Raw genomic sequence first — 111,055 nt, 5'->3', positions numbered from 1 at the left:
CCCGATACCATCACCACAGGACTCACCGCTTGAGTGGCTACAAAATCCGTACGCAGGTCAATGGGATCTGCAGCCACCGCCACGACCGCCACTGCCACCGCAACGGTCGCGGCGGGGACGACTGCTGCGGCGACAGCTGCGACGGCTGGAACCATGGCGGCCGGTGCAGCTGCGCTGGGAGGTGCTTATGGTATGACTGCTGCTGTCGTAGCGGGTGCGGTCGGCGGGTTTGCAGGTGCGGCTGTCAGTTCGGCCATCGGCAGCGCCATGGGCGTCGCGAGTTTCAGCTGGCGCGGCGCGCTTGCTTCGGGCATCACAGGTGGCATCACCGCAGGGATCGGCAACAGCAGCTGGCTGAAAGCGATCGCGGAAGGCACCAAGTACGGCCATGTGGCTCGTGCGGCAGTGAGCGCAGGCCTTGGTAGCGTGGCAGGCTACGGGGCCAACAAGGCCATGGGGGTCGAGAGCACCCACTTCAGTTGGAAGAATGTGCTGATAAGCGCTGCAACGGCGGCAGGCACGTCGTACGTATCGCCATACCTGAGCGACAAGTTGGGCTTCGATCTGTCGACCGGTGCCGGTCAAGCCAAGAGCAAAATGCTGTCCGGCGCAATCGCGGGCACTGCCGGTGTCTATCTGCGCCACAAGTTCGGACTGAGCAAACGGATCGACTATAGCAGTGTGGCTGCTGATGTGATCGGAAGCATGATCGGCGGCGCGATAACGGGTGAGCATGCGCTGGATGCCGCAGAATACGGGCGCGCAAACCTTCCTGCTGTTGAGGTGACTTCCCAAGCGGATGACTCTGCTCCGTTTAATTACGAAGCAGCAATTGAAGATCTTCGCCGCAGGTATGGCAGTGCTGATCAGCCCGCTATCGAGGACGGGGGGGCGCCCAAAGCTCCAGTTGCCGATACTGGTGAAGCATCAAAGTATACGAATGATCCTAACTATGTGTTCCTGCCGTTCACAGGAAAGTTTGTTCGCAGGTCGGACTTGGCCGGGTACGTAAAAGGCTCGCACCATTACTCGGATCAATTTGCGGCAATGTATGGATTGCCGACGGTCGATGACTATGTGCAGGCCTATGGTCCAATGTCGGACGGCAACGAGTTCATGGCGTACTATGCTTGGAACAACGATATTGCGTGGCCGCTACATCGATGGATGAAGGATATTAATGATAATCCGGAAAAATATGCGGCTATCATTGCGGAAAATAGACGGCTAGTTGCCGCTGACGAAGCGGCTAGAGCGGAGCGTAAGGCGGCAAGAATCCAGGCTGGTGAAGAGCGTGCCCGTAAAATCCTGAACCACGATTTGGCGTTCATGACGGAAAATCTATGGGGAGCGCCAGGGGCAATCATCACGCCTGTGGTACAGGGCGATTGGGATAGGGCGAGAGTGAACGCTCTGTGGGAACTCGTGCCTGATGGTGCTGAATACGCAATCAAATGGGGGCTGAAGGGAAGGAGGGCATTCAAAGCCGCGGAGGCTGGAAGCGCCCTTCGATACGTCGATGAAGCGGTGGATGTCGCGCAAGAGGGGGCGCAGCAGATTGCGGCCGCAAGAAGAGCGACTACAGTGATGCGATCGTTGGCCGAGCACATGGCTAAAGTGAGACGATACGTGCCGCCAATGTCGCTGGCCAGGCAGGCCGATGCTGTTGCCGCGCCGCTGACAACCTCGGTTGCGGCACGCTCAGCGGATACGGCGGCTGAAGTGCGTGTTGCGGCGACAGTGGTCGACGAAGCGGTGCCGGCCGCGAGAAGTGCGACAGCCGCCGCCGATGTGGCCCAGACCGTGGCGCCTGCCGCTCGGGTGTCTGCGGCGGCACGCCCGGCTATCGGCGCTCAGATCTTGCAATCACTGAATCGTACGGCAAGGCCTGTGGTCGCGAGCGTGCGCTATGTGAGGGAGGGGCTACCGCAAATTGTGCGCGTGGAAGGTTGGAATGGTTTCCGCTCGGTGTTGCCATTCGGGATGTGCTTCTTGGCGGGAACTCCCGTGCACGCCAAGGACGGAGTCAGGCCTATCGAAACGATTCGAGTCGGAGACTGGGTTGCGGCGAGAACGCCCTATGGTGAAAGAGTCCAGTGGCGTCCGGTGCTCCAGGTCTTCATCAGAGAAGACATGGAGGCTGTGCGAGTATTTGTCGAACACTCCGATGGAGCGCGAGAAGCCATTTCCTGCACGACAGAGCACCCGTTCCATGTGGTCGGAAAAGGCTGGTGCGGAGCGAATTCACTCGAAAGTGGTGACCAACTTGAGTTGCTGAATGGCGAGAAATCGACGGTAGTTGGTGTGGAATCAGTCGATGGCCAGCACGCGGTCTACAATTTCGAGGTGGCAGACGACCATACCTACTTCGTCGGTGAGCGTGGGATTTGGGTGCATAATGCTTCGCGGATTTCTGGTGTTCCTATGGCCGGTCAGGCGACTCGTGTGGCCAGTTCGGCTCCAGATGCGGCAAGCGTTGAGATGTTTAGGCAGCTAAACAGAGAGTTGGGGAAGACGGTACTCTTTGGGCAGAAGCTTATTGGGAAGACGTTTGCGTCAATCGGGTCTGATGCGCCAGATTACATCCGCCGTAGAACCATTTATGAGGTGGCAAGCGATTTGAGCGATGGATTATTGACATCGGATGACATTCTTATTCACGCATTTAGAAGTGGTGATGACTTAATTTCATTGAACAATCGCGGGCTGGCTGCGTTGAGTTTAGCGGGTTTGAAGCCGACTAAAATCATCGAGGTTATTCCTTCTAGGCAAGAGTTGAAGCGCTTGCTGGAAATGCCTATTCGTCCAGATCTATCTATACCAGGGCCGAGAATTGCGGTTACACGTGGAAAATATGATCTGAAAATTGACGACATCATTTCAATACCCAATTGGTAGGAGAGTTGTTTGTGAAAAAGATAATTCCGGTGAGTTTTCCGTGGATGGTTTCGCCGTCTACGCCAATGCTTCGATTGATAGTTGATGAGAACGGTGATTGCTTGGTGCGGTTTGTTGGTTTTTTTTTGAATGAAAGTAAGCAGAATGCTGATTCGATTAACGTGGTAGATGCGTATGATGGCCTTACAATAGATCCTGAGGACAAATGTGGAAGTTATCAATTGATAAGCCTCTCGTTTCTGGACGCCGGTTGGTCGCGTCGTAGTCCGCAGCACTCAGATCGGCAAGTGGTGGACGAATCACTCTTTGATTGGTCGCAAATTGAAGGGCAGATAAAGGCTGGTGAAGATGCCGTGAGTTGGCAGGCAAGATTTAGGAGTAAGTGGAATGAAACAGGGGTATGCCCAGATTCTTCTGTCTACATCGTCGAAGATTCTGAATGGGCCAAGGAAGTGGGATCTGGCAGGTATGAAATGAAGCATTACTTGATTCTTGGAGAATCCAGTTATGTCGAAGTGCTAGCTAAGGATTTTCGCTGGGTTTCTGAGGGATCTTTGGTGGGGTGGTAATTCCGGGTCTGCCAAACGAACTGTGTGGTCTCGGTTCTCACAGTAGTGGCGTCCGCCGTCCGCGAATCCTGGTGTGGCCGTCAGGGGTCTGTCAACCGAACTGTGTAACCTCGGTTTTCACAGCTGCGGTGTCCGCTGTCCGCGAAGCCTAATCCTGAGCTTCGCGGGACTGTAAAGACCGGGACACCCACTGTGTGAATTAAGCGTCGTCGCCCGCGATATCTTCCCCGGTCATTTGCCGTTTGAAGCAGCATTTATAAACAGTCGCCCGCGCGCCATTCTCCCGGGCGAGCCATTTTTTCCGTTGTGAGTGCTCACGCCAGCTGTAATGACCCAGTGAAAGCCTGCTCAGTGGAGACGCAGCACGGGATAGGGATTGATGGCGGTCCCCTTCCACCACTGGCGCTCGGGTCCTAGCGCGAAGATCGCGAAGTGCAGGTGCGGTGCTGCGGGGGAGGCATTGCCGGTAGAGCCGACGTAGCCGATCACATCGCCCTTGCGAAGCGCCTGTTTTTCGCGGAGCCCATCGGCATAGCGTTGCAGATGTGCGTAGTAATACGCATAACGACCAGAGGGTTCGAACTGGTAGATGGTCAGTCCGCCCTTGTCGCTGGTGAACAGCTTTTCGACGTGTCCGTCGGCCACCGCGAGCACCGGTGTTCCGGCCTCGGCCATGATGTCGATGGCTTCGTGAGGCCGGCCCTCCGATCGGCTGTCGGTGAACGTGTCGGAGAGATCCGATGGCAGCTTGCCCTGGACCGGAATCAGCAGGCTGCCGAGACCGTACGCTGCATCTGTGCGATTCGGTTGTGAAGCGCCGGCGAAGGGTGCCATCGGTTCGATGATCGAATCCGTCGACGCGGTGCCGTTGTTGCTGGATGCAGCTGCAGCCGGTGCGCCAATGGCGGGCATCCCTGATGAAGGCATGCCGGATGCCGGCGTATCGCACGCGGGTACGGCCTGTGCGGGCGGGGCGGGGCACGTCTGGATATCTTCGCCGTCGCCGTGTCGCCAGTGGATGTATTCGCGATGCAGCAGAACGCCCAGCACGATGCCCAGCAGGAAGAGGCCGACCGATTTCATTCCTACTCCTGCATCAGCACCGCGACCGATGTATCCACCGCGGACGCCAGCCGTTCCACGTCCCAGTTGGTCAGGCGCACGCAGCCATGCGACTGCGTCTTGCCGATGCTTGCGGGCGTCGGCGTCCCATGCAACCCGTAGTGCGGCTTGGACAGGTCGATCCAACGCGTGCCCACGGGATTGTTCGGGCCCGGCGCCAGCGTCGCCTTCGAGTGAGCCGGATCGGCATCCCAGAAGAGGTCGGGGTTGTAATGGAAGGTCGGATTCGTCGCGACGCCATTGATCGCCCACTGTCCGATCGGCAGGGGATCGTGTTCGCTGCCGGACGACACCGGGAATTGAGCCACCTGTTTTCCGGCGGCATCGAAGACCGCAAGCGTCGAGTCCGACTTGTCGATGACCAGTTTGGTTGCCTTGGGCATCGCGGGGGCGTTCGCGATGTTCGGCACGAAGATGCGCGTACCGGCTTTCGCGAAGTCGGCGCCGGGATTGAGCTTCTTCAGCAGACCCGGACTGGCGTGGAAGCGTTCGCCCAGCGCTTCGAGGATCGATTCGAATCCGAGCGACTTCAATTTCGATTTCGCCATCATGTCTTTCGGCAACGTCGTCATGGGCTGGCCGACATCTTCAGCGGTCAGCACGTAGGCGACGATCACGGCCGGCGCATCCGCATTGAGGCTGGCCCAGGTGCGCGCATCCAGCGTTGCCGTTTCGTCCAGACCGCGTGCGCGCTGATAGCCGAGAACGGCGCGACGATGGTTCGACCCCAGGAGGCCGTCGATCTCGCCCGGCGAAAAGTGCGCGCGATCCAGCAATACCTGGGCACGCAATACGCCGGCCATGCCGGTGGTCGATGTCGCCGCATTCGCGGCATCGGGGAGGGCTTGTGTCGCGGCGCCGGCAGTCGACATGCAGCAAGCGAGCATCAGTGCGGCGGCGAGCGATGAATGGATGTTCATGTTTGATCGGACCATAGGCAAGGGAGGGTCATGTCATCGCTGGTGGCGACGCGAAGCGCGAGCACCTGCGCGAACTCGTGCCGATGTCGCAGCAATTCCCGTGCCATCACGCGCGCACGTCAATCCGGACACACGCGTGTAGTGCGTCATCGGGCAAAAGATGCGGGAATACGACACGCATGCCTGCGGGCGAACGCCGGGTCGTATCGTAACTGCCGGGTCGTGGCGTGCCCGATGGCAGAAACCCGGGGTGCGAAACACCCGAGGTGGTTGCGGTTTGCAATTCGGTTCGGAGCGATGCGACCGGTGTCCGCGACGGGAGGGCACAGGATCGGAACAGGCTTTGACAACGTGCGTGCTTCGAACGGACGCAGGCGGGATGCCGGTTGCGAGGCTTGTGGCCTGTTGTCGTGCGCTGCGGCTGGACGGATGACCGTGATCGCTGGCAGCGCTGTGCGGTGCGGTCGTGATGAGGGTGCTGGTGACGCCAGCCTGTCGACGCGGGCCATGACCGCGGCACGGTGTGGTGTTGTCTCGCGGCGTGTTTCGTTGCCGCGCCGCATTCCGCAAATGCGGGATTGCCTGCGGCCACGCCGCACATCGAAATTGCAGGCAATAAAAAACCCCGCGTCAGCGGGGTTTCTTTCGATCTGGTGCCCAGGAGAGGACTCGAACCTCCACGGTTTTACCCGCTAGTACCTGAAACTAGTGCGTCTACCAATTCCGCCACCTGGGCTCAGGGCGCGTATGTTGCGATGCGGCGTCGGGGAAGTCAATGCCCGGATGCGAATCCGGTGGCGGGGTTGCGGGGCGCCGGCGATCGGCGGCCGAAGGGCTGGATTCCGGGGGCTTGACAAGGCGTATACTTGTCGCCGATGTCAAAACCCACCAAGAAGAGTTCCGGCCCTCGCGCCACGCGCGCCACTCATGGCGCATCCCCGAAATCCACCTCCCGCACCGACGCCCGCAAGTCCGCGTCGAGCAAGCCGGGCAAGGTCTCCAGCAAAGCCGCCGCGAAGCCTCCGGGCACTTCCGCGAAGCCGGCGAAGTCCCGCAAAGCCGCTCCCTGGCTGCCCGATGTCCAGGCCGCTCTCCCCGTTCCGAAATCACCCATTCCAAAATCACCGCGCCCCGCACCCACACGCGGCCCGGTGCAGGACCCGTTCGCCGCGCGCGAGGCCGCACGGTATGCCGATCCGATCCCAAGCCGTGAGGCGATCCTGCAGTTGCTGGGGCGCAGCGAGGGGCCGATGTCGGCCGAGACCCTCTGGCAACACCTCGACCTCGACACCGCCGAGCGTCGCGACGCGCTGGGCAAGCGCCTGGCGGCGATGCTCCGCGATGGCCAACTGCTGCAGAACCGTCGCGGTGGTTATCTCCCCGCGGCCCGGCTCGATCTGATCGCCGGCACCGTCATCGCCAATCCCGACGGTTTCGGTTTCCTGAGGCCCGACAGCGGGCCCGGCGACGACCTGTTCCTGCCGCCGCTGGAGATGCGCAAGGTCCTGCACGGCGACCGGGTGATGGCGAACGTCACCGGCGTGGACCGTCGCGGTCGTCGCGAGGGCAGCATCGTCGAAGTGCTGGAACGACGGCTCAACCGGCTCATCGGCCGCTTCACGCTCGAGGCTGGCATCAGTTACGTGCAGCCCGACGACGCCCGTATCCAGCGCAACGTGCAGATTCCCGCGGATGCGCGTCTGGACGCCCGCAACGGCCAGCTCGTGGTCTGCGAGATCGTACATGCGCCCGACGCCTACCGCCCGCCGATCGGCCGCGTGCTCGCGGTGCTCGGCGACAAGTTGACGCCATCGCTGGTGGTGGAGGCCGCGATCCACGGCCACGACGTGCCGCACGAATTCCCACCGGCCGTGATCGGCGAGGCCACCGCGGTGCCGCTGCAGGTGACGGAGGCCGACATCGCCGGTCGCGTCGACCTGCGCACGCTGCCGCTGGTCACCATCGATGGCGAGGATGCCAAGGACTTCGACGATGCGGTCTGGTGCGAGCCGAACCGCAACGGGTTCCGCCTGATCGTCGCCATCGCCGATGTCTCGCATTACGTGCGTCCCGGCGCGCCCTTGGACGACGAGGCGCAGAAGCGCGCGACGTCGGTATATTTCCCGGGCTTCGTCGTGCCGATGCTGCCGGAGACGTTGTCCAACGGCATCTGTTCGCTGAATCCGAAGGTCGATCGCCTGTGCTTCGTCTGCGACATGCAGGTCGACTTCGATGGCGAAGTGACGAAATCGAAGTTCTACGAAGCGGTCATGCACTCGCACGCGCGCCTGACCTACACCCAGGTCTGGCAGGCGGTGGGCGAGAACGATGCCGATGCGATCGCGAAGATCGGCGCGCTGCTGCCGCAGGTGCAGCGCCTGCACCAGCTGTACCAGGTGCTGGCGAAGGCGCGCAAGGCGCGCGGCGCGATCGAGTTCGAAAGCAGCGAAGTGCGCTTCGTGCTCGGCCCGCAGGGCGAGGTCGTGCAGGCCGGCATGCTCCAGCGCAACGACGCGCACAAGCTGATCGAGGAATGCATGATCGCGGCGAACGTCGAGGCCGCGCGCTATCTGCTGAAGAAGAAGGTGCCGGCGCCTTACCGCATCCACGACAAGCCGCCGGAGTCGAAGTACGCCGATCTGCTCGAATTCCTCAAGGAGTTCAAGCTGCGGATGCCGGCCTGGGCGAACGTCGAACCGCGCGACTTCACCGCGCTGCTGGTCAAGATCCGCGAGCGTGCGGATGCGGCGCTGCTGGAATCGGTGCTGCTGCGCACGCAGTCGCTGGCGGTCTACGCGCCGGACAACGTCGGTCACTTCGGTCTCGCGCTCGACGCCTACGCGCATTTCACCTCGCCGATCCGCCGCTATCCCGACCTGCTGGTGCATCGTGCGATCAAGCATGCGCTCAGCGGTGCGAAGGCCGATGCCTTCGCCTATTCGCCGAACGGCATGGCCGCGCTGGCGCTGCAGTGTTCCGAACGCGAGCGCCGCGCCGACGAAGCCGAACGCGAGGTCGACGAGCGCTACCGCGCGGCGTGGATGGAAAAGCATGTCGGCGGCCAGTTCGACGGCATCATCAGCGGCGTCACCAGCTTCGGCCTGTTCGTCGAACTGGACGAATCGAAGGTCAACGGCCTGGTCCACGTGACCCAGCTGCCGCACGATTACTATCACTTCGATCCGATCAGGAAAACGCTGAGCGGCGAGCGCGTCGGTCGCGTGTTCCGTCTCGGCGATCGCGTCACCGTGATCGTGCTCAAGGCCAGCCTGGAAGAGCGCAAGATCGATTTCCGTCTGGCCGAGGAACGCGGGGTCAAACCGCCGCCGCCGCGCGGGCAGCCGGCGAAACGGCCGAAGCAGAAGTATTGAATCTGGCGCGCTTCGGCGCGCCGTTTCGATTGCAACGATGCCGGAAAAGCAGGTGCGCTGGAGCGCACCCTATCGGGTTGCGAGCGATGCTGCCGCCCCGCGTCCCGCGATCAGGCCGCTGGCGAAACATGCGGTGAGCAGATAGCCACCAGTCGGGGCCTCCCAGTCGAGCATTTCGCCGCTGCAGAACACGCCGGGCATGGTCTTCAGCTGCAGCGCGTCGTCCAGCGCTTCCAGGCGCACGCCGCCGGCGGTGCTGATGGCTTCGGCGATGGGCCGTGCGCCGTGCAGGCGCAACGGCAGTCGTTTGATCGCGGCGGCCACCGCATCCGCCTCCTGCATCGCATCGCGCGGCAGGATTTCGAACAGCAGCGCGATCTTCGCGGCATCGAGGCCGGTCTGCCGGCGCAGATGTTCGCCGAGACTGCGCTTGCCGCGCGGTTTCTCGAGGTCGTTGCGCAGGCGTTCGTGGTCGCGTCCGGGCGCGAGGTCCAGCCACAGCATGGTGTCGCCGTCGCGCAGGATGCGTTCGCGCAGATCGGCCGAGATCGCGTAGATCGCGCTGCCTTCGACGCCGGTCGCGGTCAGCACGCATTCGCCCTGCAGCGCGTGCGCCTGGCCGTCGAGATCCAGCCACTGCAGGACGACGGGTTTCAGCGGCGCACCCGCGTGCTTTTCCGCGAGCACGGCGCTCCAGCCGATGTCGAAGCCGCAGTTCGACGGGCGCAGCGGGGCGATGTCGACACCGCGCGCCGCGAGCGTGGGCACCCAGCCGCCATCGGAGCCGAGCTCCGGCCAGCTTGCGCCGCCGAGCGCCAGCACCGTCGCTTCCGCACGGACATGCCGCTCGCCATCGGGCGTGGCGAAGCGCAGGGCGCCGTCGTCGTCCCAGCCCAGCCAGCGGTGCTGCACATGGAAACCCACGCCGCGTTCGCGCAGGCGTCGCACCCAGCCTCGCAGCAGCGGGGCGGCCTTGCGGTCCATCGGGAACACGCGGCCCGAGGTGCCGACGTAGGTCTCCACGCCCAGTTCGCGGGCCCAGGCGCGCAGGGCCTCGCCGTCGAACGCATCCAGCCAGTGCGCGATCTGCGGCGCGCGCTCGCGATAGCGCACATCGAAACCGGGCCGTGGCTCGCCGTGGGTGAGGTTGAGGCCGCCCTTGCCGGCGATCAGGAATTTGCGGCCCACAGAGCCCTTGGCTTCGAACAGATCGACCTGCAGCCCGGCCGCGTTGGCGACTTCCGCCGCCATCAGGCCGGCGGGGCCGCCGCCGACAATGGCGATCCGGGTCTGCGAAGGGGCGTGCGCGGTCATGGCGGCGAGGGTGCGGGCGGGGCCGAATCATAGCCCGCCGCGGGCAAAACCCCGGTCGGCCGGGCACAATAGCGCCCATGAGCAAAACATCCCAATGGATCGCCGGCATCAATGCCGTGGCCGCGGCGGTCGAGCACGATGCCGACCATGTCCGCGAAGTCCTGATCGAGGCCGGCGCCAAGAATCCGCGCCTGACCGAGATCGAAGAGAACGCCCGTCGCAAGGACATCGATGTGCGCCGGGTGGCCACCAACGCCATCGACGGCGTCACCGGCGGCCTGCGGCATCAGGGCGTGGTCGCGCGTTACGCCGCGGCCAAGACCTACAACGAAGACGATCTGCCCGAGCTGATCGAAGCCGCGGCCGGCAAGGCCCTGCTGCTGGTGCTGGACGGCGTGCAGGACCCGCACAACCTCGGCGCCTGCCTGCGCAGCGCGGCCGCGGCCGGCGTCACCGCGGTGGTCATCCCGAAGGACAAGGCGGTGCAGGTCAATGCGACCGTGCGCAAGACTTCGGCCGGTGCCGCCGACAGCGTGCCGGTGGTGCGGGTGACGAATCTCGCCCGTGCGATGCGCGACATCCAGCAGCTCGGCGTGTGGATCTACGGCCTCGCCGGCGAATCGACCGCGTCGCTGTATTCGGTCGATCTGCGCGGCAATGTCGCGCTGGTGCTGGGCGGCGAGGCCGATGGCCTGCGTCGTCTCACCCGCGAGCACTGCGATGGTCTGGTGACGATCCCGATGCCGGGTCTCGCCAACGCGCCGGGCGTGGAAAGCCTCAACGTCTCGGTCGCGACCGGCGTTGCGTTGTTCGAGGCGGTGCGGCAGCGCGGATGAGCCTCGCCTGGTACGACATCGTCGGTCTGCTCGGCAGCGTGCTGGTGGTCGCCAGCTATTTCCTGTTGCAGAGCGGGCGGCTGTCCGGCAATGCGCTCACCTATCAGTGCCTCAACATCGCCGGATCGGGCGGGATTCTCGTGTCGCTGTTCGGCGGCTTCAATCTCTCTGTCGCGCTGCTGCAGTGCACGTGGATCGCAATCAGTCTGTACGGGATCGTGCGTGGCGTCCGGTCGAAATTACCCAAAGCCACGTAAAGCGATACGCCCCCTGTAGGAGGGCCTTCAGGCCCGATATGCCCAGGATGCAGCCGCAGCCGATGGCGCGTTTCATCGTCATCAGCCGCGGGTGCGACCTCGAGGACTGCGTGCATCCAAGCCCGCTTGGGCGGCGCTTAGGCCACGGATGCGGGAACGATTCACCCCATCCGGGGCCAGCTGTTCGCGATCTTGCAGAACAGCTCGGCGGTGCGTTCGGTGTCGTAGACCGCGGAATGCGCTTCTTCGCCGTTCCACGACAGGCCGGCGGCCAGCACCGCGCGGGCCAGTACGGTCTGGCCGTAGGCGATCCCGGCGAGGGTCACGGTGTCGAACACGCTGAAGGGGTGGAACGGGTTGCGCTTGTGCTGGGTGCGCGCGACCGCGGCGTTGAGGAAGTTCAGGTCGAAATGCGCGTTGTGGCCGACCAGGATCGCGCGTTGGCAGTCGTGCTTGCGCACCGCGGCGCGGACGGCTGCGAAGACGTGGTCCAGGGCATCGCGTTCGGGTTTGGCGAGGCGGAACGGGTGATCGAGATCGATGCCGGTGACCTGCAGCGACTTCGGATCGATCTCGGTACCCGGCGCGGGCACGAGATGCGCGCTGGCCATCTCGCCCGGGACCAGCCGTCCGTTTTCGTCGAGATCGATCGGCTGCACCGCGATTTCCAGCAGCGCGTGGCGGTTCCAGTCGAAGCCGCCGGTTTCCACGTCCACCACCACCGGGAGGTAGCCCCGGAAGCGTTCGGACATTTTCCGGAAGGTCGGGGCTGCGGTCGCTTCGCTCATGCGACAAGCCTAACAGACGCGGCAAGCCCGGCCGGGGGCGGATCGGGGGAATTCAGTCCTGACGGGTGCCCAGCAGCGTGCCTTCCGAGCGCATGCGGGCGAGCATCGCCGCGCCTTCGGCCAGGAACGTCTCGCTGCCGGCGGCACCGGCTTCGGCCGCCAGCGCCTCCAGTTGCTGCCGGCCGCTGAGGTCGGTGGTCTCGTCCAGCCGCTGCAGCAGGCGGAACGCCAGCGGCGTCAGTGCGTGGAAACTGACCGTGCCGTCGGTTTCGCGCCGCAGCATCAGCAGGGTCGGGGTGTCCGGGGGCGTCGCCCGCCGGTGGTCCGGGCCGATCCGATGCACCGGCCAGGTGTAGGCCAGCGGCCACGCCAGGGGCGAAACCAGCGGTCGCCCGGCCAGCAGGTCGCCGTCGGCGTCGTGCGGAATGCCGTCGTTGCGGGCGTCGCTGAGCTGCAGCGCCATCTCCACCCATTCGTAATGCGCCAGTTCGCGCAGCCACGGCGGGTCGTCGCGTCCGCGGTCGTCTTCCGCGCGTGCGTCCAGATAGCGCAGGAATTCGCGCGCGAGCTCCGTGAACATCGGGGTCTGGCTCCCGTGGTCGCGGTAGAAGCCGCGGATCAGCGCGCGCCAGCCGTCGTCGCCGTAGATCCGTCGCAGCACCGGAAAATTGCCGGCGAGCATGCTCTCGACGTTGTTGAAGAACAGCTCGCGATAGATCCTGAGCCGGCGCTCCTCGATCCCGGGCGGCGGCGGTACGCGCTCCGGGTCGCGGATGTGGGCCGCCAGCGCGTCCTGCTGCGCGGCGAGCGTGCGCTCGGTCGGCATCTCGTCAGGCGGCGTGGCGACGGTCATGCGCGGGCGCTCCGGCGATGCGGCGGCGGACCTGGCCGAGTTCGTCCAGCAGGTCCTCGAACGGGGGCAGATTGAAATCGCGTTCCAGCAGGGTCGGTCGCGGGCCGAACAGGCGATAGGCCTCTTCCAGCAGCGCCCACACCTGGGCGTTGACCGCGCTGCCGTGGGTGTCGATCTTGAGGTCGTCGGCTTCGTCGTAATGGCCGGCGACGTGGATGTAGGCCACGCGCTCGCCGGGCAGGGCGGCGAGGAACGCCGACGGGTCGTAGCCGTGGTTGGTGGCGTTGACGATGATGTTGTTCACGTCGAGCAGCATCAGGCAATCGGCTTCGGCCAGCACCGCGTTGATGAAGTCGATTTCGCGCATCCGCTGGAACGGTGCGGCGTAATAGGAAATGTTTTCGATCGCGATGCGCTGCCCGAGGATGTCCTGCACGCGGCGGATGCGCGCGGCGACGTGCTTCACCGCGTCGTCGCTGAAGGGCAGGGGCAGCAGGTCGTAGAGTTGGCCGCGGCTGTCGCCGCAGGCGCTGAGGTGTTCGCTGTAGAGCGAGCAGCGATGCGTCTCCATGAAGCGTCGAACCTTCACGAGGAAGGTTTCGTCCAGCGGCGCGGGACCGCCGACCGAAAGCGACAGGCCATGGCAGACGATGGGATATCGCGCCGCGAGGTCGGCGAAGGCTTCGCCATACGCACCGCCGACGCCGATCCAGTTCTCCGGCGCCAGTTCGAGAAAATCGAAGCTGCCCGCAGGCGCGGCACGCATCGGGCCGAGCAGCGGTCGGCGCAGCCCGAGACCGGCGGCGTCGTTCGGAAGCGGAACGGGGGTGGTCATCGCGAAGGGATCGTCAGGCCGAAACGACGGGCGGCCGCAGTGCGGCCGCCCGGAGTGGCGTGCCGACGCCCCGGAGGACGTCGGCACCGGGCGGCATCACATCGCGCCGCCGCACTTGCCTTCGCCGCACTTGCCCTCGGCGGCCTTCTTTTCCGGCGTTGCGGCCGGCTTGTCGCCGCCGCACTTGCCCTCGCCGCACTTGCCTTCGGCACCCTTGTCGCCACCGCACTTGCCTTCATGGGTGGCCTTCATCTCGGCGGCGCTGATGAAGCCGTCCTTGTTGGTGTCGTGCTTGGCGAAATCGCCGCCGCCATTCTTGTGCGCTGCCGCGTATTCGGCCTTCGAGATCTTGCCGTCCTTGTTGGTGTCCATCTTGTCCATGCCGCAGGCGCCTTCGCCGCACTTGCCTTCGGCACCCTTGTCGCCGCCGCACTTGCCCTCGGCGCCCTTGTCGCCGCCGCAGCTGCCTTCGGCGCCCTTGGCGTCGATCACGGTGTCGGTGCCGAGCTGGTAGCCCTGCGAAAGATGGGTCGATGCGAACGCGGAGCCCGAGAGCAGCAGGGCGGTGGACACGGCGATCGCGATGGGTTTCTTGTTGCTGGACATCGGGTTCTCTCCTGAGTGGTGGAATCGAGACGTGGGGCTGCGGGGGGAAATCCTAACCGGCCGACGGCAGGGCCGGCATCCGGTCGGGTTCGGTGGGGGCAAGGTATTGTCGGGCCAGGCTTCTCGCACGATGGAGACGGGCTTTGGCGGCTTCGGGATGCAGCGACAGGGCTTCCGCGATCTCGGCGATGCTGTGTCCTTCCAGATCGCGCAGCAGGATGATCTCGCGGTAGTGAAGGGGCAGGGCGGCCAGGGCGTTGGCCACGTCGCGCACCAGACCGTTCGGCGCGGGGCAGTGCGGCCCTTCGATTTCCTCGAGGTCGGCGGGTTCCATCAGCAGCAGGCGCGTGGCGCGCTTCATGCGGTTGCACTCGCGCTTGACGATGCGGAACAGCCACGAGGCGTAGGCATCCAGTTCGCGCAGGGTCGGCAGCTTGCGCGATACGAGGATCAGGGTCTCCTGGACCGCATCCTCGACATCGTTCACGGCGCAGTGGTACTCGGCGTAGCGCCGCAGGTCCTGGCGCGAACGGACCAGCACGCGCTCCAGCGCGTCGCGGTCGCCCTGACGGGCGCGGTCCAGCGCCTGTTGGAAATTCGGATCCTGCACGGTCTTCTCCTGTGTGGCCCGCAATCTACGCGTCATCGCGTCAGCGGTTGTGCACAAAGAGTTACCGGCCGGGCGCGAAGGTGCGCCCGGAGGGCCGTGCGGCCGCCCGGGTTCAGGTCTTGTTTATGTCCGGAGCTGGGCGCGTAGGCCGGAAGTCATGGCCTTGTCAGACGGCGGTGTTCGACTCGTCGCGTTTCTCGCGCGGGGGCATCGGGCCTTCGCCATGTTCCTGGAACCAGATGTTCTCGGCGATGTTGGTGGCGTGATCGCCGACGCGCTCCAGATTCTTGGCCATGAACAGCAGATGGGTGCAGGGCGTGATCACCCGCGGGTCTTCCATCATGTAGGTCAGCAGTTCGCGAAACAGGCCGGTGTATTGGGTGTCGATCTCGGCGTCTTCGGCGCGCACCTGCTGCGCGGCTTCGACATCGCCGTCGCGATAGGCCGCCAGCACCTTGCGCACCTGGCGCACGACCAGCCGGCCCAGACTGCCGAGTCCCCGGGTATGCGGCAGCGGCGGCGACAGGTTCAGCGCCATCGAGCGCTTGGCCACGTTCGAGGCGTAGTCGCCGATGCGCTCGATGTCCGAAGCGATGCGCAGGGCGGAGAGGATTTCGCGCAGATCGCGCGCGAGCGGGCCGCGCAGGGCGAGCTTCATCGCATCGTGGCTGACCTGCAGTTCCAGCGCGTCGATCGCCTCGTCGTTGGCGATGATCCGTTCCGCGGCCTTGCCGTCGCGACGATCGACCACATCCAGCGCGGCTTCCAGCTGCGATGCCGCCATTTCGCCCATCCGCAGGATTTCCTCCAGCAGGACCCGGCGTTCTTCGTCGTGGCTCTTGACGATGTGGTGGTGCGGATTGGTGTTCATGGCGGAACTCGCAGTGTGGAATGGGAACGTCGTTGTAGAGAGAGCGATGCAAAACCGGTGCGGTGAAGCGAACGGTACAGCGGGCTTCAGCCCGCTGCGCCTGCTTTTCGGGCGGACGGCAGCGGGCTGAAGCCCGCACGGCAGTCCGGCGCGAAACGCCTTACCCGAACCTGCCCGTGATGTAGTCCTCGGTCTGCTGCCGGGACGGTTTGGAGAAGATCTTTTCGGTCGAATCGTGCTCGATCAGATCGCCCAGATACATGAACGCGGTGAAGTCGGAGACGCGCGCCGCCTGCTGCATGTTGTGGGTGACGATCGCGATGGTGTAGTTCTGCTTCAGCTCCTCGATGAGCTGCTCGATGCGGCTGGTCGAGATCGGGTCGAGTGCGGAGGTCGGTTCGTCCAGCAGCAGCACGTCCGGGCGCAGCGCGACCGCGCGCGCGATGCATAGCCGCTGCTGCTGACCGCCCGAGAGGCCCAGTGCGCTCTGACCCAGCTTGTCCTTTACTTCGTCCCACAGCGCGGCCTGGCGCAGCGCTTCTTCCACGCGCACGGCCATGTCCGCCTTCGACAGGCGTTCGTGATGGCGAATGCCGTAGGCCACGTTCTCGAAGATCGTCATCGGGAACGGCACCGGCTTCTGGAACACCATGCCGACCTTGCTGCGCAGCCGGTTCATCGGGTACTTCGGATCGAGGATGTTCTCGCCGTCCAGCAGCACTTCGCCGCGCGCTTCCATCTTGGGATAGAGCGCATAGATGCGATTGAAAATGCGCAGCAGCGTGGACTTGCCGCAGCCCGACGGCCCGATCAGCGCGGTGACGCGCTTTTCCGGGATGTCGAGGTCGATGCCTTTCAGCGCATGGAATTTGTCGTAATAGAAATCGAGACCGCGCGCGCGCAGTTTCACCGGTGCGGCGGGCGCGGCGTCGCGATGCGCGGCGACGATGCCGAGGTGCGGCTGGCTGTGGGACAGGGTCGCGGTATCGTTCATGGGCAGTGTCCGGGCCGGATCAGTCATGGGAGATCTTGTTGCGGAGCAGGATGAAGCGGGCGACGAGGCTGACCGCCAGCACGAAGAGAGTCAGCACCAGTGCGCCGGCCCAGGCGATTTCGACCCAGTTGTCGTACGGACTGGCGGCGTACTGGTTCATGACCAGCGGCACGCCGGCCATCGCCGAGGTGACGTCGGTATTGAAGAAGTTGTTGCCGAACGCGGTGAACAGCAGCGGCGCGGTTTCGCCGGAGATGCGGGCCAGCGCGAGCAGGATGCCGGTCACGATGCCGGGCAGGGCGGAGCGGTACAGCACCTGCACGATCACCTTCCACTGCGGCACGCCCAGCGAGAGCGCGGCCTCGCGCATCTGTGCCGGCACCAGCCGGAGCATCTCGTCGGTGGTGCGCACCACCACCGGCAGCACGATGAAGGCGAGCGCGATCGCGCCGGCCACGCCCGAGAACTGGCCACGGCTGATCTGCATCACGAAGATGGCATACACGAACAGGCCTAGCACGATCGACGGCGCGGACAGCAGGATGTCGTTGACGAATCGGACGGTGGTGCCGAGCTTGCGGCCGTGGCCGTATTCGGCCAGCCAGGTGCCGGCAGCGATGCCCAACGGCGTGCCGATGAGCAGACCCATGCCGCACATCAACAGGCTGCCGACGAAGGCGTTGCGCAGACCGCCCGCTTCCAGCGGCGGGGGCTGGTCCTGCGTGAACAGCGCGAGGTTCAGGCCGGCGAATCCCTTCGCGAGCAGGGTCCACAGGATCCATCCGAGGAAGGCGAGGCCGAACAGTGCGGCCGCGCAGGCGAGCGTGATCGCGATGGCGTTGAAGAATCGGCGGCGTTGATACAGGTGCTGCGAGGCGGTGGATGCCTTGGGAGCGGTCATTCCGGACGCGGCGTTCATCAGTTGCCCTCCCGGCGCGAGAGCTGCATCAACAACAGGCGCGCCAGCGCCAGCACGACGAAGGTGACGAGGAACAGCACGAAGCCGAGCAGCAGCAGCGCGGCGCGATAGTCGGCGGTGGCTTCGCCGAAATCGTTGGCGATCAGCGCGGCGATCGTGGTGCTGGGTTCGAGCAGCGACTTGGTGAAGGCGACGTTGTTGCCGATCACGAACGCGACCGCCATGGTTTCGCCCAGCGCGCGTCCCAGACCGAGGAAGATGCCGCCGATCACCGCGGAGCGGGTGTACGGCAGCACGATGTCCCAGGCCACTTCCCAGCGCGTGGAGCCGAGGGCATAGGCCGATTCCTTGAGTCGGCCGGGGACGGTCTGGAACACGTCGCGCATGACCGAGCTGATGAAGGGAATGACCATGATCGCGAGCACCAGCCCGGAGGTGAGCATGCCCGCGCCGATCGGCGGTCCCTGGAACAGCGCGCCGATCACCGGCAGCGGGCCGAGGTTGTCGTTCATCCACGGGATGATGCTGTCGCGCATCACCGGCATCAGCACGAAGAAGCCCCACATGCCGTAGATGATCGACGGAATGCCCGCCAGCAGCTCGATGGCGGTGCCGACCGGCGTGCGCAGCCAGCGCGGCGCGACTTCGGTCAGGAAAAAGGCGATGCCGAAACTCACCGGCACCGAAATCAGCATCGCGATGATCGCGGTGACGACGGTGCCGTAGATCGGTACCAGTGCGCCGTACTTGTTCTCGACCGGATTCCAGTCGGCGGAGAAGAAGAAGTCCATGCCCTGCGATGCGAGGACGCTGCGTCCGCCCCAGAGCATCGACAGCGCCGCACCGGCGAGGGTGAAGAGTACGAAGATCGCGACGATCGTGATGACCGATTTGAAGACGCGGTCGTTGCGCGCATCCTTGCGGTCGCGGGTGTCTGTAGCGGGCATTGTCAATTCGGCAGTGCTCATCGCGAGGCCGGGATCCGTAAGGCTTGAGGTGTGCGTGCGATCGCGGGTCGGGCCGCGGTCGATGCGCTATCAGATGATTTTTGTATGACCGGCGTATGACAGGAGTCGATGCGCTGAAAGATGGATTTCATGTGACATTTTCATGACGGTCGATCGGCGCCGTTCCCGCGCGGGCGAAGGCTGCGGCCAAACGAAAACGGGCCCGAAGGCCCGTTCCCGCGCGTCACGGAAGACGACTCAGTAAGGCATCGTCTTCGACCAGTAAGCCTCGATCTGCTTGACCAGCGGGTCCGGCAGCGGCACGTAGTCCAGGGCCTTGGCTTCGTCGTCGCCGTTGGCGTACACCCAGCGGAAGAATTCCTTGGCGGACTTCGCGCCAGCGGCGTTCTTCGGCTTCTTGTACATCAGGATGAAGTTGGTCGCGGCGATCGGCCATGCGTTCTGGCCCGGCGCGTTGGTCATGACCAGGTAGAAATCCTTGGCCTTGGCCCAGTCGGCGCTCGCGGCGGCGGCCTGGAAGGTTTCGTCGTTCGGCAGCACGAAGTTGCCGGCGGCGTTCTTCATGCGGACGTAGGTCAGCTTGTTCTGCAGCGCGTAGGAGAACTCGACGTAACCGATGCCGCCCTTCAGCTGCTTGACGTAGGCGGCGACGCCTTCGTTGCCCTTGCCGCCGACACCGGCCGGCCACTTCACCGAATTGCCTTCACCGACGCTGGTCTTCCATTCCGGGCTGACCTTGGAGAGGTAGTTGACGAAGTTGAAGGTGGTGCCCGAACCGTCCGAGCGACGCACGACGGTGATTTTCATCGCCGGCAGGTTCACGCCGCCGTTCAGGGCTTCGATGCGCGGATCGTTCCACATGGTGACCTTGCCGAGGAAGATGTCGGCCAGCAGCGCGCCGTCGAACTTCAGCGCACCGGACTGGACGCCCGGAATGTTCACCACCGGCACCACGCCGCCGATCACCGACGGAAACTGGGCGAGGCCGGCCTTGGCCAGCTCTTCGGGCTTCTGCGGCGCGTCGGACGAACCGAAGTCGACCGTGCCGGCCTTGATCTGGGCGATGCCGCCACCGGAACCGATGGACTGATAGTTCACTTTGACGCCCTTGGCCTTGGCGTATTCGGCGGACCACTTGGTCATCACCGGGAACACGAAGGTGGCGCCGGCGCCGGTGATGTCGTCGGCGTGGGCGTTGAACATGGCGCCGCTGGCGAGAACGAGCGCCACGGCCTGCAGTTTGAACGACTTGAACACGGAGGTGCTCCTGATGGGGATGCGAACGGGGCGGTGCCCCGATTGCGGCTCATTCCAGCGGACGCGGGTGACAGCCCCGTGTTCATCCGATGACAGAAAGATGACAATTGACGCATTCGTGACATCCCGGAGGGGGCGTCGCAACCGCCGGGATCGTTCGGATCGCACGCTCCGTGCGCATCGATGGCGCCCGATCGGGGGCGGCGGTTCGACCGACTGTCACGGGACTGTCATTCGCATCACATCCCGCTGTCAGATTGGGGTCGCAGCCTAGCGCCCCGGTTCACACGCTTTCGATGGACTGCGCCCGGCGCGGTCCGTCCCGCATTCAATCACACACCTCCGGGGTCCACACCATGCGTCATTCCCTTCTTGCCCTCGCCGTCGGTGCCGCACTCGCCGGCACCAGTCTCTCCGCGTCGGCGCAGTCCAGAGATGCCGAAATCGCCGAACTGAAGGCGCAGATCGCCGCTCTGCTGGAAAAGGTCGAATCGCTCGAAGAGCGCACCGACGCGCAGTCCGACGTCAACATCGACACCGCGCAGAAACTCGACACCCTGACCACGGGTTCTCCCAAGATCGAGACCAAGGGCGGCGTCAAGGTGACCTCGGCCGACGGCAAGTTCGAAGCCCAGATCGGCGGTCGTATCCACTTCGACGCCTATGCTTTCGACCGCGACATCGCCAGCACCACCGGCACCACCGAGTTCCGCCGCGCGCGCCTCACCCTGCAGGGCAAGGCTCTGGGCTGGGAATACAAGATGGAGCAGGACTTCGGCGCCGGCACCAATCTCGACGGCCTGCGCGACCTCTACGTCGCGAAAAACGCGTTCGGCGGCAAGTTCACCATCGGTCACTTCAAGCCTTACCGCTCGATGGAAGAGCTGACCAGCTCGAACGAAATCCTGATGATGGAGCGCCCGTTCTCGTCGGCCAGCGGTCTGTTCAACGCACGCCAGTTCCAGCAGGGCGTGGGCTATCTCCGCGCCGGCGACAACTACACCGCAGGCCTGTCGGTGTTCAACCTGCGCAGCGCCGCGGGCGTGCGCAACGAAGGCGTCGGCGCTGCCGGTCGCTTCACCTACGCGCCGATCAATCGCGAAACCAGCACCCTGCACCTCGGCGGCTGGTTCAGCGTCGAAGATCTGAACAACGGTTCCGCGACGACCACCGCGTCGGTCTCGTACGCCGGCCGTCGCGGCCCGTCGCAGACCATCGCCACCGTCAACGGCGCCGCCGGCGACAAGATCACCGCCTACGGTGCGGAAGTCGCCGGCTCGTTCGGCCCCGCGTTCTTCCAGGGCGAATACGTGCAGTCCAAGTTCGAGCAGCCGTTCCGTGCCGCCGATCAGGACGTGACCACGTGGTACCTGCAGGGCAGCTGGATGCTCAACGGCGGCCACAAGCCGTACAAGGGCGCGACCGGCGTGTTCGGTTCGCCGAAGGTCGGCGACAAGGGCCTGTGGGAACTGACGGCGCGTTACGACGCCATCGAGAATGAGGACATCGCCAACCGCGAAGCCAACAGTCTGCTGCTCGGCGTGAACTACTACGTCAACCCGAACCTGCGCTTCATGTTCAACTACACCCAGGGCGACAACGAAGCCACGGGCGACGAAACCGGCCAGTACGCGCTGCGCACGCAGTTCGCGTTCTGATCGCAGCGAATCTCTCTCCCCCTCCCGGCTGTACTTCGGGCCCCGGCGCAAGCCGGGGCTTTTTTTTGTGCGCCGGAATGGCCTTCAGGTCACGCTCTTCGATGAGCGCGCAGGCAGCGCTCTCCCGCGTCAGCGCTCGTCGTCTGCGGTCTTGTCCTTGAACCGGCAGACATCGCGGATCGGGCAGCGCCAGCATTCCGGCCTGCGCGCCTTGCACGTGTACCGGCCGTGCAGGATCAGCCAGTGATGCGCGTCCTGCAGGAATTCCGCCGGTACACGTTTCAGCAATGCCTGTTCCACCGCCAGCACGTTCTTTCCCGGCGCGAGGCCCGTACGGTTGGCGACGCGGAAGATGTGGGTGTCGACCGCCATGGTCGGCTCGCCGAACGCGGTGTTGAGCACGACGTTCGCGGTCTTGCGGCCGACGCCCGGCAGCGCTTCCAGCGCGGCGCGGTCGCGCGGCACCTCTCCGCCGTGTTCGCGGATGAGTCTTTCGCACAGCGCGATCACGTTCGCGGCCTTGGTGTTGAACAGGCCGATGGTCGAGATATACGACTTCAGCGTCTCCACGCCGAGCGCGGCGATCGCCTGCGGCGTGTTCGCCACCGGGTACAGCCGCCGCGTGGCCTTGTTCACGCCGACATCGGTGGCCTGCGCCGACAGCACCACCGCCACCAGCAACTCGAACGGAGTCGAATACTCCAGTTCGGTCTTCGGATGCGGATTCAGTTCGCGCAGCCGCTCGAACATGGTGACGATGTCGGCCGGCGGCATGCCGCCGCGCGGCGATCGTGCGGCTGTCTTTTTCGTCGCCATGGTCAGTCGGCCTTTCCGGCTGCGGCTTTGGCTTTGGCCCGCGCGAGGACGGCGGCCGCGGCGGCCGGCAGTGTCGGCGGCGCAGCGACGGGGGCGGGCGTCACGGCCGCCGCGCGACGACGCGCGCGCAGCTCCGCGCGTTCGGTCAGCCGCATCTGCCGCGCACGGTAGCGCTCGCGTGCGGCCAGCGCGCGCAGGCGCGCGTCGCGGGCGATGAGGATCGCTCCGAGACGCGGCACGCAACGTGCGCATGCGGCGGCCGGTGGCATGAAATCGAGCAGGCCGAGCGCGATCGCCCGGTCGATGTCGTCCGCGGCGACCGCGTCGGCGAGCGCGGCCAGCGCGGGGTCGTCGCAGTGCGGGCAGTCCTCGACCTTCACTTGCCGGAGAATGACGGCTTCCGCCGCTCCAGGAACGCCTGCGTGCCTTCGCGCATGTCCTCGGTCGAGAAGATCAGGCCGAACTGCGCGCTTTCGTATTCGAGGCCTTCCTCGATGCCGCATTCGCCGCCGACGTTCACGCAGTCGAGCATGCCGCGCAGGGCCAGCGGCGCGGCGATCGCCAACTGTTCGGCGATCTTCATCGTTTCCGTTTCGAGATCGACGGCCGGGACCACGCGATTGACGATGCCCAGCGCGTGGGCGCGGGCGGCATCGACGGGTGCGCCCAGCAGGCAGAGTTCGAGCGTGGCGGCACGGCCGGCGAGGCGCAGCAGGCGCTGGGTGCCGCCGAAGCCCGGGATCAGGCCGAGGTTGATTTCGGGCTGACCGACCTTGGCGCTGTCGGCGGCGATCCGCAGGTGGCAGGACATCGCCAGCTCCAGACCGCCGCCGAGGGCGAAGCCGTTGATCATCGCGATCACCGGTTTCGGCATCTTCTCGATGCGCCGCATCATGCGCGTGCCGCGCAGCGAGAAATCGCGACCTTCCGCGGGCGTGAGGCCGCTCATCTCGGCGATGTCGGCACCGGCCACGAACGCCTTCGGGCCGCTGCCGGTGAGCACGACGACCCGCACCGAGGCATCGGCCGCGGCGGCATCGAACGCCGCGTGGAGGGCATCGAGGGTGGCCGAATTCAGCGCATTGAGGCGCTCGGGGCGGTCGACGGCGATCCTGCGGACCACGCCATGGCCGTCGACGGGCCGGTCTTCGATGGCAAGGAGCGGGGTGTGCGCGGCGGGCGGCGCGGAGTCGTGGCTCATGGGCGAGTCTTTGATCTGCAAGGGATTGTGGGAGGAAGTCCGCGCCCGTGAAGGGTGGGAACTCATGAGCACCGGACGCGGTCGAAGACCCGTCTTCAGTGGCGGTCAAGCGCTGCGGACAGTATCCTAGCCTGTCGTTTGTGGAGTCCACAGCGGGGCGGTTCATGCCGCCCCATTCCATGCCGGGGCATCTCCCCGGCGCGTTCACTCTCTGGAGAGTCACTGAATGAAGTTGCGTTTGCTCGCCGCCGCGACCCTGGCGGCCCTGGTCACCACCGCCGGTGCGGCCCAGGCCCAGGACACCACCTCCGAGAAGGGCAAAGTCAGCTATGCCCTCGGTTATCGCGCAGGTCTGGATATCGCCAATGTGCTCGCCAGCGGCGAGCAGCTCGACATGGCCACCGTCGTCAAGGCCTTCCAGGACGCCACGGGCCGCAAGGATCCCGCAGTCGCTCCGGAACAATTGGGCGCCGCGATGCAGGCGCTGCAGGGCCGCATGGCCGCCAAGTACAAGGCCGAGCTCGAGAAGCGCGCGGCCGACAACAAGACCAAGGGCGACGCCTTCCTGGCCACGAACAAGGGCAAGCCGGGCGTGAAGGTGCTGCCCAGCGGCGTGCAGTACCGCGTGATCGAGGCCGGCAACGGCGCCAAGCCCACCCAGGCCAACCAGATCACGGTCGAATTCCGCAGCACGCTGCCCGACGGTACCGAGATCGCCGACACCAACAAGGCCAGCGAAGGTCAGCCGGCGGGTCCGGTGACCGTGCGTCTGAGCGAGATCCCGTTCTCGGGCCTGCGCGAAGCGCTGCAGATGATGCCGACCGGCGCGCGTTGGGAAGTGGCCCTGCCGGGCAGCGCCGCGCACGGCACCACCATCGAGCGCGCCCGCGAGATGGCCAATCAGGTCGTGATCTTCAACATCAAACTGCTGAGCGTCGGTCCGGTGCTGCCGGCCCCGGGCTCGCAGCCGGCCCAGCCGGCGCCGCCGCGCAACTGATCCGCCGGCGAGCGATGCGCAACCCCATCACGCCGGCCTTCGTGCCGGCGTGATGCTTTGAGTGTCCCGCGACCATCATGATGTCTTCTTCCCGCGCCGTCCTCACGCCCTGCATCGGGGTCTGTACCCTCGATCCCGCGGGTTTCTGCGACGGTTGTTTCCGCACCGGCGACGAGATCGCGCGCTGGCTGGCGATGTCCGATACCGAGCGTCTGGATCTGATGGAGCGCGTGCTGCCGGAACGCGAGGTGCGCATCGCCGGCGCGGCATCGCCGGGCGGGGCGATCGCATGAGCCCCGCATGGCCGCTCTCCGCGCTGCACGATGCGTTGCACCCTCTGCATGCGGTGCCGACGCAGGCACCGTGGAATCACGAAGAATTGTCCGATCTGATCGGCGATGCGGCCGCGGTGGAGGCCGCGGTCCTGGTCGGTCTGGTGCCGCGCGAGACCGGGTTGCGCGTGCTGCTGACGCGCCGCACCGACAGCCTGCGCCATCACGCCGGCCAGGTGAGTTTTCCGGGCGGGCGGGTCGAAGCGGCCGATCGCGATGTCGTCGCCGCGGCGCTGCGCGAAGCGGAGGAGGAGATCGGCCTCGATGCCGGGCTCGCCACGCCGCTCGGTTTCCTCGATCCGCTGATCACCATCACCGGTTTCCGCGTGTTGCCGGTGGTCGCGCAGGTCGCGCCCGATTTCGTGCCGATGCCCGATCCCGGCGAAGTCGCCGAAGTGTTCGAAGTCGATCTCGATTTCCTGATGCACCCGGACAATCTCGAGCGCATCGACATGGACTATCGCGGCCGCGTCCGTCACGTGCTGCAGTTCCGCCGGCCGCCGCAGGCGCCGGAGCAGCGCATCTGGGGCGTGACCGCATCGATCCTTTTCAACCTGCGCGAACGGCTCGCGCATGCGAGGCCGGCATGAACGACAGCGGGATCCGTCCGTCCACGTCCGGCTGGACGACCCTGATCGATGCCGAAAATCTGGCCGCACGGCTGGGCGACGCGCGGCTGCGGATCTTCGATGTCCGCTTCGCCCTGAACGACACCGGCGCCGGCGAATCGGCGTGGCGCGAATCGCATCTGCCGGGCGCGCAGTACGCCCATCTCGACCGCGATCTGTCCGGCCCGCACGCCCCGGGCGCCGGGCGCCATCCCTGGCCCGAGGCCGACGCCTTCGGCGACTGGCTCGGCCGCTGCGGCGTGACGCCCGACATGCAGGTGGTCGCCTACGATGCCGGCGATGGCGCGTTCGCCGCGCGGCTGTGGTGGTTGCTGCGCACGTTCGGACATCGCGACGTGGCGGTGCTCGATGGCGGCTGGTCGCGCTGGCGTGCGCTCGATCTGCCTGTCGACGCCGCGACGCCCGCGTTCCCGTCGACGGTGTATCGCGGCGCCTTCGATGTCGCGGCGCTGGCGTCCGCCGCCGACATTCCCGCGCGACTCGCGGCCGGCGATCTGCTGGTCGACGCGCGCGCGCCGGAACGTTTCCGCGGTGAGGTCGAACCGATCGATCGCGTCGCCGGCCACGTGCCGGGCGCGACCAATCGTCCGTATGCCGCGAATCTGCGCGACGGTCGCTTCAAGTCCGCCGCCGAACTCGCCGAAGAATTCGCCGCGCTGCTGGACGGGCGCGCGCCGTCGCAGGTCGTCGCGATGTGCGGTTCCGGCGTCACCGGCTGCCATCACCTGCTGGCGATGGCGCATGCGGGGTTGCCCGGTGCGCAACTGTTCGCGGGTTCGTGGAGCGGTTGGATCGAAGACGCGCAGCGTGCGGTCGCCACCGGACAGGATTGAAGCGCTTCATCATGCCTGTCGAAATCTGGCACAACCCCGGCTGCAGCGCGTCGCGCAATGCGCTGGCGCTGATCCGTCATGCCGGCATCGAGCCGGTCATCGTCGACTATCTGAAGACGCCACCATCGCGCGACCGTCTCGCCGAGGTCATCGCCGCGGCCGGATTGCGCGTGCGCGATGCGATCCGTGCGAAGGAAAAGCTCCATGCCGAACTCGGCCTCGACGATCCGTCGCTGTCCGACGATGCGCTGCTCGACGCGATGATCGCGCATCCGATCCTGATCAATCGTCCGTTCGTGATCGCCCCCGCGGGCGCCAGACTGTGCCGCCCGCTCGAGGTCGCGCTGGATCTGCTGCCGCCGCTGACCGCGCCGTTCGCGAAGGAAGACGGCGAATTGGTGATCGACGCCGATGGCCGCCGGGCGCGCTGACGCGATTATTTTTTGAGTTTGGCGATCAGCGCCCGCAGCGCCGTCTGGGTTTCCGGTTCCCACCAGGCGTCGACGAAGGTCTCGAGGCGGACGACATCGGGCGACAGCGCGTCGACCACCGCCTGGCGCGAAAGTCCGCGCGTGGCCAACATCGGCTGGCGCGGCAGTTTCAGCAGCGCTTCCAGCCAGGCCACCGCGCGCGGGATGACGTCGTCGACATCGGTGAGTTCGTCGACCAGACCGATCGCATGGGCCTGCTCGGCGGAAATCATGTCGCCCGCGACCATCAGCCGCTCGGCGCGATGATCGCCGATCACCCGGCGCATCAACCGCTGAATGCCTTCCGGCACCACCAGCCCGACCTGGGTCTCGTTGAGGCCGATGGCGAAGGGCTTGGCCGGATCGACGCTGCGCGCCATCACCCGATAATCGCAGCACAGCGCCAGCACGCAGCCGCCGGCCGGCGCATGGCCGGTCAGCGCCGCCACCACCGGCACGCGCGATCCGGCGAGCAGGCGGGCGACGCCGAAGAACGCCTGCCAGCATTCGAGTACCGCGCGACGGTCGTCGCCCAGCGACATCAGATAGGGCACGTCGAGACCGCCGGAGAAGATCTTCGGGCTCCCTGCGAGCACCACACCATGCACGCCGTCGCTGAAGGCGGTTTCGAGCGTGGCGATCAGCGCGCGGCACAGGTCGGCGTCGAGCGCGTTCACCGGCGGGCGCGCCAGCCGGATGCAGCGGATCGCGCCGATCTCCTGGGTCTCGATCAAGGGGCTCATCGTCGTCCGGGGCATGAGGGGAGAGGCGTTATCATAGAGCCATGAATGCGCTCATTGCCTATCGTCCGTTCGCCGCGCTCCTGCTCGCGGCCGCACTCCTCGCGCCGACCGCGGCATCCGCCCGCGATTGTCGCCCCCAACTCCGCGAAGGCTGGGTGCGGATGCCGCCCGGCAGGATGCCGATGATGGCGGGCTTCGGCCGCATCGTGAATCCGTGCCCGATGCCGGCGAAGATCGTGTCCGCGCGCAGTCCGTCCTTCGGCAGCGTCGAACTGCACGAGACGCGCCTGATCGACGGCGTGAGCCGCATGCGCCCGGTCCCCGAACTGCGGTTGGCGCCCGACGGCAGTGCGGTACTGAAGCCCGGCGGCATGCATCTGATGTTGATGCAGCCCACGGCCGTGCTGAAGCCCGGCAGCCGGGTCGTGGTCGAGTTCGTACTCGCCGGCGGCGGTACCGTGCTCGGCGAATTCGAAGTCCGCAAACCGGCACCGTGAGCCCGCCCATCCGCTTCGCGGTCGCCCTCACGCTCGCGCTGACGGCCATTGCGCTGCCGGCGCTGGCCCGGGAACCCGAATGCGCGACAGGTTCGCACGCGGAAACGCGCGCCTGTCTCGAACGACTGACGGCCAGCGTCGAGGCCGAGCTGCAGCGGGCGGAAGCGCGGCTGGCTGCGCGCATCGCGTTGTGGGATGCGGAATCACCCGAGGTGCGCCGCGCGTTGCGGTTGCTCGATGCCGACCGCAAGGCCTACCGCGATTATCGCGCCGCGCAGTGCGAACTTCAGGCGTCGGCCGCGGCCGGCGGCAATGGCGCCGAGGATCTGCGCGCGATGTGCATGATCGAACAGGACCGCGCGCGCATGGCGTTGCTGTACGCGCAACTGGATCGTTTCGGACTGGCCGACTGATCCGCGCCGCCGCCGCTCAGCCCATCTCCGCCGCGGCGCGCACCGCATCGGGCAGCGACACGGGTTTGCCGCTGGCGACGTCGATCCACACCAGCACCGAATGCCCGTCGGCATGCAGCTTGCCGTCTTCGTCCACGATGCGGTGACCGAGGGTGAGGCTGGTGTTGCCGATGCGATCGGTGACGAGTTCGACGAAGATCCGCGCGGGATAGGGGATCGGCACGCGATAGTTCATCTGCACCGCGGCCAGCAGCGGGGCGCGTCCGTTGGACAGCCAGTCGTTGCCGGCGCTTTCGAACCAGCGGATCCGCGCCTCTTCCACGAAGGTCATGAAATTGGCGTTGTTGACGTGGTTGAACGCGTCCAGATCGCGCCAGCGCAGGTCGATCGGCATGCGGAACAGGACCGGTGGCGCCTCGTCGTCGAGGTCGGTCGTCTCGCGGGTGTCGTTCATGCCTTGCCCTTCTTTTTCGGCGCCGTCTTGGCCGCTTTCGCGGTTTTTGCGGCCTTGGCCGGCGCGGCGGGCTTGCCCGGCGGCGCCAACAGTTTCGCGAGGAACTGACCGGTGTGCGACTGCGGCATCGCCGCGATCTCTTCGGGCGTGCCTTCGCCGATGATGCCGCCGCCGCGATGGCCGCCCTCGGGGCCGAGGTCGATCACCCAGTCGGCGGTCTTGATCACGTCGAGATTGTGTTCGATCACCACGATCGTGTTGCCTTCGTCGCGCAGCTTGTGCAGCACTGCGAGCAGATGTTCGATATCGTGGAAATGCAGGCCGGTGGTGGGTTCGTCGAGGATGTAGAGCGTGCGGCCGGTGTCGCGGCGCGACAGCTCTTTCGACAGCTTCACGCGCTGTGCCTCGCCGCCCGACAGCGTGGTCGCCGGTTGGCCCAGACGGATATAGCTCAGGCCCACGTCCATCAGCGTTTCGAGCTTGCGCGCGATCGCCGGCACCGGTTCGAACAGCTTCAGCGCGTCCTCGACCGTCATTTCCAGCACGTCGTGGATGCTGTAGCCCTTGTAGAGGATCTCCAGCGTCTCGCGGTTGTAGCGTTTACCGCTGCACACGTCGCACGGCACGTACACGTCGGGCAGGAAGTGCATCTCGACCTTGATCAGGCCATCGCCCTGGCAGGCCTCGCAGCGGCCGCCGCGCACGTTGAAGCTGAAACGGCCCGGAGAATAGCCGCGGGCGCGCGCTTCCGGGACCTGCGCGAACAGTTCGCGCAGCGGCGTGAACAGGCCGGTGTAGGTCGCCGGGTTGCTGCGCGGCGTGCGGCCGATCGGCGACTGGTCGATGTCCACGACCTTGTCGAACAGATCGAGACCCTTCACCTCGCGATGCGCCGCGGGCTTGTGCGATGCGCCGTTGATCTCGTTGGCCGCCAGCGCGTACAGGGTGTCGTTGATCAACGTCGACTTGCCCGAGCCGGATACGCCGGTGACCGCCGTGAACAGTCCGGCGTGCAGGGTGAGGTCGACGTTCTTGAGATTGTTGCCCGACGCGCCGCGCAACTGCAGCTTCATCTTCGGGTTGGGCTTGTGCCGGTGCGCGGGAATCTCGATTTTTCTCGCGCCGCTGAGATATTGCCCGGTGAGCGAGCGCGGGGCCTTCAGCAGGTCGTCGAGCGTGCCCTGGGCGATGACCTCGCCGCCGTGCACGCCGGCGCCGGGGCCGATGTCGACGACGTGGTCGGCGAGGCGGATCGCGTCCTCGTCGTGTTCGACCACGATCACGGTGTTGCCGAGATCGCGCAGCCGGGTGAGGGTGCCGAGCAGGCGTTCGTTGTCGCGCTGGTGCAGGCCGATCGAGGGCTCGTCGAGCACGTACATCACGCCGACCAGGCCGGCGCCGATCTGCGACGCCAGCCGGATGCGCTGCGCCTCGCCGCCGGAGAGCGTGTCGGCCTTGCGTTCGAGCGTGAGGTAATCGAGACCCACGTCGACGAGGAAGTTCAGGCGTTCGCGGATTTCCTTGACGATCTTGGTCGCGATTTCGCCGCGCCAGCCGGCGAGGCTGAGCTTGCTGAAGAAATCGAGGGCTTCGTCGATCGGCAGGATCACGATCGACGGCAGCGCGCGGTCGGCCACGAACACGTTGCGCGCGGCCCGATTCAGGCGCGCGCCGCCGCAATCGGGGCAGGGCCGTTCGCTGATGTACTTCGCCAGTTCTTCGCGCACCGCCGGCGATTCGGTCTCGCGGTAGCGGCGTTCGAGGTTCGGCACGATGCCTTCGAACCGGTGCTTGCGCTGGGTGCGGCCGCCGGCGTCGGTGAGATAGGTGAAGGGAATCACGTCCTCGCCGCTGCCGTGCAGGATCGCCTGCTGCGTCGCATCGGGCAGCTCGTGCCAAGGCGTGTCGACACTGAAGCCGTAGTGCTTCGCCAGCGACTGGATCAACTGGAAGTAATACACGTTGCGGCGGTCCCAGCCGCGCACCGCACCGGCGGCCAGCGACAGCTCCGGGTGCACGACCACGCGCGCCGGATCGAAGAACTGGGAGACGCCGAGGCCGTCGCAACTGCTGCAGGCGCCGATCGGCGAGTTGAACGAGAACAGTCGCGGTTCCAGTTCCGGCAGTGCGTAGTCGCAGACCGGGCAGCTGTATTTCGAGGAAAACAGCAGCGGCTCGGCGGTCTCGTCGTCCAGCGACTGCACCATCGCCATGCCGTCGCCCAGTTTCAGCGCGGTCTCGAAGGATTCGGCGAGCCGTTGTTTGAGATCGTCGCGGGGCTTGAAGCGATCGACCACCGCTTCGATCGTGTGCTTCTGCCGCAGCGTCAGCGGTGGCACCGCATCGATCTCGTGGAGTACGCCGTCCACGCGTACGCGGACGTAGCCCTGCGCGCGCAACTGATCGAATACCTGAGCGTGTTCGCCCTTGCGTTCGCGCACGACCGGCGCCAGCAGCATCCAGCGCTGTTCCGCCGTCCGGGGATCGTTCGACAGCGCGATCACCTGATCGACCATCTGGCTGACGGTCTGGGCCTCCAGCGGAAAATGATGATCGGGGCAGCGCGGGCTGCCGACGCGCGCGTACAGCAGGCGCAGGTAATCGTAGATCTCGGTGATCGTGCCGACCGTCGATCGCGGGTTGTGCGACGTCGATTTCTGTTCGATCGAGATCGCCGGGCTCAGGCCTTCGATGTGGTCGACATCGGGCTTCTCCATCACGCTCAGGAACTGGCGCGCGTAGGCCGACAGCGACTCGACGTAACGGCGTTGGCCTTCGGCGTAGATGGTGTCGAACGCCAGCGACGACTTGCCGGAGCCGGACAGGCCGGTGATCACGATCAGCTTGTCGCGCGGGAGGTCGAGATCGATGTTCTTGAGGTTGTGGGTACGCGCTCCGCGGATGCGGATGGTGTCCATCGCCATGGGTCTGGGGGTCCGGGCTGTAGGGGCGCCCCGCGCACCGGCCTGGATGTCAGGGCGCGCGAGAAGCGAACTGGCTAGCCTACCGAGCCCGCATGGCCGGAGCAAATCCGCGAACTGAATGCCGTCGTGCGGGCGTCAGCGCACCAGTTCGAAGCGCATCGGTGCGCCGCCCGGCGGCGGTACCGGCGGCGGCGCGGCGGGATCGACCGGTTTGCCGTCTGCACTGTCGCCCCAGCCGCGGGTGTCGATGACCGCCGGGCTGATGCCGTTCAGGATCAACTGCACCTTGAGCGCTTCGGCGCGCTGTTTGGACAGGAACATGTCGTTGCCGGTGTCGGCGGTGGCCACCACGGGCCCGACGATGAGCAACCGCGTGCCCGCGGGGGCGCTGCGGATGGCGTCGGCCGCCTGGGCGACCAGGGCGAGACTGTCGTCGCTGACCTGACCGCTGCCGGGTTTGAACTGCAACGGCATCTGGTTCAGGTTCTTGGCGAGCGCTTCGGGCGAAAGGCTCGCGGGCTTCGATTCCGGATCCGCGGGCAGATCGAACAATCCCTGCAGACGCAGGCCCGGGAACGCCTGTTCCGCGGCCGCGCGCAGCGCGCGACGCTGGTCGGGGCTCGGATTGCCGCTGAGCACCACCGTATTGGCCTTGAAACTGACGGCCGCGCCGGTGACGGTCGAAAAGGTTTTCATGAATTCGGGAAGCCCGGACAGCCACGGGGCCTCACGTGCCACGTTGTCGACCTGGATGAAACCGTCCGCGCGATTGGGGCCGTAGGCGGCGAGCAGCGCCTGCTCGATTCCGGTTTTCGTCGCGGCGGTATCGATGATGGCGTCGAAACGGACGCGGCCGCTGTTGTCGACCACGCTCAATGTCGCATCGAAGGGTTCGCGCTGGATCGTCGGTGCCTGTGGCGCCGGTGTCGAAGCGCGATCGCAGGCCACGATGGCGATCGCCGCGCACAGGATCAGCAGCAGGTTGCGGATGCGGCTTCGGCGGGAAGGAAACGGAACGGGCATCGACGGTCTCGCGAGGGAAATGGGGATGGAATTCCGGCCGGTGGCCGGGAACCTCCCCCTGCACGAGGCAGGGGGAGGGTGCCGCGGTGTCGCGTATCGCGTGGAGCGCTTACTTCGCCGACGTGTAGGTGACCGAGACGTCGTTCGAGCACTCGGTGGTGCCCTGGTTGCAGATCTTGTACGTCATGGTCCCGGTGCCGATGATCCGGAAGTTGTCGGTGAACGTGTAGTTGTTGCGACGGCTGTTGTAGATCAGGCCGTTGCGGTAGATGTCCACCTGCTTCTTGCCGTGCTGCCAGGTCAGGGTGACGCGGGTACGGTGATTGGTCAGCTGTTCGACCGTGGCGGCCTGCTTGTACGGGTAGTTCGCGTCCACGAAGCTCGGGTACAGCGACATGCCGGCCGCAGCGCTGAAGCCACGCACGTACACGTACCAGGTGCCGCTCTGCGGCGCCGGGAAGAAGCACGTTTCGTCGTTGCCGAAGCGGAACGGACGGCAGTCGTACAGACTGGTGGTCGGCTCGGCGGCGCGACGGACGTACAGATCGGCATCGCCCGTGCCGCCGTAGGTGGCCAGCAGCAGGTGCGAGGCGCCGTTCGGCACTTCGATCTGGTAGCGGACCCACGCGCCGGCACCGACGCTGATGCCGGTGACGGCAACGCCGTTCTGCAGTTCGATGGCCGGCGGCGGCGGCGGAGCGGCCGGCGGATCGGCCGGCAGCGGGTTGGTGCCGTTGGCGACCAGCACCGCGGCGTGGGCGTCGACGATGCCGGTGCCGCAGGGCAGGGCGTAGCTGCAGCCACCCGGGAAGCCGCCGTTGGCGTAGGCGGTGTTCTCGAGGATCTTCTTCACCTGGGCCGGGGTCTTCGGCGTGGCGGACGCGGACTGGATCAGTGCCGCGATGCCGGCGACGTGCGGTGCCGCCATCGAGGTGCCGGCGTTCCAGGCGTAGCCTTCCGCACCCTGGGTGGTCAGACCGAGGTTGTAGGTGGAGAGGATGTTGTCGGTGGCCGGATTGAAGCCGCTGCCGCCGGGTGCCGCGACGTCGACGACCGCGCCGTAGCTCGAATACGACGCCTTGGCGCCGGTCGGGCCGACGGCCGAAACCGCGATCACGTTGTTGCAGCTCGCGGGCGTGAGGTTCTGGGCGTCGCCGCCGGAGTTGCCGGCCGCCACGACGATGGTCGTGCCGCGGGCGACGGCCGCGTCGATCGCGGTCTGCCACGCCGTGCTGCACGCGCCGCCGCCGCCGAGGCTGAGATTGATCACTTCGGCCGGATTGGCGTTGGCCGGCACGCCGGACACGGTGCCGCCCGAAGACCAGGTGATCGCGTCGAGGATGTCGGAGGTCCAGCCGCCGCCGGTGCCGAGCACGCGCACCGGCAGGATCTTCGCGTCCGGCGCCACGCCGGCCGTACCCGCGCCGTTGTCGGTCTTGGCCGCGATGGTGCCGGCGACGTGCGTGCCGTGCCAGCTGCTGTCGTAGTAGTAGTCGTAGTCGCCCGGATCGTTCGGATCCGCGTCGCGGCCGTCGCCATCGGCGGAGGTCGAGAGGTCGGCGATGAAGTCATAGCCCGGGACCAGCTGGCCGGCGAATTCGGTGTGCGGCGTGATACCGGTATCGAGCACGGCGACCACGGTGCCGGCGCCCTTGGTGATGTCCCACGCCGGCTCGGCATTGATGCCGCCGGGGCCGTTCTTGTAGTGCCACTGCTGCGCATACAGCGTGTCGTTCGGCACGAACAGCGCCTTGACGCGGACGTCAGGCTCGACGGCCAGCACGTTCGGGTCCTTCATGATCTCCACCATCAGCTGCTTGGACGCAGCCAGGTCGAGCTTGGTGTCGGTGAAGATCAGTTCTGCGCCGGTCGACAGGACGCGGGCGGCGCGGACGTTGTAGCCGAGCGCCGTCGACGCATTGGCGAACGTCGCCTGACGGCTCGTTGCCGCGGTGCGGGCGCTGCTGTCGCGGTAGGTGACGATGAAGCGGTCGTACTGCTCTTCCTGCGCGGCGGTACGGGCTTTCGTCGACGCCCGGTCGACGATCGGCACGCGGCTGCCGGACCACGCCACGGGGGCGACGATGGCGGCGGCTGCGATGGCGAGTGCCGTGAGTTTCAGTGCATTGTGCTTGTTCGGTCGAATCATGATGCATCGGCTCCTTGTGCATGGGGCTTGACGTTGTCGGGAAAGCCCCGTGATGCAGACCTTTGGGGTGGGTACCGGCAACGGAGTGCCGGCGGTAACGCTGTCTTCCGGAGTTGATGTCCCCCCGAGGACAGATGACGACGCGCGCCCCCGGCAACCGGCGGCGTGCGGAATGAGGACGGGTTTCAGCCGAATGGCGAGGGGTGCGCGAGTCGGGCGTGCCCGGGCGATGCCGGGGGATCGGGCGCGGCGGGCTGGTGCTTGCCCAGCCGGAAGGCATCGAAGTGGCGGATCGGTTGGCGCGTTGGATCTGGAACCATCGGTACTCGAACTCCCTGTACTACCTGGTACGAACGACCGGCAGACCACCCTCGTGCAGAAGACGAAGCTGTTCCGGTGCGGCGACACCCCCCTGTGTCGCGTTCACATCTGGTTACAAATGTGATCGAGGTCGAGGTTAATCCGCCCCGATGCCGTCGGCAAGTGTCCCGGCGGCGATCATCACGATGTAATTGCGCCTGTAACTCGGGGTGCGAACCGGATGGCCCCGACTGCGTCACGATCGGATTGCGGGAGCCGATGGCCGGGGAGAAATGGTCTCGTGGGTTGCGGCGGGCGTTGCAAGTCATTAAAATCCCGCCTCTTTCCGTCCGCGAGGGCGGTTTCGTGGCACCGCGACACCCGGCTTCGGCCACAAGCGACACCCAATAACTACAGAGGAATCCCGTTCATGTACGCAGTTCTGGTCACCGGCGGTAAGCAATACCGCGTGATGCAAGGCGAGACGCTCCGCGTCGAGCTGCTGGAAGTCGAAGCCGGCAGCGAGATCACGTTCTACAACGTCCTGATGCTGGGCGACGGCGAGGGCGTGACCCTCGGCGATGCGCTCAAGGGCGCCAGCGTCACCGCGAAGGTGCTCGGCCACGGCCGCGCCGACAAGGTCCGCATCGTCAAATTCCGCCGACGCAAGCACCATCGCAAGCAGATGGGCCATCGTCAGCACTACACCGAAATCCAGATCACCGGCATCGCCGGTGGCAACAAGAAGTAAGGAGAAGCCGCCATGGCACATAAAAAGGGCGTAGGTTCCTCGCGCAACGGCCGCGACTCCAACCCGAAATATCTCGGCGTGAAGCTGTTCGGCGGTCAGGCCGTCGAAGCCGGCAACATCATCGTCCGTCAGCGCGGCACCCAGTTCCATCCGGGTCCGGGCGTCGGCCTCGGTCGCGACCATACGCTGTTCGCGCTGGTCGACGGCAAGGTCGAGTTCTCGGTGAAGGGCGCCAACAAGCGCCGCACCGTCAGCATCGTCTGATCGACGCATGCATCCACGACAGGCCCCGCTCCGGCGGGGCTTTTCGTTTCTGACCGTCGAATGCGCCTGCATCGCGGGATCCGCAAAGAGCGCCGTTCCGCAGGTACGTGCAGACTGTTCTCGCCCACTTCACAGATAGCTGACAGAATCGCCCCATGAAACTCGTCGACGAAGCCGAAATCAATGTGTTCGCCGGAAACGGCGGCAACGGCTGCGTCGGTTTCCGGCGCGAAAAGTTCATCCCGCTGGGCGGCCCCGACGGCGGCGACGGCGGCAATGGCGGCAGCGTCTGGCTGGAGGCCGACGAAAACCTCAATACCCTCGTCGACTTCCGCCATCAGCGTTCGTTCCGCGCCCAGCGTGGCGAGAACGGCATGGGCCGGCAGATGTACGGCAAGGGCGGCGACGATCTGACCATCACCGTGCCGGTCGGCACCGTGGTGACCAATGTCGAGACCGACGAGGTCATCGGCGACCTGACCCGCCATGGCCAGCGCTTGCTGGTGGCCCAGGGCGGCAAGGGCGGTCTCGGCAACATGCATTTCAAGAGTTCGGTCAACCGTGCGCCGCGCAAGGCGTTGCCGGGTCTGCCGGGCGAGGAGCGCACCCTTCGGCTCGAGCTGAAGCTGTTGGCCGATGTCGGCCTGCTGGGCTTCCCGAATGCCGGCAAGAGCACGTTCATCCGCGCGGTGTCCGCAGCGACGCCGAAGGTCGCGGACTATCCCTTCACCACGCTGTATCCGAATCTCGGCGTGGTCAGCGTGGAGCCGCACCGCAGTTTCGTGATCGCCGATATTCCCGGCCTGATCGAAGGCGCCGCCGACGGCGCCGGGCTCGGCAGCCTGTTCCTGCGCCACGTGCAGCGCACGCGCCTGCTGCTGCACTTGGTCGACATGGCCCCGATGGAGGGCGGCGTCGAAGCGTCCCCGGCGGAGCAGGTGCTCGCGATCGAGCGCGAACTGCGGAAATACGACCCGGGCATGCTGGAAAAGCCGCGCTGGCTGGTGTTGAACAAGGCCGACCTGATGTTCGAGGACGAGGCCCGCGCCACCGCGGAAGCCGTGGTCGCCGAACTCGGCTGGACCCAGCCCTGGTACATGGTGTCGGCGCTGTCGCGCGAAGGCACGTGGCCGATCATGCGGGAAATCCAGCACTTCTTCGATCGCATGCGCGAAGAGCAGCTGGAAGCGGAAGCGGCCGCGCATCCGCACGTGGCGGGCAGTCCGGATGCAGGTTGAAGGCGTGACATTGTTCGCCGTCGTTCGGACAACAAAAAACCCGGCTTTCGCCGGGTTTTTGTCTATCGCTGCCGAACCGCGATCAGCCGGCCTTGAGGGCCTTGATGCGCGCGGTCAGGCGGCTCTTGTGACGGGCGGCCTTGTTCTTGTGGATCAGGCCGCGCGCGCTGAAGCGGTCGAGAATCGGCTGGGCGATGGCGAAGGCGGCTTCGGCGCCGGCAGCGTCGTTGGCTTCGAGGGCCTTCAGCACTTTCTTGACGGAGGTGCGGAGCATGGAGCGCTGGGCGGTGTTGCGCGCGTTGCGCACGACGGTCTGCTTGGCGCGCTTCTTGGCGGACTTGATGTTGGCCACGGTGGAATCCTGGGGTTGATGCTGGGTCGAATGGTTGAATCGAGCGATGCGGGTCGCTCGATGGCATATGCAAGGGAACAGACCGCCGCTATGCGGACAGTTAGACAGAAAATTATGGGCGATTCAGTGGGTTGCGTCAACTGGGCGGCAGGGGAGGCCGGACATGGCCGATAACGTCCCCACGCCCCCTCCGGAGCCGGGATCCAAGCCTGTCCGGAAGGCGGGGCTGCTGCGCTCGACCTCGGTCTTCAGCGCGATGACCCTGTTGTCCCGGATCGCGGGATTCGCCCGCGACGCCCTGCAGTCCCGTCTCTTCGGCAGCTCGGCGGCGATGGACGCCTTCGTCATCGCCTACCGGATCCCGAACTACCTCCGGCGGATTTTCGCCGAGGGTTCGATGCAGATGGCCTTCGTGCCGGTGCTGAACGAGATCCGCGAGCGCGGCGACGAGGCCGCGCTGAAGGAATTCATCGACCGCATGGCCGGGTCGCTGTTCGCGGTGGTGTTCGTGGTCTCGGGCCTGGGCATGCTGGCGGCACCGGTGATCGCCGGCCTCTTCGCGCCGGGTTCGGTCGATGAGCCGGACAAGTTCGGACTGATCGTGCAGATGCTGCGGATCACCTTTCCGTACCTGTTGTTCATTTCGATGATGGCCCTGGTGGCTTCGGTGCTGAACAGCTTCGGCAAGTTCGCGCTGCCCGCGGTCACGCCGGTGCTGCACAACCTGGTGATGATCTCGGCCATGGTGTGGCTCGCACCGCATTTCGCCGAGCCCGCCAAGGCGCTGGCTTGGGGCGTGTTGATCGCGGGGATCCTGCAGTTGGTCGTGCTGTGGCCGGCGCTCGGCCGGTTGGGCCTGCGGCCGACCCTGAAACCCGGTTTTGGCCATCCCGATGTGCGCCGGGTGGCGAAGTTGATGGTGCCGACCCTGTTTTCCTCGTCCGTGGCCCAGCTGAATCTGCTGGTGGGAACGATGTTCGCCTCCGTCCTGGTCACCGGCAGCCAGACCTGGCTGTATTTGTCCGATCGGCTGGTCGAATTCCCGCTGGGTCTGTTCGGCGTGGCGATCGGCACCGTCATCCTGCCTCATCTGTCCCGCCGCCACGCTGCGGCCGATACCGAAGGTTATTCGGCCGCGCTCGACTGGGGGCTGCGGCTGGCGCTGCTGGTCGGCATACCCGCGGCGCTGGGTTTGTTGCTCCTGGCTGAACCCCTGACCTCGGTGGTGTATCAGGGCGGCAAATTCACCGCCCACGACACCCGGATGGCCGCGATCAGTCTCAGCGCGATGAGTCTGGGCATTCCCGCATTCATGCTCAGCAAGGTGCTGTCGCCGGCGTTCTACGCCCGCCAGGACACGAAAACCCCGATGCGCGCCGCGATCTGGACGGTGCTGGCGAACGTCGCGATGACCGTGGCCTTCACCCTGCCGCTGTGGCTCAACGAGATCGAAGGCGCCCACGGCGGCATCGCGCTGGCGACCGGGCTGGCGGGCATCTTCAATGCCTGGCTGCTGTGGCGGTACCTGCGTCGGGATGGCCTGCTGAAGCCGCAACCGGGGTGGGGCCGGCATCTGCTGCGGATCGCGGTCGGTTGCGCAGCGATGACCGCGGTGGTGCTGGCGCTGTCGTTCCGGGTCGGCGACTGGACCGCGATCGGTAATCCATGGTGGCGGGTAGGGTTGTTGCTCGGTGTGGTCGCTGCCGGCGCCACGGCCTACGGCGTGGCGCTGCTGGCGATGGGCTTGCGCCCGCGCGATCTGCGCCACTGATCGCCAGCGGTCCGGACGCATCGCTCCGGACTCATCGCCTCGGGCTCGCTATACTGCGGAATTGATTGAACTTTGTTCGCCCGGGCCCGCGCCCGGGGGACTGGACCCGAATGACCGAACTCTTCCGCGACCTCGACGGCGGGCCGCTGTGCCCGGATGGCAGCGTGGTGTGCATCGGCGCCTTCGACGGCCTGCATGTGGGCCATCGGGCGCTGGTGTCCCGCGCGGTGGCGCGCGCCCGCGCGCTCGGCGTACCGGCGGTCGCGCTCAGCTTCGAACCGCTGCCGCGCGAATTCTTCGCCGCCGGCGCCGCGCCGCCGCGACTGCAGTTGCCGCGGATGAAACTCGCCGCGTTCCGCGCGCTGGGCGTCGATCGGGTTGGCCTGCTGCGTTTCAACGCCGAACTCGCCGCGCTGTCGCCGGAGCAGTTCATCGAGCGATTGCTGGTCGCGCGGCTGCGCGCGCGCGAGGTGTGGGTGGGGCCGGATTTCCGCTTCGGCCGCGCCCGTGCCGGCAATCTCGATGTGCTGCAGCGGATGGGCACCGCGCACGGTTTCGTCGCCGACACCATCGCGCCGGTGGAACTCGATGACATGCCGGTGTCCAGCACCCGCATCCGTACCGCACTGCAGGCCGGCGATTTCGTCGCTGCCGCGCGCTTGCTCGGCAAGCCCTACGCCATCGCCGGCCGCGTGGTGCGCGGCAAGCAGCTTGGCCGCACGCTCGGCTATCCCACCGCTAACCTGCGCTTCTCGAACAAGACCCCGGCGCTGCGCGGCATCTATGCCACCTGGGTGCATGGGGTGACGGCACAGCCGTGGCCGTCGGTGTCCAGCTTCGGTACTCGGCCCACGGTCGACGGCAAGGAACCGCTGCTCGAAGCGCATCTGTTCGGCTTCGACGGCGATCTCTACGGCCGTCACATCGAAGTCGAATTCGTCGCGCGTCTGCGCGACGAGGAGAAATTCCCCGATCTGCCGACCCTGGTCGTGCAGATGAACCGCGATGCCGAACAGGCCCGCCGCCTGTTGGGCGCGGACACGAAACCGACGACAGAACGAGCCGACGCGTGAGCGACCAAGACAGCCAACGCTACAAATCCACCATCCATCTGCCCGCCACGGAGTTTCCGATGCGCGGCGATCTGCCCAAGCGCGAGCCGGACACGCTCAAGCGCTGGGAAGCGCAGGGCCTCTACGCCCAGGTGCGCGCCCACGCCAAAGGCCGGCCGTCGTTCGTGCTGCACGACGGCCCGCCGTACGCGAACGGCGCCATCCACATCGGCCATGCGGTCAACAAGATCCTCAAGGATCTGGTGGTGAAATCGAAGCTGATGGCCGGTTTCGACGCGCCGTACGTGCCCGGCTGGGATTGCCACGGTCTGCCGATCGAACTGCAGGTCGAGAAGAAATTCGGCAAGGTCGGCGACAAGATCGATGCCGCCGAATTCCGCAAGCGCTGCCGCGAATACGCCGGCCAGCAGATCGATCTGCAGCGCGCCGACTTCAAGCGTCTCGGCGTGCTCGGCGACTGGGACAATCCGTATCGCACCATGGATTTCCGCTACGAGGCGGACATGCTGCGCGCGCTGGCGAAGATCGTCGAACGCGGCCATCTCGCGCGCGGCGCGAAGCCTGTGCACTGGTGCTTCGACTGCGGCTCATCGCTGGCGGAAGCCGAGATCGAATACGAGAACAAGATCTCGCCGGCAGTGGACGTGGCCTACGGGGCGCGCGATCCGCGGGCGCTGGCGGCGAAGTTCGGCGTGGCGATCGACGATGAGGTCGACGTCGCGGTGCCGATCTGGACGACCACGCCGTGGACGCTGCCGGCCTCGCTGGCGGTGAGCATCGGTCCGGAACTCGAATACGCCCTGGTCGAAGGCCCGGCGCACGATGGCAAGCGTCGTCTGCTGGTACTGGCTGAAGCGCTGGTGCCGAAAGCGCTGAAGCGCTACGGCATCGAAGAGCCCGAAGTGCTGGGGCGCGCGCTCGGCGCGGCGCTGGAAAACCTGCTGCTCGCGCACCCGTTCTACGCCGAGCGCGATATCCCGCTGATCCTCGGCGACCACGTGAGCGCCGAGGACGGCACCGGCGCGGTGCACACCGCACCGGGCCATGGCCAGGAAGACTATGCCGTCGGCCTGAAGTACGGCCTGATCGCGAAATACACCGCGGCGCAGATGAATCCGGTCGACGGTCGTGGCGTGTACCTGCCGTCGACACCGCCGCTGGGCGACACCGCGCTGGCCGGCCTGCATATCTGGAAGGCCAACGACGTCATCGTCGAGGCGCTGCGCGGCATCGGCGCGCTGCTCGCGTTCTTCAGGCTCGATCACAGCTATCCGCACTGCTGGCGCCACAAGACGCCGGTGGCGTTCCGGGCCACGCCGCAGTGGTTCATCTCGATGGAGCAGGCGAATCTGCGTGTCGATGCGCTCGATGCGATCAAGCAGGTCGAATGGTTCCCGGACTGGGGCCAGGCGCGCATCACCGGCATGATCGAGAACCGCCCGGACTGGACGATTTCGCGCCAGCGCACCTGGGGCGTGCCGATCGCGCTGTTCATCCATCGCGAAACCGGCGAGCCGCATCCGAATTCGCCGGCGCTGATGCGCCAGGTCGCCGATCATGTCGAACGCGCCGGCGCCGATGCCTGGTACGCGCTCGACGCGACCGAACTGCTCGGCGAACAGGCCAAGGATTACGACAAGGTCACGGACATTCTCGACGTGTGGTTCGATTCCGGCGTCAGCCACGAATGCGTGCTCGCGCAGCGGCTGCAGGATGGCCTGCGCAAGCCGGCCGACATGTATCTCGAAGGCTCCGACCAGCATCGTGGCTGGTTCCACAGCGCGCTGCTCACCGGCATCGCGATGGATGGGCATGCGCCGTATCGGCAGGTGCTCACCCACGGATTCACGGTGGACGAGCACGGCAAGAAGATGTCGAAATCGCTCGGCAACGTGGTCGAACCGCAGAAGGTGATCGACCAGATGGGCGCCGATGTGCTGCGCCTCTGGGTCGCGTCCGCCGACTATCGCAACGAAATGTCGGTGTCCGACACCATCCTCAAGCGCAGCGGCGATGTCTATCGCCGCATCCGCAACACCGCGCGCTTCCTGCTGGGCAATCTCAACGGTTTCGATCCGGCCGCGCATCTGGTCGCGCACGAGGACATGGTCGCGCTCGATCGCTGGATCGTGCATCGCGCCGACGAACTGCAGGCCGAGATCGCGCTGGCCTACCGCCGCTACGACTTCGCGGAAGTGGTGCAGGCGCTGATCAATTTCTGCAGCGTCGATCTCGGCGCGCTGTACCTCGACGTCACCAAGGACCGGCTGTACACCATGCGCGAGGATTCGCGCGGCCGGCGCAGCGCGCAGAGCGCGATGTACCGCATCGCCGAAGCCTTCGCGCGCTGGATCGCTCCGATCCTGACGTTCACCGCCGACGAAGTGTGGCGGCATCTGCCCGCGTCGACCGAGCGCGGCCCGCGCGAAGACCATGTGCTGTTCGCGACCTGGTACGACGGGCTGGCGCCGCTCCCGGCGGATGCGACACTGAATGCCGAGCGCTTCTCGCATCTGCTGGAACTGCGCGAGCAGGTCGCGAAGGTGCTCGAGCCGATGCGCGCCAGCGGCGAAATCGGCGCGGCGCTCGATGCGGAAGTGACGGTCCACTGCGGCGCGGAAACGCTCGCCTGGCTTGCGCCGCTCGCCGACGAACTGCGTTTCTTCCTCATCAGCGGCGATGTCCGCGTGGTGCAGGCGGAGGGCGGAATCGTCGCCACGGTCAGCGACAAGCCCAAGTGCATCCGCTGCTGGCACCATCGCGACGATGTCGGCCGTCATCCCGATCACGCCGAGATCTGCGGACGCTGCGTGAGCAACGTCGAAGGGCCGGGCGAGGCGAGGCAGTGGTTCTGATGACGACGCGTCCCCGACCCAACGCCCTGATCTGGCTGCTGCTGTCTGCGGTGGTCATCGGCCTCGACCAGTGGAGCAAGGCCTGGGTGCTGTCCAGCCTGCCCGAATACCAGGCGGTGATGGTCATCGAGGATTACTGGAACTGGTACCGCAGCTACAACAAGGGTGCCGCGTTCAGTTTTCTCGCGGACACCGACTGGGGGCGGCATGTGTTCTCGGCGCTCGCGGTGCTCATCAGCGGCGTGCTGGCCTACTGGCTCGCACGGACGCCGCGCGGGCAGTGGCGCGAGGCCCTGCCGTTCTCGCTGGTGATCGGCGGCGCGCTGGGCAACCTGCTCGACCGCTTCCAGCACGGCCATGTGGTCGATTTCATCCAGTGGCACTGGAAGAACGCCTATTACTACCCGTCGTTCAACATCGCCGATTCCGCGATCGTCGGCGGCGCCATCGCGCTGGTGGTCTTCAGCGTGTTCGGCAACCGCGGCAAGGCGCCGGCGGAAGGTGGATAATCCCGCCATGGACATCATCCTCGCCAATCCCCGCGGCTTCTGCGCCGGTGTCGACCGCGCGATCGAAATCGTCAAGCGCGCGATCGAAACTCTCGGCGCGCCGATCTATGTCCGCCATGAAGTGGTGCACAATCGTTTCGTGGTCGAAGACCTGCGTCAGCGCGGCGCGGTGTTCGTCGAAGAACTCGACGAAGTGCCCGACAACGCCACCGTCATCTTCAGTGCGCACGGCGTCTCGCAATCGGTGCGCAGCGAGGCCGAACGCCGCGGGCTGAAAGTGTTCGATGCCACCTGTCCGCTGGTGACCAAGGTGCATCTGGAAGTCGCCCGGCATTGCCGTGCGGGCCGTGACGTGGTCCTCATCGGCCATGCCGGACATCCGGAAGTGGAGGGCACCATGGGCCAATGGCTGGCCGAGGCCGGCGTCGGCCGCATCCATCTGGTCGAGGATCTCGACGATGTGGCTTCGCTGTCGGTCGGCCAGCCGGACAATCTGGCCTACACCACCCAGACCACGCTGTCGGTGGACGACACGCGCGGGATCATCGAAGCCCTTCGCGCGAAGTACCCGGCGATGCAGGGGCCGCGCAACGACGACATCTGCTATGCGACCCAGAACCGGCAGGACGCCGTCCGCGTGCTGGCCGAGCAGTGCGATCTGGTGCTGGTGGTGGGCTCGCCGAACAGTTCGAATTCCAATCGCCTGCGCGAACTGGCCGAGCGGGAGGGCGTGGAAGCCTATCTGATCGATGGCGCCGGGGAGATCGATCCGCGCTGGGTCGAAGGGCGCCGCCATATCGGGGTCACCGCCGGGGCGTCCGCTCCCGACGTGCTGGTCCAGGGCGTCATCGCCCGCCTGCGCGAACTCGGTGCCTCGGATCTGCGCGAACTGGACGGGCGGCTGGAAGACATGATCTTCGCCCTGCCCAAGGAATTGCGCCTGCAATTGGTGGACTGAGCGGCGAGATTGACCGCCGGCCCCACGAAAACCTAGAATTCACCTCCCGTCTCCGGCCCTGGCTGGTGGCGAGATGCTTCAAACGCCGGAATAGCTCAGTCGGTAGAGCGGCGCATTCGTAATGCGTAGGTCGCAGGTTCGACTCCTGTTTCCGGCACCATGTTCCCAGACAAAAGCCCCGCGGATGCGGGGCTTTTGTTTTGGTAGGCCCGGATCGCGCCGGGATGTCCACCGCGAGTGCGGAGCATCCCGGTCCGTGGGTGCTTACAGGCCCGCGATGCCGGTGATGAAGTTGCGGATCGTCGCCTGCGAGACGCGCGTGTAGACGCCGAACAGGTTCGGACGCGCACAGCCCTGGCCCCAGCTGACGATGCCGGTGAGGACCGAGCCGCGCGCCAGCGGGCCGCCGGAGTCGCCCTGGCAGGTGTCGATGCCACCGCTGTCGCGGCCGGCGCACAGCATGTTGACGGTGATCTGGCCGCCGTAGGAGTTGCTGTCGTTGCAGTTGGTGCGACTCACCAGCGGCAGCGAGACCTTGCGCAGGTTGATCGGGAAGCTGCCGCCTTCGGTCAGCGCGCCCCAGCCCGTGGCGAGCAGGGCGGTACCGACCGCGGGATCGGCGGTGGCCAGCGAGGCCAGCGGAATGCCGGTCGCCGAGGTCGAGAGCTGCCACACCGCGACGTCGTTGTCGAACGTGCCCGAATTCCAGCTCGGATGGATCACGATGCGGGTGACGTTGCGGCGCACGCCGGTGCCGTCGAGGTTGCGGGTGCCGGTCAGCACCTGGACCTGGCTGGCGGTGACGAAGTCGCTGCAATGCGCGGCGGTGACGACGTAATTGGCCTTGTACAGCGTGCCGCCGCAGAACTGGGCGTCGAAGTTGTTGGCGACGCTCTTGGTCAGCAGCGCGACCTGGAACGGATTGTCCGCCGCGCCGGCGACGCTGCCGCCGACGATCTTCGGCATCAGGATCCGGTCGATGTCCTCTTCGGTCAGATCCGCGGGCATCGCTTCGAGGTTCCTTTCGGCGACGCGCAGTTGGACGTATTCGCGCATCCAGTTTTTCCCGGCTTCCTGCGCCATGGCGGGCGCCTGCACGAACGCGGCGGCGAGCGCGACAAGCGCCAGTGCGGCGCGCATCGTGCCGCGGCGCGATGCGGTGCGGATGGACGGGGTGTGTTCGATCGTACGCATGTCTTCCTCCATTAAGATCTACGTGATTCCGTACCGCCGCAGCCGTGGAAACGTCCGTTCGGCGCGAGGGTCGGTGTGCGAAATGCACTGTGGGACAGCCTTCCTTCCCGGGCATGCCGTGGTGGCGATGGAATGCCGCATTCGGCCCGGTGATCGCGATGTTTCTCGAAGGGCTTCGGCTTGCGCCGGAAGGCCGGGGCCGATATTGCGCATGCCTCATTCGGACTGTCAAATGAAGAATCGTAAAGTCGACCCCGGCGATGGGTATCTGTTTTTTCGGGCGATCGATGCCGTGATTTTCGGCATCGATCCATGCGCGATGCGTGCATGGATCACACAAATCGTGGTGCGCTGCAGCGCGTCGTCGACCGGCGATGCCGCGGCGGAGACGCATTCGACGACAGGCGCGGGCGGACGCGCCTGCATCGTTCACGAAAGGCGGGGCGTACGCTAACGTATGGGGCCGTATCCGATGCGCCCCTCATGTCGCAACGTGCCTTGACTCTGTCGATCCTCTCGTTCGCCGCCCTAGCCATCGTCGGTGCATGGCTCGGTGGCCCATGGCTGTGGCTGCATTACGTCGGGAAACCGCTGACGACCCTGTCGATTCTGTGGCTGGCGGCATCGTCGTCGGCATCGAGTCCACGCTATCGCCGCGCGGTATTGATCGGCATGGCGCTGTCGCTCGTCGGCGACGTGTTGCTGATGCTGCCGGGCGATTATTTCGTGCCCGGGCTGATCGCCTTCCTGCTGGCGCACATCGGTTACGTCGTCGCGTTCGCGCCGGGTTCGTCGATGAAGGCGAAACTCGGCGCATTCGCGCTGCTCGCGACCGTGGCGGGCGCGAACCTGGCGGGATTGCTGCCGCGGATCGGCGCCGATCTGAAAATCCCCGTGCTCGCGTATGTGGTGGTGCTGGCGTCGATGGCGGCGCTCGCCTTGGCGCGCGCATGGACGCCGGCGTTGGCGGACGCGGCCCCGCGCAGCGTTCGGTATGCGGCTGCGGGCGGCTTGTGCTTCGTGCTCAGTGACAGTCTGCTGGCCTGGGACAAGTTCGGTGGCGGCATTCCGCTGCCGGCGCTGCTGATCCTCGCCAGCTACTGGCTGGCGCAGTGGTGCATCGCGAAATCGGTGGCGGAACGCTGAGCCATGGCGACGGCCGAAACGATCATGATGGTCGCCATCCCAGGGTTTTTCGTGCTGATGGCGGTGGAATTGGCGGCGGCGCGGGTCATGGGTCGGTCGGTCTATCGGCTCAACGACGCGATCAACAGCATCGGCCTGGGCGTGCTGTCGCAGGTGGTGGGCGTGTTCACCAAACTGCTGACCATCGGGATCTACGCGTGGGTGGTCGAACGCGTCGCGCTGTTCGCGCTGCCGGCCGACAACGCGTGGGTGTGGATCGGCGCGCTGCTGTTGTACGACTTCTGCTACTACTGGCTGCATCGCGCGGGGCACGAGGTCGGCATTCTCTGGGCCGCGCACGTGGTGCACCACCAGAGCGAGCGCTACAACCTCAGCACCGCGCTGCGCCAGACCGGCAGCGGCGCGCTGTTCGGCTGGGTGTTCTATCTGCCGCTGGCGGTGCTGGGCGTGCCGGTGGAAGTGTTCGCGGTGGTGGCGGTGATCGATCTGATCTACCAGTACTGGATCCACACCGAACTGGTCCCGAAACTCGGCTGGTTCGATCGCGTGTTCGCTTCGCCTTCGAATCATCGCGTGCATCACGCGGTGAACGACCGCTATCTGGATCGGAACTACGGCGGCATCCTCATCCTGTGGGATCGTCTGTTCGGCACCTTCGCGGAGGAGCGCGACGATGCGCCGCCTGTGTACGGCACCCGCGCGCCGCTGCGCAGTTGGAATCCGCTGTGGGCGAACCTGGAGGTGTACTGGGCGCTGGCGAAGGATGCGTGGCGCGCGCGTCGCTGGCGCGACAAGCTTCAGATCTGGTTCGCGCCGCCGGGCTGGCGGCCTGCGGACCTGGTCGAACGTTTCCCGAAGGACGGATTCGACATCGCGCGGGTCGAGTACGATCCGCCGCTGTCGCGGCCGATGCGCGCCTACGCGCTGCTGCATTTCCTGTTGCTGCTCGCGCTGGGCGTGCAGTTCCTGACCGTGGCGCCTTCGTTGGGCGGTCCGGCGAAGGCGCTGTTCGCGGTCTTCGTGGCGACCGGGTTGGTTTCGCTGGGTGCGCTGTTGGAGGGGCGGACGTGGGGGTTCGCGATCGAACTGCTGCGGCTGCTGTGGCTCGCGTGCTGGCCCGGCCTGACCGCGCACTGGCCCGGGCACTTGTCGACGGCGATGGCGCTGCGAGTACCGTTCGCGTCGATCGCCGCACTCAGCCTGCCAGCGTTGGCATGGGCGTGGTGGGGAACATCGGCATTGCGGGCCCGCGCGGCGCGCTGATGTCGGCCGCGTCTCGCCGGATGCGACCTGCGGCGGCTACAGTACGGCCTTCGATCGCCCGGATGTTTCGATGAGCAAACCCACCGCCAGCAAGACCCGCACCGCCTTCGTCTGCGGCGAGTGCGGCGCCGAACACGGCAAGTGGCAGGGGCAGTGCGGGGAATGCGGCGCCTGGAACACGCTCACCCAGATCGTGCTGGAATCCGCGGCCGCCGCCGCATCGCCGGCCGCGCGACGCAGCAGTTGGGCGGGCAAGGTCGACCCGCCGAAAGTCACCGCACTGAAGGATGTGCTGCATCGCGAGGATGCGCGCACCAGCACCGGCATCGGCGAGTTCGATCGCGTGCTCGGCGGCGGGCTGGTCGAAGGCGCGGTGATCCTGATCGGCGGCGACCCCGGCATCGGCAAATCCACCCTGCTGTTGCAGGCGCTGGCGAGCATGGCCGGGCGTCTGCCCGCGCTGTACGTCACCGGCGAAGAATCGCTGGCGCAGGTTGCGGGTCGCGCTTCGCGGCTCGGATTGCCGCTCGATGGATTGAGCGCACTCGCCGAAACCGGTGTCGAGCGGATCCTCGAACAGGCCTCGCAGATGCAGCCGAAGCTGCTGGTCGCCGATTCGGTGCAGACGCTGTGGACCGAATCGCTGACCGCCGCGCCGGGTTCGGTCAGCCAGGTGCGCGAGAGCGCCGCGCGGCTGGTGCGCTATGCCAAGGAAACCGGCACCGCGATCTTCCTGGTCGGCCACGTCACCAAGGAAGGCGGCATCGCCGGCCCGCGCGTGCTCGAACACATGGTCGACGCCGTGCTCTATTTCGAAGGCGACAGCGGCAGTCGTTTCCGGGTGCTGCGCGCGTTCAAGAACCGCTTCGGCGCCGTCAACGAACTGGGCGTGTTCGCGATGGGCGACAAGGGCCTGCGCGAAGTGCCGAATCCCTCGGCGATCTTCCTGTCCGGCAGCGGCCGGCAGCCGGGCAGCTGCGTGATGGTGACCCGCGAGGGCACGCGCCCGCTGATGGTGGAAGTGCAGGCGCTGGTCGACGCGTCGCCGCTGTCGAACCCGCGCCGCGTCGCCGTGGGCCTCGAACAGAACCGGCTCGCGATGCTGCTGGCGGTGCTGCATCGTCACGGCGGAATCATGGTCGGCGACCAGGACGTGTTCGTGAACGTGGTCGGCGGTATCCGCGTGCAGGAAACCGCCGCCGATCTGCCGGTGCTGTTGGCCGTGCTGTCGTCGCTGCGCGACCGGCCGCTGGCGGACAAGACGATCGCGTTCGGCGAAGTGGGGTTGTCCGGCGAGATCCGTCCGGTGCCCAACGGCGAGGAACGGCTGAAGGAAGCCGCGACCCACGGCTTCAAGCGCGCCATCGTGCCGAAGGCGAACGCGCCCAAAGCCGGCACCTACAAGGGTATGGACGTCATCGCGGTGGAGCGCCTCGCCGATGCGCTGGAAGCCGCCGCCGAGTGAGGCGCCGGGCTTCGGATCCGATCAATGCCCGCCGGCGGCGGGTCCGGCCTTGGCAGCGAAGGGCGGCTTCGCGATCCACACGAACGCGATCACCACCAGGAAGATGATCCCGAGCATGTGGAAGATCTCGTTGAACCCGATCTGCGCTGCCTGATTCGTGATCATCCGTTCGAGCGTGGCGGCGCCGGTCTGGAGATCGCCGCCACCGATGCGTGTCACCGCATCCACGGCCGCAGGGTCATATGCCGACACTTTTTCGGTCAGATGTGCGTGGTGCACCGCACCGCGCTCGCTCCAGGCATAGGTGGTGATCGATGCGGCGAAACTGCCGCCGAGGGTGCGCATGAAGGTGGCGAGGCCGGAGCCCGCGGCGATCTCGTGCGGCTCCAGGTCCGACAGCAGGATGCTCAGCACGGGCATGAAGAACAGCGCGACGCCCAGGCCCTGCAGCAGTTGGATCGTCGCGATGGACTGGAAGTCCACGTCGAGGTTGAAGTACGAACGCGCGAAGCTGGTCATCGCCATCGCCACGAATGCGAGACTGGCGAGCAGCCGCAGATCGAACCGATGCGCATATTTGCCCACGAACGGCGTGAGCAGCACCGGCAGGATGCCGATCGGCGCGGTGGCGAAACCCGCCCAGATCGCGGTGTAGCCCAGATTGCGCTGCAGCCACAGCGGCACCAGGATGCCGACGCTGAAGAACGCCGCGTAGGCGATCACCATGGCCGCAGTGCCGGCGCTGAAATTGCGGTGCCGGAACAGGCGCAGATTGACGATCGGATCCTTGTCGGTGAGTTCCCAGATCACGAATACGGTCAGCGCGATCGCCGCGATGATCGCCAGGACGACGATCGTGGTCGAATGGAACCAGTCCTCGTCGTTGCCCAGATCGAGCAGGATCTGCAGCGCGCCCACCCCCAGCACCAGGGTGGCGAGGCCGATGTAATCCATTCTCGGCATTTCCAGACGTTCCGGACGGCCCTTGAGCTGGCGACCGACGACGACGCTGGCGAAGATGCCGATCGGCACGTTGATGAAGAAGATCCATTCCCAGCTGTAGTTGTCGGTGATCCAGCCGCCGAGGATCGGCCCGGCGATGGGGGCGACCACGGTGACCATCGCCAGCAGCGCGATCGCCTGTCCGCGTTTGGCGGGCGGATAGATCGACAACAGCAGCGCCTGGGTTACCGGATACATCGGCCCGGCGACGAAACCCTGCAGCGCGCGCGCCGCCACAAGAAGGCCCATGCTGTTCGCGATGCCGCACAGGAACGACGCGAACACGAAGGCCAGCGTCGACCACATGAACAGCTTGCGTTCGCCGAACCGGCGCGCGAGCCAGCCGGTGAGCGGCAGTGCGATGGCATTGCTCACCGCGAACGAGGTGATCACCCACGTCGCCTGATTGGCGCTGCCGCCGAGGTTGCCGGAGATGGTCGGCAGCGACACGTTGGCGATAGTGGTATCCAGTACCTGCATGAACGACGCCAGCGCGAGGCCGACGGTGGTCAGCGCCAGATTGGGCGGCCGGAAGCCGGCGGCAGCCGGGGCCGGCTGCGCTGCCGGCGCGTCGGGCGCCGCGTCGCTGGAGGACAGGGTGCTCATGGGGGAATTCCGTCTGCCGCGATCAGCCGCGGCCGCGCGGGCGGTTTTCGCGGATCACGCGTTCGATCAGCGCGTCGGCGTCGTCCAGCTGTTCGGCGTACGCGGCGGTGCTGAGGACCGGCTTCGTCGGCGAGGTGGTCGGCAGCATGCGGCCGTCCTGCTCGCGCAGCGACACGTCGACCGACATGCTCATGCCGAGGCGCAGCGGGTGATCGATGACCTGTTGCCGATCGAGTTCGATCCGCACCGGCACGCGCTGCACGATCTTGATCCAGTTGCCGCTGGCGTTCTGCGCCGGCAGCAATGCGAACGCACTGCCGGTGCCGAGGCCGATGCTGGCGAGTTTGCCGCGGTAGCGCACGTCGTCGCCGTACAGATCGGAGGTGAGTTCCACCGGCTGGCCGAAGCGCATCCTCGCGAGCTGGGTTTCCTTGAAATTCGCATCCACCCACACCTGTTCCAGCGGGACCACGGTCATCAGCGTGGTCCCGGGCTGCACACGTTGGCCCAACTGCACGCTGCGCCTGGCGACGTAGCCGGAAATCGGCGAGACGATCGCGCCGCGCTGGAGGTTGAGATACGCCTGACGCAATTGCGCGGCCGCAGCCTGTACCTGAGGCTGCCGTGCGAGCGTGGTGTCGTCGACCAGTGCGCGGCTGCGCGAGAGCTGACCGCGCGTGGCGCCGAGGCTGGCTTCCGCGGCGTCGAGCTGGGCGCGCGCGTGGGCGAGCTCTTCCGCCGACACCGCGCCGCTGGCGACCAGCCCGGTACGACGCGCGACGTCGGCGCGCGCCTGGCGCACCGCGACTTCGCGCGCGGCGAGATCGGCCTGCCCGGCATCGACCGCGTTGAACAACCCGCGTACCTGGCGCACGGTGGACGCGAGGTTCGCCTCGGCCTGTTGGTAGGCGACCTTGGCGTCGTTCGGGTCGAGCTGCACGAGCACCTGGCCGGCAATCACCTTCATGCCGTCGTCGGCGCCGATGCTGACCACCGTGCCCGCGGTCTGCGGACTGATCGTGACGATATTGCCCTGCACGTAGGCATCATCGGTGTCTTCGTGCCAGCGGCCGACCATGAGGTGATAGGCGAGGAAGGTGCTGCCGGCGAGGACGACGATCGCGGCCAGCGCCAGCAGGGCGCGACGGCGCTTGCCGTTCTTCGGCGCGGGCGGTGTCGGCGCGACTGCCGCCGGCGCTGGCGCCGGAGTGGAAGCGGGGCTGGACGTCGGATCGGAATGTTCGGTTGTCATGGCGCGACCATGGAGAAAGCGGCAGGAGAGGAGGGCGTGACACCGCCGCCGAGCGCGACGGCGAGATCGACGGCGACATTGCGTCGCTGCGCGCGCAGCCCGGCGAGCTGGGTATCGAGTTGCAGCAGCGGACGCTGGGCGCCCAGCACATCGAGCTGGGTGCCGAGGCCCGCGCGATAGCGATCGTCGGCCAGCGCCAGCGCCTTGCGGGTGGCGTCGCGCGCCCGCGTCGCCGATGCGATCTGCGCATCGAGCATGCGCGCGGCCTGCAGCGCATCCGCGACTTCGCGCACTGCACCGACCACGCTCTGGTCGTACTGCGCGACCGCGAGGTCGTAATCGGCATCGCTCGACGCGAGCTGCTGGCGCAGGCGTTCGCCGCGGAAGAACGGCAGCGAGATCGCCGGACCCGCGGTGGCGAGCAGTGCATCGCGAGTGAACAGATCCGACAGATTGCCGGAGGCGATACCGACCATCGCGGTCAGATTGACGCTGGGATAGAACTCGGCCTTCGCCGCGTCGATGCCGCGCGACGCGGCTTCCACGCGCCAGCGTGCCGCGACCACGTCGGGACGGTGACCAAGCAGTTCGCTCGGCAGCGCGGACGGCAGCGCGGGTGCGTCGGTGGCGAGCAGTTGCGGTGCATCCAGGGTCAGTCCACGGTCCGGTCCCTTGCCGAGCAACGCCGACAGCGCGTTGCGCAATGCGTCGATCTGTTGCTGCGCAGCCTGGCTCTGCTGGCCGGCCGACGCCAGCGCGCTTTCCGCCTGACGGACCTGCAGGTCGTTGTCGAGCCCGGCACGGACGCGCTGACGCGCGAGGCCCAGCAGGCGTTCGGCGCGGGTGGATTCTTCGCGTGCGATGGTCTTCGCTTCGTGCGCCTGCGCCAGGGCGACGTAGGTGTGGACGATGTTCGCCGCCAGCGTCAGCCGCGCCTGCTGCGCGTCGACCTCGGCGGCGTGCAGCGTGCCCAGCGCGGATTCCCAATGCGCACGCTTGCCGCCCCAGAGGTCGGGTGCGTACTGGACGTCGAGGGTCGCGAGCGTCACGCCGTTGTATTCGCCACCGATCGGCGACGGCAGCAGGCTTTCGGGCAGATAGGCGCCGGAGTAGCGGGCCGAAGCGCCGAGGGCCGGTTTCCGCGCCTCATCGGCGAGACCGGCGAGCGCGCGCGCCTTGCGCGCGCGTGCGTCGGCGGCGTCGAGCGTGGGAGTCCCGGCCAGGGCTTCGGCGATCAGCGCATCGAGCTGCGGATCGCCCCAGTGCGTCCACCAGTCCTGCCGCGGCCACGCGGCCGGCGACAGCGTGCCGGCGAAACTTTGCGCGGTGGCCAGCGTGTCGGGGTCGCGCGGCGTCGAGGCCGGCGCCAGGCCGTGGGTGCTGGCGCAGCCCGAGGCGAGCGCAGCGGTGAGTACGGCGGTGAGCCATGGCATCGTGAACCGGCGCATTCAAACGTCCTCGCGGTTGAGGTTGTCGCGCACCTGCGCGAGCTGGCGCAGCAGCCGCTGCTGTTCTTCGTCCGACATGCCTTCGAGCGCGCACGCGCGGACCCGCAGCCCGCAGCGGTGGATGTCGGCCCATATCAGCCGGCCGGCCTCCGTGAGGGTCACGCGCAGCGCCCGGCGGTCCTCGGGATCCGCGATCCGCTGGGTGAAGCCTTTTTCCTCCAGCCGATCCAGCAAGCGGGTGATGGCGCCCGGGTTGAGCTCGGTGGCGCGCGCCAGTTCCGTGGCGCTGGCTTCGCCTTCGGACAGCCGCTTCAGCGCGATGTACTGGCTGAAGGTCAATTCGTGGCCGGCGAGCGACAGTTCATGCGCCATCCGCGCCCACATCGCATCGCGGACCTGCTTGAACAGCAGGCCCAGTTGCGAGCCCGATCTGCTCGGGTCCTGTCCAAGGCTGTCTGCGGCGTCTTTGGGAGGCTTGGTGGCATCGTTCATGACGTGCATTTTATTCTTCATGCAATAGTTGTCAATGCAAATATACCCAGCGCAAGTTGTGCTTCAGTCACATTTCTGGACATGGGCGCCGAACGGCGCGCCAGCGAAGGCGCGGAAAGCTCGTTTATGCTCAGCGATGGCCACTCGGGATCGCTCCGATGCAACGATTCTTCTCCGCCCTGCGTGCGCTGTTCGGCGGCGCGCGACCCGTGCCGGCCATGACCCGCGCCGAATTCACCGATGAAGTCGCCCGCCGCGTGCGCGTGGCGGTGCCGGAGATCGAGGTGAAAGTCGTCGGCGAGTTGGAACTGGCGATCGACATGACCGATGAAGGCGGCAACCGGGCGTTCCTGCACAACGCGTACCAGATGTACCAGGGCGAGTCCCCGAAGCGCCGCGACGATCTGATCGATCGGTTCGTGGCCTCGTTCGCCGAGGCGGCGAAAGGTCTGGAGCGCAGTCCCGAGGCGATCATCCCGGTCGTCAAGGATCGTGCCTGGCTGGTCGAGATCGAAACTTCGATGCGGCAGATGGGCGGGGAAGGGCAGGACAAGGTCTACGAGCACCTCAACGACGATCTGGTCGTGGTGTACGCCATCGACACGCCCAGCAACATCGCGTATCTCAGCCCGGAGGAGTTGGCGCGCCTCGGCGTGGAGCGCGACGCGCTGCGCGCGCTCGCCGTGCGCAATCTGCGCGGACTGCTGCCCGGGATCGAAGTGCAGCGCGGCGAGAAGTTGAACATGATCACCGCCGACGGCAATTACGAAGCCTCGCTGCTGCTGTTCTCCGACCTCTGGGAGCGCGAGCGCGAAAAACTGCGCGGCGACCCGGTCGCCGCGGTGCCGGCGCGCGACCTGCTGCTGTTCGCCGACGCCGCCGATGCCGACGCCGTGGCCCAGTTGCGTCAACTCGCGACGAAGATGCGCGAGGAGGCCGCCTATTCGCTGACCGACCGGTTGTTCGTGCTGCGCGATGGGCAGTGGCTGCCGTTCTGAGCTGCCCGCGTCCGTGCCCGTGAGCGCCGGCTGACCTACACTCGCCGCATGCACGAGATCGAACCGCCCCCTGCAGACGATGCCGATGCCGCCGCACCGGCCGCGCCCGGCAAGCGCCGTCGCCCGGAACTCACCCCGCAGCAGCGCGCCCTCGGCCTGCTGGTCCGCCGCGAACATTCGCGCAAGGAACTGGCGCGCAAACTGACCAGCCGCGGCGTGCAGACCGAGGACGCGCAGGCGGCGGTGGACCGGATGACCGCCGAGGGCTGGCAGGACGATGCCCGCTTCGCCGAGCAACTGGTCCGCAGCCGGGCGAACAACGGCTATGGCCCGCTCCGCATCCGCGCCGAGCTGGGCACGCACGGGCTGGACCGGGAGGCGGTCGCCGCGGCGATGGACAGCTACGACGGCGACTGGGGAGAGAATGCCCGGGATCTGGTGCGCCGGCGGTTTCCGGGCGGCGCCGACGACCCGGCGCTGCGGCGCAAGGCCGCCGATTTCCTGATCCGCCGCGGCTTTTCCGGCGACCAGGTCCGCGCCGCGGCCCGCTTCGATCCGGACGAGGACTGAGCCGCGCTGCGCCCGACGGGCCGACGCCTGCTAACCTAGGCGGTCTTGGGTTGTTCGCTCGATTCCGCGCCGGCACGCTGCCGGTCCGCGGCATTGGCGCCGCGCCCGTCTTCCGTCGTCGAAGCCATGACTATCATTGCGAAAACCACTGCGCAAAGCACCGCGAAAACCACTGCCGAAATCCGCAGCGATTTCCTCGAATTCTTCCGCTCGAAGGGCCACACCGTGGTGCCTTCGAGCCCCCTGGTACCGGGCAACGACCCGACCCTGCTGTTCACCAACGCCGGCATGGTCCAGTTCAAGGACGTGTTCCTCGGCGCCGAGAAGCGCAGCTACACCCGCGCCGTCTCCAGCCAGCGCTGCGTGCGCGCCGGCGGCAAGCACAACGATCTGGACCAGGTCGGTTACACCGCGCGCCACCACACCTTCTTCGAAATGCTGGGCAATTTCAGCTTCGGCGACTACTTCAAGCGCGACGCGATCGCCTATGCCTGGGAGCTGCTGACCGGCGTGTGGGGCCTGCCGAAAGAAAAGCTGCTGGTCACGATCTACCACACCGACGACGAAGCCTTCGGCATCTGGCACGAGGAGATCGGCCTGCCCGCGGACCGCATCATTCGCATCGGCGACAACAAGGGTGCGCCGTACGCCTCCGACAATTTCTGGCAGATGGCCGACACCGGCCCCTGCGGCCCGTGCACGGAGATCTTCTACGACCACGGCGAACACATCGCCGGTGGCCCGCCGGGCAGCCCGGACGAGGACGGCGACCGCTACATCGAGATCTGGAACAACGTGTTCATGCAGTTCGACCGCCAGCCCGACGGCAGCCTGCTGCCGCTGCCGGCGCCCTGCGTCGACACCGGCATGGGTCTGGAACGCATCGCGGCGGTGCTGCAGCACGTGCACAGCAACTACGAGATCGACCTGTTCCAGCATCTGATCAGGGCCGCGGCCACGATCACGGATACCGCCGATCTCGAACACAAATCGCTGCGCGTGATCGCCGACCACACCCGCGCCTGCAGCTTCCTGATCGTCGATGGCGTGTTGCCGTCGAACGAAGGTCGCGGCTATGTGCTGCGCCGGATCGTGCGCCGCGCCATCCGTCATCTCTGGAAGCTCGGCGCGCTGAGCGCCGAAGGCAATTTCTGGCGCATGGTGCAGCCGCTGATCGACGTGATGGGCGGCGCGTATCCGGAGCTGATCGAGAAGCGCGAGCTGATCGAACGCGCGTTGAAGGCCGAGGAGGCTGCGTTTTCGCAGACGCTCGATGCCGGGATGGTTCGCCTCGACGGCTATCTTGTGCAGAACAACGGCCTGATCGATGGCGAACAGCTGTTTCAGTTGCACGACACCTATGGCTGTCCGCCGGATCTGATCGCCGACATCCTGCGCGAGAAGGGGATGGACCTGCCGCCGGGGGCGATGGCCGACTACGAGCGATGGATGGAAGAGCAGCGCGAGCGCGCGCGTGCGGCCGGCAAGTTCGGTGGCGGCGTGACGTTGCCGGCGGAGCTCATCGCCCAGCTGCAGCCGACCGGATTCCTGGGTTACGACCGTCTCGAGGACGGCGGCCTGGAAGTCGTCGCGATTCTCCGCGACGGCAAGCCCGTCGATGCGATCGCGGCCGGCGACGAGGCCATCGTCCTGCTCGACCGCACCCCGTTCTACGCCGAATCGGGCGGTCAGGTCGGCGACACCGGCCAGCTGGCTGAAAAAGGCGCGCTGTTCGAGGTCGTCGACACCCAGAAGCTGGCCGGCCAGTTCTACGGCCACGTCGGCAGGCTCACCGCCGGATCGCTGGCGCGGGGCGATCGCGTGCTTGGCCAGGTCGATCACGACCGCCGCGGCGCCACCGTGCTCAACCACAGCGCCACCCACCTCCTGCACGCGGCCCTGCGCGGCGTGCTCGGCACCCACGTCACCCAGAAGGGCTCGCTGGTCGCGCCGGATCGCCTGCGTTTCGATTTCGCGCATTTCCAGGCCGTGACCGCGGACGAGCTGGCCGAGATCGAGCGCCGCGTCAACGCCGAAATCCGCGCCAACAGCCCGGCCGAGGTCCACCAGATGGGCATGCAGGAAGCGCTGGATTTCGGCGCGATGGCGCTGTTCGGCGAGAAATACGGCGAGCGCGTGCGCGTGCTGCGCATGGGCGAGACCTCCACCGAACTCTGCGGCGGCACCCATGTCGGCCGCACCGGCGACATCGGCCTGTTCAAGATCGTGTCCGAAGGCGGCATCCAGGCCGGCGTACGCCGGATCGAAGCGGTGACCGGGCAGGGCGCCTTGGACCACATCGCCACCGAGGAACGGCGTCTGGCCGAAGCTGCGGCTCTGCTCGGCGGGAACCCGGCCGACCTTGCCGACAAACTCCGCACACTGCTCGATCGCCAGAAGAAGCTGGAGCGCGAGCTCGAAGGGCTCAAGGCCAAGGCCGCGGGCGCGGCGGCGGTCGATCTGGCGGCTACCGCGGCCGATGTCGGCGGTATCCGCGTGCTGGCGGCGCGGGTCGAAGGCATGGACGCCAAGGCCCTGCGGGATACCGTTGATCGGCTCAAGGCCGAACTCCGTGACGCGGTCGTACTGCTGGCGGGGGCCGCGGATGGTAAAGTGGCGCTCATTGCGGGCGTGAGCGGCGCAGCCCTGGGGCCGATCAAGGCAGGGGAACTGATGGCGCACGTGGCCGGACAGATCGGTGGCAAGGGCGGTGGCCGGACCGATATGGCCCAGGGGGGCGGCGAAGATGGCCCCCGGCTGCGCATCGCTCTGGACGGCATTCAGGATTGGGTCAAAGACAGGATGGGGTAACCGGCGGGTGCGCGATCTGAAGGCATGACTTCAGACGCTTCCCGACAGCGTGCCACTCCGGTTATCCTTATTCATTGCGTTCGCGACATACGATCCATCCCCGCAAGAAATACGAGTCGCGGAACAACGACATGGTGCCGACGAGGGGAAGTCGGCCAACGGAGACATGCAATGCTTATTCTGACTCGCCGGGTTGGCGAAACTCTGATGATTGGTGACACCGTCACCGTCACCGTGCTCGGAGTGAAAGGCAACCAGGTGCGTATCGGCATCACGGCCCCGAAAGACGTGGCCGTGCACCGCGAAGAGATTTACCAACGCATCCAGCGTGGCGAAGGCCACAGCCCGAATTCGGGTTTGCCGCAGGGCGACTGACCGCGTTATCCTTTCAAGCGCGCATCGTCGCGCCGACGGAGAGTTGCCCGAGAGGCCGAAGGGGCTCCCCTGCTAAGGGAGTATGGGGTCAAAAGCTCCATCGAGGGTTCGAATCCCTCACTCTCCGCCATTTGTTGTACCGACGAAGTTTGAATGCGTGATTCCCGGTCCGCCGCAGTGCGGCGACCGTTCCGGTCTCGCGCATCACTCCCCGTCATGTGTTGTATCCGAAGCGGCATCGTCGATGTTTCGAATCAACGGTCTGCGATCTCTCGTATCGCATCCGGCAAATGAATCGAATCGATCAATGAGGATTGACCAATCGATTCCGGATTGGCACAATTTCGCCTCTTCACCACGCGCCCGTAGCTCAGTTGGATAGAGCACCAGGCTACGAACTTGGGGGTCGGAGGTTCGAATCCTTCCGGGCGCGCCATCTTCAAGCGAAAAGCCGACGAGAAATCGTCGGCTTTTCGTTTTGCGCCTGAAAACAGGCTAAACCCACGAATCGGCGCTTGGCGGTATCAGCCCTCGTCGCGGGCTTTTCGCTCCGCGTCCATGCGCTCGCGCAGCGAGCGTGGCCGCATGTCGGTCCAGATCTCCTCGATGTGCGCGAGACAGGCCGCCTTGTCGCCGCGGAAGCCCTCGGCCTGCCAGCCCAGCGGCAATTCGCGCTCCGCCGGCCAGATCGAATACTGCTCTTCGTGGTTGACCACGACCGCATAGATCGTGGTGTCTTCGCCGTTCGTCATCGCGCGCTCCCTGGCCGCGTATTGCGTGTCGAGGGGATCATACGCCCGGCGACTGTCAGTCGAGGAACTGCAGCCGCGCCAGCTCGGCGTACAACCCGTCCTGGGCGAGCAGCGCTTCATGCGTGCCTTCGGCCACGATACGGCCCTTGTCCATCACCACGATGCGATCGGCCTTGAGCACGGTGGCGAGACGGTGCGCGATGACCAGGGTGGTCCGTCCGCGCATCAGGTTTTCCAGCGCGTGCTGGACCGCGCGTTCGCTCTGCGCGTCGAGCGCGGAAGTGGCCTCGTCCAGCAACAGCAACGGCGCGTCCTTCAGCAGCGCGCGCGCGATCGCGATCCGCTGCTGCTGGCCGCCGGAAAGCCGCACGCCGCGCTCTCCGAGTTCTTCTTCGTATCCTTTCGGCAGCGCGCTCAGGAATTCGTGGGCCTCGGCCGATCGCGCCGCCGCCTCGACTTCGGTATCGCTGGCTTCCAGGCGGCCGTAACGGATGTTCTCGCGCGCGCTGGCGGCGAACAGCGTCGGCTGCTGCGGCACCAGCGCGATGCGCTCGCGCAGTGCGGTCGGATCGCAGTCGCGCACATCGACGCCGTCGATGGCGATCCGGCCCTGCTGCGGGTCGTGGAAACGCAGCAGCAGCGACAGCACGGTGCTCTTGCCGGCGCCGGAAGGCCCGACCAGGGCCACGGTCTCGCCCGGCCGGATGTGGAGATTGAAATCCTCCAGCGCGGGCGCATCGGGGCGCATCGGGTAGTGGAAATCCACGTGTTCCAGCGCGATTTCGCCGCGCAGCGGTTCCGGCAGCGACTTCGGCTGTGCGGGCGCGACGATGCCGGGGGATTCCTGCAGCAGCTCGCCGATCCGGCTCATACCGCCGGCCGCGCGCTGCACTTCGTTCCAGACTTCGGCCAGCGCCGCCACCGAGCCGCCGGCGAACACCGCATACAGCACGAACTGGATCAGCGTGCCCGCGGTCATCCGCCCGGACAGCACGTCGTGCGCGCCGGACCACAGCACCCAGGTGATCGCGCCGAAGAACAGCACGATCATCGCGGCGGTCATGATCGCCTGCCAGCCGATCCGCGTGCGTGCGGTGCGCACCGCGATCTCGACCGCGGCGTCGAAGCGACCGCGTTCGTAGTTTTCGCGCGCGTGCGCCTGTACCGTGCGCACCGCGCCCAGGGTTTCGGAGGCCAGCGCGTTGGCGTCGGCGACGCGATCCTGGCTGTTGCGCGAGATCTTCTGCAGCCTGCGCGCGGCGATCACCATCGGCAGCACCGCCATCGGGATGCCCACCAGCGCCCAGGCCGCCAAGCGCGGACTGGTGACGAACAACATGATCAGCGCGCCGATCACGGTGATCGAACTGCGCAGCGCCACCGACATCGCGCTGCCGACCACGCCGCGGATGAGTTCGACGTCGGCGGTGAGCCGCGAGACCAGCTCGCCGCTGCGGTTGCGCTCGTGGAAGCCGCTATCGAGGCCGATCAGGTGCGCATAGAGTTTTCCGCGCAGGTCGGCGACGACCCGTTCGCCCAGCAGCGAGATGAAGAAGAAACGCGCCGCCGTGCCCAGCGCCAGCACCAGCGCCACCGAGAACATCAACAGGAAGGCGCGATCGATGTCGCTGCCGCTGCTGCGCTTGAAGCCCTCGTCGATCATGGTCTTGATCGCGAGCGGCATGCTCAGCGAGGCGGCCGACGATACGACCAGCGCCAGCAGCCACGACACGAACAGCGTGGAATGCCGGCGCACGAACGGCCACAGCGCGCGCAGGCTGCCGAGGGGGGCTTTGGAGGGTTTCGGATCGGGGGTGCTCATGCTGCGACCGGTGAGGAGAGGGTGTGCCCGGGACGATGTCGCCCATGGCGCGCCCGGGAAGGTCGCGTTCAGCCGGGCGTGGTGAACCGCACCCGATCACGGGTGGCGTCGCGCAGGCGGGTTTTCAAGTCGTCGGCCCGATCCGCGGGCAGGCGCACCCGCAGGATCGCGCCTTCGGCTTCGAAGCGTTCTTCGAGCTTCTCCGCGCCACCCGCGTTCAGAGCCGCATGCAATGTGCCGAGATCGGGAAACGCACAGGCGACCTCGAATTCCGCGAACGCGATCAGCGGCCGCTTCTCCGCCCGGCGCAGGCATTCGGCCGCGGCGCCGCCGTAGGCGCGCACCAGGCCGCCGGCGCCGAGTTTGATGCCGCCGAACCAGCGGGTGACCACCACCAGCACCCGGTCGCAGCCTTGGCCGTCGATGGCGGCGAGGATCGGACGCCCGGCGGTGCCTGCGGGCTCGCCGTCGTCGCTGGATCGGTACAGCGTGCCGATCCGCCAGGCCCAGCAGTTGTGGGTCGCCGTAGCGTCGCTCAGCGGTGCGAGCGCGGCCTGGGCGGCTTCTGCGGAATCCACCGGCACCGCGTTTGCGAGGAACCGGCTGTGTTTGACGTCGAGCAAGTGCGTGGCCGGGGCGGCCAGCGTGCTCGCCACCGGCGCGCTCACGGCGCCGGCGGGGGCAGGGACGCGGCCAGCTTGCGCAGGTCTTCAGGCAGTTCGACGTCGGGGTAGCGGCGACGGAAAGACTGCAGGTTCTCCGCGGCCGCCGCGTTTTCGCCCCGGGCGAGCTGCGCGCGGATGCGTTGCAGCCAAGCCTGGCGGAATTCGGGCGAATCCGCCGAGACCGGCGGCCGGTCGTCGTAGGCTTCGGAGGCCTTGTCCATTTCGCCGGTGGTCGAGCGCAATTCGTTGGTGGCGCTGCGGGCACGATCGCGGGGAGATGCGGCGGGTGCGGGCGGTGGCGGTGGCGCCGGCATTTCAGCGGCGGCCGCCGCGCGGTTCGGCCGCGCCTGTTCGCGGCGCTGGTCCAGCGGCGTGCGCGTGTATTCGGCTGCGCCGACCGCGCGATCGGTGGCGATCTCACTGCGCGGCACGGCGGTGCCGGACAGGTCGACGACGCCCTTGGATTCGCGGTTGATGCTGATCTCCGGTTCCGCGGCCTGCTGTGCGACCGGGGCGGCGGGCGCGGCCGAAGCGACTGCCGCATCCGCCATCGGCGCGTCTGCGACGAATGCGTCCGTGCTGCCGCCGGGCGCCGGTTTGGCTACGGCTTCTGCAGGCGCCTGCGCCACCCGCCGGGCGAGCGCTCCGGCGTCCGCCTCGGTGTCCAGCGGCGGCGGTGGCGGCGGCATGGCCGCGGGCGCCTGTTCGATCATCACCGCTTCGGTCGCTTCATCGTGGTAGATGGCGGAGGCGGCGGATGCGCTCTTTTCGGCCGAGCTGCCCTCGCCATCGCCCTGCAGCTTCCAGCCGATACCGGCGGCCAGCACGACCGAGGCGGCGAGGCCCATGCCCCACGGCCAGCGCGGGACGGTGCGGCGCGGGCGGATCGGGGTCACTTTGGGATCGGACGCGGTGGCGGGCGGCGCTGCGCTGGTGGCGGCAGGTTTAGCATCTTCCTCGACCGCTGCGCGCGCCGCGGCCAGGATCATCGCGTCGAGCGCGGGCGCGGGTTCCCGCACCCCGCCCAGGCGCGCGATGCGCTCGGCGAGGTCGCGTTCTTCCTGCGACAGGGGATCGATGCGGCGGTTCATGCGGTCAGCCTCTGGCGAAGTTTGTCCATCGCGTAACGCAGCCGCGATTTCACGGTTTCCCGGCCGACGCCGGTGATTTCGCCGATTTCCTCCAGACTCAGGTCCTGTTCCAGTCGCAGCAGGATCACCTCCCGCTGCTCCGCCGGCAACTCGTCCAGCGCCAGATGCAGGCGGCGCCGCTCTTCGAACGTCGACAACTGCCGTTCCGGGGTGTCGTCGTCGGGCATCCGTTGGGTGCGCTCGTCGGCATCGGCGGGCGCCGGCGGCCGGTGCTGCAGCGCCCGCCAGTGGTCGGCGAGGCGGTTGTGCGCGATCCGGTACAACCATGTGGAGAACGCCGCCTCCGGTTTCCAGCCCTGGCGCGCGGAAATCACCCGCTGCCAGACATCCTGGAACAGTTCGTCGGCCAGCGCGCCGTTGCCGTGCAACTGGCGGACGAGGAAGCGATAGAGCTTGCTGCGATGGCGCAGGTACAGGCGCTCGAACGCGGCCGCATCGCCCGCCGCATAGGCGAGCATGAGGCTTTCGTCGCTGACCTCCGACACATCGTTCATGCGCGTCAGGTTAAGGGTTGGGGCGCGGTTCGTGAAGACGGTCGCGCTTCTTCCCTGACGGTGACGGCGTGGGGCGATGCGGGCGGCGGCGGTGCGCATGGCGGTGGCCAGGTCCGGCGGCGACGGCCCTGGGGCCGCCGCCGCGCGCGGACTCAGTCGGCGATCACGCCGATCTGCGGGGTGTCGCCGCCGGTGATCCGGCGCGCATCGTCCACGAGTCCGATGAACTCGGCGCGCTGCTTCCACGGGTCGTTGCCGATCGCTTCGCGCGCGCTGCGGGCGATGTCTTCCCAGGTCCAGCCTTCGATGTTCCCGCCACCGCGCAGCGCGTCCGCATACGCGGCGACGGTCGCGGCGAAACGCAGCGACGCGCTGGGTGCGTGGCGGCGCGGCTCGTGCGGTTTCGCGATCGGCGTTTCGATCAGACGGCTCGTTTCTTCGCCCGGACGCTTGTAGCGCAGGCGCAGGTGCGCCAGTTCGCCCGACACCGGTCCGCCCTTCAGCTCGGGAGCTGCATAGCGCAGCGCCGGCAGCCGCTCCGCGCCGGAACCGACCAGGGTGATCTCGTACAGCGCCGTGACTTCATGGCCCGCGCCGATATCGCCGGCGTCGACCCGGTCGTTGGCGAAATCCTCGCGCTTCAGCATGCGGTTCTCGTAGCCGATCAGGCGGTATTCCGCGACCTGGGCCGGGTTGAATTCGATCTGGATCTTCACGTCCTTCGCGATGGTGAGCAGGGTCGACTGCATTTCCTGCACCAGCACCTTGCGCGCTTCCTGCAGAGTGTCGATGTAGGCGTGATTGCCGTCGCCCACGTCGGCCAGACGTTCGGCCATCGCGTCGTTGTAGTTGCCCTGGCCGAAGCCGAGCGTGGTCAGCGCGATGCCATGCCTGCGTTGATCGCCGACCAACGTTTCCAGCGCTTTCTGGTCGGTGGTGCCGACGTTGAAATCGCCGTCGGTGGCGAGGATCACGCGGTTCACGCCATCCTTCACGAACGCCTGCTTCGCCATCGCGTAGGCCAACTGGATGCCGGCCCCGCCGTTCGTGCTGCCGCCGGCCTGCAGATCGTCCAGCGCGGCGAGGATCTTCGCCTTCTCGCTGCCGGGCGTGGGTTCCAGCACCAGGCCTGCGGATCCGGCGTAGACCACTATCGTCACGCGGTCCTGCGGCCGCAGTTGTTCGACCAGTTGCGCGAACGATTGTTTCAGCAGCGGCAGTTTGTCTTCGCTGTGCATCGAACCGGAGGTGTCGATCAGGAACACCAGGTTCGCCGGCGGCAACTGCGCCTTGGGCACGTCGTAGCCCTTGATGCCGATCATCAGCAGTTGACGCTTGCCGTTCCACGGCGCCGGTGCGATTTCGGTGGTGACGCGGAACGGTGTCGCCAGCGACGACGGCCCCGGATGGCCGTAGTCGAAATAATTGATCATCTCTTCGGCGCGCACCGCATCCGCCGGCGGGCGTGTGCCGCCGCGCAGCATGCGGCGCACGTTGCTGTAGCTGCCGGTGTCGACGTCGATCGAGAAGGTGGAAACGGGTTCCTCGCTCGCGCGGCGTACCGGGTTGTCGTCGCGCTCCGCGTACTTCTCGGTGTTTTCGGCGTCGGGCATCGGCATGGGTTCGTGCGCGATCATCATCGCCGGCATGGGCGGAGGCGGAGGCGGCGCCGCCGCGGGCATCTGGTAGTTCGCGACCGCGCCGGCCGCCTTGCGTTCTTCCGCACGCGCCACGCGCGAGCCGGTGACGACCACCTTGTCGACTTCATCGCGGGCGGCGGCATCCGCCGTCTGCCGGGCCGGCTTCGGTGCGACCTCGCGATCGGCCGGGGCTTCGGCGACGGCGTCGCTGCGATGGCATCCCGCCAGCGCCAGCGCGCAGAGCACCGCGGCGGCGAGGGCATGGGTCGGGAGGTGGCGGGACAGCGGACGGGCGGTGCGGCGCATGGCGGGTCTCCGTGAGTGGGCAGACCGGAAAACGCCTCAGGCGCGGGAATGGGGTTGACGCTGGCGCGGACTGGCCGCGAGGTTTGGTAGAGCGGCCTGACCAGTCATTCGACTGTTGAAAACCAGGCCGCTGCTGCATTTCCGAAAAACAGCGGCCTGAAGGCCGCTCTACCGGGAATATCCGCAGTTCATTCGCATCAAAAAAGAACGGACGACTTTCGTCGTCCGTTCCGTGACGCGTGGCGCTGCGGGCGCGATCAGAGCAGGTCCGTCAGAACCGGAAATCCACCTTGCCGTAGAAATACGCGCCGTTGATGCCGAAAGGCAGGGTTTCCCAGCCGTAGGTGAAGCCGAGCTGCGGGAACGGGAACGCGTTCACCGGATCCCACTTGTCGGGGTAGGTGTCGAAGATGTTGTTGCCGCCGATGCTGATCCGCAGCTTGTCGTTGACGTTCCAGCCGAGGGCGGCATCGAACAGGGTCGCACCGTCCCAGGTCTGCTTGAAGCCCGGGGTGAAGCCTTCGCCGGCGACCGCACCGTAGTAGTTCGCACGCAGGGTCCAGTCCCAGTTGCCGCGGGTCCACACGCCCTGCAGGACGTGGTGCGCGCCCGGTTGACCTTCCTCGATCAGCGTGACCTGGCTGTCGTCGAACAACTGCGTGGGCGAGAGGATCGGCGACTGCGAACGGCGCGCGGTGACCTGCGTGTCGTTCCAGTGCAGCAGCGCGGTGATGTCGAGCGTACCGCCGACGGCCTCGGTGCTGAATTCGCCGACGATGTCGACGCCGGTGGTCTCGGTGTCGATGGCGTTGGTGAAGAACTGAGCCTGGGCGACGCCGAACGGCGCCAGGATCGCGCGGATCGGGCAGTTGGTGTTCGTCGGCGTGCAGGGCAGGCCGTTGGTGCCGATGGTCTCCGGGGCGATGTTGCTGGAGAAGATGATGCGGTCGTCGATGTCGATGCGGAACACGTCGACGGTCAGGCTGAATTGGTCGCTCGGGCGCCAGCTGAAGCCGAGGGTCACGCTCTTCGATTCTTCTTCCTTCAGCGGATCAATGCCGAAGGCACGGGTGACGGCGCTGTCCTGACGTGCGGTCAGCGTGTCGGCCAGCAGGCCGGTCGCCGGATCGATGTTGGTCGAGCGCTGGCTGTAGAACAACTGCTGCACGCCGGGCGCGCGGAAGCCGGTGGAGACGGTGCCGCGCAGGGCGAAGGTGTCGGTGAAATCGTAGCGCAGCGAGAGCTTGCCGGTGGTGGTGTTGCCGAAGTCGGAGTAGTCCTCGAAACGCACCGCGCCGCCGACCAGGAACTTGCCGCCGAAGCGGGTTTCGGCGTCGGCGTAGACCGCGTAATTGTGGCGGCCGTCGTCCACGGCCTCGTTCGGCGAGAAGCCGGGGAAGCCCTGGATGCCCGGGGCGGCGAAGCCGCCGTTCTGGTTGAGGATGATGATGGCCGGATTGTTGGTGCGGCCGTAGGTGTAGGACACCGGGTCGCCGGCTTCGATGGCGTAGTTCTCGCTGCGGTATTCGCCGCCGACCGCGAGGCTGAGCGGTTCGCTGCTGCCGATGTCGAGGGTGCCGCGGAAATCGAGATTGAGCGTGGTCTGGTCGAATTTCAGCGTGCCGGTGTCGGCGGAGGTCGGCGACTGGGCGTAGATGCCGCCGGTGACCGGATTCGGCTCGTACCACCAGCTCACGTTGACCGAATTGCGCTCGTGGAAGCCGAACTTGCTGCGGCCGTGGTTCACCGACAGATCCCAGTCCCAGTTGTCGCCGAGCTGCGCGCGATAGCCGACCGCCAGCGAGCCGTCGTCGACGGTGGTGATGATGTTCGGCAGGAAGCCGTTCGGATACAGCGCGGGCACGGTGCGGCCGTCGCCGGCGCTGCGGTAGAAGCCGGAGGAGTCGCCTTCGCGGCGGGAGAGACCGCCGAACCAGTACAGTTCGCCGCCGCCGAGTTCGAGGCCGCCGTTGAGCCAGAGATAGGCGTCCTTGGCGTCGGCGTCGCCGATGCGCTGGGTGACGCGCGGCGACGACACGCGCAGGGTGTCGAGGCCGGCGCGATTGGTTTCGCCGCGGTCGCGGTATTCGGCGGTGAGGTTGATGAAGCCGGTGCTGCCGAGTTCGAAGCCGGTGTTCAGGCCGCCGTGCAGCACTTCGCCGTCGCCCTTGCGGGTTTCGCCGGCCTCGAAATAGACCTGCGTTTCCTTGGTCTGCTTCTTCAGCACGATGTTGATCACGCCGGCGATGGCGTCGGAACCGTACTGGGCCGCGGCGCCGTCGCGCAGCACTTCGATGCGGTCGATGGCGGTGACCGGAATGGCGTTGATGTCGGTGCCGGCGGAGCCGCGGGCGATGGTCTGCTGCACGTTCACCAGCGCCTGTTGATGACGGCGCTTGCCGTTGACCAGCACCAGCACCTGATCGGGGCCGAGGGCGCGCAGGGTGGCCGGGCGGAGAATGTCGGTGCCGTCGGAGATGGTGGTGCGGGAGAAGTTGAAGCTCGGTTCGAGCATCTGCAGCAACTGGCCGAGTTCGCGGGCGCCGGTGCGTTCGAGCTGCTCGGCGCGGATGATGTCGACCGGCGCGGCGGTTTCGGCGGCGGTGCGGTTCTTGGCGCGACTGCCGAGCACCTGGATTTCGTCGAGTTCGCCGGCGTTGCCTTCGGCGGCCGGTGCATCCTGGGCGAAAGCCGGCAGGGCCACGGCGAGCGCCAGGGCGAGGGCGGTGATGGACGGTGCAGCGCGACGGCTGCGGGCGATGGGTTGCGACATGGGACCTCCTGATCCATTGGTTGCTGGTGAAAAAACTCCTGCTCGGCGCCCCCTGACGCCGGCCCTGCCGCATGGGCAGGGCGATGCGGGCGGCAGTGATAACATTTTTTTAGCGTTCCGGCTCGTGCGGAGCGTCGCGGAACCGCCGTGCCGTCGGTGCCGACAGGCGTTCCCGGCCGTTTCCGGCGCTACACGAGGCGCGAGGACGGGAGTAGGCTGGTCCTCAACGGGTCGGGGGGCGGCGCGATGGCGACGGATTTCGTGGCGAACGGTGCGGCGGAGACGGGGTGTGCGCATCCCGCCGCGGACAAGGTGATCGACGGTCCGCATCGCCGGCTGGCGCGCATGGCCGGCGAATGGGAGGGCATCTACCGACTCTGGTTCGAGCGGGACATGCTCGCGGCCGAATCGACCCAGCGCGGCACCTTGCGACCGGTCCTGGGCGGTCGATTCCTGCTGCACGAGTACCAGTGGGAGTTCGATGGCCGCAGCTACGCCGGGGTGGCGCTGTACGGGTATCACATCGACGAGCGGCGCTGGGAATGCGCCTGGGTCGACAGTTTCCACACCGGCAGTTCGATCATGGCCTCGCAGACCGCGGGCGCCGCGGATCCCGCGCATTTCGCGGTGCTGGGCAGTTACGGCGACGGCCAGACCCCGCCCGGCCCGCGCTGGGGCTGGCGGACCGAAATCGAACAGCCCGACGACGACCGCCTGACCATCGTCATGACCAACATCTCGCCCGATGGCGACGAGACGCGGGCGGTGGAAGTGGAGTACGTGCGGAAGGCCTGAGTGGGCGCCGATCGAAGCTCGGCCCTGCTTCGATCAATCGTTGTTTTCGACCCGCACTCGCAGCACGCCGTCGCGCAATCGCGCGGCCAGCGCGTCGCCGGCGCGTGCATCGTCGACGCTGCGCACGATGCGGCCGTCTTCGCGCTGCAGGATGGCGTAGCCGCGGGCGACGGTGGCCAGTGGGCTGACCGCTTCCAGCGAGCGCGCGAGACCGTGCAATTGCAGCGCGCGCCGTTGCAATGCGCGCACCGTCGCCGATTGCGGACGCGGCGCCAGCGACTGCAGGCGGTCGCGCAGCAGCGACAGTCGCCGCTGCGGGCGCGATGCGTGCAGCACCGCGGCGGCATGCCGCAACTGCGCGCGGCGACGCTGATCCGCCTGCGTCCACGCCGCATGCAGGCGCCGCAGCGCATCCGTCTGACGCCGGCCGAGGGCGTCGAGCCGTGCCTGCGGACGCAGCGCCTGCAGGCGCAGGGCGGCGCGGTCGGTGCGCTGCGCGGCGTGGCGCATCAGGCGTTCGTGCACGGCGTGCAGGCGCCGCGCCTGCGCGCGCAGATGCGCGACGAGATCCGCGCGATCCGGCACCAGCAGTTCGGCGGCCACCGAGGGCGTCGGCGCGCGCAGGTCGGCGGCGAAATCGGCGAGGGTGACGTCGACCTCGTGGCCGACCGCCGAGACCACCGGCACCGGCGATGCGGCGATCGCGCGGGCCAGCTGTTCGTCGTTGAACGCCCACAGATCTTCCAGCGAACCGCCGCCGCGGGTGACCAGCAGGGCGTCGTAGCGGCCGCTGCGGCCGGCGGCCTGCAGCATGCGCACGATCTGCGCCGCGGCGGTGTCGCCCTGCACCGGGACCGGCAGGATGTCGACCTCGACCAGCGGAAACCGTCGGCGCAGCACGCTCAGCACATCGCGCACGGCGGCGCCGCTGGGCGAGGTGAGCACGCCGAGCCGGCGGACGTGGTCCGGCAGGGGACGCTTGCGGGCCTGGTCGAACAGGCCTTCCGCCTGCAGCTTCGCCTTCAGCTGCTCGAACGCGCGACGCAGCGCACCTTCGCCGGCTTCCTCCATGGTGTCGAGAATCAGCTGATAGTCGCCGCGGGCCTCGTAGAGGGTCAGGCGGCCGCGCGCCAGCACCCGCAGGCCCTCGCGCGGCGCGAACTTCAGCCATTGGCTCTTGGGCTTGAACAGCGCGCAGCGGACCTGGGCGCGTTCGTCCTTCAGGGTGAAATACAGGTGGCCGGAGGCCGGGCGCGAGAGATTGCCCAGTTCGCCTTCCACCCAGATCAGCGGGAAGGCGTCCTCCAGCAGATTGCGGGCGAGGGCGTTCAGCTGGCTGGGGGTCAGCGCCTTGCGGTCGTCGGTGTCGGGCGGGTCGAACATGCGCACAGGATACGGGAATCGCGCCGCAGCCCCGATCATGCGGCGCGGTAGAGCGGGCTTCAGCCCGCTGCTTATCCTCCCGGTGAAGCAGCGGGCTGAAGCCCGCTCTACCGACATGCGTCGCCGTTACAATGCGCCCATGTCCGCACAGCCCCTGCCTTGCCGCGACGACGCGGCGCCCGCGTTCGGTCCCGCCGCCCGCCGTTCCACCCGCCAGGTCCGCGTCGGCCAGGTCGCCGTCGGCGGCGATGCACCAGTGGTGGTGCAGTCGATGACGAACACCGATACCGCCGACGTGGCCGCGACCACCCGACAGGTCGCCGAACTCTGGCGCGCCGGTTCGGAGCTGGTGCGTGTGACGGTGAACAATCCCGAATCCGCCGCGGCGGTGCCGCGCATCGTCGAGAAGCTGGCGATGATGGGGATCGAGGTGCCGATCATCGGCGACTTCCACTACAACGGACACCAGCTGCTCGCCCACGAACCGGCCTGCGCCGAGGCGCTGGCGAAATACCGCATCAATCCCGGCAACGTCGGCTTCGGCAAGAAGCGCGACACCCAGTTTGCCCAGCTCATCGAATTCGCGATCCGCTACGGCAAGCCGGTGCGCATCGGCGCCAACTGGGGCTCGCTGGACCAGTCGCTGGCCGCACAGTTGATGGACGAGAACGCACAGCGCGCCGCCCCATGGGATGCCGGCCGCGTGCTGCGCGAAGCGCTGATCCGCTCCGCGCTGGATTCCGCCGAACGCGCGGTCGAGATCGGACTGGCGCGCGAGCGCATCATCCTCAGCGCCAAGGTCAGCGGCGTGCAGGAACTGGTCGCGGTCTATCGCGACATGGCCGCGCGCTCCGATTTCGCGCTGCACCTGGGCCTGACCGAGGCCGGCATCGGCAGCAAGGGCATCGTCGCCTCGGCCGCAGCGCTCGCGGTGCTGATGCAGGAAGGCATCGGCGACACCATCCGCATCTCGCTCACGCCCGAACCCGGCGCCTCGCGCACGCAGGAAGTGGTCGTCGCCCAGGAGCTGCTGCAGACCATGGGCCTGCGTGCGTTCACGCCGATGGTCACCGCCTGCCCGGGGTGCGGACGGACCACCTCGGAGTTCTTCCAGGAACTGGCGAAAGTGGTGCAGGAACATGTGCGCGCGAAGATGCCGGAGTGGAAGATCACCCATCCCGGCGCGGAGAACCTGACCCTCGCGGTGATGGGGTGCGTGGTGAACGGCCCGGGCGAATCGCGCCACGCCAACATCGGCATTTCCCTGCCGGGCACCGGCGAAGCGCCGGCGGCGCCGGTGTTCATCGATGGCGAGAAGGCGATGACCCTGCGCGGCGACGGCATCGCCCGGGAATTCCTCGGCATCATCGACGGTTACGTCGCGCGCAAGTTCGGATCGGATGCGCACGCCGACTGAGGTGTTCGCCACGCTGCGCCAGGATCTGCGTTTCGGCGCGGATTTCCTGCGCCAGCGCCTGCTGCGGCTTGCGCTGATCTTCCTCGGCCTGCTGCTGCCGCTGTGGGGCTTCGCGGAACTCGCCGATGAAGTCCACGAGGGCGAGCCGCTCGCGTTCGACGCGCCGATCCTGCATTTCGCCCGCGACCTCGCCGGCGAAGGCCTCGACCGGATATTCCTGTTCTTTTCGGCGGTCGGTTATCAGTGGGGCGTGGTGCCGTTCGATATCGCCCTGATCGCGGTGCTGGCCTGGCGCCGGCGCATGCGCGAAGGCATCTTCGCGGGCGTCGCCATCGTGGGTTCGGCCCTGTTGAACCTGTCCACCAAGCAGTTCTTCGCCCGCGACCGCCCGAGCCTCTGGGAATCGATCGCCCCGGAGGCGACCTACAGCTTCCCGAGCGGGCATGCGATGGGCTCGGCGACCCTGGCGTGGGTGCTGCTGTTGCTCGCGTGGCGCACGCGCTGGCGCTGGCCGGTGGCGATCGGAATGGTCGCGTTCGCCGCGATGGTGGCGTTCTCGCGGGTGTATCTGGGCGTGCATTACCCCTCCGACATCCTCGCCGGATGGGCGGCCGCCTCGGCCTGGACCGCCTCGGTCTATCTGCTGGTGTTCCGCAACGGCGCGCGTCCCTGGCGCAGCGGTTGACGGCCTGCGGCGCATCGATGGCCGTTCCGTGCGGCCGTCGGCGTTGTCTGCGATACCTGCGACGCCCCGGTGCGTCGCCAACCATCCCGCAGAGTCTTCGATGCCCCAGAACGTCACGGCCGGCGAACATGCCGACGCCCTCGATTTCCTCCGCGAACGCCTCGCCCGCGGCAACGAATGCCTGCTGGCCGGCAACGCCCGCGGGGCGATCGTCTACTACGACAGCGCGCTGCTGACCTTCCACCATACCCGGCACATCGAGGCGCTGTGGGACACCTACCGGGCGCTGTGGACCAACAAGTCGATGGCGCACCAGCAATTGCGCGATCCGGTGAAGGCGCAGGAAGCCGCGATGTTCGCCAACAGCCTGCCGTTGTCGGGCTGAGGCCGCACGAACGCACACGGCCGCCTCGCGGCGGCCGTGTGGTGGCATCCGCGCGCCGGCGCGCGCGGTCGTGCATCACCAGATGCGGACGCGCTGTTCCGGCGGCAGATACAGCTTGTCGCCCGGCTTCACGTCGAAGGCCCGGTACCACTCGTCGAGATTGCGCAGCGGGCCGTTGATGCGGTACTGCGGCGGAGAGTGCGGATCGGTCTTGAGCTGGTTGACGGTCGCCTCTTCCCGGTACTTGGCTTTCCACACCTGTGCCCAGGCGAGGAAGAAACGCTGATCGCCGCTGAGGCCGTCGATCACCGGCGCGGGCTTGCCCTTGAGGCTCAGCTGATACGCGGTGTACGCCATCGACAGGCCGCCGAGATCGCCGATGTTTTCGCCCATGGTCAGCTGGCCGTTGACGCACAGGCCTTCGAGCGGGCAGTAGCCGGCGTACTGCGCGCCCAGCGACTTCGTGCGTGCGTCGAAGCGGGCGCGATCCTCGTCGGTCCACCAGTTGCGCTGCACGCCGGCGTAGTCCGATTTCGAGCCCTGATCGTCGAAGCCGTGGCCCATTTCATGACCGATCACGCCGCCGATGGCGCCGTAGTTCACCGCCGGATCGGCGTTCACGTCGAAGAACGGCGGCTGCAGGATCGCGGCCGGGAACACGATCTCGTTGAACGAGGCGTTGTAGTACGCGTTCACCGTCTGCGGGGTCATGAACCATTCGTCGCGATCGGGCTTGCGGCCGAGGCGGGCGATCTGGTCGTCGCTGAAGTATTTGCGCAGCGACAGCACGTTGGCGATCAGATCGTCCGGAACGATGCGGACCGTGCCGTAATCGCGCCATTTCTTCGGGTAGCCGATCTTCGGGTTGAAGGTTTCCAGCTTGCGATAGGCTTCGGCCTTGGTGGCGTCGCCCATCCAGTCGAGATCGCGGATGTTCTGGCGCAGCGCGGCGCGCAGGTTTTCGACCAGCACGTCCATCGACGCCTTCGCTTCGGGCTTGAAGTGACGGGCGACGTAGATCCTGCCGACCGCATCGCCGAGCCCGCCCATGCCGCCGACCAGTGCGACGCCGCGCTTCCACAGATCCTTCTGCGCCTTCTGGCCCTGCAACACGACGCCGGTGAACGCGAACGCGCTCTGGTCGATCTCGGTGCTCAGCAGCGGTGCGTGGTTGCGCACGGCGTGGAAGGTCAGGTAGTCGCGCCAGACGTTCAGCGGCGTCTTCTTCGCGATCTCCAGGATCGGGCCGACCGCGCTGGGCGTGGCGATGTTGACGTCGCCGGGCGCGGCGATGCCCTGAGCCGCGAAATGCGCCGCCCAGTCGTAGCCCGGGAATTCCTGCTGCAGTTGCGCGAAGGTCCGCAGGTTGTAGGTCTTGTCGCGATCGCGCAGTTGGGCGCGATCCCAGTGCTGTTTCGCGATCTCGGTTTCCAGCGCCAGGATCGCGTCGGCCTTGGCCTTCGCATCGGCCGCCGGAACCCCGGCGAAGCCGAGCATCTTCGCGATGTGTTCGAGATAGGCCGCGCGGATCTGCACGAAGCGCGCGTCCGGGTTGAGATAGAAATCCTTGTCCGGCAGGCCCAGGCCGCCGACGCCGAGACCGATGATGTAGCGGTCCGGGTTCTTGCGGTCCAGGGTCACGCCGCCGCCGACCGGGGCGCTGGTGCCGTCGATGCCGGCGCGGCCGAAGGCGGCGGTGAGCGTGGCGAAGGAATCGACCGCGGCGATGCGGTCCAGCACCGGCTTCAGCGGCGCGATGCCGGCGGCGTCGCGCGCGGCGGTGTTCATGTAGCTGGCGTAGAAATCGCGGATCTTCTGTTCGTCGCTGCCCGCGGCCACGCCCTGGCGCGCCTGCAGTTCTTCGACGATCGCCCGGGTCTGCAGTTCGGCCTGGTCGCCGAGGCTGTTGAACGAGCCGTAGCGGGTTTCGTAGTCCTTGAGCTGGTAGTTGTCGAACCAGGTGCCGTTGGCGTAACGGTTGAAATCGTCGCCGGGCTTCACCGACAGGTCGCGGTTCTCCAAGGCGATGCCGAAGCCGCCGAGCTGCGCCTTGGCGGCGTCGCCGGCGAAGGTCGCGGGCGCGGCGATGGCGAGCGCGAGGCCCAGGGTGAGGAGGGTCTTGTTCATTCGGACATCCAAGGCTGACGGGCAAACATGCAGCCTAGCCCACCCAGCGGCGATGGCATGTGCCGAAGGTGGGGCATCAACCTCCGGGCGACGGCGCCTGCGGAGTGGTGGCGTAGATCGCTTCGCGCGCTTCCTGCAGCCGCTGGCGCAGGTAATCGTCGCGGCTCATGCCGTTCGGATAGCTGGGCATCGCCAGCACTTCCGAGACGATCCGCGCTTCGGTGGCCTTGTATTCCTGGAACTGCGCGTCGCGCCGCTGCTGGGCGAGGAACGCGGCCTGGCGCTCGGCGGTCTGCTTGCGATAACGGTCGACGACTTCCTGGGCCTGGCGGACGCGTTCGCGATCGTCCTTCACCGCGGCATGGATGAGGCCGATGCGCAGCATCACCGCTTCGTCCGCGGACAGTTCTCGGGCCTGTTCGCGGCGATCGATTTCGCGGCTGAGCGCCTGCGCGCGCTGGATCCGGGTGCGGTCGTCCATCCCGGGGGCGTCGCGCAGGAAGCTGCGGGCATGGCGTTCGAAGGCGAGGCGGCTCTGGTAGGCGCGCGCTTCCGGGGTCGAGGCCATGGCGGGATCCGGCTGTGCCTGCGGCGCCACCGCCGGATCGGGGCGAGTGATGGCCTGCGCCACCGAGGCCTGGCGCAGATGCGCGGTCCCCCAGAGCGCGAACAGCAGCACGACGGCGACCACCAGGCCGACATGGACGAGACGGATTTTCATGATCGGAGAACGGGTTCCTTGCGACGGACGGCATCTCGATGGGCATCATGCCATCCCGGCGGGCGCGGGGCCCGCCGGGACGACGTGCGGAGCCATCGCCGGTCAGAGCAGCTGGTCGATGGTCCAGTACAGCAGGTTGAAGGGCTTCGCGCGGTCCGCCGTGTCGCTGGCCTCGGAGGCGTCCAGCACGTTGCCGGAACCGACCAGCACGCTGTCGATGAAGTTCCGCAGTTCCAGGCTCATGGTCTGGATGTCGCCGTTCTTGAAGTCGACCACGGTGGTGCAGTGGCTTTCGTTCAGCGCGCGGTACTGCGGGAAATAGCCGCCGAAATTGCCGAGCGTGTTGAGCTTCGCCGACAGCCTGGCGGTGTCGCTGCCCCACTTGGCGTGGATCATCGCTTCCTTCGTCGCCTGGTTCGGCGCGTTCTCGATCTCGGGGAAGAAGCGCTCGTACGAATACGACGAGTAGTTCAGATCCTGCCAGAAGTGGGTGTGGCCGAGACGGTCGCCCGGATACTTGGCCGACAGCGCGTTGTACAGCGTGCCGAGCTGGTTCAGGTCGAGCTGCGGCAGCTGGCTGGCGAGGTAGGGCAGCGGGCCGTTCGGCTTGCTGAGGCCCCAGGCCTGGCGGATGTGCGTCTGCAGCGGTACCGAGGCCCAGCTCTGCGGATCGCCGCCCACAGGCGCGTCGAACACCGGGCCCGAATCGTTGATCAGATAGCCGCGGGTCGGGGCCAGGTCGCGACGCAGCGGGCCGTAGTTGGTCAGGCTGCCGGCGCCGCCGGCGCTGCAGCCGGTGGACAGCATCTGGGTCGGACGCGGCAGGTTGTCCTTGAGCCAGCTCACCACCGCGCGGGTGTTGCGGATGCCGTTGTGGTGCCAGACCAGCGGCGGCTTCACGCCGGCGGGATCGTTGTAGACCGCGACCTTGTCGCCGCTGTAGATGTCGCCGGTGCAGTAGGGCACGTAGATGATGTTCCACTGCTGGGTCTTCACCGCATCGAAGGGGCTGACGCGGGTGATGAACGGACTGACGAGGCTGGCGCCCGGGTTCAGCAGGCTCATGTAGTCGTCGGGGATGCCGTTCGGGTTGCGCGCACCGCGCACACCGGTCTGACCGGTGCAGCTGGCGTAATCCCAGCACGCGCCGCCGCCTTCCATGTAGATGATGGTGTTGCGGGTGTGCGGCACCCGGTTGACGAAGAACTTGTACGGCGAACCGTTGCCGCAGACCGCGCCGGTTTCCGGCGACAGCGTGATCGTCTGCCAGCTGCTGTACGCGCCGGGACTGAAGCCGTCGGCATAACCGGAGGGGTTGGACAGCAGCGGATAGTTGCCGGTGCGCTGCGCGGCGGTGACCTTGTTGTCGGCTTTCGGCGGCGTCACCAGGTTGGCGAGCGTCTGCCAGAACGAGTAGTCGCCTTCTTCGGCCTGCGCGGGCACGGCCACCAGGCCGGTGACGAGTGCGGCGGCGAGCAGCGAGATGCGGATGCGGGGCTTGCGATGGGTGGCGGATCGAATCGATACGGCCATGAATTTCACTCTCCTTGTTCGTGTTGGGACGGTTCCGGGAACCCGTCTCTGGATGCGGCGATGCCCCCTGCATCGCCCGGTGCGATCCGGGCGGGCCCGGATCGACGCCCCGATGTACACCGGGCACGGGATGCGGTCAATCGCCGTCGATGGCATGTGCAGATGCCGCGGTTCTTGCTGCGACGCAGCATGCATGCATCGCGTGGCGTCCGTTCGCCGACATGACGCGAACTGCGCGCCGGCCACCGCGTGCGCGCATGCCCACGCGTCGCGAACGCGATCCCCGTCGCACATCATTCGCCGGGTTTGGCGGCTTCCACCGGCGCGTGGGTCGCCGCGCGTCGCGCGAGCCGCGCTTCGCGATGCGCGATGTAGGCGTTCGCGGCGAAGATCACGCCGGCGCCGATCGCGGTCCAGCGGTCCAGCCGTTCCTGGAACAGCAGCCAGCCGGCCACGGCGACGATCGGCAGCTGCATGAAGCTGATCGGCGTCAGCGCGGAGACGTCGCCCAGTTTCAGCGCGCGCGTCCACAGCATGTGCCCGCCGGTGCCGAGGAAACCCGCGGCGATCACCCACACCCACGCGATGCCGCGCGGCCACTCCCACACCGTCAAGGCCGGCAGCAGCGACATCGGCACCCACAGCAGGGTGGTCAACAGCACGATGCGGTCGGCCGGTTCGACCTTCGACAACTGCTTGATCTGGATCGACACGATGCCGCTCAGCACCGCCGCGGCCAGCGCGACCAGCGTGCCCGCGCTGAACCCCGCGGTGCCGGGACGCACGATGATCATCACCCCGACGAAGCCCAGCGCCACCGCGGCCCAGCGCCGCCCGCGCACCTGTTCGTGCAGGAACACGACCGCGGCGATGGTGACGAAGATCGGCGTGGAATAGGACAGCGCCACCGCCTGCGCCAGCGGCAGATGGCCGATCGCCCAGAACCCGCACAGCATCGACACCACGCCGATCGCGCAGCGGAACACATAGCGCGGCCACTGCGTGGTCTTCAGCAGGTCCGGGCCGTGCCGCAGCAGCAGCGGCAACGCCGCGACCAGACCGAAGAAATTGCGGAAGAACGCGATCTCGAAGGTGTGCAGCGTTTCGGACGCCAGCCGGATCGCGACGGTCATCAGCCCGAACAGCATCGTGCTGCCGAGCATCAGCAGCGCCGCGCGCAGGTGCTGGCCGCGGGGTGCGGTCATCTCGCGCCGTCGCATGAAGGGTCGAAGACCAGACTCATGCAGGTGAGACCGGCTTCGGCCTTGCCGAATTCGGAGATGTCGACGGCGATCGCGCGCAGCCCTGCGCGGGCGCAGAACGCTTCGACGCGCTCGCGCGTGCGCGGAAAGGCCGCGTTGACGAGGCGCGCGTCGCCGACCGGCAGCACGTTGGCGGCGAAGGGCTCGTCGTCGGCGACTTCGATCTTCGAGAAACCCTCGAACGGGTCGACGTCGACCCACGCGGGGTTGAGCAGCAGGGTTTCCGCATCCAGCGCGGTGCAGGCGGTCTTGAGATGCAGGCTGCCGTGGACCCGAACCGGTACCACGCGATAGCCATGGCGATGGACGATGGCGGCCAACCGTTCCAGTCCGGATCGCGTCGTCCGACGGCTCAAACCCACGAACAGCGTGCCGCCGACGCGCAGCACATCGCCGCCGTCCAGCGTCGCGGGATCGTCGATGCGTTCGATCGACCGGCGCTTCGCGGCGAGCGGTGCATCGAGGAACGCAGGCTCCATCCGACGCGACTCCGCGCCCGGGCGGGTGAGGATCGCCACTTCGTCGAGGACGACGGCGGCATCCTCGACGAAGACGCTGTCCGGCAATGCTTCTAGGGCGTCCAGCGCGATCACCCGCGCGCCGGCCGCGGCGAGCGCATCGCGGTACGCGGCATGCTGGCGTTCGAGTCTGTCGAACGCGATCGGCGCGCGATCGAGATAGGTCAGTTCGCAGGACTGCGCGAGGCTGCGCGCGGGACGCCGGACGATGGCGATGCGTGTGTCCATCGCGGGCGCCGCGGTCACCACGTCGCGCCGACGATCCGTGGTTCCGGTTCGATCGGCACCCCGAAGCGGCCGCGCACGCGCGCCGCGATGTCGCGCGCCAGCGCCAGCAGTTCCGCACCGGTGGCGCGGCCGTGATTGACCAGCACCAGCGCATGCCGGTCGGAGACGCCGGCATCGCCGGAGCCGGTCGCGATGCGATGGCCCTTCCAGCCGCAGGCGTCGATCAGCCACGCCGCGGACAGCTTGCGGGTGTCGTTGTTCGCGCCGCGGAACACCGGCAGCCGCGGATGCGCGGCGAGCAGCGCGTCGGCCTGCGCCGCCGGCACGATCGGATTCTTGAAGAAACTGCCGGCATTGCCGACCACCGCGGGATCGGGCAGCTTGCTGCGGCGCAGATGGATCACCGCCTCCGCAACCTCGCGCGCGCCGGGCGTCGCGACGCCCATCGTCGCCAGCATCTCGCGGATGCCGGCGTAGTCCAGCGTCAGCGCTTCCGGCGGCAACCGGTCCGCGCGCGGCAGCGCGAATTCCACTGCGGTGATCAGGTAACGGTCGAGATCGTGCTTGAACACGCTGTCGCGATAGGCGAAGGCGCAGGCCGCGGCATCGAAACGGTGGAAGACGCCGGTGGCGCGTTCGAAGGCTTCGACCGCATGGATGCGTTCGCCGACTTCGACGCCGTAGGCGCCGATGTTCTGGATCGGCGCGGCGCCGACCGTGCCGGGGATCAGCGCGAGATTCTCGAGGCCGGCGAAGCCCTGCGCCAGCGTCCACAGCACGAAGGCGTGCCATTCCACGCCGGCATCGGCGCGGACGATCGCGATGTCGTGCGCGGTGCCGTGCGCGTCGACGCCATCCAGCACGCGCATGTCGCGGGCGGTCAGGGCGAGCACCCGCGGCGGGCCTTCGACGATCAGCAGATTGCTGCCGCCGCCGACGACCAGCGTCGCATCGCCGTCGCCGGCGTCGGCGAACAGTGCGGGCAGGTCGGCGACGTCGTCGGTTTCGATCAGCAGTCCGGCGCGGGCGTCGATGCCGAAGGTGTTGCGCAGCGGGGCGTGTTCGGTGCGGCGGATGCTCATGTCGACGGCGGCAGATGTCCGCGGCTGGGCGCTTCCTTGCGGCGGCGGATGGCGTCCACGCATTCGTGGATCAGCCCGGGGCCGCGATAGATCAGGCCGGTGTAGCACTGCACCAGGCTCGCGCCCGCCGCCATCTTCTTCACCGCGTCTGCGCCGGTGAGGATGCCGCCGACGCCGATCAGCGGGATCTGCTCCGGCAGCCGCGTGCGCAGCATGCGCAGCACCGCGGTCGATTTCGCCATCAGCGGTTCGCCGGACAGGCCGCCGGCTTCCTTCGCCAGCGGATGCTGGTGCACCGCGATCCGCGACACCGTGGTGTTGGTGGCGATCACGCCGTCGACCTGCATCTCGCCGAGCACGCGCGCGGTGACGTCGATGTCCTCGTCGGCGAGATCCGGGGCCACCTTCACCAGCATCGGCACGCGCCGGCCGTGACGCGTCCACAGCCGCTCCTGGGCCTCGCGCAGATGGCCGAGCAGCCGCCGGAGCTGCTGCTCTTCCTGCAGCTCGCGCAGGCCCGCGGTGTTCGGCGAGGAGATGTTGATGGTGACGTAGTCGGCCAGCGGATAGACCTTTTCCAGACAGCGGATGTAGTCGACCGAGGCTTCCTCGTTCGGCGTGTCCTTGTTCTTGCCGATGTTGATCCCGAGCTTGCCGTCGCCCCTGCGCCGCGCCTTCTCGACGTTGCGCACCAGCGCGTCCACGCCTTCGTTGTTGAAGCCGAGGCGGTTGATGACGGCCCGGTTCTCCGGCAGCCGGAACATCCGCGGTTTCGGGTTGCCCGGCTGCGGTTTCGGCGTGACCGTGCCGATTTCGACGAAGCCGAAGCCGAGCGCGAACAGCGCATCGATGTGCGCGCCGTTCTTGTCCAGCCCGGCGGCCAGGCCGACCGGGTTCGGGAAGCTCAGGTTCATCACCTTGACCGGGAACGACGGCATGCCCCGCGTCAGCAGTGGACTCAGCCCGGTGCGATAGGCCGCTTCCAGCATCGACAATCCGAGCCCGTGGGCGCGCTCGGCATCGACGTGGAACAGGAAGGGGCGGGCGAGTCCGTACATGCGCGCGTGGGCCTCAGCCGAGCTGGCCGGAGAGGCCGAGCCAGGCGAGCAGCGCGGCGATGCCGCCGAAGAACAGTACCGCGAGCAGGATGCCGATCACGGTCACGACGACCGAGCCCCAGCCCAGCACCAGACCGGCGATGGCGAGGCCGTTGCCGTCGACCGTGCCGGCGGCGCGGCGGATCTCGCTGCGCGCCATGTGCCCGGTGATGATCGCGCCGAGGCTGCCGAGGAACGGCAGCAGGGTCCAACCGAGGATGCCGGCCACCAGACTGATGACGGCGAGGGTGCTGGTCCTGTTGGTGTCGTTCATGGCGTCGTCTCCTGCGTGCGTGTGGGGCGTACTGCGGGCGCCGGGCAGGCGTGCCTGCCCGGCCTGGAGTGTCGGAACGTCAGAGATCGAACTTGATGCCCTGCGCCAGCGGCAGCGCGTCGGAGTAGTTGATGGTGTTGGTCTGGCGGCGCATGTAGGCCTTCCACGCGTCCGAACCGGACTCGCGGCCGCCGCCGGTTTCCTTCTCGCCGCCGAACGCACCGCCGATCTCGGCGCCGCTGGTGCCGATGTTGACGTTGGCGATGCCGCAGTCGCTGCCGGCCGCGCTCAGGAACGCTTCGGCGGTCTTGAGGTTGGTGGTGAAGATCGACGACGACAGGCCCTGCGGCACCGCGTTCTGCATGTCGATGGCTTCATCGATGGTGGCGTACTTCATGACGTACAGGATCGGCGCGAAGGTTTCGTGCTGCACGATCTCGGCATCGTTGGTCAGGCCGGTGACGATGGCCGGGCGCACGAAGTTGCCGGGACCGTCGATCGCGGTGCCGCCGGTTTCGATGGTGCCGCCGCTGGCCCTGGCCTTGGCGATGGCGTCGAGGAAGGCGTCGACGGCGTCGCGGCTGTTCAGCGGGCCCATCAGGTTCTTCGGGTCGGTGGGATCGCCGATCTTGGTTTCCACCTGCCTGTAGGCGGTGATCAGCTTGGCCAGCACGTCGGCGTAGATGCTTTCGTGCACGATCAGGCGGCGGGTGGTGGTGCAGCGCTGGCCGGCGGTGCCGACCGCGCCGAACACGATCGCCGGAATCGCCAGCTTCAGGTCGGCGGTCGGGTCGACGATGATCGCGTTGTTGCCGCCCAGTTCCAGCAGCGAGCGGCCCATGCGGCGGGCGACACGCTCGCCGACCATGCGCCCGACCTTGGTCGAGCCGGTGAAGCTGATCAGCGGGATGCGCCTGTCGTCGACGAACTGCTGGGCGAGGTCGCTGCCGGCGTCGTTGAACAGGAAGAAGATGTCCGGGAAGCCACCGGCCTTCAGCGCGTCGTTGCAGATCTTCATCGACGCGATCGCCGAGAGTGGGGTCTTCGGCGAGGGCTTCCAGATGGTGATGTCGCCGCAGATGGCGGCGATGAACGAGTTCCACGCCCACACCGCGACCGGGAAGTTGAAGGCCGAGATCACGCCGACCAGACCGATCGGGTGCCACTGTTCGTACATGCGGTGGCCCGGGCGCTCGCTGTGCATGGTCAGGCCGTAGAGCTGGCGCGACAGACCGACCGCGAATTCGCCGATGTCGATCATTTCCTGCACTTCGCCATCGCCTTCCGGCTTCGACTTGCCCATCTCCAGCGCGACCAGCGAACCGAGCGCGTCCTTGTGGGTGCGCAGGGCGTCGGCGCAGAGGCGGATGGCTTCGCCGCGGCGCGGGGCCGGGGTGGTGCGCCAGATCTTGTAGGCCGCCTGGGCGCGCTCGACGATCAGGTCGTAATCGGCCTGCGACGACGCCTGCACCCGGCCCAGCACCTCGCCCGTGGTCGGGTTGACCGGCTCGATCACCCCGGCATCGGCGGTGCTGGACCACTCCCCATGGCCGAGATAGCTGCCGGATTCGCTGGCGCCGAGGCCGAGCGCGGTGAGGACGGGGTGGGTCATCGGGTAACTCCTGGGTGCTGACCGGCAGGCCCGCGACGGGCGGCCGGCGTCGTTCGAGAGGGGAAATGACGTGGAACTGGCGGCCCCGACACGATTCGAACGTGCGACCTGTCCCTTAGGAGGGGACCGCTCTATCCAGCTGAGCTACGGGGCCAAGACCGGGAATTATCGCAGGCTTGGCCGGCCCCCGGCACCCCCGGAAGCCACCCCACTGCGACGCGTGCGTCGTCCGGGTGGCGATCGTCGCCCCGATGTATGCATGATGCCGGCTCGGTCCGGCGCAAGGCCGGCAGGACGCGATATCCAACACAGGGAGCAGCCACGATGGCGCAGACGACAGGGCAGGGCAGCGGCAACACCGGCACCGACGACGAACAAAGCCTGCGGGACACGATCCAGGCGGTCCGCGACACCCGCCCCAACATCCTCATGATCCTCGTAGATCAGCTGTACTACCCGGAAAAGGGCTACGGCGACGCCGGGTTCGCGAACGACATCAAGACCATCCTCTCGTTCGTCGGCAGTCTCGAAGGCAACGAGTACGCGAAGCATTTCCCCGGCTTCTGCAAGCTGCGCGAGTACGCGACGGTGTTCACCGATCACACCATCGCCGAATCGGCCTGCATTCCCAGCCGCGCCAGCATCATGACCGGCCAGTACGGGCCGCGCACCGGCGTGACCCAGACCGACGGGTTGTTCAAGAGCGGCGATGCCTCGAACTTCCCCTGGCTGCGCCACGACGGCGCGCCGACCGCGGGCGACTACTTCCGCGAACTGGGCTACACCACGCATTACTTCGGCAAGTGGCACGTCAGCGAGCCGCCCGAGCACACCCTCCAGGCCTACGGGTTCGGCGACTGGGAGCTGTCGTGGCCGGAGCCGCACGGCGCGTCGATCAACAACCTCGGCACCTTCCGCGATTACCAGTTCGCCGATCTGGCCTGCACCTTCCTGCACTGCCGCGGGCTGGGCGTGCCCTACAACCGCGCGCTGTCGCAGCAGGGCATGGACCGGCCGCAGGATCCACGCCAGCCGCAGACCGCACCGTTCTTCGCGGTGTGTTCGTTCACCAATCCGCACGATATCGCGACCTATCCGACGCTGCCGCGCGGGCTGCAGCCGAGCTGGCCGCAGCCGGACGGTGCGTCGCAGGTCGCGATCGCGCCGCCGTCGCCGGTGGGGCCGGGCGGTTCGGTACCGATTCCGCCGCAGGGCACGGTCAGCACCACCCCAACCGAGGGCACGTTCCGGGTGCCGATGAATCCCACCGGCCTGCCGCAGGACTGCGCCACCGCCTCGCCGACCCAGGACGAGAACCTGCTGACCAACAACAAGCCGCGCGCGCAGTTCGACGCCTCGTACAAGGTCGGGCTGGGGCTGGCGTCGGCGACCGGACTGGCGATCGCGCAGGGCATCGGCGGCGACCCGCAGACGGTGCTGCAGAACGCGGTGAAGGCGACCCTGGGCATCGCCATCCCGTTCCAGTTGCAGAACGATCCGAACGGCGCCGGCGTCGGCTTCCTGCAGTACTACGCGTACATGATTTCGATGGTCGACCGCCACATCCTGCGGGTGCTGCAGGCGCTGGAAGACAGCGGCCTGCGCGACGACACCATCGTGGTGTTCGCGTCCGATCACGGCGAATACGGCGCCGCGCACGGCATGCAGATCGAGAAATGGCACGGTGCCTACCAGGAAGCGGTCCACGTGCCGCTGCTGGTGTCGAGTTGTCGATTCAACGAACACCGCGACCGGCCGCGCGCGGTGGACGCGCAGACCAGCCACATCGACCTCCTGCCGACCCTGCTGAAGCTGGCGCACGCCACCGACGAACACATCGAACGCGCGCGCCGCAATCTGTCGAAGACGCATCTCGCCGCGGCGCTGCCCGGCGCGAATCTCGTGCCGATCCTGCGCCACGGCGGTGGTCCGGTGATCGGCCCGGACGGCCATGAGCGCAAGGGCGTGCTGTTCGCCACCGACGACATGATCACCGAGCCGCTGCCGCGCGACGACGATCCGCACAACACCAAATCCTGGCAGCAGTTCGAGGTGTTCGCGGCCACGGTCGAACTGTTGCGCACGCCACCGGCCGAAGGCGGCGCGCAGCATCCCTACGTGCCCGCGTTGTCGCCCGGCGCGGTGCCGCAGCCGGCGCACGTGCGCGCATTGCGCTCCGGGCCGTGGAAGCTGGTGCGCTACTGCGACCCGTGGAGCGAACGGCCAGTGCCGGACGAATGGGAGTTGTACAACCTCGAACACGATCCGATCGAGCAGACCAATCTGTTGGTCTACAACGGCGCATTCCCGACCGTGATCGCCGCGCTGCCGCAACCGCACGTCGCCGACGAGGTCGCGCGCATCGCCAACGAACTGCGGGCGGAACTGCAGCGGCAGGAACTGGCGTTGCTGTCGCCATATCCGTCGGCGTATCCGACCGCGGGCGTCGAAGCGCACTGAACCGGTGTGACCAGGGCGAATGCAAAAAAAGACGGGACCCGAGGGTCCCGTCTTCCGTTTGGATCAAGGCGCGTGGATGAAGGCGTGCGCAGCGCTTATTCCGGACGCACGTCCACGCGAACGCGGATGCGGTCGCCGGGGTGATAGGCGGTGCGGGTGATGTACTGCCGGCCGGCGTATTCGTAGGTCACGTCGTAGGCGCTGACCTCGGAGGTGCCGGCGGTCGGGTAACGGTTGTCGTAGCCGTCGCGGACCGGATCGCAAACGGTCACGCGGGTGTGGCGCGCCTGCTGTTGCTTGTTGCGCTGTGCGGTTTCGTAGACTTCGCGGCCGGCCATGCCGCCGACCATCGAACCCACCGCGGCGGTGGCGTAACGCGCGGAGCCGCCGCCGACCTTGCTGCCGAGCGCGGCACCGACGATGCCGCCGATCACCGTGGCGACGTTGCGGCCGGTGTTCGTGCCGTAGCCGTCGTTGCCGTCGTAACGCCGGTCGTCGTAACGCCGGTCTTCGTAACGGTTGTCGTAGCGATCATCGTAGCGGCGATCGGCGTAACGGTCGTCGTAACCGTCGTCGCGGTTGTCGGTGTAATAGCCGTCTTCGCTGTAGCAGTTGTTGCCGTTCGACGAGACGCGGGTCGGGCCATAGCCGGACTGCAGCACCGGGTCGACGCGCAGCACGCGGGCGTAGTCGTAATAGGGGGCTTCGGACTGCGCGTACTGGCCTTGTACGGCAGCGGGATGACCGGCGGTCTGTGCGGAGGCGACGCCGCTGGCGGCCATGGGAACGATGAGGGCGGCGGCGAGGAGCGAGACGGCGATGCGAGGCATGGTGGACTCCGGACGCCGGAATGGCGCGACCGGCACGCTAGGGCCGCGCGGGTAACGGCCGGCTGAATTTTCCGGGCGGGAAGCCTGCAGGTTCCGACCTGTTTAGCTGGCCCTCATCCCGCCCGCGAGGGTCGTCGGAATCCTGTGTCCGGACGGGGACGCGGTCTACCGCAGTCGGGCGTGGCGATTCGGAAAACTCCGACACCACGATGCGTCGTCGCCCGATGTTCCGGCGCTGACCGGCACGCGACCCTGCGCGCTCTTCGATCGCTGGAGCGTGCCGTGTTCGATCTGCGTTTCGCGCTGGCCCTGCTGGCGGGCACGATGGTCTGTCTGTGGCTACCGGAGCCGCCCGGTGTCGTGCTGGTGTCCTGCATGGCGACGGCCGCGCTGCTGATCGCGACCGCACTGCCGCCAGTGTCGAGAGCAAAATTGCGGTGGCTGGCGGTGTTCGCGGTGGGATTCGCGCTGGCGGGCGCGCACGCCCTGCTGGTGCTGCATCGACAACTGCCGCCGCCGATGGAGCATCGCCAGGTCGCGCTGACCGGCACCGTCGTCGAACTGCCGCAGCACGAAGCCCGGCGCACGCGGTTCGTGCTGCGCGTGGACGACATGCCCGCCGTGCAGGACGCACTGCGCGGCCGGCGCGTGCGCCTTGCGTGGTACGACGATTTCGATGCGCCGACGACACCGGTCGACGCCCCTCGACTGCGGGTGGCCGCCGGCAGCCGCTGGACGCTGTCGGCGAAGCTGCGCGCGCCGCGCGGCCTGCGCAATCCGGGTGGCGTCGACGGCGAGAAATACGCGCTGGTCGAACGCATCGTCGCCACCGGTTACGTGCGCGATCCGGAGTCCGCGCGCGAAATCGGGCGTCCGCGCGGTCTGCATGCGTGGCGCGAGGCGATGTCGCGGCGGATCGCGGCGGCGGTGCGCACGGACGGCGCGCGGTTCGTGCGCGCGCTCGCGCTCGGCGATACCCGTGGACTGAGCGACGACGACTGGTCGCGACTGCGCGCGACCGGCCTGACCCATCTGATCGCGATTTCCGGTTTCCACGTCGGTCTCGTCGCCGGATTCTTCGCGCTCGTGGTGCGCGCGCTGTGGTGGCTGCTGCCGGCGCTGGGACGGCGGATGCCGCGGCCGCAGGCGGCGATCCTCGCGGCGCTGTGCGGTGCGGCGCTCTATGCCGCGCTCGCGGGGTTCGCGTTGCCGACGGTGCGGACGGTGCTGATGATCGCGGTGGTCGCTGCGGCGCGACTGTCGCGTCGCGGCTGGCGGCCGGTGGATGCGCTGTCGCTGGCGTCGATCGCGGTGTTGCTGTGCGACCCGTTGTCGACGCTGACCGCCGGTTTCTGGCTGAGTTTCGGCGGCGTGGCGTGGCTGCTCTGGTGCCTGCCGCGCGGCAGCGGGCATCCGGTACGCGATTTCCTATCGGCGCAGGCGGTGGCGACCATCGGCCTCTTGCCGCTGGGCGCGGTGCTGTTCGGGCAGGCATCGCTGGCCGGGCCGTTGACGAATCTCATCGCCATCCCGTGGTGGAGTCTGGTGGTGGTGCCGCTGTCGCTGCTGGGCACCGCGCTGGAAACGCTGCACGCCGGCTGGGGTGCGCCGCTGTGGCGCCTGGCCGCCGGGCTGTTCGATCCGAGCTGGCAGCTGTTCGCGTGGATCGGCGACAGTCCGCTGGCGCTGTGGTGGCTGCCGGAGCCGGGCTGGTACGCCCTGCCGCTGGCGTTGCTGGCCGCGTTCTGCTGGCTGCTGCCGCGCGGTGCGCCCGGCAAGCCGCTGGCTCTGCTGCTGTGGCTGCCACTGTTGTGGCCGGATCGCGATCTTCCGCGCCAGGGCGAGGCGGAACTGGTGATGTTCGATGTCGGTCAGGGGCTCTCGGTGCTGGTGCGGACAAGGCACCATCGCCTGCTGTTCGACATGGGCCCGGCGGTGCCCGAGGGTTTCGATGCCGGCGAGCGTGCGGTGGTGCCGGCGCTGCGGGCGCTGGGCGTGCGTGCGCTGGATGCGGCGGTGATCAGCCATGGCGACAACGACCATGCCGGCGGTTTCGCCGCGGTCGCCGCGGTCTTCCCGATCGCCCGGCGATATGCACCCGAAGGTAGCGGGCTCGCCGCGAAGATCCCGGTGTTGATGCATCCGCGCCTGCAGCACTGCGGCGCCGATGCCGGCTGGACCTGGGACGGGGTGCGTTTCCGCTTCCTGCATCCGCCGCCGCATTTTCCGTATCTGCGCAACGAATCCAGCTGCGTGCTGCGGGTGGAGACCGCGCACGGCGCGTTCCTGTTGACCGGCGACATCGGCGAAGTCGTCGAACGCGATCTGCTGCGGCGCGATCCGGCCGCGGTACGGGCCGAGGTGGCGCTGGTCGCGCATCACGGCAGCGACGGCTCTTCCGATCCGGCCTTCGTCGCCGCCACCGGGGCGCGGTTCGCGCCCGTCTCGGCAGGCTACGGCAATCGCTTCCGGCACCCGAAGCCGGCGGTGGTCGACCTCTGGCGTCATCACGGCGCGCGGACGCCGCTGACGGCCGAGTCCGGCGCGCTGCGGTTCCGGCTCGGGCCGGACGGCGTCTGGTTCGAGACCGAGCGCGGGCGCCATCGCCGGATGTGGGATGCGGCCGGCAGGCAGGCCCAAGCGTGTCGGCTATCCTATGGCGACGACGACGGCACATCCCCGTGCCGCGGCGACGCCGAACGAGACACCCGATGACATGCTGGGCGATCGGCGTCGCCCATGTCCCTGAATGAACAAGGCCTTGGGCCGGAGGATACGACGTGCTGGAACTGGTCAAGGCGGGCGGATGGCCGATGATTCCCCTGCTGCTGCTGACGGTGGTCGCGCTGGGCATCATCCTCGAACGGTTCTGGACCCTCCGCCGCAAGACCGTCCTCCCGCCGGGGCTGGGCGACGAAGTGCGCGCCTGGGCGGCGCGCGGCAACCTCGACCCCTCGCACATCGATTCGCTCCGCCGCACCTCGCCGCTGGGCGCGCTGCTGGCCGCCGCACTGGACGTGCGCCAGCGTCCCCGCGACCAGATCCGCGAACGCATCGAGGACGTGGGTCGTCATCTGGTCCACCGGATGGAGAAATTCCTCAACACCCTCGGCACCATCGCCGCCGCCGGCCCGCTGCTGGGCTTGTTCGGCACCGTGGTCGGCATGATCCAGATGTTCCTGGGCATCCTCGACAGCGGCATCGGCGACGTGAACCAACTCGCCGGCGGCATCGGCAAGGCCCTGATCTGCACCGCCACCGGCATGATCGTCGCGATCCCCGCGCTGATGTTCCACCGCTATTTCCGCGGTCGCATCGCCGGCTACATCGTCGACATGGAGCACGAGGCGATCCAGTTGCTCGATACCCTGGACACGCCGCGCAACGCCTCGGCACCGATGTCCGCCGGCGCGCGCGGGATCACGCCGCCGGTGTCGGGAACCTGACCGCCATGCGCATCCGCGATTTCCGCGCCGACGACGAGCCCGAGATCAACCTCGTGCCGCTGATCGACGTGATCCTCGTGCTGATCATCTTCTTCGTGGTCACCACCACCTTCGACGCGCGTTCGGTGCTGAAACTGCAGCTGCCGCAGGCCAACGGCGAGCCCAGCGAGGCGGCGTCGAAGGCGCTCAGCGTGCTGGTGAACGCCGAGGGCCGCTATTTCGTGCAGGACCGCGAGGCGCTGCGCACCGACGTGGAATCGCTCAAGCGCACGATCGTCGAAGTCGCCGGCGAAGACCGCAAGCGCCCGGTGCTGCTGCGCGCCGACGCGCGCACGCCGCACCAGTCGGTGGTGACTGCGCTCGATGCACTCGGCCAGCTCGGCTTCCGCCAGATCAGCATCGCGACCGCACCGGAACAGCGCGCCGATGCGTCGGCGGCGCCGAAGCCCGCCCCTGCGGGAGCGCGCAAGTGAGCCAGTCCGACCGCGCCCCGGCGTGGCCGATCTACCGCCGGCTGCTCGGGTTCGCCCGGCCGTACCGGCCGCTGCTGGTGCTCGCGCTGGTGGGCATGTTGATCGAGGCCGCCGCCGGCTCCGCGTTCATGAAACTCATGGAACCGGTCGTCAACGAGACCTTCATCAGCCGCAACACCACGCTCAGCCTGATCCTGCCGCTGACCATCGTCGGTCTGTTCGTGGTCCGCGGCATCGCCGGTTACGTCACCGACGTGTGCATGGGCCGCTCCGCGCGCAGCATCGCCCGCGACCTGCGCGTGCGTGTGCTCGGCAAATATCTGCGCCTGCCCGGGCTGCGCTTCGACAGCGAACCGGTGCCGGCGATGCTGATGCGCCTGGGCTCGGACAGCGATCAGGTCGCGAACGCCGCGGTCGACGCCGCCAAGGTCATGCTGCAGCAGTCGTTCCAGATCATCGGCGCGCTGGCGGTGATGCTGTGGACCAGTTGGCAGGTCACCATCGCGATCCTGGTGATGGCGCCGCCGTTGGCGTTCCTGATGAACAAGGTCGCCCGGCGCTATCGCCGCTTCAGTCATCGGGTGCAGGAAAGCGGCGGGCGCCTGATGCAGGCCGCGGACCAGACCCTGAACAATCAGCAGGAAGTGAAGATCTACGGCGCGCAGGCGGCGGAACTGGAGCGCTATGGCGCGCTCGCCGACGAGAATCTGCGACTCGCCATGAAGGTCGAATCCACCCGCAGCATTTCCTCGGCGGTGGTGCAGCTGATGGGCGCGATCGGCCTGGCGCTGCTGCTGTTCTTCGCCGGCCGCGAGGCCGTGGCCGGGCGGCTCAGCGCCGGCGGTTTCGTCACCCTGATGATGTCGATGATGGCGATGATCCCGGCGCTGAAGCAGCTCACCAACGTGCAGAACATGCTGCAGAAGGGCATCGCCTCGGCCGAGCGCCTGTTCGGCGTGCTCGATGCCGAGGAAGAGCGCGATCAGGGCACGCACACCTTGGCGCGCGCGCGCGGCGCGCTGGAATTCCGCGCCGTCGGCGCGCGTTATCCCGGGCAGACGCAGCCGGCCCTGGACGATATTTCCTTCGTCGCGAAGCCGGGCACGGTGACCGCGATCGTCGGCCGTTCCGGCAGCGGCAAGTCTTCCCTGATCAAGCTGATCCCGCGGTTCTACGAACCCGAATCCGGCGACATCCTGCTCGATGGACAGCCGATCGCCGATTACCGTCTGGCCGACCTGCGCCGGCAGATCGCGCTGGTCGGGCAGCAGGTAATGCTGTTCGACGGCAGCGTCGCCGCCAACGTGGCCTACGGCGAGCTCGCGACCGCGGGCGAAGACGGCGTGCGCCGCGCGCTGGATGCCGCGAACGCCAGCGAATTCGTCGACAAGCTGACCGAGGGCGCGGACACCGGTATCGGGAGCAAGGGCGGCCGGCTGTCCGGCGGGCAGCGGCAGCGGCTCGCCATCGCCCGCGCGATCCTCAAGGATGCGCCGATCCTGATCCTCGACGAGGCCACCGCCGCGCTCGATACCGAATCCGAACGGCTGGTGCAGGACGCGCTCAACCGGTTGATGCCGGACCGCACCACGCTGGTCATCGCGCATCGACTGTCGACGATCGAACACGCCGATCAGGTGCTGGTGCTCGATCAGGGCCGGCTGGTGGAGCAGGGCACCCACGCCGAACTGCTCGCGCACGGCGGGCTGTACGCGCATCTGCATCGCATGCAGTTCCGCGAGGCCGACGGCGCATCGGGCGGCGCAGACGCGCCGGCATGAGCGGCGCGGCCCGGCAACCTCCGGCCTATTGGTTCGACGGCAGTGCGCCGCCCTGGCCTGCGCGCGCGCTGTCGGGCGTCTACGCCGGCGCGGTCGCCGCGCGCGCCGCGCTGTATCGCAAGGGCCTGCTGCGCAGCCGTCATCCCGGCCGGCCGGTGCTGGTGGTGGGCAATCTCATCGCCGGCGGCAGCGGCAAGACGCCGCTGACCATCGCGCTGGTCGAGCGCCTGCGTGCCGAAGGCCTGCAGCCGGGCGTCGCCAGTCGCGGCTACGGCCGCACCCAGGCCGGCGTCGCGCGCTGGGTCGATGCCGCGACCGATCCAACGCTGGGCGGCGACGAACCGGTGCTGATCGCGCGCCGCACCGGCGTACCGGTGCGCGTGGACGCCGATCGCGTCGCGGCGGCGACGGCGCTGGTCGAGGCGGGCTGCGACATCGTCGTCTGCGACGACGGCCTGCAGCATTACCGGTTGGCGCGCGACCTGGAGATCGAAGTGATCGACGGGCGCCGGCGTTACGGCAACCGCAATCCCTTGCCGGCCGGACCGATGCGCGAACCGCCCGAGCGCGGCGAACGCTGCGATTTCCGGGTGGTGAATCTCGGCACCGACGTGGCCGTTGGCGAGGGCGCGCACGACGCCGGGCACGATGTTCCCGGGCACGCACAGGACGGCGCCGGTTTCGGCGAATGGCCGATGCGCTTGTCGTCGAGGGACGCCATGGCCCTGCGCGGATCGCGCCACGTGCCGCTGTCCGCGTTCGCGGGCCAGCGCGTGCATGCGGTCGCCGGCATCGGCGACCCCGAGCGGTTCTTCGCGATGCTGCGCGGTCTCGGCATGGCGGTGGTGCCGCATGCCTTTCCCGATCACCATCGTTACACCGCCGCGGATCTGTCCTTCGGCAGCGAACTGCCGGTGCTGATGACCGAAAAGGACGCGGTGAAATGCGCCGCGCTCGCCGCCGACGGCCTGTACAGCGTGCCGATCCGCGCGCAACTGCCGGAAGCCTTCTGGGTGGCCCTGCTGGATCGCCTGCACGAAACGACGAAAGGACCCCGCGGATGACGAACACGAATACGCCGATGACCGGAACGCGATGGTTCCGGGCGCTGCTCGCGCTGCTCTCCGCCGGCTGGCTGGTGCCGATGTGGATGGGCGTGCGCACGCTGCTGGATTTCGTCGAGCTGGAACTGTGGCCGCTGTTGCTGCAGCAGCCGGAACTCAATTCCTTCCCGTTCATTCCGTTCGCCGGCGATTGCTTCGCCGTCGCGTTCCTGTGGCTGGCCGCGGTCGTCTTCGGCTGGAGCTGGGCCGGCGTGGGCGCGCTGCAGAAGAGATGAGGCCATGAGCATCGATTTCGTCGTCGCCATTCCCGCCCGCTACGCCGCCTCGCGGCTGCCGGGCAAGCCGCTGCGCCTGCTGGGCGGCGAGCCGCTGGTGCTGCACGTCGCGCGCCGGGCGCTGGCCGCGGGCGCGCGCGAGGTCTGGGTCGCCACCGACGACGCCCGCATCGCCGATGCGCTCGCCGGCAGCGGCGTGCGCATCGCGATGACTTCTCCCGACCACGCCTCCGGCACCGACCGTCTGGCCGAATGCGCGACCAAGGCCGGCTGGCCCGACGACACCGTGGTCGTGAACCTGCAGGGCGACGAGCCGTTCGCGCCGGCGGCGGGGATCCGCGCCGTCGCCGACACCCTCGTCGCTTCCGGCGCGCCGATGAGCACACTGGCGACGCCGATCGAGACGGCCGAAGCGCTGTTCGACCCCAACACCGTCAAGCTGGTCCGCGCCGGCAACGGCGATGCCCTGTATTTCAGCCGCGCACCGCTGCCGTGGGCGCGCGACGCCTTCGCCCTCGACCGCACGACCCTGCCGGCGGGCGGGCCGTGGTTGCGGCATATCGGCATCTACGGCTATCGCGCCGGATTCCTGACCGAATTCGCCGCGCTGCCGCCGTCGCCGCTGGAACGGATCGAATCGCTGGAACAGTTGCGGGCGCTGGAGGCCGGCCGCCGGATCGCGGTGGCGCTGACCCCGGCCGCGTTCCCGCCGGGCATCGACACCCCGGACGATCTGGCGCGCGCCGAGCATTTCCTCGCGACCGGCGTGGCCTGACCATGCGCCTGCTGATGGTCTGTCTCGGCAACATCTGCCGCTCGCCCCTGGCCGAGGGCGCGCTGCGCACGCAGCTGGCGCAGAGGCGTCTGGACTGGGTGGAGGTCGATTCCGCCGGCACCGGCGGCTGGCATGCCGGCGAGCCGCCGGATCGTCGCAGTATCGCGATCGCGGCCGAGGCCGGCGTCGATATCCGCGCCCAGCGCGCGCGCAAACTGCGCCCGGGCGACTTCGCCCACTTCGACTGGCTGCTCTGCGCCGACCGCAGCGTGCTGCGCGACGTGCGCGCGATGGCGCCGGCCGGCGCAACGGCGCAGGCCGCGCTGCTGCTGGAATGGGCCGGGCAGGGCGATGGTGCCGAGATTCCCGACCCCTACACCGGCGATGCCGAGGATTTCCGCCGGGTCTGGGCGATGGTCGATGCCGCCGCGGTCGCGATCGCGGAACGGCTGGTGCGCCCCCGTTGATGACTGGCCGCCCCTCCGAGGGCTGGCAGGTTGACGCTCGCGCCCGGACTGAGGATGCTGACCCACCCATGGATACGACGCCCGCCCCCGAATTCCCCGCCACCCTCGAGTGGCTGAATCTCGCCAAGCCGCTGCGGATGGCGCAATTGCGCGGCAAGATCACCGCGCTCGCGTTCGTCAACGCCGGCTCGGCCTGGTGCCAGCAGCGCCTCGCGGATCTCGCGACCCTGCGCAAACGCCACGCCGAATACCTGCACGTGGTCGCGATCCACGTTCCGCGCTTCGATCATGAACGCGACCCGCGCCGCGCGCTCAAGCGCCTGCATCGTCTGCCGCTGGACTTTCCGATCGCCCACGACGCCGACTGGGTGATGTGGCAACACTACGCCGTCGATGCCTGGCCCACGGTCGTGCTTCTCGACGGAGAGGGCCGGGTCCGCGATCGCATCGTCGGCGACACGCCCGTGCGCGATCTCGATGCGCAGCTCTCGAAGCTGCGCGCGGAAGCCGTGCCGCAGTCGGCGAACCCGGATCCCATCGAGCTGCGTCGCAATCACGAGCCCGATCTGCCGCTGCGCTTCCCGATGGGCATCGTCGCGAACGCCCAGTACGTGTACGTCGTCGATTCCGGCCACCATCGCGTCCTGGAATGCACCCCCACCGGGCGGATCCATCGCCAATTCGGCAGCGGCGGCCCGGGTTTCATCGATGGCCCCATGGAACTCGCGGCATTCCAGAACCCGCAGGGCGTGTGCCTGCAGCGCGACGCCCTGTACGTCGCCGACACCGGCAACCACGCGGTCCGCAGGATCAAGCTCAGCACCGGCGATGTCGATACCCTGGTCGGCGCCGGTCGCCCGGGTGCGCCGATCGAAGGCGTGGTTCACGATCCGCGTTCGGTGGCGTTGGACCAGCCGCGCGCGGTCGCGGTCTCCCCCTCGAATCTCGTCTGCATCGCCACCGCTGGCGACAACCGGATCTGGGCCTACGATCTCGGCGAGCGTTCGCTCCGGCTGCTGGCCGGTTCGGGCGCGATGGACATGATCGACGGCGAAGGGCCCGCAGCCGCGTTCGTGGGCCCGAGCGCTCTGTCCGTCGTGCAGCAGATTCTCTACGTCTGCGACGAGGCCGGTTCGGCGATCCGCAGCGTGCATCTGCGCACGCGCCAGGTGACCACGCTGGTGGGCCAGGGCGCCTGGCGTTTCGGCAACGTCGAAGGGTCGCGCACCGATGCCCTGCTGCAGCAGCCGCAGGCGATCGCCCTCGACGGCACCGCGCCGGTGCTGTGGATCGCCGACAGCGGCAACGACCAGCTGCGCACCCTGCGCCTGGGCGGCGGCGAAGTGAGCACGATCAGCCTGCCGCAGCGTCTGCACGGGCCCGCCGGCCTGGCGGTGCTGAACGGCGTGGTCTGGATCGCCGATACCGATGCCCATGCGGTGCTGCGTTTCGATACCGGCGATGGCAGCCTGCGCCAGATCCCCATCGGTGAATGACGGCGAATGACCCCGAAGGACGTTGCCCCGCCGGCCGGCGACGCGTTCGACGGCCGTGCCTACGCCCGTGAGCTGACCACCGCGCCGGGCGTGTACCGGATGTATGCCGCCGACGGCAGCCTGCTGTACGTGGGCAAGGCCGCGGCGCTCAAGAAACGCGTCGCCAGCTACTTCACCAAGGCGCTGCCGACGCGCACCGCGTCCATGGTGTCGCAGATCGCGCGCATGGACGTGACCGTCACCCGCACGCCCGCAGAAGCGCTGCTGCTGGAAAACCAGCTGATCAAGTCGCTGCATCCGCGCTACAACGTGCTGCTGCGCGACGACAAGAGTTACCCGTATGTCGTGCTCACCCGCGAATCGTGGCCGCGGATCGCGTTCCACCGCGGCGCGCGTTCGCTGCCGGGGCGCTATTTCGGCCCGTATCCCAGCGTGCTGGCGGTGCGCGAGACGCTGAACCTGATGCACAAGATCTTCCGCCTGCGCAGTTGCGAGGACAGCGTGTTCCGCAACCGCTCGCGGCCCTGCCTGCAGTATCAGATCGGCCGCTGCAGCGCGCCCTGCGTGGGTCTGGTGCAGGCCCGCGATTACGCCGATGCGGTGCGCCAGGCGACCATGTTCCTCGACGGCCGCAGCGACGATCTCACCGCCGAACTGGGCGCGGCGATGGAAGAGGCCAGCGCACGCCTCGATTTCGAGGAAGCCGCGCGACTGCGCGATCTGGTCGCCTCGATCCGAAAACTGCAATCGCGGCAGTACGTCGACGGCAGCGCCGCCGATCTCGACGTGCTGGCGGTGGCCATGCAGGGCGCGCAGGCCTGCGTGATGCTGCTGATGTTCCGAGACGGCCGCAATCTCGGCACCCGCAGCTTCTTCCCGAAGACCAACGGCGAGGACAGCGCCGAGGAAGTGCTGGGCGCGTTCGTGTCGCAGTACTACGCCGAACAGACGCCGCCGCGCGAGATCGTGTTGGATCGCGAGATCGACGAGCACGCATTGATCGAGGAAGCGCTGTCCATCGCCGCCGGCCGCAAGGTCCAGCTCAAGGCCAGCGTCCGCGGCGAACGCGCCGGCTATCTCGATCTGGTCCGCCGCAACGCCGAGATGGCGCTGGCGACCGAAGTGGGCAGCAACGCCGCGCAGCGCGCGCGCGCCGAAGGCCTGCGCGATCTGCTCGGCTTGGGCGAAGTGCCACAACGGATCGAATGCTTCGACATCAGCCATACCATGGGCGAGGCCACCGTGGCCTCGTGCGTGGTGTTCGACGCCGAGGGCCCGGTCCGCGGGCAGTACCGGCGCTACAACATCGAGGGCATCGAGCCCGGCGACGACTACGCGGCGATGCGCCAGGCGCTGGAGCGGCGGTTCAGGAAAGCGGTGGAGGCCGCCGAAGCGGCGGCGTCCGCGGATGCGGATGGCGCGGGCGACGATCCGGCTCCCCGGCCGCCCCGGGCGGTGTTGCCGGATCTGTTGCTGATCGACGGTGGCGCCGGGCAGGTGGCCCAGGCCAATGCCGTGCTGGCCGACCTGGGGGTGGTCGACGTGTACGTGGTCGGCGTGGCCAAGGGCGAAGCGCGCCGGGCCGGCGACGAAGCCCTGCTGCTGCCCGGCGTCGATGGCAAGCCGGGCCGCGAACTGCGCCCCGGGGCGGGTTCGCCTGGCCTGCAACTGATCCAGCAGGTCCGCGACGAAGCCCACCGTTTCGCGATCACCGGCCACCGCGGACGGCGACAGAAGGCGCGGAATGCGAGCAAGCTCGAAGAGATTCCGGGCATCGGCCCCCGCCGACGCGCTAATCTGTTGCGGCATTTCGGAGGGTTGGGCGGCCTGAAGGCGGCGGGGATCGAGGAGATCGCCCGGGTCGAAGGCATCAACGCCGCGCTGGCCGAGCGCATCTACACTTCTCTCCACGGACTCGCATCGCAAGGAACTTCATGAAGCTGACGGTACCGACCATGCTGACCCTCGCGCGGATCGTGATGATCCCGGTGCTGGTCGTGGTCTTCTACCTGCCGTATGCGTGGACCAATTTCGCGTCCGCCGTGGTCTTCGCGCTGGCCGCGATCACCGATTGGCTGGACGGGTGGATCGCGCGCCGCTATCAGTCGCATTCGGCCTTCGGCGCCTTTCTCGATCCGGTGGCCGACAAACTCATGGTGGCGGTGGCGCTGTTCCTGATCGTGCAGGGTCATCCCACGCCGTGGATGGCGTTCTGGGCGGCGGTGATCGTCGGTCGCGAGATCGCGGTATCGGCGCTGCGCGAATGGATGGCGGAAATCGGCCAGCGCGCGACGGTGAAGGTCGCCGCCATCGGCAAGATCAAGACCGTGGTGCAGATGGTGGCGCTGTTGTGCCTGCTGTATTCCGTGGTGCCGGGCAGCAAACCTGCGCCGTGGCCGGGCGACCCGATTTTCCACATCGGCGACTGGATGTTGGCCGCCGCGGCCCTGCTGACACTGTGGTCCGGCGCCCACTATCTGATCTCGGCCTGGCCGGCTTTGATGGCGGATGAAAAAAAGAGTGTTGACACCGCCGCCGCAGACGCTAAAATTTCAATTCCACCGCGGGAATAGCTCAGTTGGTAGAGCACGACCTTGCCAAGGTCGGGGTCGCGAGTTCGAGTCTCGTTTCCCGCTCCAGTTTCCAGCAAACCCCGGCTTGCCGGGGTTTGTCATGTCGTAGGGATGCATCGCCGCACGACGGCGGTTTCGAGGTCGAAGCAGGACGCTTCCTGGCTTTGTCATCGCGACGGTCGTTACAGCGACCTCGTGTTCCGCTACGATTCCGTCACCGGCTTGGTGGCAGAGTGGTTATGCAGCGGCCTGCAAAGCCGTGTACGCCGGTTCGATTCCGACCCAAGCCTCCAGTTTCGCAAAAAACCCGCTCAGGCGGGTTTTTTGTTGGGTTTTCCCGGCCGGGCATGCGGGCCTCGTGGCGGTCGTCTGTCGATGCCGCCGCATCCTTCCTCCGACCCGGTCGCGCGACCTGCTCATGCGCCGGTGTCCGCCGCCAAGGAGGTCGCGATGCGGACTTCGCCGGTGAGGACCTTGTGGATGGGGCAGGCGTTGGCCACCTGAAGCAGGCGTTCGCGCTGGCTGTCGTCGAGCGGGCCGTGCAGCACGATCCGGCGTCGCAGTTCGGTTCCTGACGCGGGCTTGCCGTCCGGATCGAAATGCAGCTCCACGTCCACGGCTTCGAGCGGCCATTGTTTGCGCGCCGCGTACATCCGCAGGGTGATCGCAGTGCATGCGCCGAGGCTCGACAGCAGCAGATGTTTGGGCGTCGGGCCTGCGTTCCCGCCGCCCTGTTCGGAAGTCATGTCGGACGACCACGCATGTGCGAGATCGTCCTCGAGTTCGACCCGATACGGCGTGCCGTCGATGTATGCGCGGACCGTGGCGATGCTGTTCTGTTGCGATGTGTTCATGCTTGTTTCCGCGATGGAAGAGGCTGGAATCCCGCACGCGCCGCACGGCTGCGGACGCGTCGTCAGTCGGGCGCGTGCGTCCCGCTGAGCAGCAGCATCTGCAAGGACGCGCCGGTCAGTCCGAGGATCGTGTGCGACATTGCGAACGCCGTGATGCCGAGCAGGCTGCGAGCTCCGTTCGATCAAGGCAAAGCGCCACGACCTCCGTCGCGGCGCGATGCAGCCGATGTCGATCAGGATGCCAGGAACGCCAGCATGTCCTGGTTGAGCCTGTCCTTGTGGGTGTCGCCGAGGCCGTGCGGTGCGCCCTGGTAGACGATGAATGTCGCGTGCGGAACGAGTCTGGCGGATGCGCGCCCCGCAGCGTCGATCGGCACGATCTGGTCGTCGTCGCCGTGCACGATCAGGGTCGGCTTGTCGAACTTCTTCAGGTCTTCGGTGAAGTCGGTTTCCGAGAACGCCTTGATGCAGTCGTAGGTGTTCTTGTGCCCGGCCAGCATGCCCTGCAGCCAGAAGGCGTCGATCATGCCCTGGGACGGTTTCGCGCCCGCGCGGTTGAATCCGAAGAAGGGGCCGCCGGCGATGTCCCTGTAGAGCTGCGAGCGATCGGCGATCGAGCCTGCGCGGATGCCGTCGAAGACCTCGATCGGCAGGCCGCCGGGGTTGTCGTCGGTCTTGAGCATCAGCGGCGGTACCGCCGAAATCAGCCCGAGTCTGCCGACGCGTTTCGTGCCGTGGCGTCCGACGTAACGCGCGACTTCGCCGCCGCCGGTGGAGAAACCGAACAGCGCGGCATCCTTCACGTCGAGATGGTCGAGCAGCTGCGCCAGATCGTCGGCGTAGTGATCCATGTCGTTGCCGTCCCACGGCTGGCTGGAACGGCCATGGCCGCGACGATCATGGGCGATCACGCGATAGCCGTTCGATGCGAGGAAGAACATCTGCGATTCCCAACTGTCGGCGTTCAGCGGCCAGCCGTGGCTGAGAACCACGACGCGGCCGTCGCGGGGGCCCCAGTCCTTGTAATGGATCTGCACGTTGTCGCGGGTGGTGATGGTGCCCATGGCGTTGACTCCTGTGTCGGGGGAAGAAGGGAAGGACGACGGGTCGGCGTCGGTGGTGGATGAAGGCGGGCGGTCGCGTGCGGCGCGATCGCATCAGAACGCGAAGCACGAACAGCCGAGCGCGCCCCAGAAGCCGCGCAGGTCGCCGCCCGCGTGGTCGTGGTGCGCGGCGTGTCCATCCCGATGCACGTTGCAGGCGGGGCCGTGCGCATGCCCGTGGGCATGCATCCCGGCCAAGCTCGTGGCCTGTCCGAGCGTGCCCGGTTGATAGCCGCCGTGATGGCGCACCGGCGACCAGTCGGGCATCGGCGGCGGCAGCGACGGCGCCAGCGGCGCGAACGTGCCGTCGCCGTGGACGATGCGGCCGCCGACCACCGTCAGCACGCTCGTGATGTTCTGGATCTCGATGTCCGGCACGCGGAAGAAGTCCGCCGACAGCAGCGCGAAGTCGGCGTACTGCCCCGGTGCGAGCATGCCTTTCCGGGCTTCCTCGTCCGAGAACCAGGCGCTGCCGCGGGTCCACAATCGCAGCGCTTCCTCGCGTTCGAGGGTGTTGTCGTCGGCGTACATCGCCATGCCGCCGACGGTGCGGCCGGTGACCAGCCAGTACAGCGCCACCCATGGGTTGTAGCTGGCGACGCGGGTGGCGTCGGTGCCGGCGCCGACCGGCACGCCTGCATCCAGCATGTGCCGCACCGGCGGGGTGCGCGCCAGGGCCGCACGGCCATACCGTTCGGCGAAATATTCGCCCTGGTAGGCCATCCGGTGCTGGATCGCGATGCCTCCGCCGAGCGCGCGCACGCGTTCGATGTTGCGCTCGGAAATGGTTTCGGCGTGGTCGACGATCCAGTGCAGTCCATCGAACGGCACGTCGCGGTTCACCCGCTCGTAGACGTCGAGGATGCGGCCGATGCTCTCGTCGTAGGTGGCGTGGATGCGGAACGGCCAGCGTCGGGTCGCCAGCAGGCGCACGACGTCTTCGAGCTGGGTCTCCATCGCCTCCGGGAGTTCCGGGCGCGGTTCGCGGAAATCCTCGAAGTCCGCGGCCGAGAACACCAGCATTTCGCCGGCGCCGTTGTGCCGCAGCATCGCGTCGCCCTCGCGTGGCGACAGCATGCGGCTCCAGCGCTCGAAGTCCTCCCGTTCGCTGCCGCGGTTCTGGGTGAACAGGTTGTAGGCGATGCGCACGGTGAGCTGATCGTCGGCGTGCAGCGCGCGGACGATCGCGTAGTCGTCGGGAAAATTCTGGAAGCCGCCGCCGGCGTCGATGACCGAGGTGACGCCGAGGCGATTGAGCTCGCGCATGAAATGGCGGGTGGAATTTCGCTGGTACGCCTCGGGCAGTTTCGGCCCGGCCGCGAGGGTGGCGTAGAGGATCAAGGCGTTGGGTTTGGCCAGCAGCAGTCCGGTGGGATTGCCGGCCTTGTCGCGCTCGATCCGTCCGCCGGGCGGGTCCTGGCTGTCGCGGGTGTAGCCGACGGCGCGCAGCGCGGCGCGATTGAGCAGGGCGCGATCGTAGAGATGCAGGATGAAGACCGGTGTGTCCGGTGCGGCGAGATTGATCTCGTCCAGCGTCGGCAGGCGCTTCTCGACGAACTGGTGTTCGCTGAAACCGCCGACCACGCGCACCCATTGCGGCGCCGGCGTGCGCGCGACCTGCGCCCTGAGCATCGCCATCGCGTCGGCGAGGCTGCGCACGCCGTCCCAGCGCAGTTCGAGGTTGTAGTTCAGGCCGCCGCGGATGAGGTGCGTGTGGCTGTCGTTGAGGCCGGGAATCATGCGTCGGCCGCCGGCATCGACGATGCGCGTGGCGTCGCCGGCCAGCGCCAGGATCTCCGCGTCCGCGCCGATGGCGCGAATCCCGCCGCCGGCGACCGCCAGCGCGGTCGCAGTGGGCTGTGCCGGGTCGAGCGTGGTGATGCGGGCGTTGAAGACGATCAGGTCGGGCATGTCCTGCGCTCCGTCGGAGGGGTCGGCGTCGGTGCCGGCGCGCACGAGCAGCGCACCGGCGAGTGCGGCTTCGATCAGGCGTCGGCGTGCGGGATCGTGCATCGTCGTGCCGGCCTGTTCAGTGTCCGCCTTCGGATGCGCCGAACATGGCCTTGGCGTACTGGATGCCGATACCGTAGCCGCCGGCGTGGCGTTTGGCGATGCCGGTCGTCAGATCGTAGGTCTCGCCGCGCGCCCAGTCGCGCTGCAGCTCCAGCAGATACTGCACGCTGGTCATCGGTGCGGCGCCCGCCTGGATCATGCGCTGCATCGCGCGTTCGTGGGCTTCGTCGCTGACGTCGCCGCAGGCGTCGGCGATGACGTACACCTCGAAGCCCTGTTCGATCGCCGAGAGCACCGGGCCGACGATGCAGACGCTGGTCCACAGTCCGGCGATCACGAGCCGGCCCTTGCCGCCGGCGTTGACGCGCGCGACGACCTGCGCGTCTTCCCACGCGTTCATGCTGGTGCGGTCGTAGACCGTGGCGCCCGGAAACGCGGAGACGATTTCCGGAAACAACGGCCCGGAAAACGAGGCTTCCGCGACCGTGGTGAGGAGGGTGTCGACGCCGAAACCGGCGGCACTTTCCGACACCAGCGCGACGTGCGTGCGCAGTGCGGCGATATCGATCGAACGGGTGGCGAAGGCCATCTGGGACTGATGGTCGATCAGGATCAGGGTGTGGTCCTGCGGAGTCAGCAGTTTGCGGCCGGGCGTGGGCGTGGCGGTGGGCATGGTCGTGTCCTGATGTGGGTTGTGGCGTCAGCGCTTGAGGCGGATGGCGGTTTCGGCGACGACGCGCCCCTGATGGCGCGCGCCGTCCAGTTCGTTCTCGCTGGGTTGGCGCGAACCGTCGCCGCCGGCGATGGTGGTGGAACCGTAGGGCGAGCCGCCGGTCACTTCGTCCAGACGCATCTGTCCGGCATGGCCGTAATCCAGGCCGACCACCACCATGCCGAAGTGCAGCAGGTTGGTGATGATCGAAAACAGCGTGGTTTCCTGCCCGCCGTGCTGGGTCGCGGTGGAGGTGAAGGCGGCGCCGACCTTGCCGTGCAGCGCGCCGCGCGCCCAGAGGCCGCCGGCCTGGTCGAGAAAATTGGCCATCTGCGACGACATGCGCCCGAAACGCGTGCCGGTGCCGATCACGATCGCGTCGTACTGCGCGAGATCTTCGACGGCGGCGATCGGCGCAGCCTGGTCGAGCTTGTAGTGGGAACGGCGCGCGACGTCTTCGGGCACCAGCTCGGGCACGCGCTTGATGTCGACTTCGGCGCCGGCGCCGCGCGCGCCTTCTGCGATCGCCTGCGCCATCGTTTCGATATGCCCGTAGGCGGAGTAGTACAGCACCAGGACCTTGGCCATGGGATTCCTCGTTGGATGTCTGGGTGTGGTGTCCGTGGTCGAGACCGCACGACGCGGCGGGAACACGGGGCGGGATTGGATGGCGGTGCGTTTCCGCGTCCGGCGCCGCGCGGGGCGGCGCCGGGGATCGCCGCGGGGTGTCGCGGACAGGGCCGATCAGGGGGCGGTGTCGACCAGTACCAGTTCGGCGTCTTCGAGCGCGGTGACGCGGATCGCGCGCTCGTCTCGGATCGCGGCGCCATCGCGGGCGTCGATGCGCACGCCGTTGACTTCGACCGCGCCCTTGGCCGGCACCAGATAGCCGTAACGGTCGGCGCCGAAGTCGTATTCGGCGGACTCGCCGGCCGCCAGGGTCAGGCCCAGCACGCGGGCCGCGGCGCGGATCGGCAGTGCGTCGTCGTCGCCGTCCAGGCCGCTGGCCAGCACCGAGAACCGGCCGCTGCGGTCGCCCTTGGGGAAGGGCTTGCTGCCCCAGGTCGGCGCGCCGCCGCGGGCGTCGGGGATGATCCAGATCTGGAAGATCCGGGTCGCATCCGGTTCCAGGTTGTATTCCCCGTGCTGGATGCCGGTGCCCGCGCTCATCACCTGCACGTCGCCGGCTTCGGTGCGGCCGCGATTGCCGAGGTTGTCCTGGTGGGTGATCGCGCCTTCGCGGACGTAGGTGACGATCTCCATGTCCGCATGCGGATGCGGCGGGAAGCCGGTCTGGGCCTGGATGGTGTCGTCGTTCCAGACCCGCAGCGCGCCCCAGCCCATGCGCGCGGGGTCGTGGTAGCCGGCGAACGAAAAGTGATGCTTGGCGTCCAGCCAGCCGTGGTTGGCGCCGCCGAGGCTGTCGAAGGGGCGATGCAGGATCATGGGGGACTCCTTGGTCTGGTGTCGTGCGGAGGGGATGGACGGCACGATAGTCCTGTCCGATCAGGTTTAGAATGGAAATAATGGAAATACATTCTTTCCAATAACGACACGAGGTTCCGCCATGCAGAAGCTGCCCGACCTGGAAGCCTGGGCGATCTTCGCCAAGGTCGCGGAAACCGGATCGTTCGCGCGTGCGGCGGCGGAGTTCGGGCTGTCGCAGGCCACCATCTCCAAGGCCGTGACCCGTCTGGAATCGCGCCTGAAGACGGTGCTGTTCCACCGCACGTCGCGGCGGATGTCGCTGACCGAGAGCGGACGCGCCGCGCTGGAGCGTGCCAGCCGCATCCTGGCGGAGGGCGAGGCGGTGGAAGCCGAGATCACCGCGCAGGCGCGCAACCCGCGCGGCCATGTGCGGCTGGCGGTGCCCATGTCGTTCGGCATCGCGCACCTGTCGCCGGTGTTGCCGGCGTTCATGGCGAGGCATCCCGAGATCACGCTGGAAATCGACTTCGACGACGGCATCGTCGATCTGGTCGGCGGCGGTTTCGATCTGGCGCTGCGCATCTCCGCGCTGGCCGATTCCAGCCTGCTGGCGCGACGCCTGTGCGGCGTGCGCGTGTTGCTGGTCGGTGCGCCGGCCTACTTCGACAGGCGCGGCCGCCCCAGCCATCCGCGCGAACTCGCGCAGCACGATGCGCTGTTCTACACGCAGTCGCGCTTCGGCGCGGCCTGGCGCTTCGGCCATCCGCTCCACGGCGATTTTTCGATCAGCGTGCCGGCGTCGTTGCGCGTCAACAACGCCGAAGCGCTGAACCCGGCGCTGGTCGCCGGCCTCGGTGTCGCGTTGCAGCCCGAGTTCCTGGTCTGGCGCGAGTTGCGCGACGGCCGGCTTGAAGCGGTGATGCCGGCATGGACGCCGCCACCGATCGCGCTGCATATCGTCACGCCGCCGGGTCGGGTGCGGCCTGCGCGCGTGCAACTGCTCATCGATCACCTCGCCGAGGCGTTCGTGACCGCGCCCTGGGCCGATCCCGCGGTCTGACCACGGATATCGCGTTTCCGCGCCAGATCCGCCCGCCCGCGCGGGTCGTCTCGCGCGTCGCACCGATCCCGCGGGCCACGGGCACCGGCCCGTTCCGTTTCGACCGCCTCCCGTTCGCGCGTGTCGAAACCGGCAATGCCGACATGCGTGTCGCAGTACAGTGGCCTATCTCCGGCGACACCGTGAATGCCCACATGAAGCGCATCCTTCCGAAACCCGAGGCGATCGAACGCATCCATGCGGCCACGATCCCGCCGAAGCGCCGGAGCGCCGACGCATGAGCGCGGCGCACGCGGACGATGGCGCACGGGGCGGCGATGCCCCGACCATCGATGCCCCGCCGCCCGGCCCGTGGTCGCCGCTGCGCCAGCCGACCTTCCGCGCGCTGTGGCTGGCGATCCTCGTGGGCAATATCGGCACCTGGATCCACGACATCGCGGCGTCGTGGGTCATGGCCGACACCACCGGATCGCCGCTGATGGTGGCCGCGGTGCAGGCGGCGACGACGCTGCCGGTGGTGCTGCTGGCGATCGTCGCCGGCACGCTCTCCGACATCGTCGACCGGCGCCGCTACCTGATCGCGGCGCAGCTGTGGATGTTCATGATCGCCAGCACGCTCGCGGTGCTCGCGCATGTCGGCCTGATGGGGCCATGGACGCTGGTGCTGCTGACCTTCGGTCTGGGCATCGGTGCGGCGATGGCGATGCCGGCGCAACAGGCGGTCACGCCCGAACTCGTGCCGCGGCCGATGCTGGGTCCGGCGGTCGCACTCGGTTCCCTCAGCATGAACATCGCGCGCGCCATCGGGCCGGCGCTGGGCGGGTTGCTCGTGGCGCAGGCGGGCATCGCCTGGGCGTTCGCGATCAATGCCGTGTCTTTCCTCGGCGTGATGCTGGTGCTGGTGCGCTGGCGCCGGCCGGCGGATCGTCCATCGTTGCCGCCGGAATCCTTCGGTGTCGCCCTGCGCGCAGGGTTGCGCTACGCGCGCCAGGCCGGAATCCTCCGCGCGGTCCTGGTGAAGGCCGCCGCTTTCTTCGTGTTCGCCAGCGCGATGACCGCACTGTTGCCGATCGTCGTTAGGCAGGACCTGCATGCCAGCGCCGGCACTTACGGACTGCTGCTCGGTTGCGTCGGTCTCGGTGCGGTGGCCGGTGCCATCCTTCTGCCGCGGTTGCGGCGCCGGATCGACGGCGATCGCATGATTTTCCTCGCGTCGCTGGTCTACGCGGGCTGCATCGCGGGGCTGGCGCTGATCCGCGATGTCCGCGCGCTGTATCCGCTGGCGATGATCAACGGTTTCGCGTGGATCGCGGTGCTTTCCTCGCTGCAGATCGCCGCGCAGACCTCCGTACCGGCCTGGGTGCGGGCGCGGGCGCTCTCGCTCTACATCGTGGTGTTCTCCGCGGGCATGGCCGCGGGCAGCCTCGGGTGGGGCGCGCTGGCGCAGTGGTCCTCGACGCGGCACGCGTTGCTTGCGGCGGCGTTGGGCACGGTGCTCTCCGCCGTCTTCGGCCTGCGCTTCCGGCTCGCGGGGGCGGCGCAGGTGGATGCCATGCCGTCCGGGCATTGGCCGCAGCCGATCGTCGCCGACGACATCGACGGCGAACGCGGTCCGGTGCTGGTCACCATCGAATACCGCGTGCCGCCGGGCAATCGCGCTGCATTCCTGCACGCCATGCAGCCGCTGGGACGCAGCCGTCGGCGCGACGGCGCGGTGGCGTGGGGCGTGGTCGAGGACACCGCCGAGCCGGGCCTGCATCTCGAATACTTCATCGACAGTTCGTGGCTGGAACATCTGCGCCAGCACGAACGCGTGACCGGGGACGAGCGCCGTCTGCAGGAGGCCATTCTCGCGTTGTTGGAACCGGGGACCACGCCGCGCATCCGCCATTTCGTCGGCGGCTCGCCGGATCAGACATCGATTCCGCCGATGCCCCCTCCGGACGGTCGCGCACTGCGCTGAGCGCGCTGCCGATCCGATCCGATGTTCATGTCGATGCAAGCGCGGCGACGCCGTTGCCGGCGTCATCGCACCGCGCGCGATCGTTGATTTCCCGGTGCGGGCATCTAAGATGCGTTCACGCCGGTCGTTTCGGACGGCCCGGGTGGCGAAACGGTAGACGCAGGGGACTTAAAATCCCCCGACGCAAGTCGTGTGGGTTCGAGTCCCACCCCGGGCACCAGGTACATCGGGGCTGTGAGTCCTGCCGCGCTGCGGCGCGTTGTCGTTCGATGCGGTTCATCGTCATCGCGGCGCGGTTCGAGGCGCATGCTGGAGATCAGCGATGCGCGCATCCGCGCCATCGCCGCACGCGCGGCGTGCATCCTGTCGGGGAGTTCCATGTCGCGCTACGCCGTCTATCTCGCCAGTCTCCTGCTCACGCTGCTCTCGCTCGCGGCGGTCGTCTTCTTCGGTGCGGGCTGGATCTGGCTACCGGCCGTGTTCGGAGCCTTCGCCGCTCTCGGCACCTGGGATCTGCTGCAGCGTCGCAGCACGCTGCGGCGCAACTATCCGATCCTCGCGCATTTCCGCTTCGGCCTGGAATCCATCGGCCCGGAGATGCGCCAGTATTTCATCGAATCCGATACCGCCGAGGTGCCTTATTCGCGCCAGCAACGCGCATTGATCTACCAGCGCGCGAAAGCCGAAAACGATACCCGGCCGTTCGGTACCCAGCAGGACGTGTACGGCAGCGAATACGAATGGATCAACCATTCGGTGATGCCGAGCGAGATTCCTTCGACCGACTTCCGGATCCGCATCGGCGAGGAGACCGCGCAGCCCTACGACGCCAGCGTGTTCAACATTTCCGCGATGAGTTTCGGCGCGCTGTCGGCCAATGCGATCCGCGCGTTGAATGCGGGCGCCAGGCGCGGCGGGTTCTATCACGATACCGGCGAAGGCTCGATCTCGCCTTACCACCGCGAACACGGCGGCGATCTGGTTTGGGAGATCGGCAGCGGCTACTTCGGATGCCGCAACGACGACGGCAGCTTCAGCGAGGCGCGTTTCGCCGAAAACGCGTGCGATCCGCAGGTGAAGATGATCGAGCTGAAACTCTCGCAGGGCGCCAAGCCCGGTCACGGCGGCGTGCTGCCGGCAGCGAAGGTCAGCCCCGAGATCGCCACCACCCGCGGCGTGAAGCAGGGCGTGGACTGCGTCTCGCCGCCGCGGCATTCGGCGTTTTCCACGCCGATCGGCCTGCTGCAGTTCGTCGCCCGGATGCGTGAACTGTCGGGCGGCAAACCCGCCGGCTTCAAACTGGCGATCGGCCATCCCTGGGAGTGGTTCGCGATCGCCAAGGCGATGCAGGAGACCGGCGTGCTGCCAGATTTCATCGTCGTCGACGGCGGCGAGGGCGGCACCGGCGCGGCGCCTGCGGAGTTCATCGATCACGTCGGTTTGCCGATGCACGAAGCCTTGATGCTGGTCCACAACACGCTGGTCGGGATCGGACTGCGCGACCGCATCCGCATCGGCGCGGCGGGACGGATCGCCAGCGCCTTCGACATCGCGCGCACCCTGTCCATGGGCGCGGACTGGTGCAACGCCGCGCGCGGTTTCATGTTCGCGCTGGGCTGCATCCAGGCGCAGAGTTGCCATACCAGCCGCTGTCCCACCGGCGTCGCCACCCAGGACCCGTCGCGCTGGCGCAAGCTCGACGTGCCCGACAAGGCCACCCGCGTCCATCAATTCCATCGA

97 protein-coding genes, 8 tRNA genes and 1 pseudogene (1 of these 106 running past the window's edge) are annotated in these 111,055 nt (G+C 67.5%); 53 read left to right on the top strand and 53 right to left on the bottom strand.

What is annotated here, in order from left to right:
- The first annotated feature begins 33 nt into the window (after window positions 1–33).
- Window positions 34–2,898, top strand: coding sequence for a polymorphic toxin-type HINT domain-containing protein (locus tag ABD974_RS14260; protein WP_345303981.1), 2,865 nt, complete (start codon window positions 34–36; stop codon window positions 2,896–2,898).
- Between the two features lie 11 nt (window positions 2,899–2,909).
- Window positions 2,910–3,467, top strand: a complete 558-nt coding sequence (locus ABD974_RS14255; protein ID WP_345303980.1) for a hypothetical protein — start codon at window positions 2,910–2,912, stop codon at window positions 3,465–3,467.
- A 348-nt stretch (window positions 3,468–3,815) separates the two neighbouring features.
- On the opposite strand, the gene ABD974_RS14250 is transcribed toward ABD974_RS14255, so the two are convergent.
- From ABD974_RS14250 to ABD974_RS14240, 3 genes are all read right to left on the bottom strand, one after another.
- Window positions 3,816–4,550, bottom strand: a complete 735-nt coding sequence (locus ABD974_RS14250) for a M23 family metallopeptidase (RefSeq protein ID WP_425562700.1) — start codon at window positions 4,548–4,550, stop codon at window positions 3,816–3,818.
- A gap of 2 nt (window positions 4,551–4,552) precedes the next feature.
- Window positions 4,553–5,509 (bottom strand): L,D-transpeptidase family protein, encoded by a 957-nt coding sequence (locus ABD974_RS14245; protein ID WP_425562699.1) that lies wholly within the window; start codon window positions 5,507–5,509, stop codon window positions 4,553–4,555.
- A gap of 651 nt (window positions 5,510–6,160) precedes the next feature.
- Window positions 6,161–6,245, bottom strand: a tRNA-Leu gene (locus ABD974_RS14240).
- Window positions 6,246–6,384: 139 nt separating this feature from the next.
- Between ABD974_RS14240 and rnr the strand changes: the two genes are divergently transcribed.
- Window positions 6,385–8,880 carry a ribonuclease R gene (rnr, locus tag ABD974_RS14235; protein WP_345303979.1) on the top strand — a complete coding sequence of 832 codons (2,496 nt, stop codon included), beginning with the start codon at window positions 6,385–6,387 and terminating at the stop codon, window positions 8,878–8,880.
- A gap of 69 nt (window positions 8,881–8,949) precedes the next feature.
- Here the strand turns inward: rnr and ABD974_RS14230 are convergent, their stop codons facing one another.
- Complete coding sequence (locus ABD974_RS14230; RefSeq protein WP_345303978.1) at window positions 8,950–10,194, bottom strand: TIGR03862 family flavoprotein; 1,245 nt, start codon at window positions 10,192–10,194, stop codon at window positions 8,950–8,952.
- A 77-nt stretch (window positions 10,195–10,271) separates the two neighbouring features.
- On the opposite strand from ABD974_RS14230, the gene rlmB reads away from it, so the two are divergent.
- Complete coding sequence (gene rlmB / locus ABD974_RS14225) at window positions 10,272–11,030, top strand: 23S rRNA (guanosine(2251)-2'-O)-methyltransferase RlmB (RefSeq protein ID WP_345303977.1); 759 nt, start codon at window positions 10,272–10,274, stop codon at window positions 11,028–11,030.
- Entirely contained in the window at window positions 11,027–11,287 is a 261-nt protein-coding gene (locus ABD974_RS14220; RefSeq protein WP_345303976.1) for a CBU_0592 family membrane protein, read from the top strand. The genes rlmB and ABD974_RS14220 overlap by 4 nt, the downstream gene beginning before the upstream one ends.
- A gap of 161 nt (window positions 11,288–11,448) precedes the next feature.
- Here the strand turns inward: ABD974_RS14220 and rnt are convergent, their stop codons facing one another.
- The 10 genes from rnt to pstS all read right to left on the bottom strand — a co-directional run bounded on the left by rnt (window position 11,449) and on the right by pstS (window position 19,988).
- Window positions 11,449–12,075 (bottom strand): ribonuclease T, encoded by a 627-nt coding sequence (rnt, locus tag ABD974_RS14215; RefSeq protein WP_345303975.1) that lies wholly within the window; start codon window positions 12,073–12,075, stop codon window positions 11,449–11,451.
- A 52-nt stretch (window positions 12,076–12,127) separates the two neighbouring features.
- The gene (locus tag ABD974_RS14210) at window positions 12,128–12,928 is read right to left on the bottom strand and encodes an HvfC family RiPP maturation protein (protein WP_345303974.1); all 801 of its coding nucleotides are present in this window, start codon (window positions 12,926–12,928) and stop codon (window positions 12,128–12,130) included.
- A complete protein-coding gene (locus ABD974_RS14205) occupies window positions 12,906–13,763 on the bottom strand; it encodes an HvfB family MNIO-type RiPP peptide maturase (RefSeq protein ID WP_345303973.1) in 858 nt (285 codons plus the stop codon). The genes ABD974_RS14210 and ABD974_RS14205 overlap by 23 nt, the downstream gene beginning before the upstream one ends.
- A 96-nt stretch (window positions 13,764–13,859) precedes the next feature.
- Window positions 13,860–14,369, bottom strand: a complete 510-nt coding sequence (locus tag ABD974_RS14200; protein WP_345303972.1) for an HvfA family oxazolone/thioamide-modified RiPP metallophore — start codon at window positions 14,367–14,369, stop codon at window positions 13,860–13,862.
- A gap of 52 nt (window positions 14,370–14,421) precedes the next feature.
- Window positions 14,422–14,979: an RNA polymerase sigma factor gene (locus ABD974_RS14195; protein ID WP_345303971.1), complete on the bottom strand. Its 558-nt coding sequence runs from the start codon at window positions 14,977–14,979 to the stop codon at window positions 14,422–14,424.
- 166 nt (window positions 14,980–15,145) lie between these two features.
- Window positions 15,146–15,850 carry a phosphate signaling complex protein PhoU gene (gene phoU, locus ABD974_RS14190; protein ID WP_345303970.1) on the bottom strand — a complete coding sequence of 235 codons (705 nt, stop codon included), beginning with the start codon at window positions 15,848–15,850 and terminating at the stop codon, window positions 15,146–15,148.
- Between the two features lie 160 nt (window positions 15,851–16,010).
- Complete coding sequence (gene pstB / locus ABD974_RS14185) at window positions 16,011–16,844, bottom strand: phosphate ABC transporter ATP-binding protein PstB (protein ID WP_345303969.1); 834 nt, start codon at window positions 16,842–16,844, stop codon at window positions 16,011–16,013.
- A 19-nt stretch (window positions 16,845–16,863) separates the two neighbouring features.
- Window positions 16,864–17,745 carry a phosphate ABC transporter permease PstA gene (pstA, locus tag ABD974_RS14180; protein WP_345303968.1) on the bottom strand — a complete coding sequence of 294 codons (882 nt, stop codon included), beginning with the start codon at window positions 17,743–17,745 and terminating at the stop codon, window positions 16,864–16,866.
- A 17-nt stretch (window positions 17,746–17,762) separates the two neighbouring features.
- Window positions 17,763–18,731 carry a phosphate ABC transporter permease subunit PstC gene (gene pstC / locus ABD974_RS14175; RefSeq protein ID WP_345303967.1) on the bottom strand — a complete coding sequence of 323 codons (969 nt, stop codon included), beginning with the start codon at window positions 18,729–18,731 and terminating at the stop codon, window positions 17,763–17,765.
- Between the two features lie 237 nt (window positions 18,732–18,968).
- Complete coding sequence (pstS, locus tag ABD974_RS14170; protein WP_425562698.1) at window positions 18,969–19,988, bottom strand: phosphate ABC transporter substrate-binding protein PstS; 1,020 nt, start codon at window positions 19,986–19,988, stop codon at window positions 18,969–18,971.
- A gap of 356 nt (window positions 19,989–20,344) precedes the next feature.
- Here pstS and ABD974_RS14165 point away from each other — a divergent pair, with 356 nt between their 5' ends.
- Window positions 20,345–21,646, top strand: coding sequence for an OprO/OprP family phosphate-selective porin (locus ABD974_RS14165; RefSeq protein ID WP_345303966.1), 1,302 nt, complete (start codon window positions 20,345–20,347; stop codon window positions 21,644–21,646).
- Window positions 21,647–21,775: 129 nt separating this feature from the next.
- Here the strand turns inward: ABD974_RS14165 and nth are convergent, their stop codons facing one another.
- From nth to ABD974_RS14150, 3 genes are read right to left on the bottom strand one after another with little or no spacing between them, the layout of a single operon-like run.
- Complete coding sequence (gene nth, locus ABD974_RS14160) at window positions 21,776–22,462, bottom strand: endonuclease III (protein ID WP_345303965.1); 687 nt, start codon at window positions 22,460–22,462, stop codon at window positions 21,776–21,778.
- 2 nt (window positions 22,463–22,464) lie between these two features.
- Window positions 22,465–22,842 (bottom strand): hypothetical protein, encoded by a 378-nt coding sequence (locus tag ABD974_RS14155; RefSeq protein ID WP_345303964.1) that lies wholly within the window; start codon window positions 22,840–22,842, stop codon window positions 22,465–22,467.
- Window positions 22,839–23,663: an enoyl-CoA hydratase/isomerase family protein gene (locus ABD974_RS14150; RefSeq protein ID WP_345303963.1), complete on the bottom strand. Its 825-nt coding sequence runs from the start codon at window positions 23,661–23,663 to the stop codon at window positions 22,839–22,841. Before ABD974_RS14150 ends, ABD974_RS14155 begins: the two co-directional genes overlap by 4 nt.
- A 226-nt stretch (window positions 23,664–23,889) precedes the next feature.
- Between ABD974_RS14150 and ABD974_RS14145 the strand changes: the two genes are divergently transcribed.
- The 4 genes and pseudogenes from ABD974_RS14145 (at window position 23,890) to arsC (ending at window position 26,885) form a co-directional block, all read left to right on the top strand.
- Window positions 23,890–24,660, top strand: coding sequence for an FKBP-type peptidyl-prolyl cis-trans isomerase N-terminal domain-containing protein (locus tag ABD974_RS14145; protein ID WP_345303962.1), 771 nt, complete (start codon window positions 23,890–23,892; stop codon window positions 24,658–24,660).
- Between the two features lie 77 nt (window positions 24,661–24,737).
- Window positions 24,738–25,582: pseudogene (locus ABD974_RS14140) on the top strand (DUF1289 domain-containing protein).
- Window positions 25,579–26,454: a sulfurtransferase gene (locus ABD974_RS14135; protein ID WP_345303961.1), complete on the top strand. Its 876-nt coding sequence runs from the start codon at window positions 25,579–25,581 to the stop codon at window positions 26,452–26,454. The pseudogene ABD974_RS14140 and the gene ABD974_RS14135 overlap by 4 nt, the downstream one beginning before the upstream one ends.
- An 11-nt stretch (window positions 26,455–26,465) precedes the next feature.
- On the top strand, window positions 26,466–26,885 hold the full coding sequence (gene arsC, locus ABD974_RS14130) for an arsenate reductase (glutaredoxin) (RefSeq protein ID WP_345303960.1): 420 nt from the start codon (window positions 26,466–26,468) through the stop codon (window positions 26,883–26,885).
- Window positions 26,886–26,890: 5 nt separating this feature from the next.
- On the opposite strand, the gene ABD974_RS14125 is transcribed toward arsC, so the two are convergent.
- Entirely contained in the window at window positions 26,891–27,667 is a 777-nt protein-coding gene (locus tag ABD974_RS14125) for an enoyl-CoA hydratase/isomerase family protein (protein WP_345303959.1), read from the bottom strand.
- A gap of 41 nt (window positions 27,668–27,708) precedes the next feature.
- Between ABD974_RS14125 and ABD974_RS14120 the strand changes: the two genes are divergently transcribed.
- Together ABD974_RS14120 and ABD974_RS14115 are read left to right on the top strand one after the other, a co-directional pair.
- On the top strand, window positions 27,709–28,164 hold the full coding sequence (locus ABD974_RS14120; protein WP_345303958.1) for a copper chaperone PCu(A)C: 456 nt from the start codon (window positions 27,709–27,711) through the stop codon (window positions 28,162–28,164).
- Window positions 28,161–28,577, top strand: coding sequence for a lysozyme inhibitor LprI family protein (locus ABD974_RS14115; RefSeq protein ID WP_345303957.1), 417 nt, complete (start codon window positions 28,161–28,163; stop codon window positions 28,575–28,577). Before ABD974_RS14120 ends, ABD974_RS14115 begins: the two co-directional genes overlap by 4 nt.
- A gap of 16 nt (window positions 28,578–28,593) precedes the next feature.
- Here the strand turns inward: ABD974_RS14115 and ABD974_RS14110 are convergent, their stop codons facing one another.
- From ABD974_RS14110 to ABD974_RS14095, 4 genes are all read right to left on the bottom strand, one after another.
- Window positions 28,594–29,031 carry an acyl-CoA thioesterase gene (locus ABD974_RS14110; protein ID WP_345303956.1) on the bottom strand — a complete coding sequence of 146 codons (438 nt, stop codon included), beginning with the start codon at window positions 29,029–29,031 and terminating at the stop codon, window positions 28,594–28,596.
- Window positions 29,028–31,955, bottom strand: a complete 2,928-nt coding sequence (gene uvrA / locus ABD974_RS14105) for an excinuclease ABC subunit UvrA (protein WP_345303955.1) — start codon at window positions 31,953–31,955, stop codon at window positions 29,028–29,030. The genes ABD974_RS14110 and uvrA overlap by 4 nt, the downstream gene beginning before the upstream one ends.
- Window positions 31,956–32,090: 135 nt before the next feature.
- The gene (locus ABD974_RS14100) at window positions 32,091–32,978 is read right to left on the bottom strand and encodes an OmpA family protein (protein WP_345303954.1); all 888 of its coding nucleotides are present in this window, start codon (window positions 32,976–32,978) and stop codon (window positions 32,091–32,093) included.
- Window positions 32,979–33,087: 109 nt separating this feature from the next.
- Complete coding sequence (locus tag ABD974_RS14095) at window positions 33,088–35,127, bottom strand: S8 family peptidase (RefSeq protein ID WP_345303953.1); 2,040 nt, start codon at window positions 35,125–35,127, stop codon at window positions 33,088–33,090.
- A 730-nt stretch (window positions 35,128–35,857) separates the two neighbouring features.
- Between ABD974_RS14095 and rplU the strand changes: the two genes are divergently transcribed.
- The 3 genes from rplU (at window position 35,858) to obgE (ending at window position 37,680) form a co-directional block, all read left to right on the top strand.
- Window positions 35,858–36,178, top strand: coding sequence for a 50S ribosomal protein L21 (gene rplU / locus ABD974_RS14090; protein WP_345303952.1), 321 nt, complete (start codon window positions 35,858–35,860; stop codon window positions 36,176–36,178).
- Between the two features lie 12 nt (window positions 36,179–36,190).
- Window positions 36,191–36,442, top strand: a complete 252-nt coding sequence (rpmA, locus tag ABD974_RS14085) for a 50S ribosomal protein L27 (RefSeq protein WP_345303951.1) — start codon at window positions 36,191–36,193, stop codon at window positions 36,440–36,442.
- Window positions 36,443–36,597: 155 nt separating this feature from the next.
- On the top strand, window positions 36,598–37,680 hold the full coding sequence (gene obgE / locus ABD974_RS14080; protein ID WP_345303950.1) for a GTPase ObgE: 1,083 nt from the start codon (window positions 36,598–36,600) through the stop codon (window positions 37,678–37,680).
- Between the two features lie 82 nt (window positions 37,681–37,762).
- Here the strand turns inward: obgE and rpsT are convergent, their stop codons facing one another.
- On the bottom strand, window positions 37,763–38,032 hold the full coding sequence (rpsT, locus tag ABD974_RS14075; RefSeq protein WP_345303949.1) for a 30S ribosomal protein S20: 270 nt from the start codon (window positions 38,030–38,032) through the stop codon (window positions 37,763–37,765).
- A gap of 163 nt (window positions 38,033–38,195) precedes the next feature.
- Between rpsT and murJ the strand changes: the two genes are divergently transcribed.
- The 6 genes from murJ to ABD974_RS14045 all read left to right on the top strand — a co-directional run bounded on the left by murJ (window position 38,196) and on the right by ABD974_RS14045 (window position 45,358).
- Window positions 38,196–39,803 (top strand): murein biosynthesis integral membrane protein MurJ, encoded by a 1,608-nt coding sequence (murJ, locus tag ABD974_RS14070; protein ID WP_345303948.1) that lies wholly within the window; start codon window positions 38,196–38,198, stop codon window positions 39,801–39,803.
- Between the two features lie 110 nt (window positions 39,804–39,913).
- On the top strand, window positions 39,914–40,876 hold the full coding sequence (locus ABD974_RS14065) for a bifunctional riboflavin kinase/FAD synthetase (protein ID WP_345303947.1): 963 nt from the start codon (window positions 39,914–39,916) through the stop codon (window positions 40,874–40,876).
- Window positions 40,877–40,935: 59 nt separating this feature from the next.
- Window positions 40,936–43,731 (top strand): isoleucine--tRNA ligase, encoded by a 2,796-nt coding sequence (ileS, locus tag ABD974_RS14060; RefSeq protein WP_345304002.1) that lies wholly within the window; start codon window positions 40,936–40,938, stop codon window positions 43,729–43,731.
- The gene (gene lspA, locus ABD974_RS14055) at window positions 43,731–44,240 is read left to right on the top strand and encodes a signal peptidase II (RefSeq protein WP_345303946.1); all 510 of its coding nucleotides are present in this window, start codon (window positions 43,731–43,733) and stop codon (window positions 44,238–44,240) included. The genes ileS and lspA overlap by 1 nt, the downstream gene beginning before the upstream one ends.
- Window positions 44,241–44,247: 7 nt before the next feature.
- Window positions 44,248–45,198, top strand: coding sequence for a 4-hydroxy-3-methylbut-2-enyl diphosphate reductase (ispH, locus tag ABD974_RS14050; protein ID WP_345303945.1), 951 nt, complete (start codon window positions 44,248–44,250; stop codon window positions 45,196–45,198).
- A gap of 84 nt (window positions 45,199–45,282) precedes the next feature.
- Window positions 45,283–45,358, top strand: a tRNA-Thr gene (locus tag ABD974_RS14045).
- 104 nt (window positions 45,359–45,462) lie between these two features.
- On the opposite strand, the gene ABD974_RS14040 is transcribed toward ABD974_RS14045, so the two are convergent.
- The gene (locus ABD974_RS14040) at window positions 45,463–46,392 is read right to left on the bottom strand and encodes a serine protease (protein WP_345303944.1); all 930 of its coding nucleotides are present in this window, start codon (window positions 46,390–46,392) and stop codon (window positions 45,463–45,465) included.
- Between the two features lie 232 nt (window positions 46,393–46,624).
- Here ABD974_RS14040 and ABD974_RS14035 point away from each other — a divergent pair, with 232 nt between their 5' ends.
- From ABD974_RS14035 to radA, 4 genes are all read left to right on the top strand, one after another.
- Entirely contained in the window at window positions 46,625–46,846 is a 222-nt protein-coding gene (locus tag ABD974_RS14035) for a hypothetical protein (protein WP_345303943.1), read from the top strand.
- 29 nt (window positions 46,847–46,875) lie between these two features.
- On the top strand, window positions 46,876–47,538 hold the full coding sequence (locus ABD974_RS14030) for a lysoplasmalogenase (RefSeq protein ID WP_345303942.1): 663 nt from the start codon (window positions 46,876–46,878) through the stop codon (window positions 47,536–47,538).
- Between the two features lie 3 nt (window positions 47,539–47,541).
- Window positions 47,542–48,801, top strand: coding sequence for a sterol desaturase family protein (locus ABD974_RS14025; protein WP_345303941.1), 1,260 nt, complete (start codon window positions 47,542–47,544; stop codon window positions 48,799–48,801).
- Between the two features lie 70 nt (window positions 48,802–48,871).
- The gene (gene radA, locus ABD974_RS14020) at window positions 48,872–50,266 is read left to right on the top strand and encodes a DNA repair protein RadA (RefSeq protein ID WP_345303940.1); all 1,395 of its coding nucleotides are present in this window, start codon (window positions 48,872–48,874) and stop codon (window positions 50,264–50,266) included.
- Window positions 50,267–50,287: 21 nt separating this feature from the next.
- On the opposite strand, the gene ABD974_RS14015 is transcribed toward radA, so the two are convergent.
- From ABD974_RS14015 to ABD974_RS14000, 4 genes are read right to left on the bottom strand one after another with little or no spacing between them, the layout of a single operon-like run.
- Window positions 50,288–51,874 carry a DHA2 family efflux MFS transporter permease subunit gene (locus ABD974_RS14015; protein WP_345303939.1) on the bottom strand — a complete coding sequence of 529 codons (1,587 nt, stop codon included), beginning with the start codon at window positions 51,872–51,874 and terminating at the stop codon, window positions 50,288–50,290.
- Window positions 51,875–51,896: 22 nt separating this feature from the next.
- Window positions 51,897–53,126 (bottom strand): efflux RND transporter periplasmic adaptor subunit, encoded by a 1,230-nt coding sequence (locus ABD974_RS14010; protein ID WP_345303938.1) that lies wholly within the window; start codon window positions 53,124–53,126, stop codon window positions 51,897–51,899.
- Window positions 53,123–54,574: an efflux transporter outer membrane subunit gene (locus ABD974_RS14005; protein ID WP_345303937.1), complete on the bottom strand. Its 1,452-nt coding sequence runs from the start codon at window positions 54,572–54,574 to the stop codon at window positions 53,123–53,125. Before ABD974_RS14005 ends, ABD974_RS14010 begins: the two co-directional genes overlap by 4 nt.
- The gene (locus ABD974_RS14000) at window positions 54,575–55,087 is read right to left on the bottom strand and encodes a MarR family winged helix-turn-helix transcriptional regulator (RefSeq protein WP_345303936.1); all 513 of its coding nucleotides are present in this window, start codon (window positions 55,085–55,087) and stop codon (window positions 54,575–54,577) included.
- Window positions 55,088–55,224: 137 nt separating this feature from the next.
- Here ABD974_RS14000 and ABD974_RS13995 point away from each other — a divergent pair, with 137 nt between their 5' ends.
- The 6 genes from ABD974_RS13995 to ABD974_RS13970 all read left to right on the top strand — a co-directional run bounded on the left by ABD974_RS13995 (window position 55,225) and on the right by ABD974_RS13970 (window position 60,256).
- Window positions 55,225–56,064, top strand: a complete 840-nt coding sequence (locus ABD974_RS13995; RefSeq protein WP_345303935.1) for a DUF1444 family protein — start codon at window positions 55,225–55,227, stop codon at window positions 56,062–56,064.
- 48 nt (window positions 56,065–56,112) lie between these two features.
- The gene (recX, locus tag ABD974_RS13990) at window positions 56,113–56,634 is read left to right on the top strand and encodes a recombination regulator RecX (RefSeq protein ID WP_345303934.1); all 522 of its coding nucleotides are present in this window, start codon (window positions 56,113–56,115) and stop codon (window positions 56,632–56,634) included.
- A gap of 126 nt (window positions 56,635–56,760) precedes the next feature.
- The gene (alaS, locus tag ABD974_RS13985) at window positions 56,761–59,445 is read left to right on the top strand and encodes an alanine--tRNA ligase (protein WP_345303933.1); all 2,685 of its coding nucleotides are present in this window, start codon (window positions 56,761–56,763) and stop codon (window positions 59,443–59,445) included.
- A gap of 171 nt (window positions 59,446–59,616) precedes the next feature.
- Window positions 59,617–59,820: a carbon storage regulator CsrA gene (csrA, locus tag ABD974_RS13980; RefSeq protein WP_345303932.1), complete on the top strand. Its 204-nt coding sequence runs from the start codon at window positions 59,617–59,619 to the stop codon at window positions 59,818–59,820.
- A gap of 37 nt (window positions 59,821–59,857) precedes the next feature.
- Window positions 59,858–59,950, top strand: a tRNA-Ser gene (locus ABD974_RS13975).
- Window positions 59,951–60,179: 229 nt separating this feature from the next.
- Window positions 60,180–60,256, top strand: a tRNA-Arg gene (locus ABD974_RS13970).
- A gap of 88 nt (window positions 60,257–60,344) precedes the next feature.
- Here ABD974_RS13970 and ABD974_RS13965 read toward each other — a convergent pair.
- From ABD974_RS13965 to ABD974_RS13935, 7 genes are all read right to left on the bottom strand, one after another.
- The gene (locus ABD974_RS13965) at window positions 60,345–60,572 is read right to left on the bottom strand and encodes an MbtH family protein (protein WP_345303931.1); all 228 of its coding nucleotides are present in this window, start codon (window positions 60,570–60,572) and stop codon (window positions 60,345–60,347) included.
- A gap of 55 nt (window positions 60,573–60,627) precedes the next feature.
- Window positions 60,628–62,394, bottom strand: coding sequence for an ABC transporter transmembrane domain-containing protein (locus ABD974_RS13960; RefSeq protein ID WP_345303930.1), 1,767 nt, complete (start codon window positions 62,392–62,394; stop codon window positions 60,628–60,630).
- Window positions 62,395–62,462: 68 nt separating this feature from the next.
- Window positions 62,463–63,050, bottom strand: coding sequence for an IMPACT family protein (locus ABD974_RS13955; RefSeq protein ID WP_345304001.1), 588 nt, complete (start codon window positions 63,048–63,050; stop codon window positions 62,463–62,465).
- Between the two features lie 8 nt (window positions 63,051–63,058).
- Window positions 63,059–64,150, bottom strand: a complete 1,092-nt coding sequence (locus tag ABD974_RS13950; RefSeq protein WP_345303929.1) for a hypothetical protein — start codon at window positions 64,148–64,150, stop codon at window positions 63,059–63,061.
- Window positions 64,147–64,704, bottom strand: a complete 558-nt coding sequence (locus tag ABD974_RS13945; protein ID WP_345303928.1) for an RNA polymerase sigma factor — start codon at window positions 64,702–64,704, stop codon at window positions 64,147–64,149. Before ABD974_RS13945 ends, ABD974_RS13950 begins: the two co-directional genes overlap by 4 nt.
- Before the next feature lie 152 nt (window positions 64,705–64,856).
- On the bottom strand, window positions 64,857–66,650 hold the full coding sequence (locus ABD974_RS13940) for a vWA domain-containing protein (RefSeq protein WP_345303927.1): 1,794 nt from the start codon (window positions 66,648–66,650) through the stop codon (window positions 64,857–64,859).
- Window positions 66,651–66,921: 271 nt separating this feature from the next.
- Window positions 66,922–69,423, bottom strand: a complete 2,502-nt coding sequence (locus tag ABD974_RS13935; protein WP_345303926.1) for a TonB-dependent receptor plug domain-containing protein — start codon at window positions 69,421–69,423, stop codon at window positions 66,922–66,924.
- A gap of 246 nt (window positions 69,424–69,669) precedes the next feature.
- Between ABD974_RS13935 and ABD974_RS13930 the strand changes: the two genes are divergently transcribed.
- Window positions 69,670–70,218 carry a DUF1579 domain-containing protein gene (locus tag ABD974_RS13930; protein ID WP_345303925.1) on the top strand — a complete coding sequence of 183 codons (549 nt, stop codon included), beginning with the start codon at window positions 69,670–69,672 and terminating at the stop codon, window positions 70,216–70,218.
- A 33-nt stretch (window positions 70,219–70,251) separates the two neighbouring features.
- On the opposite strand, the gene xseA is transcribed toward ABD974_RS13930, so the two are convergent.
- A complete protein-coding gene (gene xseA / locus ABD974_RS13925; RefSeq protein ID WP_345303924.1) occupies window positions 70,252–71,601 on the bottom strand; it encodes an exodeoxyribonuclease VII large subunit in 1,350 nt (449 codons plus the stop codon).
- A gap of 139 nt (window positions 71,602–71,740) precedes the next feature.
- Between xseA and ispG the strand changes: the two genes are divergently transcribed.
- The 3 genes from ispG (at window position 71,741) to ABD974_RS13910 (ending at window position 74,088) form a co-directional block, all read left to right on the top strand.
- Window positions 71,741–73,018, top strand: coding sequence for a flavodoxin-dependent (E)-4-hydroxy-3-methylbut-2-enyl-diphosphate synthase (gene ispG, locus ABD974_RS13920; protein ID WP_345303923.1), 1,278 nt, complete (start codon window positions 71,741–71,743; stop codon window positions 73,016–73,018).
- Window positions 73,002–73,703: a phosphatase PAP2 family protein gene (locus ABD974_RS13915; RefSeq protein WP_345303922.1), complete on the top strand. Its 702-nt coding sequence runs from the start codon at window positions 73,002–73,004 to the stop codon at window positions 73,701–73,703. Before ispG ends, ABD974_RS13915 begins: the two co-directional genes overlap by 17 nt.
- Window positions 73,704–73,803: 100 nt before the next feature.
- On the top strand, window positions 73,804–74,088 hold the full coding sequence (locus ABD974_RS13910) for a hypothetical protein (RefSeq protein ID WP_345303921.1): 285 nt from the start codon (window positions 73,804–73,806) through the stop codon (window positions 74,086–74,088).
- A 75-nt stretch (window positions 74,089–74,163) separates the two neighbouring features.
- Here the strand turns inward: ABD974_RS13910 and ABD974_RS13905 are convergent, their stop codons facing one another.
- From ABD974_RS13905 to ABD974_RS13860, 10 genes are all read right to left on the bottom strand, one after another.
- On the bottom strand, window positions 74,164–76,215 hold the full coding sequence (locus tag ABD974_RS13905; protein WP_345303920.1) for a M13 family metallopeptidase: 2,052 nt from the start codon (window positions 76,213–76,215) through the stop codon (window positions 74,164–74,166).
- A 76-nt stretch (window positions 76,216–76,291) separates the two neighbouring features.
- Complete coding sequence (locus ABD974_RS13900) at window positions 76,292–76,936, bottom strand: hypothetical protein (protein WP_345303919.1); 645 nt, start codon at window positions 76,934–76,936, stop codon at window positions 76,292–76,294.
- Window positions 76,937–77,038: 102 nt separating this feature from the next.
- Window positions 77,039–78,469, bottom strand: coding sequence for a pectin acetylesterase-family hydrolase (locus ABD974_RS13895; protein ID WP_345303918.1), 1,431 nt, complete (start codon window positions 78,467–78,469; stop codon window positions 77,039–77,041).
- Between the two features lie 293 nt (window positions 78,470–78,762).
- On the bottom strand, window positions 78,763–79,674 hold the full coding sequence (locus ABD974_RS13890; protein WP_345303917.1) for a DMT family transporter: 912 nt from the start codon (window positions 79,672–79,674) through the stop codon (window positions 78,763–78,765).
- Window positions 79,671–80,477, bottom strand: coding sequence for a dimethylarginine dimethylaminohydrolase family protein (locus ABD974_RS13885; RefSeq protein ID WP_345303916.1), 807 nt, complete (start codon window positions 80,475–80,477; stop codon window positions 79,671–79,673). The genes ABD974_RS13890 and ABD974_RS13885 overlap by 4 nt, the downstream gene beginning before the upstream one ends.
- 14 nt (window positions 80,478–80,491) lie before the next feature.
- A complete protein-coding gene (gene murB, locus ABD974_RS13880) occupies window positions 80,492–81,559 on the bottom strand; it encodes a UDP-N-acetylmuramate dehydrogenase (RefSeq protein WP_345303915.1) in 1,068 nt (355 codons plus the stop codon).
- The gene (locus ABD974_RS13875) at window positions 81,556–82,617 is read right to left on the bottom strand and encodes a quinone-dependent dihydroorotate dehydrogenase (protein ID WP_345303914.1); all 1,062 of its coding nucleotides are present in this window, start codon (window positions 82,615–82,617) and stop codon (window positions 81,556–81,558) included. The genes murB and ABD974_RS13875 overlap by 4 nt, the downstream gene beginning before the upstream one ends.
- Window positions 82,618–82,630: 13 nt before the next feature.
- Window positions 82,631–82,930 carry a DUF4190 domain-containing protein gene (locus ABD974_RS13870; RefSeq protein WP_345303913.1) on the bottom strand — a complete coding sequence of 100 codons (300 nt, stop codon included), beginning with the start codon at window positions 82,928–82,930 and terminating at the stop codon, window positions 82,631–82,633.
- A 79-nt stretch (window positions 82,931–83,009) separates the two neighbouring features.
- A complete protein-coding gene (gene amaB / locus ABD974_RS13865; RefSeq protein ID WP_345303912.1) occupies window positions 83,010–84,542 on the bottom strand; it encodes an L-piperidine-6-carboxylate dehydrogenase in 1,533 nt (510 codons plus the stop codon).
- A 77-nt stretch (window positions 84,543–84,619) separates the two neighbouring features.
- A tRNA-Arg gene (locus ABD974_RS13860) sits at window positions 84,620–84,696 on the bottom strand.
- Window positions 84,697–84,866: 170 nt separating this feature from the next.
- On the opposite strand from ABD974_RS13860, the gene ABD974_RS13855 reads away from it, so the two are divergent.
- Window positions 84,867–87,002: a sulfatase-like hydrolase/transferase gene (locus ABD974_RS13855; protein WP_345303911.1), complete on the top strand. Its 2,136-nt coding sequence runs from the start codon at window positions 84,867–84,869 to the stop codon at window positions 87,000–87,002.
- A gap of 95 nt (window positions 87,003–87,097) precedes the next feature.
- Here the strand turns inward: ABD974_RS13855 and ABD974_RS13850 are convergent, their stop codons facing one another.
- Window positions 87,098–87,832 (bottom strand): glycine zipper 2TM domain-containing protein, encoded by a 735-nt coding sequence (locus ABD974_RS13850; RefSeq protein ID WP_345303910.1) that lies wholly within the window; start codon window positions 87,830–87,832, stop codon window positions 87,098–87,100.
- A gap of 282 nt (window positions 87,833–88,114) precedes the next feature.
- Here ABD974_RS13850 and ABD974_RS13845 point away from each other — a divergent pair, with 282 nt between their 5' ends.
- The 13 genes from ABD974_RS13845 (at window position 88,115) to ABD974_RS13785 (ending at window position 100,475) form a co-directional block, all read left to right on the top strand.
- Window positions 88,115–90,547 carry a DNA internalization-related competence protein ComEC/Rec2 gene (locus ABD974_RS13845; RefSeq protein ID WP_425562697.1) on the top strand — a complete coding sequence of 811 codons (2,433 nt, stop codon included), beginning with the start codon at window positions 88,115–88,117 and terminating at the stop codon, window positions 90,545–90,547.
- Window positions 90,548–90,612: 65 nt separating this feature from the next.
- Window positions 90,613–91,278, top strand: coding sequence for a MotA/TolQ/ExbB proton channel family protein (locus tag ABD974_RS13840; RefSeq protein ID WP_345303909.1), 666 nt, complete (start codon window positions 90,613–90,615; stop codon window positions 91,276–91,278).
- 5 nt (window positions 91,279–91,283) lie between these two features.
- A complete protein-coding gene (locus ABD974_RS13835; protein WP_345303908.1) occupies window positions 91,284–91,751 on the top strand; it encodes an ExbD/TolR family protein in 468 nt (155 codons plus the stop codon).
- On the top strand, window positions 91,748–93,532 hold the full coding sequence (msbA, locus tag ABD974_RS13830) for a lipid A export permease/ATP-binding protein MsbA (protein ID WP_345303907.1): 1,785 nt from the start codon (window positions 91,748–91,750) through the stop codon (window positions 93,530–93,532). The genes ABD974_RS13835 and msbA overlap by 4 nt, the downstream gene beginning before the upstream one ends.
- A complete protein-coding gene (gene lpxK / locus ABD974_RS13825; RefSeq protein ID WP_345303906.1) occupies window positions 93,529–94,596 on the top strand; it encodes a tetraacyldisaccharide 4'-kinase in 1,068 nt (355 codons plus the stop codon). Before msbA ends, lpxK begins: the two co-directional genes overlap by 4 nt.
- Window positions 94,593–94,871 (top strand): hypothetical protein, encoded by a 279-nt coding sequence (locus tag ABD974_RS13820; RefSeq protein ID WP_345303905.1) that lies wholly within the window; start codon window positions 94,593–94,595, stop codon window positions 94,869–94,871. The genes lpxK and ABD974_RS13820 overlap by 4 nt, the downstream gene beginning before the upstream one ends.
- 4 nt (window positions 94,872–94,875) lie before the next feature.
- Window positions 94,876–95,646: a 3-deoxy-manno-octulosonate cytidylyltransferase gene (kdsB, locus tag ABD974_RS13815; RefSeq protein ID WP_345303904.1), complete on the top strand. Its 771-nt coding sequence runs from the start codon at window positions 94,876–94,878 to the stop codon at window positions 95,644–95,646.
- Between the two features lie 2 nt (window positions 95,647–95,648).
- Window positions 95,649–96,113, top strand: a complete 465-nt coding sequence (locus ABD974_RS13810; RefSeq protein ID WP_345303903.1) for a low molecular weight protein-tyrosine-phosphatase — start codon at window positions 95,649–95,651, stop codon at window positions 96,111–96,113.
- Between the two features lie 68 nt (window positions 96,114–96,181).
- Window positions 96,182–97,609 carry a thioredoxin-like domain-containing protein gene (locus tag ABD974_RS13805; RefSeq protein WP_345303902.1) on the top strand — a complete coding sequence of 476 codons (1,428 nt, stop codon included), beginning with the start codon at window positions 96,182–96,184 and terminating at the stop codon, window positions 97,607–97,609.
- Between the two features lie 6 nt (window positions 97,610–97,615).
- Window positions 97,616–99,547, top strand: coding sequence for an excinuclease ABC subunit UvrC (gene uvrC, locus ABD974_RS13800; protein WP_345303901.1), 1,932 nt, complete (start codon window positions 97,616–97,618; stop codon window positions 99,545–99,547).
- Window positions 99,544–100,182, top strand: coding sequence for a CDP-diacylglycerol--glycerol-3-phosphate 3-phosphatidyltransferase (pgsA, locus tag ABD974_RS13795; protein ID WP_345303900.1), 639 nt, complete (start codon window positions 99,544–99,546; stop codon window positions 100,180–100,182). The genes uvrC and pgsA overlap by 4 nt, the downstream gene beginning before the upstream one ends.
- Window positions 100,173–100,248, top strand: a tRNA-Gly gene (locus ABD974_RS13790). Before pgsA ends, ABD974_RS13790 begins: the two co-directional genes overlap by 10 nt.
- Window positions 100,249–100,401: 153 nt before the next feature.
- Window positions 100,402–100,475: transfer RNA gene (locus ABD974_RS13785), tRNA-Cys, on the top strand.
- A 123-nt stretch (window positions 100,476–100,598) separates the two neighbouring features.
- Here the strand turns inward: ABD974_RS13785 and ABD974_RS13780 are convergent.
- The 6 genes from ABD974_RS13780 to ABD974_RS13755 all read right to left on the bottom strand — a co-directional run bounded on the left by ABD974_RS13780 (window position 100,599) and on the right by ABD974_RS13755 (window position 106,310).
- Window positions 100,599–101,036: an OsmC family protein gene (locus ABD974_RS13780; RefSeq protein ID WP_345303899.1), complete on the bottom strand. Its 438-nt coding sequence runs from the start codon at window positions 101,034–101,036 to the stop codon at window positions 100,599–100,601.
- Between the two features lie 233 nt (window positions 101,037–101,269).
- Window positions 101,270–102,100, bottom strand: coding sequence for an alpha/beta fold hydrolase (locus tag ABD974_RS13775; protein ID WP_345303898.1), 831 nt, complete (start codon window positions 102,098–102,100; stop codon window positions 101,270–101,272).
- A 93-nt stretch (window positions 102,101–102,193) separates the two neighbouring features.
- Window positions 102,194–104,050 (bottom strand): amidohydrolase, encoded by a 1,857-nt coding sequence (locus ABD974_RS13770; RefSeq protein ID WP_345303999.1) that lies wholly within the window; start codon window positions 104,048–104,050, stop codon window positions 102,194–102,196.
- A gap of 118 nt (window positions 104,051–104,168) precedes the next feature.
- Window positions 104,169–104,825 carry a hydrolase gene (locus ABD974_RS13765; protein WP_345303897.1) on the bottom strand — a complete coding sequence of 219 codons (657 nt, stop codon included), beginning with the start codon at window positions 104,823–104,825 and terminating at the stop codon, window positions 104,169–104,171.
- A 27-nt stretch (window positions 104,826–104,852) separates the two neighbouring features.
- Entirely contained in the window at window positions 104,853–105,452 is a 600-nt protein-coding gene (gene wrbA / locus ABD974_RS13760) for an NAD(P)H:quinone oxidoreductase (protein WP_345303896.1), read from the bottom strand.
- Between the two features lie 156 nt (window positions 105,453–105,608).
- The gene (locus ABD974_RS13755) at window positions 105,609–106,310 is read right to left on the bottom strand and encodes a pirin family protein (protein ID WP_345303895.1); all 702 of its coding nucleotides are present in this window, start codon (window positions 106,308–106,310) and stop codon (window positions 105,609–105,611) included.
- Between the two features lie 121 nt (window positions 106,311–106,431).
- Between ABD974_RS13755 and ABD974_RS13750 the strand changes: the two genes are divergently transcribed.
- The 4 genes from ABD974_RS13750 to ABD974_RS13735 all read left to right on the top strand — a co-directional run.
- Window positions 106,432–107,352 carry a LysR family transcriptional regulator gene (locus ABD974_RS13750; protein ID WP_345303894.1) on the top strand — a complete coding sequence of 307 codons (921 nt, stop codon included), beginning with the start codon at window positions 106,432–106,434 and terminating at the stop codon, window positions 107,350–107,352.
- A gap of 277 nt (window positions 107,353–107,629) precedes the next feature.
- Window positions 107,630–109,315, top strand: coding sequence for an MFS transporter (locus tag ABD974_RS13745; protein WP_345303893.1), 1,686 nt, complete (start codon window positions 107,630–107,632; stop codon window positions 109,313–109,315).
- A 136-nt stretch (window positions 109,316–109,451) separates the two neighbouring features.
- Window positions 109,452–109,535: transfer RNA gene (locus ABD974_RS13740), tRNA-Leu, on the top strand.
- Window positions 109,536–109,693: 158 nt separating this feature from the next.
- Window positions 109,694–111,055, top strand: partial view of an FMN-binding glutamate synthase family protein gene (locus ABD974_RS13735; RefSeq protein WP_345303998.1) — the 5' portion only. The gene runs 264 nt beyond the window's last position; only the first 1,362 of its 1,626 coding nucleotides appear in the window; the start codon lies at window positions 109,694–109,696; the stop codon falls past the right edge of the window.

It is taken from the genome of Lysobacter hankyongensis (genome assembly GCF_039543145.1).
GTDB classification, from domain to species: domain Bacteria; phylum Pseudomonadota; class Gammaproteobacteria; order Xanthomonadales; family Xanthomonadaceae; genus Lysobacter_I; species Lysobacter_I hankyongensis.
The sequence above is the reverse complement of the archived record's forward strand: the minus strand, read 5'-3'. Positions and strand labels throughout refer to the sequence as shown.

Excerpts from the sequence above, each read along its gene's own strand:
- ABD974_RS14250 (WP_425562700.1), bottom strand. The coding sequence starts at position 4,550 with ATGAAATCGGTCGGCCTCTTCCTGCTGGGCATCGTGCTGGGCGTTCTG.
- ABD974_RS14245 (WP_425562699.1), bottom strand. The coding sequence starts at position 5,509 with ATGAACATCCATTCATCGCTCGCCGCCGCACTGATGCTCGCTTGCTGC.
- rnr (WP_345303979.1), top strand. The coding sequence starts at position 6,385 with ATGTCAAAACCCACCAAGAAGAGTTCCGGCCCTCGCGCCACGCGCGCC.
- ABD974_RS14230 (WP_345303978.1), bottom strand. The coding sequence starts at position 10,194 with ATGACCGCGCACGCCCCTTCGCAGACCCGGATCGCCATTGTCGGCGGC.
- rlmB (WP_345303977.1), top strand. The coding sequence starts at position 10,272 with ATGAGCAAAACATCCCAATGGATCGCCGGCATCAATGCCGTGGCCGCG.
- ABD974_RS14220 (WP_345303976.1), top strand. The coding sequence starts at position 11,027 with ATGAGCCTCGCCTGGTACGACATCGTCGGTCTGCTCGGCAGCGTGCTG.
- rnt (WP_345303975.1), bottom strand. The coding sequence starts at position 12,075 with ATGAGCGAAGCGACCGCAGCCCCGACCTTCCGGAAAATGTCCGAACGC.
- ABD974_RS14210 (WP_345303974.1), bottom strand. The coding sequence starts at position 12,928 with ATGACCGTCGCCACGCCGCCTGACGAGATGCCGACCGAGCGCACGCTC.
- ABD974_RS14205 (WP_345303973.1), bottom strand. The coding sequence starts at position 13,763 with ATGACCACCCCCGTTCCGCTTCCGAACGACGCCGCCGGTCTCGGGCTG.
- ABD974_RS14200 (WP_345303972.1), bottom strand. The coding sequence starts at position 14,369 with ATGTCCAGCAACAAGAAACCCATCGCGATCGCCGTGTCCACCGCCCTG.
- phoU (WP_345303970.1), bottom strand. The coding sequence starts at position 15,850 with ATGAACACCAATCCGCACCACCACATCGTCAAGAGCCACGACGAAGAA.
- pstB (WP_345303969.1), bottom strand. The coding sequence starts at position 16,844 with ATGAACGATACCGCGACCCTGTCCCACAGCCAGCCGCACCTCGGCATC.
- pstA (WP_345303968.1), bottom strand. The coding sequence starts at position 17,745 with ATGACCGCTCCCAAGGCATCCACCGCCTCGCAGCACCTGTATCAACGC.
- pstC (WP_345303967.1), bottom strand. The coding sequence starts at position 18,731 with ATGAGCACTGCCGAATTGACAATGCCCGCTACAGACACCCGCGACCGC.
- ABD974_RS14165 (WP_345303966.1), top strand. The coding sequence starts at position 20,345 with ATGCGTCATTCCCTTCTTGCCCTCGCCGTCGGTGCCGCACTCGCCGGC.
- nth (WP_345303965.1), bottom strand. The coding sequence starts at position 22,462 with ATGGCGACGAAAAAGACAGCCGCACGATCGCCGCGCGGCGGCATGCCG.
- ABD974_RS14150 (WP_345303963.1), bottom strand. The coding sequence starts at position 23,663 with ATGAGCCACGACTCCGCGCCGCCCGCCGCGCACACCCCGCTCCTTGCC.
- ABD974_RS14145 (WP_345303962.1), top strand. The coding sequence starts at position 23,890 with ATGAAGTTGCGTTTGCTCGCCGCCGCGACCCTGGCGGCCCTGGTCACC.
- ABD974_RS14135 (WP_345303961.1), top strand. The coding sequence starts at position 25,579 with ATGAACGACAGCGGGATCCGTCCGTCCACGTCCGGCTGGACGACCCTG.
- arsC (WP_345303960.1), top strand. The coding sequence starts at position 26,466 with ATGCCTGTCGAAATCTGGCACAACCCCGGCTGCAGCGCGTCGCGCAAT.
- ABD974_RS14125 (WP_345303959.1), bottom strand. The coding sequence starts at position 27,667 with ATGAGCCCCTTGATCGAGACCCAGGAGATCGGCGCGATCCGCTGCATC.
- ABD974_RS14120 (WP_345303958.1), top strand. The coding sequence starts at position 27,709 with ATGAATGCGCTCATTGCCTATCGTCCGTTCGCCGCGCTCCTGCTCGCG.
- ABD974_RS14110 (WP_345303956.1), bottom strand. The coding sequence starts at position 29,031 with ATGAACGACACCCGCGAGACGACCGACCTCGACGACGAGGCGCCACCG.
- uvrA (WP_345303955.1), bottom strand. The coding sequence starts at position 31,955 with ATGGCGATGGACACCATCCGCATCCGCGGAGCGCGTACCCACAACCTC.
- ABD974_RS14100 (WP_345303954.1), bottom strand. The coding sequence starts at position 32,978 with ATGCCCGTTCCGTTTCCTTCCCGCCGAAGCCGCATCCGCAACCTGCTG.
- ABD974_RS14095 (WP_345303953.1), bottom strand. The coding sequence starts at position 35,127 with ATGATTCGACCGAACAAGCACAATGCACTGAAACTCACGGCACTCGCC.
- rplU (WP_345303952.1), top strand. The coding sequence starts at position 35,858 with ATGTACGCAGTTCTGGTCACCGGCGGTAAGCAATACCGCGTGATGCAA.
- rpmA (WP_345303951.1), top strand. The coding sequence starts at position 36,191 with ATGGCACATAAAAAGGGCGTAGGTTCCTCGCGCAACGGCCGCGACTCC.
- obgE (WP_345303950.1), top strand. The coding sequence starts at position 36,598 with ATGAAACTCGTCGACGAAGCCGAAATCAATGTGTTCGCCGGAAACGGC.
- murJ (WP_345303948.1), top strand. The coding sequence starts at position 38,196 with ATGGCCGATAACGTCCCCACGCCCCCTCCGGAGCCGGGATCCAAGCCT.
- ABD974_RS14065 (WP_345303947.1), top strand. The coding sequence starts at position 39,914 with ATGACCGAACTCTTCCGCGACCTCGACGGCGGGCCGCTGTGCCCGGAT.
- ileS (WP_345304002.1), top strand. The coding sequence starts at position 40,936 with ATGCGCGGCGATCTGCCCAAGCGCGAGCCGGACACGCTCAAGCGCTGG.
- lspA (WP_345303946.1), top strand. The coding sequence starts at position 43,731 with ATGACGACGCGTCCCCGACCCAACGCCCTGATCTGGCTGCTGCTGTCT.
- ispH (WP_345303945.1), top strand. The coding sequence starts at position 44,248 with ATGGACATCATCCTCGCCAATCCCCGCGGCTTCTGCGCCGGTGTCGAC.
- ABD974_RS14040 (WP_345303944.1), bottom strand. The coding sequence starts at position 46,392 with ATGCGTACGATCGAACACACCCCGTCCATCCGCACCGCATCGCGCCGC.
- ABD974_RS14035 (WP_345303943.1), top strand. The coding sequence starts at position 46,625 with ATGAAGAATCGTAAAGTCGACCCCGGCGATGGGTATCTGTTTTTTCGG.
- ABD974_RS14030 (WP_345303942.1), top strand. The coding sequence starts at position 46,876 with ATGTCGCAACGTGCCTTGACTCTGTCGATCCTCTCGTTCGCCGCCCTA.
- ABD974_RS14025 (WP_345303941.1), top strand. The coding sequence starts at position 47,542 with ATGGCGACGGCCGAAACGATCATGATGGTCGCCATCCCAGGGTTTTTC.
- radA (WP_345303940.1), top strand. The coding sequence starts at position 48,872 with ATGAGCAAACCCACCGCCAGCAAGACCCGCACCGCCTTCGTCTGCGGC.
- ABD974_RS14015 (WP_345303939.1), bottom strand. The coding sequence starts at position 51,874 with ATGAGCACCCTGTCCTCCAGCGACGCGGCGCCCGACGCGCCGGCAGCG.
- ABD974_RS14010 (WP_345303938.1), bottom strand. The coding sequence starts at position 53,126 with ATGACAACCGAACATTCCGATCCGACGTCCAGCCCCGCTTCCACTCCG.
- ABD974_RS14005 (WP_345303937.1), bottom strand. The coding sequence starts at position 54,574 with ATGCGCCGGTTCACGATGCCATGGCTCACCGCCGTACTCACCGCTGCG.
- ABD974_RS14000 (WP_345303936.1), bottom strand. The coding sequence starts at position 55,087 with ATGAAGAATAAAATGCACGTCATGAACGATGCCACCAAGCCTCCCAAA.
- ABD974_RS13995 (WP_345303935.1), top strand. The coding sequence starts at position 55,225 with ATGCAACGATTCTTCTCCGCCCTGCGTGCGCTGTTCGGCGGCGCGCGA.
- recX (WP_345303934.1), top strand. The coding sequence starts at position 56,113 with ATGCACGAGATCGAACCGCCCCCTGCAGACGATGCCGATGCCGCCGCA.
- alaS (WP_345303933.1), top strand. The coding sequence starts at position 56,761 with ATGACTATCATTGCGAAAACCACTGCGCAAAGCACCGCGAAAACCACT.
- csrA (WP_345303932.1), top strand. The coding sequence starts at position 59,617 with ATGCTTATTCTGACTCGCCGGGTTGGCGAAACTCTGATGATTGGTGAC.
- ABD974_RS13965 (WP_345303931.1), bottom strand. The coding sequence starts at position 60,572 with ATGACGAACGGCGAAGACACCACGATCTATGCGGTCGTGGTCAACCAC.
- ABD974_RS13960 (WP_345303930.1), bottom strand. The coding sequence starts at position 62,394 with ATGAGCACCCCCGATCCGAAACCCTCCAAAGCCCCCCTCGGCAGCCTG.
- ABD974_RS13950 (WP_345303929.1), bottom strand. The coding sequence starts at position 64,150 with ATGAACCGCCGCATCGATCCCCTGTCGCAGGAAGAACGCGACCTCGCC.
- ABD974_RS13945 (WP_345303928.1), bottom strand. The coding sequence starts at position 64,704 with ATGAACGATGTGTCGGAGGTCAGCGACGAAAGCCTCATGCTCGCCTAT.
- ABD974_RS13940 (WP_345303927.1), bottom strand. The coding sequence starts at position 66,650 with ATGCGCCGCACCGCCCGTCCGCTGTCCCGCCACCTCCCGACCCATGCC.
- ABD974_RS13935 (WP_345303926.1), bottom strand. The coding sequence starts at position 69,423 with ATGTCGCAACCCATCGCCCGCAGCCGTCGCGCTGCACCGTCCATCACC.
- ABD974_RS13930 (WP_345303925.1), top strand. The coding sequence starts at position 69,670 with ATGGCGACGGATTTCGTGGCGAACGGTGCGGCGGAGACGGGGTGTGCG.
- xseA (WP_345303924.1), bottom strand. The coding sequence starts at position 71,601 with ATGTTCGACCCGCCCGACACCGACGACCGCAAGGCGCTGACCCCCAGC.
- ispG (WP_345303923.1), top strand. The coding sequence starts at position 71,741 with ATGTCCGCACAGCCCCTGCCTTGCCGCGACGACGCGGCGCCCGCGTTC.
- ABD974_RS13915 (WP_345303922.1), top strand. The coding sequence starts at position 73,002 with ATGCGCACGCCGACTGAGGTGTTCGCCACGCTGCGCCAGGATCTGCGT.
- ABD974_RS13910 (WP_345303921.1), top strand. The coding sequence starts at position 73,804 with ATGCCCCAGAACGTCACGGCCGGCGAACATGCCGACGCCCTCGATTTC.
- ABD974_RS13905 (WP_345303920.1), bottom strand. The coding sequence starts at position 76,215 with ATGAACAAGACCCTCCTCACCCTGGGCCTCGCGCTCGCCATCGCCGCG.
- ABD974_RS13900 (WP_345303919.1), bottom strand. The coding sequence starts at position 76,936 with ATGAAAATCCGTCTCGTCCATGTCGGCCTGGTGGTCGCCGTCGTGCTG.
- ABD974_RS13895 (WP_345303918.1), bottom strand. The coding sequence starts at position 78,469 with ATGGCCGTATCGATTCGATCCGCCACCCATCGCAAGCCCCGCATCCGC.
- ABD974_RS13890 (WP_345303917.1), bottom strand. The coding sequence starts at position 79,674 with ATGACCGCACCCCGCGGCCAGCACCTGCGCGCGGCGCTGCTGATGCTC.
- ABD974_RS13885 (WP_345303916.1), bottom strand. The coding sequence starts at position 80,477 with ATGGACACACGCATCGCCATCGTCCGGCGTCCCGCGCGCAGCCTCGCG.
- murB (WP_345303915.1), bottom strand. The coding sequence starts at position 81,559 with ATGAGCATCCGCCGCACCGAACACGCCCCGCTGCGCAACACCTTCGGC.
- ABD974_RS13875 (WP_345303914.1), bottom strand. The coding sequence starts at position 82,617 with ATGTACGGACTCGCCCGCCCCTTCCTGTTCCACGTCGATGCCGAGCGC.
- ABD974_RS13870 (WP_345303913.1), bottom strand. The coding sequence starts at position 82,930 with ATGAACGACACCAACAGGACCAGCACCCTCGCCGTCATCAGTCTGGTG.
- amaB (WP_345303912.1), bottom strand. The coding sequence starts at position 84,542 with ATGACCCACCCCGTCCTCACCGCGCTCGGCCTCGGCGCCAGCGAATCC.
- ABD974_RS13855 (WP_345303911.1), top strand. The coding sequence starts at position 84,867 with ATGGCGCAGACGACAGGGCAGGGCAGCGGCAACACCGGCACCGACGAC.
- ABD974_RS13850 (WP_345303910.1), bottom strand. The coding sequence starts at position 87,832 with ATGCCTCGCATCGCCGTCTCGCTCCTCGCCGCCGCCCTCATCGTTCCC.
- ABD974_RS13835 (WP_345303908.1), top strand. The coding sequence starts at position 91,284 with ATGCGCATCCGCGATTTCCGCGCCGACGACGAGCCCGAGATCAACCTC.
- lpxK (WP_345303906.1), top strand. The coding sequence starts at position 93,529 with ATGAGCGGCGCGGCCCGGCAACCTCCGGCCTATTGGTTCGACGGCAGT.
- ABD974_RS13820 (WP_345303905.1), top strand. The coding sequence starts at position 94,593 with ATGACGAACACGAATACGCCGATGACCGGAACGCGATGGTTCCGGGCG.
- kdsB (WP_345303904.1), top strand. The coding sequence starts at position 94,876 with ATGAGCATCGATTTCGTCGTCGCCATTCCCGCCCGCTACGCCGCCTCG.
- ABD974_RS13810 (WP_345303903.1), top strand. The coding sequence starts at position 95,649 with ATGCGCCTGCTGATGGTCTGTCTCGGCAACATCTGCCGCTCGCCCCTG.
- ABD974_RS13805 (WP_345303902.1), top strand. The coding sequence starts at position 96,182 with ATGGATACGACGCCCGCCCCCGAATTCCCCGCCACCCTCGAGTGGCTG.
- uvrC (WP_345303901.1), top strand. The coding sequence starts at position 97,616 with ATGACCCCGAAGGACGTTGCCCCGCCGGCCGGCGACGCGTTCGACGGC.
- pgsA (WP_345303900.1), top strand. The coding sequence starts at position 99,544 with ATGAAGCTGACGGTACCGACCATGCTGACCCTCGCGCGGATCGTGATG.
- ABD974_RS13780 (WP_345303899.1), bottom strand. The coding sequence starts at position 101,036 with ATGAACACATCGCAACAGAACAGCATCGCCACGGTCCGCGCATACATC.
- ABD974_RS13775 (WP_345303898.1), bottom strand. The coding sequence starts at position 102,100 with ATGGGCACCATCACCACCCGCGACAACGTGCAGATCCATTACAAGGAC.
- ABD974_RS13770 (WP_345303999.1), bottom strand. The coding sequence starts at position 104,050 with ATGCCCGACCTGATCGTCTTCAACGCCCGCATCACCACGCTCGACCCG.
- ABD974_RS13765 (WP_345303897.1), bottom strand. The coding sequence starts at position 104,825 with ATGCCCACCGCCACGCCCACGCCCGGCCGCAAACTGCTGACTCCGCAG.
- wrbA (WP_345303896.1), bottom strand. The coding sequence starts at position 105,452 with ATGGCCAAGGTCCTGGTGCTGTACTACTCCGCCTACGGGCATATCGAA.
- ABD974_RS13755 (WP_345303895.1), bottom strand. The coding sequence starts at position 106,310 with ATGATCCTGCATCGCCCCTTCGACAGCCTCGGCGGCGCCAACCACGGC.
- ABD974_RS13750 (WP_345303894.1), top strand. The coding sequence starts at position 106,432 with ATGCAGAAGCTGCCCGACCTGGAAGCCTGGGCGATCTTCGCCAAGGTC.
- ABD974_RS13745 (WP_345303893.1), top strand. The coding sequence starts at position 107,630 with ATGAGCGCGGCGCACGCGGACGATGGCGCACGGGGCGGCGATGCCCCG.